Annotated in this window: 91 protein-coding genes and 1 pseudogene (1 of these 92 running past the window's edge); 40 read left to right on the forward strand and 52 right to left on the reverse strand. The window is 50.6% G+C overall.

Annotation, left to right across the window (positions count from 1 at the left end; all coding sequences use genetic code 11):
* Window positions 1-294: 294 nt before the first annotated feature.
* The 7 genes from AB1611_14615 to AB1611_14645 all read left to right on the forward strand — a co-directional run bounded on the left by AB1611_14615 (window position 295) and on the right by AB1611_14645 (window position 9,074).
* A complete protein-coding gene (locus tag AB1611_14615; protein ID MEW6380823.1) occupies window positions 295-615 on the forward strand; it encodes a nucleotidyltransferase domain-containing protein in 321 nt (106 codons plus the stop codon).
* Window positions 616-887: 272 nt separating this feature from the next.
* The gene (locus tag AB1611_14620; protein MEW6380824.1) at window positions 888-1,673 is read left to right on the forward strand and encodes a dihydropteroate synthase; all 786 of its coding nucleotides are present in this window, start codon (window positions 888-890) and stop codon (window positions 1,671-1,673) included.
* A gap of 56 nt (window positions 1,674-1,729) precedes the next feature.
* The gene (locus AB1611_14625) at window positions 1,730-2,680 is read left to right on the forward strand and encodes an acetyl-CoA decarbonylase/synthase complex subunit delta (protein ID MEW6380825.1); all 951 of its coding nucleotides are present in this window, start codon (window positions 1,730-1,732) and stop codon (window positions 2,678-2,680) included.
* A gap of 38 nt (window positions 2,681-2,718) precedes the next feature.
* Window positions 2,719-4,065 carry an acetyl-CoA decarbonylase/synthase complex subunit gamma gene (acsC, locus tag AB1611_14630; GenBank protein MEW6380826.1) on the forward strand — a complete coding sequence of 449 codons (1,347 nt, stop codon included), beginning with the start codon at window positions 2,719-2,721 and terminating at the stop codon, window positions 4,063-4,065.
* A gap of 151 nt (window positions 4,066-4,216) precedes the next feature.
* Window positions 4,217-6,160: an anaerobic carbon-monoxide dehydrogenase catalytic subunit gene (cooS, locus tag AB1611_14635; protein ID MEW6380827.1), complete on the forward strand. Its 1,944-nt coding sequence runs from the start codon at window positions 4,217-4,219 to the stop codon at window positions 6,158-6,160.
* A gap of 101 nt (window positions 6,161-6,261) precedes the next feature.
* Window positions 6,262-8,469, forward strand: a complete 2,208-nt coding sequence (gene acsB / locus AB1611_14640; protein ID MEW6380828.1) for an acetyl-CoA decarbonylase/synthase complex subunit alpha/beta — start codon at window positions 6,262-6,264, stop codon at window positions 8,467-8,469.
* A gap of 155 nt (window positions 8,470-8,624) precedes the next feature.
* Entirely contained in the window at window positions 8,625-9,074 is a 450-nt protein-coding gene (locus AB1611_14645; protein ID MEW6380829.1) for a DUF2267 domain-containing protein, read from the forward strand.
* Between the two features lie 149 nt (window positions 9,075-9,223).
* Here AB1611_14645 and fumC read toward each other — a convergent pair whose 3' ends face one another.
* Window positions 9,224-10,651, reverse strand: a complete 1,428-nt coding sequence (fumC, locus tag AB1611_14650) for a class II fumarate hydratase (protein ID MEW6380830.1) — start codon at window positions 10,649-10,651, stop codon at window positions 9,224-9,226.
* A 175-nt stretch (window positions 10,652-10,826) separates the two neighbouring features.
* On the opposite strand from fumC, the gene AB1611_14655 reads away from it, so the two are divergent.
* The 11 genes from AB1611_14655 to gspF (AB1611_14705) all read left to right on the forward strand — a co-directional run bounded on the left by AB1611_14655 (window position 10,827) and on the right by gspF (AB1611_14705) (window position 23,195).
* Entirely contained in the window at window positions 10,827-11,912 is a 1,086-nt protein-coding gene (locus AB1611_14655) for a DUF362 domain-containing protein (GenBank protein ID MEW6380831.1), read from the forward strand.
* A gap of 43 nt (window positions 11,913-11,955) precedes the next feature.
* Window positions 11,956-12,615, forward strand: a complete 660-nt coding sequence (locus AB1611_14660) for a hypothetical protein (GenBank protein ID MEW6380832.1) — start codon at window positions 11,956-11,958, stop codon at window positions 12,613-12,615.
* A 56-nt stretch (window positions 12,616-12,671) separates the two neighbouring features.
* Window positions 12,672-13,619, forward strand: a complete 948-nt coding sequence (trxB, locus tag AB1611_14665) for a thioredoxin-disulfide reductase (GenBank protein MEW6380833.1) — start codon at window positions 12,672-12,674, stop codon at window positions 13,617-13,619.
* Window positions 13,620-13,693: 74 nt separating this feature from the next.
* Complete coding sequence (locus AB1611_14670; GenBank protein ID MEW6380834.1) at window positions 13,694-14,701, forward strand: polyprenyl synthetase family protein; 1,008 nt, start codon at window positions 13,694-13,696, stop codon at window positions 14,699-14,701.
* Between the two features lie 11 nt (window positions 14,702-14,712).
* Window positions 14,713-15,747: an FAD:protein FMN transferase gene (locus tag AB1611_14675; protein ID MEW6380835.1), complete on the forward strand. Its 1,035-nt coding sequence runs from the start codon at window positions 14,713-14,715 to the stop codon at window positions 15,745-15,747.
* A complete protein-coding gene (locus AB1611_14680) occupies window positions 15,748-16,149 on the forward strand; it encodes a NusG domain II-containing protein (protein ID MEW6380836.1) in 402 nt (133 codons plus the stop codon).
* 17 nt (window positions 16,150-16,166) lie between these two features.
* Window positions 16,167-16,700, forward strand: a complete 534-nt coding sequence (locus AB1611_14685; GenBank protein MEW6380837.1) for a Gx transporter family protein — start codon at window positions 16,167-16,169, stop codon at window positions 16,698-16,700.
* Between the two features lie 387 nt (window positions 16,701-17,087).
* A complete protein-coding gene (gspC, locus tag AB1611_14690) occupies window positions 17,088-18,017 on the forward strand; it encodes a type II secretion system protein GspC (protein ID MEW6380838.1) in 930 nt (309 codons plus the stop codon).
* 39 nt (window positions 18,018-18,056) lie between these two features.
* Window positions 18,057-20,246 carry a type II secretion system secretin GspD gene (gene gspD / locus AB1611_14695; protein MEW6380839.1) on the forward strand — a complete coding sequence of 730 codons (2,190 nt, stop codon included), beginning with the start codon at window positions 18,057-18,059 and terminating at the stop codon, window positions 20,244-20,246.
* Window positions 20,247-20,249: 3 nt separating this feature from the next.
* Window positions 20,250-21,959, forward strand: coding sequence for a type II secretion system ATPase GspE (gene gspE, locus AB1611_14700; GenBank protein ID MEW6380840.1), 1,710 nt, complete (start codon window positions 20,250-20,252; stop codon window positions 21,957-21,959).
* A 15-nt stretch (window positions 21,960-21,974) separates the two neighbouring features.
* Complete coding sequence (gene gspF, locus AB1611_14705; GenBank protein ID MEW6380841.1) at window positions 21,975-23,195, forward strand: type II secretion system inner membrane protein GspF; 1,221 nt, start codon at window positions 21,975-21,977, stop codon at window positions 23,193-23,195.
* Here gspF (AB1611_14705) and AB1611_14710 read toward each other — a convergent pair.
* Entirely contained in the window at window positions 23,192-26,002 is a 2,811-nt protein-coding gene (locus tag AB1611_14710) for an ATP-binding protein (protein ID MEW6380842.1), read from the reverse strand. The two genes, gspF (AB1611_14705) and AB1611_14710, sit on opposite strands and share 4 nt — an antisense overlap.
* Window positions 25,986-27,266, reverse strand: coding sequence for a radical SAM protein (locus AB1611_14715; protein MEW6380843.1), 1,281 nt, complete (start codon window positions 27,264-27,266; stop codon window positions 25,986-25,988). Before AB1611_14715 ends, AB1611_14710 begins: the two co-directional genes overlap by 17 nt.
* Before the next feature lie 646 nt (window positions 27,267-27,912).
* Between AB1611_14715 and AB1611_14720 the strand changes: the two genes are divergently transcribed.
* The 3 genes from AB1611_14720 to AB1611_14730 all read left to right on the forward strand — a co-directional run bounded on the left by AB1611_14720 (window position 27,913) and on the right by AB1611_14730 (window position 30,831).
* A complete protein-coding gene (locus AB1611_14720; protein MEW6380844.1) occupies window positions 27,913-28,104 on the forward strand; it encodes a helix-turn-helix domain-containing protein in 192 nt (63 codons plus the stop codon).
* Complete coding sequence (locus AB1611_14725; protein MEW6380845.1) at window positions 28,101-28,505, forward strand: hypothetical protein; 405 nt, start codon at window positions 28,101-28,103, stop codon at window positions 28,503-28,505. Before AB1611_14720 ends, AB1611_14725 begins: the two co-directional genes overlap by 4 nt.
* A 475-nt stretch (window positions 28,506-28,980) precedes the next feature.
* Complete coding sequence (locus tag AB1611_14730; GenBank protein MEW6380846.1) at window positions 28,981-30,831, forward strand: beta-propeller domain-containing protein; 1,851 nt, start codon at window positions 28,981-28,983, stop codon at window positions 30,829-30,831.
* Between the two features lie 87 nt (window positions 30,832-30,918).
* On the opposite strand, the gene AB1611_14735 is transcribed toward AB1611_14730, so the two are convergent.
* The 29 genes from AB1611_14735 to AB1611_14875 form a co-directional block, all read right to left on the reverse strand.
* A complete protein-coding gene (locus AB1611_14735) occupies window positions 30,919-33,483 on the reverse strand; it encodes an Ig-like domain-containing protein (protein ID MEW6380847.1) in 2,565 nt (854 codons plus the stop codon).
* A gap of 190 nt (window positions 33,484-33,673) precedes the next feature.
* Entirely contained in the window at window positions 33,674-34,558 is an 885-nt protein-coding gene (gene xerD, locus AB1611_14740; GenBank protein MEW6380848.1) for a site-specific tyrosine recombinase XerD, read from the reverse strand.
* 22 nt (window positions 34,559-34,580) lie between these two features.
* Window positions 34,581-35,222 carry an MBL fold metallo-hydrolase gene (locus AB1611_14745; protein MEW6380849.1) on the reverse strand — a complete coding sequence of 214 codons (642 nt, stop codon included), beginning with the start codon at window positions 35,220-35,222 and terminating at the stop codon, window positions 34,581-34,583.
* A 13-nt stretch (window positions 35,223-35,235) separates the two neighbouring features.
* Window positions 35,236-35,673 (reverse strand): D-aminoacyl-tRNA deacylase, encoded by a 438-nt coding sequence (gene dtd / locus AB1611_14750; GenBank protein ID MEW6380850.1) that lies wholly within the window; start codon window positions 35,671-35,673, stop codon window positions 35,236-35,238.
* Between the two features lie 4 nt (window positions 35,674-35,677).
* A complete protein-coding gene (locus tag AB1611_14755; GenBank protein MEW6380851.1) occupies window positions 35,678-36,208 on the reverse strand; it encodes a methylated-DNA--[protein]-cysteine S-methyltransferase in 531 nt (176 codons plus the stop codon).
* An 80-nt stretch (window positions 36,209-36,288) separates the two neighbouring features.
* Window positions 36,289-37,410 (reverse strand): M20/M25/M40 family metallo-hydrolase, encoded by a 1,122-nt coding sequence (locus AB1611_14760; GenBank protein ID MEW6380852.1) that lies wholly within the window; start codon window positions 37,408-37,410, stop codon window positions 36,289-36,291.
* Window positions 37,364-38,005 carry a GNAT family N-acetyltransferase gene (locus tag AB1611_14765; GenBank protein ID MEW6380853.1) on the reverse strand — a complete coding sequence of 214 codons (642 nt, stop codon included), beginning with the start codon at window positions 38,003-38,005 and terminating at the stop codon, window positions 37,364-37,366. Before AB1611_14765 ends, AB1611_14760 begins: the two co-directional genes overlap by 47 nt.
* A gap of 110 nt (window positions 38,006-38,115) precedes the next feature.
* Window positions 38,116-40,182 carry an NAD-dependent DNA ligase LigA gene (gene ligA, locus AB1611_14770; protein MEW6380854.1) on the reverse strand — a complete coding sequence of 689 codons (2,067 nt, stop codon included), beginning with the start codon at window positions 40,180-40,182 and terminating at the stop codon, window positions 38,116-38,118.
* Between the two features lie 42 nt (window positions 40,183-40,224).
* Window positions 40,225-42,282 (reverse strand): secretin N-terminal domain-containing protein, encoded by a 2,058-nt coding sequence (locus AB1611_14775; GenBank protein ID MEW6380855.1) that lies wholly within the window; start codon window positions 42,280-42,282, stop codon window positions 40,225-40,227.
* Window positions 42,283-42,427: 145 nt separating this feature from the next.
* Window positions 42,428-43,480 (reverse strand): hypothetical protein, encoded by a 1,053-nt coding sequence (locus AB1611_14780; protein MEW6380856.1) that lies wholly within the window; start codon window positions 43,478-43,480, stop codon window positions 42,428-42,430.
* A 25-nt stretch (window positions 43,481-43,505) separates the two neighbouring features.
* Entirely contained in the window at window positions 43,506-44,087 is a 582-nt protein-coding gene (gene gspM, locus AB1611_14785; protein MEW6380857.1) for a type II secretion system protein GspM, read from the reverse strand.
* A complete protein-coding gene (locus AB1611_14790; protein MEW6380858.1) occupies window positions 44,071-45,834 on the reverse strand; it encodes a type II secretion system protein GspL in 1,764 nt (587 codons plus the stop codon). Before AB1611_14790 ends, gspM begins: the two co-directional genes overlap by 17 nt.
* 64 nt (window positions 45,835-45,898) lie before the next feature.
* On the reverse strand, window positions 45,899-47,005 hold the full coding sequence (locus AB1611_14795; GenBank protein MEW6380859.1) for a hypothetical protein: 1,107 nt from the start codon (window positions 47,003-47,005) through the stop codon (window positions 45,899-45,901).
* Between the two features lie 3 nt (window positions 47,006-47,008).
* The gene (locus AB1611_14800; protein MEW6380860.1) at window positions 47,009-47,794 is read right to left on the reverse strand and encodes a prepilin-type N-terminal cleavage/methylation domain-containing protein; all 786 of its coding nucleotides are present in this window, start codon (window positions 47,792-47,794) and stop codon (window positions 47,009-47,011) included.
* 34 nt (window positions 47,795-47,828) lie between these two features.
* Complete coding sequence (locus AB1611_14805) at window positions 47,829-48,287, reverse strand: prepilin-type N-terminal cleavage/methylation domain-containing protein (GenBank protein MEW6380861.1); 459 nt, start codon at window positions 48,285-48,287, stop codon at window positions 47,829-47,831.
* Entirely contained in the window at window positions 48,280-48,879 is a 600-nt protein-coding gene (locus AB1611_14810; protein MEW6380862.1) for a GspH/FimT family pseudopilin, read from the reverse strand. The genes AB1611_14805 and AB1611_14810 overlap by 8 nt, the downstream gene beginning before the upstream one ends.
* Entirely contained in the window at window positions 48,876-49,346 is a 471-nt protein-coding gene (gspG, locus tag AB1611_14815) for a type II secretion system major pseudopilin GspG (GenBank protein MEW6380863.1), read from the reverse strand. The genes AB1611_14810 and gspG overlap by 4 nt, the downstream gene beginning before the upstream one ends.
* A gap of 82 nt (window positions 49,347-49,428) precedes the next feature.
* Complete coding sequence (gene gspF, locus AB1611_14820) at window positions 49,429-50,658, reverse strand: type II secretion system inner membrane protein GspF (GenBank protein ID MEW6380864.1); 1,230 nt, start codon at window positions 50,656-50,658, stop codon at window positions 49,429-49,431.
* Between the two features lie 48 nt (window positions 50,659-50,706).
* On the reverse strand, window positions 50,707-52,437 hold the full coding sequence (gene gspE / locus AB1611_14825; GenBank protein ID MEW6380865.1) for a type II secretion system ATPase GspE: 1,731 nt from the start codon (window positions 52,435-52,437) through the stop codon (window positions 50,707-50,709).
* 230 nt (window positions 52,438-52,667) lie between these two features.
* Window positions 52,668-54,455 (reverse strand): two-component system histidine kinase PnpS, encoded by a 1,788-nt coding sequence (gene pnpS, locus AB1611_14830; GenBank protein MEW6380866.1) that lies wholly within the window; start codon window positions 54,453-54,455, stop codon window positions 52,668-52,670.
* A 3-nt stretch (window positions 54,456-54,458) separates the two neighbouring features.
* The gene (locus AB1611_14835) at window positions 54,459-55,145 is read right to left on the reverse strand and encodes a response regulator transcription factor (GenBank protein MEW6380867.1); all 687 of its coding nucleotides are present in this window, start codon (window positions 55,143-55,145) and stop codon (window positions 54,459-54,461) included.
* 48 nt (window positions 55,146-55,193) lie between these two features.
* Entirely contained in the window at window positions 55,194-56,903 is a 1,710-nt protein-coding gene (locus tag AB1611_14840; protein ID MEW6380868.1) for a hypothetical protein, read from the reverse strand.
* A 41-nt stretch (window positions 56,904-56,944) separates the two neighbouring features.
* Window positions 56,945-58,261, reverse strand: a complete 1,317-nt coding sequence (locus AB1611_14845; GenBank protein MEW6380869.1) for a hypothetical protein — start codon at window positions 58,259-58,261, stop codon at window positions 56,945-56,947.
* Between the two features lie 17 nt (window positions 58,262-58,278).
* On the reverse strand, window positions 58,279-59,079 hold the full coding sequence (locus AB1611_14850; GenBank protein ID MEW6380870.1) for a class I SAM-dependent methyltransferase: 801 nt from the start codon (window positions 59,077-59,079) through the stop codon (window positions 58,279-58,281).
* A gap of 4 nt (window positions 59,080-59,083) precedes the next feature.
* Complete coding sequence (locus tag AB1611_14855; GenBank protein MEW6380871.1) at window positions 59,084-60,208, reverse strand: DegT/DnrJ/EryC1/StrS family aminotransferase; 1,125 nt, start codon at window positions 60,206-60,208, stop codon at window positions 59,084-59,086.
* A gap of 29 nt (window positions 60,209-60,237) precedes the next feature.
* Window positions 60,238-61,251 carry an NAD-dependent epimerase/dehydratase family protein gene (locus tag AB1611_14860; protein MEW6380872.1) on the reverse strand — a complete coding sequence of 338 codons (1,014 nt, stop codon included), beginning with the start codon at window positions 61,249-61,251 and terminating at the stop codon, window positions 60,238-60,240.
* Window positions 61,244-62,188 carry a glycosyltransferase family 2 protein gene (locus tag AB1611_14865; protein MEW6380873.1) on the reverse strand — a complete coding sequence of 315 codons (945 nt, stop codon included), beginning with the start codon at window positions 62,186-62,188 and terminating at the stop codon, window positions 61,244-61,246. The genes AB1611_14860 and AB1611_14865 overlap by 8 nt, the downstream gene beginning before the upstream one ends.
* Window positions 62,189-62,318: 130 nt before the next feature.
* Window positions 62,319-63,389, reverse strand: a complete 1,071-nt coding sequence (locus AB1611_14870) for an HD domain-containing phosphohydrolase (GenBank protein ID MEW6380874.1) — start codon at window positions 63,387-63,389, stop codon at window positions 62,319-62,321.
* Window positions 63,386-65,116 carry an ATP-binding protein gene (locus AB1611_14875; GenBank protein ID MEW6380875.1) on the reverse strand — a complete coding sequence of 577 codons (1,731 nt, stop codon included), beginning with the start codon at window positions 65,114-65,116 and terminating at the stop codon, window positions 63,386-63,388. The genes AB1611_14870 and AB1611_14875 overlap by 4 nt, the downstream gene beginning before the upstream one ends.
* Before the next feature lie 296 nt (window positions 65,117-65,412).
* Between AB1611_14875 and AB1611_14880 the strand changes: the two genes are divergently transcribed.
* The 8 genes and pseudogenes from AB1611_14880 (at window position 65,413) to AB1611_14915 (ending at window position 77,001) form a co-directional block, all read left to right on the forward strand.
* Window positions 65,413-66,588: a response regulator gene (locus AB1611_14880; GenBank protein ID MEW6380876.1), complete on the forward strand. Its 1,176-nt coding sequence runs from the start codon at window positions 65,413-65,415 to the stop codon at window positions 66,586-66,588.
* A gap of 475 nt (window positions 66,589-67,063) precedes the next feature.
* On the forward strand, window positions 67,064-67,744 hold the full coding sequence (locus AB1611_14885) for a phosphopantetheine-binding protein (GenBank protein MEW6380877.1): 681 nt from the start codon (window positions 67,064-67,066) through the stop codon (window positions 67,742-67,744).
* Window positions 67,745-67,750: 6 nt separating this feature from the next.
* Window positions 67,751-68,857, forward strand: a complete 1,107-nt coding sequence (locus AB1611_14890; protein ID MEW6380878.1) for an SDR family oxidoreductase — start codon at window positions 67,751-67,753, stop codon at window positions 68,855-68,857.
* 11 nt (window positions 68,858-68,868) lie between these two features.
* Window positions 68,869-70,353 (forward strand): AMP-binding protein, encoded by a 1,485-nt coding sequence (locus tag AB1611_14895; protein ID MEW6380879.1) that lies wholly within the window; start codon window positions 68,869-68,871, stop codon window positions 70,351-70,353.
* Window positions 70,350-71,738: a radical SAM protein gene (locus AB1611_14900; GenBank protein MEW6380880.1), complete on the forward strand. Its 1,389-nt coding sequence runs from the start codon at window positions 70,350-70,352 to the stop codon at window positions 71,736-71,738. Before AB1611_14895 ends, AB1611_14900 begins: the two co-directional genes overlap by 4 nt.
* Before the next feature lie 5 nt (window positions 71,739-71,743).
* Window positions 71,744-72,397 (forward strand): annotated as a pseudogene (locus tag AB1611_14905) (histidine kinase N-terminal 7TM domain-containing protein).
* Between the two features lie 339 nt (window positions 72,398-72,736).
* Window positions 72,737-75,421 (forward strand): ATP-binding protein, encoded by a 2,685-nt coding sequence (locus AB1611_14910; GenBank protein MEW6380881.1) that lies wholly within the window; start codon window positions 72,737-72,739, stop codon window positions 75,419-75,421.
* Between the two features lie 287 nt (window positions 75,422-75,708).
* Window positions 75,709-77,001 (forward strand): outer membrane protein transport protein, encoded by a 1,293-nt coding sequence (locus AB1611_14915; protein MEW6380882.1) that lies wholly within the window; start codon window positions 75,709-75,711, stop codon window positions 76,999-77,001.
* A gap of 100 nt (window positions 77,002-77,101) precedes the next feature.
* Here AB1611_14915 and AB1611_14920 read toward each other — a convergent pair whose 3' ends face one another.
* Together AB1611_14920 and AB1611_14925 are read right to left on the reverse strand one after the other, a co-directional pair.
* The gene (locus AB1611_14920) at window positions 77,102-77,767 is read right to left on the reverse strand and encodes a carbonic anhydrase (protein ID MEW6380883.1); all 666 of its coding nucleotides are present in this window, start codon (window positions 77,765-77,767) and stop codon (window positions 77,102-77,104) included.
* A 483-nt stretch (window positions 77,768-78,250) separates the two neighbouring features.
* Complete coding sequence (locus tag AB1611_14925; GenBank protein ID MEW6380884.1) at window positions 78,251-80,416, reverse strand: PAS domain S-box protein; 2,166 nt, start codon at window positions 80,414-80,416, stop codon at window positions 78,251-78,253.
* A 239-nt stretch (window positions 80,417-80,655) separates the two neighbouring features.
* Between AB1611_14925 and AB1611_14930 the strand changes: the two genes are divergently transcribed.
* Window positions 80,656-80,790 carry a hypothetical protein gene (locus AB1611_14930; protein MEW6380885.1) on the forward strand — a complete coding sequence of 45 codons (135 nt, stop codon included), beginning with the start codon at window positions 80,656-80,658 and terminating at the stop codon, window positions 80,788-80,790.
* Window positions 80,791-80,908: 118 nt separating this feature from the next.
* Here AB1611_14930 and AB1611_14935 read toward each other — a convergent pair whose 3' ends face one another.
* Genes AB1611_14935 through AB1611_14945 form a run of 3 tightly spaced genes read right to left on the reverse strand, consistent with a single transcriptional unit; the run spans window position 80,909 to window position 83,183 of the window.
* Window positions 80,909-81,589, reverse strand: coding sequence for a (Fe-S)-binding protein (locus AB1611_14935; protein ID MEW6380886.1), 681 nt, complete (start codon window positions 81,587-81,589; stop codon window positions 80,909-80,911).
* A 39-nt stretch (window positions 81,590-81,628) separates the two neighbouring features.
* Window positions 81,629-82,327, reverse strand: coding sequence for a GTP-binding protein (locus tag AB1611_14940; GenBank protein MEW6380887.1), 699 nt, complete (start codon window positions 82,325-82,327; stop codon window positions 81,629-81,631).
* 49 nt (window positions 82,328-82,376) lie between these two features.
* Window positions 82,377-83,183 (reverse strand): ATP-binding cassette domain-containing protein, encoded by an 807-nt coding sequence (locus tag AB1611_14945; protein ID MEW6380888.1) that lies wholly within the window; start codon window positions 83,181-83,183, stop codon window positions 82,377-82,379.
* A 225-nt stretch (window positions 83,184-83,408) separates the two neighbouring features.
* On the opposite strand from AB1611_14945, the gene AB1611_14950 reads away from it, so the two are divergent.
* Window positions 83,409-83,972, forward strand: a complete 564-nt coding sequence (locus AB1611_14950) for a uracil-DNA glycosylase (GenBank protein MEW6380889.1) — start codon at window positions 83,409-83,411, stop codon at window positions 83,970-83,972.
* A 67-nt stretch (window positions 83,973-84,039) separates the two neighbouring features.
* Here the strand turns inward: AB1611_14950 and AB1611_14955 are convergent, their stop codons facing one another.
* Window positions 84,040-84,405, reverse strand: a complete 366-nt coding sequence (locus AB1611_14955; GenBank protein ID MEW6380890.1) for a hypothetical protein — start codon at window positions 84,403-84,405, stop codon at window positions 84,040-84,042.
* Window positions 84,406-84,499: 94 nt separating this feature from the next.
* On the opposite strand from AB1611_14955, the gene glgA reads away from it, so the two are divergent.
* A complete protein-coding gene (gene glgA, locus AB1611_14960; protein ID MEW6380891.1) occupies window positions 84,500-85,720 on the forward strand; it encodes a glycogen synthase in 1,221 nt (406 codons plus the stop codon).
* Between the two features lie 140 nt (window positions 85,721-85,860).
* On the opposite strand, the gene AB1611_14965 is transcribed toward glgA, so the two are convergent.
* On the reverse strand, window positions 85,861-86,751 hold the full coding sequence (locus AB1611_14965) for an NAD(P)/FAD-dependent oxidoreductase (GenBank protein ID MEW6380892.1): 891 nt from the start codon (window positions 86,749-86,751) through the stop codon (window positions 85,861-85,863).
* Between the two features lie 2 nt (window positions 86,752-86,753).
* Window positions 86,754-87,386 (reverse strand): thioredoxin family protein, encoded by a 633-nt coding sequence (locus tag AB1611_14970; GenBank protein MEW6380893.1) that lies wholly within the window; start codon window positions 87,384-87,386, stop codon window positions 86,754-86,756.
* Between the two features lie 403 nt (window positions 87,387-87,789).
* Here AB1611_14970 and AB1611_14975 point away from each other — a divergent pair, with 403 nt between their 5' ends.
* The 5 genes from AB1611_14975 to AB1611_14995 all read left to right on the forward strand — a co-directional run bounded on the left by AB1611_14975 (window position 87,790) and on the right by AB1611_14995 (window position 99,472).
* The gene (locus AB1611_14975) at window positions 87,790-92,433 is read left to right on the forward strand and encodes a carboxypeptidase regulatory-like domain-containing protein (GenBank protein ID MEW6380894.1); all 4,644 of its coding nucleotides are present in this window, start codon (window positions 87,790-87,792) and stop codon (window positions 92,431-92,433) included.
* 31 nt (window positions 92,434-92,464) lie between these two features.
* Window positions 92,465-97,417 carry a hypothetical protein gene (locus tag AB1611_14980; GenBank protein MEW6380895.1) on the forward strand — a complete coding sequence of 1,651 codons (4,953 nt, stop codon included), beginning with the start codon at window positions 92,465-92,467 and terminating at the stop codon, window positions 97,415-97,417.
* 776 nt (window positions 97,418-98,193) lie between these two features.
* The gene (locus tag AB1611_14985) at window positions 98,194-98,343 is read left to right on the forward strand and encodes a hypothetical protein (protein MEW6380896.1); all 150 of its coding nucleotides are present in this window, start codon (window positions 98,194-98,196) and stop codon (window positions 98,341-98,343) included.
* Window positions 98,344-98,358: 15 nt separating this feature from the next.
* On the forward strand, window positions 98,359-99,012 hold the full coding sequence (locus tag AB1611_14990; protein ID MEW6380897.1) for a FlgO family outer membrane protein: 654 nt from the start codon (window positions 98,359-98,361) through the stop codon (window positions 99,010-99,012).
* Between the two features lie 31 nt (window positions 99,013-99,043).
* The gene (locus AB1611_14995; GenBank protein ID MEW6380898.1) at window positions 99,044-99,472 is read left to right on the forward strand and encodes a hypothetical protein; all 429 of its coding nucleotides are present in this window, start codon (window positions 99,044-99,046) and stop codon (window positions 99,470-99,472) included.
* On the opposite strand, the gene AB1611_15000 is transcribed toward AB1611_14995, so the two are convergent.
* Genes AB1611_15000 through AB1611_15010 form a run of 3 tightly spaced genes read right to left on the reverse strand, consistent with a single transcriptional unit; the run spans window position 99,462 to window position 102,716 of the window.
* Window positions 99,462-99,596: a hypothetical protein gene (locus AB1611_15000; protein MEW6380899.1), complete on the reverse strand. Its 135-nt coding sequence runs from the start codon at window positions 99,594-99,596 to the stop codon at window positions 99,462-99,464. The two genes, AB1611_14995 and AB1611_15000, sit on opposite strands and share 11 nt — an antisense overlap.
* On the reverse strand, window positions 99,586-100,458 hold the full coding sequence (locus AB1611_15005; GenBank protein MEW6380900.1) for a hypothetical protein: 873 nt from the start codon (window positions 100,456-100,458) through the stop codon (window positions 99,586-99,588). Before AB1611_15005 ends, AB1611_15000 begins: the two co-directional genes overlap by 11 nt.
* Window positions 100,459-100,502: 44 nt before the next feature.
* Window positions 100,503-102,716: a carboxypeptidase-like regulatory domain-containing protein gene (locus AB1611_15010; protein MEW6380901.1), complete on the reverse strand. Its 2,214-nt coding sequence runs from the start codon at window positions 102,714-102,716 to the stop codon at window positions 100,503-100,505.
* On the opposite strand from AB1611_15010, the gene tsaA reads away from it, so the two are divergent.
* Both tsaA and AB1611_15020 read left to right on the forward strand, forming a co-directional pair.
* On the forward strand, window positions 102,674-103,381 hold the full coding sequence (gene tsaA, locus AB1611_15015) for a tRNA (N6-threonylcarbamoyladenosine(37)-N6)-methyltransferase TrmO (protein ID MEW6380902.1): 708 nt from the start codon (window positions 102,674-102,676) through the stop codon (window positions 103,379-103,381). The two genes, AB1611_15010 and tsaA, sit on opposite strands and share 43 nt — an antisense overlap.
* Window positions 103,382-103,471: 90 nt before the next feature.
* Complete coding sequence (locus AB1611_15020; protein MEW6380903.1) at window positions 103,472-103,807, forward strand: hypothetical protein; 336 nt, start codon at window positions 103,472-103,474, stop codon at window positions 103,805-103,807.
* Window positions 103,808-103,847: 40 nt separating this feature from the next.
* Here the strand turns inward: AB1611_15020 and pyk are convergent, their stop codons facing one another.
* The 9 genes from pyk to AB1611_15065 form a co-directional block, all read right to left on the reverse strand.
* Window positions 103,848-105,260, reverse strand: a complete 1,413-nt coding sequence (gene pyk / locus AB1611_15025; GenBank protein ID MEW6380904.1) for a pyruvate kinase — start codon at window positions 105,258-105,260, stop codon at window positions 103,848-103,850.
* The gene (gene tyrS / locus AB1611_15030) at window positions 105,257-106,483 is read right to left on the reverse strand and encodes a tyrosine--tRNA ligase (protein MEW6380905.1); all 1,227 of its coding nucleotides are present in this window, start codon (window positions 106,481-106,483) and stop codon (window positions 105,257-105,259) included. The genes pyk and tyrS overlap by 4 nt, the downstream gene beginning before the upstream one ends.
* A gap of 130 nt (window positions 106,484-106,613) precedes the next feature.
* Window positions 106,614-107,132 (reverse strand): hypothetical protein, encoded by a 519-nt coding sequence (locus tag AB1611_15035; GenBank protein ID MEW6380906.1) that lies wholly within the window; start codon window positions 107,130-107,132, stop codon window positions 106,614-106,616.
* 93 nt (window positions 107,133-107,225) lie between these two features.
* Complete coding sequence (locus AB1611_15040) at window positions 107,226-107,681, reverse strand: cytochrome c (GenBank protein MEW6380907.1); 456 nt, start codon at window positions 107,679-107,681, stop codon at window positions 107,226-107,228.
* A gap of 109 nt (window positions 107,682-107,790) precedes the next feature.
* Window positions 107,791-109,566, reverse strand: coding sequence for an ABC transporter ATP-binding protein (locus tag AB1611_15045; GenBank protein ID MEW6380908.1), 1,776 nt, complete (start codon window positions 109,564-109,566; stop codon window positions 107,791-107,793).
* Window positions 109,567-109,574: 8 nt separating this feature from the next.
* Complete coding sequence (locus AB1611_15050; protein MEW6380909.1) at window positions 109,575-111,341, reverse strand: ABC transporter ATP-binding protein; 1,767 nt, start codon at window positions 111,339-111,341, stop codon at window positions 109,575-109,577.
* Window positions 111,342-111,417: 76 nt separating this feature from the next.
* A complete protein-coding gene (gene bshA, locus AB1611_15055; GenBank protein MEW6380910.1) occupies window positions 111,418-112,542 on the reverse strand; it encodes an N-acetyl-alpha-D-glucosaminyl L-malate synthase BshA in 1,125 nt (374 codons plus the stop codon).
* A gap of 34 nt (window positions 112,543-112,576) precedes the next feature.
* Window positions 112,577-112,963, reverse strand: coding sequence for an FxsA family protein (locus AB1611_15060; GenBank protein MEW6380911.1), 387 nt, complete (start codon window positions 112,961-112,963; stop codon window positions 112,577-112,579).
* A 126-nt stretch (window positions 112,964-113,089) separates the two neighbouring features.
* The gene (locus tag AB1611_15065; GenBank protein ID MEW6380912.1) at window positions 113,090-114,670 is read right to left on the reverse strand and encodes a hypothetical protein; all 1,581 of its coding nucleotides are present in this window, start codon (window positions 114,668-114,670) and stop codon (window positions 113,090-113,092) included.
* A gap of 224 nt (window positions 114,671-114,894) precedes the next feature.
* Here AB1611_15065 and AB1611_15070 point away from each other — a divergent pair, with 224 nt between their 5' ends.
* A protein-coding gene (locus AB1611_15070; GenBank protein MEW6380913.1) for a mechanosensitive ion channel domain-containing protein crosses the window boundary here: on the forward strand, window positions 114,895-115,343 show its 5' portion. Its footprint extends 58 nt past the window's final position; the window shows 449 of its 507 coding nt (coding positions 1-449); it begins with the start codon at window positions 114,895-114,897; the stop codon falls past the right edge of the window.

The raw sequence follows: 115,343 nt of genomic DNA on the forward strand, positions 1-115,343 counted from the left end.
CTTGATATGTTCTTATACTGTCACTCATGATGTACTCCTTTTTAATTTATTTCAATCAGTTAGGGTATATCATGAGTGACTGTTAATGCTTTGTCAACCAAGCTTTAAAAATGTGTCCGGTAGTGAGCAAGTTCTTAAGGAAGCCATACTCTTAGAGGAGTAATTAATGTATTTTATTGCGGGGGAATGGTGTTGTAACACACATTTCGCACCCCTATGCGGTCTTTTGCAGGTATTTTCCGGGTAGTTAATTTAATGAAGCAAGATGGATGAGGATAAAGAGGAAAGAGAGATATGCAACCTGACAGCGCTCCGGTCATCAATCAACTCGTACAAGCTATTGTCGAGGCTGTGCATCCGATCAGGATAATCCTTTTCGGTTCAGCAGCGCGGGGGGAGATGCACCCGGACAGTGATATTGATCTTTTGATAGTGATGCCGGAAGGTGCTTACCGCCGCCGGACTGCCCAGTTTCTCTACCGGCAGATAAAGGGGCTCAAGGTTCCTTTCGACATTTTGGTAGCCACGCCGAGTGACCTGGAGCGACATAAGGATAATATTGGATTAATTTACCGGGAGATCTTACAGGAGGGAAGGGAGGTATATGCCGCCTGAAAGCTGGCTTTCAGGCAGGCCCCGGCCCGATTTTCCGGCCAGACCAGACAATAATCAGCAATCAGGAGTAAGCAACCATAGATGTTCCCCCTGTTCATTTTCTCGATGAGGATGGTGAAAATAACCATCACCCCCACCCAGCCTCCCCCCTCAAGGAGGAGGAGAGTAAGGAAGGCTTTCCCCTCAAGGGGGATAGCAGGGGCTTCCATACAAGAAGGGGAATATCTGAAGCAACCGGTTTCCACCCCCCAACAGAAAGGAGGAAAAGAAGTATGCTGGCTATAGGAGAGAGAATTAATGTCAGAACCAAGCTTTTTTCGGAGGCCTTTAAGGCGAGAAATTTTGAGCCGATCAGGGACATGGCCATCAGGCAGGTCAAGGGAGGTGCCAACATGCTGGATATCAATATTGGCCCGGCCAGAAAAGACGGGCCGGAGCTGATGTCCTGGCTGGTGGAGAATATCCAGAAAGTGGTGGATGTTCCCCTGTGCCTGGATACGAGCAACGCCGAGGCTATCGAGGCAGGGCTTGCGGTCCACAAGGGAAAGGCCATGATCAACTCGACATCGGCTGACCCTGACCGGCTTGCGCTGCTGATGCCTCTGGCTGCCAAGTATAATGCCATGATCATCGGCCTGACCCTGGCTACCGGCGGCCTGCCCCGCGATGCCAACGAGCGGTGTGCTCTGGCTGCCGAAATCATGGCTGCGGGAGCGGAGCATGGTGTGCCCATGGAAGATATTTACCTTGATCCGATCATGGTGCCGATTAACGGTCAGCAGGAGCAGGTAAAGGAGATCCTTGAGGCCATCAAGTTATTCCGGGAGATGAACGATCCGCCGATGAACAGTGTAATCGGGTTGAGCAATGTCTCAAACAGCGCTCCCGAAGCGATGCGCAGCCTGATCAATCATACCTTCCTGACCATGGCCATTACCGTGGGATTGAGCGCGGCCATTGTCGATACGCTGGATCCGGCGATCATTCAGGCCGTAAAGACGACCTCGGTGATTTTGAACCAAAGCCTGTATTGTCACTCATATCTGGAAACCTGCTAACCTGCTAACCGATAGCCGCACCTTCGTATGGTGTGCGGCAGCTTAAGGAGAAGAGTATGGCCTTTACTGTGCCAAAAGAAGTGTACAATGGAAAAATCAATCAAGTGGAAGTTGGGCGGGACCAGCATAAGCTGATTCTGGGAGGAGAAGAGGTTCTTCCTTTTCTCTCTTTTGAAGGCAAGGCTGTTTCGACTGTGCCCCTGGCTCTTGAGGTCCATGATGTGAATCCGGGTGACTGGGCTCCCTCGTTGACAGCGGTTTACGGATCGGCCATGAACGATCCCGTACAGTGGGCCAGGATGTGCCAGGATGAGTTCAAGGCGGATATGATCTGCCTTCGCCTGTCCGGGACGCACCCCGATAACGGCGACCGGTCTGCGGAAGAGGCGGGTAAGGTGGTCCAGGCGGTTCTTGCAGCCGTCAAGGTCCCGCTGATCATTCTGGGAAGCAACCATGCGGAAAAAGATGCGGCCGTGATCAAGCATGTGGCTGAAGTGGCAGCCAATACCGGCTCGATTATCGGCAAAGCCCAGGAGAAGAACTATAAAACCTTTGCGGCCGTGGCTACGGCCTATGGCCATAAACTGGTGGCCCTGTCGGACCTCGATATCAACCTTTCCAAGCAGTTGAATATTCTTCTGACCCAGAGCGGCTTCGACGGAAAGAACATCATTATCGATGCCATGTCAAGCACCCTGGGCTATGGGCTGGAGTATACCTACTCGGTCATGGAGCGAATTCGCCTGTCCGCTTTGCAGCAGAATGACGCCATGATGCAGATGCCCATGATCTGTGATGTTGGCGAGGTGACCTGGAAGATAAAAGAGGCCAAGGCGAGTGAAGAGGATCAGCCTGCCTGGGGGCCAGCCAAACCCAGAGGAGTTCTGTGGGAGACGCTCACTGCGTTGAGCTTCCTGATGGCTGGTGGAAATCTGGTCGTTTTCCGGCATCCTGAGGCCCTGGGGATGGTTCGAAAGACTGTAGCGGAACTGGCAACGGCAGCCTAATGACCTCTCGAGCAAAAATAGAAAGGAGATACGATATCATGGGACTGACTGGTATTCAGATTTTTAAATACCTCCCCAAGACCAACTGCGGGGATTGCAAATTCCCTACCTGTTTAGCTTTTGCCATGAGACTGGCCGCGGCCCAGGTTCGCCTGGATGCCTGCCCCCATGTCTCGGAAGAGAGCAAAAAGATATTAACTGAAGTTTCCGCTCCTCCCATCCGGCTGATTAAACTGGGAGCGGGTGACCGGACGATAGAAATCGGTGATGAAACCGTTTTGTTCCGGCATGAGAAGAAATTCAATCATCCTTCCGCTCTGGCCCTGGCCATTGCCGATAATCTCTCCGATCAGGAGATCGAGAGCAAGGTTCAGGAAGTCAATAATTCGGTCATGGAGCGGGTCGGACAGCAACTGCGGGTGGATTTGATCTGCCTTCAGGATAAATCGGGTGATGCCGGACGGTTTGCCCAGGTGGCCAAAAAGGTTGCCGGATCATCCACGGCAGGGCTGATCCTGCATTCCCTGAAGCCGGAGATCATCAAGGCGGGCCTGACCGAAACCGTAACCCGCAATCCCCTGATTTATGCGGCTACGGAAGAAAATCAGAGCCAGATGGCTGCCCTGGCCAAAGAGTATAGAGTACCTCTGGCCGTATTCAGTGACAAGGGCCTTGAGGCATTATCCAGCCTGGCGGAAAAAGTAGCTGCGGCAGGGGTAGAGGACCTGGTCCTTGATTCCGGGGCCAGAAGCTCCGGCAGGATGCTTTCCGACCTTACGCAGATCCGGCGCGCTGCGGCCAAGAAGAAATTCAAACCCCTCGGCTATCCCACGATCGTTTTCCCCGGCGAGGGAGGGGGCGACGCGCTGATGGAAGCGGCCAGAGCAGGTATCGGCATCATGAAGTACGCTTCCCTGATCGTTCTGAACAGCATCGGAAAAGAATCGCTTTTGCCCCTTTATACCCTGCGGCAGAATATTTTCACCGATCCGCAGCAGCCGATGCAGGTTGGCGAGAACCTCTACAAGGTGGGCGAGCCGACCGAAACCTCTCCTCTGCTCATTACGACCAATTTCTCCCTGACATATTTTATTGTTCTGGGTGAGATCGAAAACAGCAAGGTACCTTCATGGCTCCTGGTTGCCGATTCTGAAGGTCTGTCAGTATTGACTGCCTGGGCCGCGGACAAGTTCAATGCTCCCAAAATCGCCAAGCTGGTGAAAAAACAGAACGTCGAGGACAGGATCAAGCACCGCAACCTCATTATTCCCGGCTATGTCTCCGTTCTCTCCGGCGAGATAGAAGAGGAACTCCCTGGATGGAAAGTGCTGGTCGGCCCGCGGGAAGCGGCCAATATTCCCAAGTACCTTCGGGATATGGCTTAAAAAGAGGAGACAGGAGTCAGAAGTCAGAAGTCAGGAGAAAAACTGATGACTTTTTTTGGCAGCTACCCCAGCAATTGTTACCCCAGGGTAAATTTTTAGGCAGGAAATACGAACTACTCCAGACCTTTTTCAGCGGCATAAGGAGAGTATAATGGATCAAAAAGAGTTTTCATCATGTAAAGCCTGTAATGATATTTTCGAAGTAATAGTGGAGGACAGGAATCTTACCGCCTTTCACCGGGCGGAGGATTTAAAGCCCTGCCCCTTTGGAAGTCAGGGACTGTGCTGCAAAAATTGTGCTATGGGACCATGCCGGCTGAGTACCAAAGAGGGTGGAACCAAACGAGGAGTTTGCGGGGCCACGGCAGCTACCATTGCTGCCCGGAATTTTGCCCGGATGATTGCCGCAGGTGCTGCCGCCCACTCTGATCATGGCCGTGATATCATCAAGACCTTCTCGATGGTGGCTGAGGGAAAAGCCGAAGGATCGGGGTACGAGATCAAGGACGTCAAGAAGCTGATTGCCGTGGCCCAGGATTTTGGTATCGTGACCGAAGGAAGAAGCACCCAGGAGATCGCCAGGGAACTGGCTCCCATTCTCTCTGCGGAATTCGGCAAGCAGGAAGGAGAATTGCAGTTCATTCAGCGGGCGCCGGAGAAGCGGCAGAAACTGTGGAGGGATCTTGGCGTTGTTCCCCGCGGCGTTGACCGTGAGGTAGTCGAGATGATGCACCGCACTCACATGGGCGTTGATCAGGATGCGGAAAATATCCTGATGCACGGCACCAGGGCCGCTCTGGCAGACGGGTGGGGCGGTTCCATGCTGGCCACCGAAGTGCAGGATATCCTGTTCGGGACTCCCATTCCCTTACGGGGAAAGGTAAACCTGGGGGTCCTGAAGAAGGATCAGGTCAACATCATTGTTCATGGTCATGATCCGCTGCTTTCGGAAATGCTGGTTGTGGCTGCCCAGGATCCGGAAATGATCGGCCGGGCCAGGGCCAGGGGAGCAGCCGGAATCAATCTGGCCGGAATCTGCTGTACGGCCAATGAAATATTGCTGCGGCATGGCATTCCGGTGGCAGGAAATTTCCTGCAGCAGGAGATGGCCATATTGACTGGCCTGGTCGATGCTATGGTTGTGGATGTGCAGTGCATCATGCAGTCTCTGGCTGATCTTGTGCCGTGCTATCATACCGAGCTTATTACCACCTCCGAGAAAGCCAGAATACCGGGCGCTACCCACCTGCAGTTTGAAGAGCATCATGCCCTGAATATAGCGAAAGAGATCGTTGGCCGGGGCATTGAAAACTTTACCCGGCGAAATCCCGACAAGATCGTTCTTCCCAAAGAGGAAATGGACCTTGTAGCAGGTTTCAGCCATGAAACCATTAACTATATGCTGGGTGGAACATTCCGGGGCTCCTACCGGCCACTGAACGATAACATCATGAATGGCCGTATCCTGGGTGTAGCCGGTGTGGTTGGCTGCAACAATCCGCGGGTGAAGCATGATTATGTCACCAACACCCTGGTAAAGGAATTGATTAAAAATAATGTTCTGGTGGTCCAGACCGGATGTGCGGCTATTTCCTGCGCCAAGGAGGGGTTATTGACTCCTGAAGCGGCCAGACTGGCCGGACCGGGCCTGGCTGAGGTGTGTGAAACCGTGGGTATGCCGCCGGTGCTGCACTGCGGCTCATGCGTGGATAACAGCCGCCTGCTGATGGCAGCTACGGCCATGGTCAAAGAAGGCGGTCTTGGCGATGATATCAGCGACCTGCCTCTGGCCGGATGTGCGCCTGAGTGGATGAGCGAGAAAGCGATTGCCATCGGACAGTACTTTGTAGGTTCCGGAGTCTTTACCGTGTTTGGGGCTACCTTCCCCATCATGGGCTGTGAGGAAATGAAAGACCTCCTGTTCCAGAAGTTCGAAAAGATCACCAAGGGAAAATGGGCTTTCGAGCCTGATCCGATCAAGATGGCTCACCTGATGATCGATCACATCAAGGCCAAACGTGCGGCCCTGGGGATCGAGAAAAAGCAGGAGCGCGTCCTGTACGATATGGCCATGCGAAGGGCCCTTGAGGTCTAAAGAGGAAATTGTTCGCCTCACCGTTTGACTGAGCGTGAATGTACTACTGAAAGAACTGAACAAGCCATCTAATGATGAGAAACGAATAAAAGGGGTAAACGATGTCAAAAATAATCGCCTCTGCTGCCATTCGTGGAGCATATAAAATTGTCGGACAGGCTGAGACCGCTCTGGCTGATGCCCTGGCCCAGTATGGTCCGGATCAGGTAATTGAATTTCCCAATACCGGCTATTATCTGCCGGTCATCTATGGTATGTCGGGCATGAAGGCCCAGCGGTTGGGTGATCTTACGCCGATTATGAACCGGGCAAAATCCCTGCTGCCTCCAAATCCTGCGGACAAGGTCTGGCTCCCCTATCTGGGGCATGCTTTGGATGCCGGTATGGCTACCCTGTTTGCTGATGAGGTTATTGAAATTATCAAGTATCTGCAGGCTCCCGTGCCGTATTCCGTAACCGAGAATTGTCCGGAGGATGGTAATTTCTGGCTGGGTGCGGCTGATGATGTCATCATGCGAAAGCGCGGCATCGAGTTTGTCGATGGCACCGCACCGGGATTTGCCGCCTGCGTGGGGGCCTGCCCGACCAATGAAATCGCGGTTAAGATCGCCCGCGAGCTTCAGGAGAAAAACCTCTATGTTTTTATGTCTGCTGACACTCATGGCCGGAGCATGGCCGAGCAGTTGAGGGAAGAGGGTGTGCAGATGGGCTGGGAGACGCGCCTTGTTCCCTTCGGCAAGGATATAACCGCTACCGTCTTTGCTCTGGGATTTGCCACCCGGGCCGCCATGTCCTTTGGCGGGGTGAAGCCGGGAGATTACAGCAGGATTTTGAAATACAACAAGAACCGGATATTCGCTTTTGTTCTGGCCCTGGGTGAGGTTGATGACGAAAAATATGCCCAGGCTGCCGGAGCCATCAACTATGGGTTCCCGGTCATTGCCGATACCGGTATCCCGCAGATTCTGCCTACCGGAATCTGCACCTATGAACATGTAGTGTCAAATATTCCTCACGACAAGATCGTGGGTAAGGCCGTCGAGGTGCGGGGTCTGAAAGTGGCCGTGCACAAGGTTCCGGTGCCGGTTGCCTATGGCCCGGCCTTTGAAGGTGAGCGGGTGCGCAAAGAGGATACCTACGTCGAGATGGGCGGCACCAAGACACCGGCTTTCGAGTTTGCAACCATGAGGGAAATGAACGAAATCGAGGATGGCAAGATCACGGTCATCGGACCTGAAATCGATGATGTGGAACCCGAATCCCGCCTGCCGCTGGGCATTGTGGTTGAAGTGGCTGGCCGGGAATTTCAGTCTGATTTTGAGTCCATCCTGGAGCGTCAGATTCACCGCTACCTGAATGAAGCTCAAGGGGTGTTCCATATGGGCCAGCGCGACATCAACTGGATCCGTATCAGCAAGGAAGCCAAACAAAAAGGGTTCAAGCTGCACCACCTGGGTGACATTATCCATGCCAAGCTGCATGCCGATTATTCGGCCATTCTCGACAAGGTCCAGGTCACCCTCTACACCAGAGAGGAAGATGTGGTGGCCCAGCGTGAGATCGCCCGCAAGGCGTATCATTTCCGCGATGAGAGAATCGGCTCTTTGACCGACGAGAGCGTCGATACCTACTATTCCTGCACCCTGTGCCAGTCCTTTGCTCCCAACCATATCTGCGTGATCACTCCGGAGCGAAGCGGTCTGTGCGGAGCCTATAACTGGCTGGACGGCAAGGCCGCCTACCAGATCGACCCCACGGGGCCTAACCGCCCGATCGCCAAGGGAGATGTGCTGGACGGCGGCAAGGGACAATGGAGCGGAGTGAATGATTTCATTTTCCAGGGCTCCCGGCAGAGTATCGAGCGGTTCAACGCCTACAGCATCATGGAAGACCCCATGACCTCGTGCGGCTGCTTCGAGTGCATCTCCGGCGTTCTGCCGATGGCCAATGCCATTATGACCGTCAACCGCGAGTTTGCAGGCATGACCCCGTCCGGGATGAAATTCTCGACCCTGGCTGGAACCGTTGGCGGCGGGTTGCAGACTCCGGGCTTTACCGGGCACAGCAAGCACTACATCGGCAGTGCCAAGTTCATTTCCGCTGAAGGGGGGCTTTTACGGGTCGCCTGGATGCCTAAAGCCCTGAAAGAGGAGCTTCGGCCCATGATCGAGAAACGGGGAAAGGCACTTGGTGTAGAGAATTTGTACGATTTGATTGCCGATGAAGAAGTAGCTACCACGGAAGAGGAAGTGGTTGAGTTCATGTCCAGGGTGAATCACCCGGCTTTAAACCTGCCACCGCTGTTTTAGGGTGATAGAGTAGGGCAGGAACCAGGTCTTTAGGGGCTGAAGTACTGAGGCTGTTGTGATGCAGGCCAGGTACTTCAGCCCTTTGTCTTTGCTGAGTCCGATGAAAAATACCTTGAAGGATAAGCATTTAAGGCATATAATGGACTATGGAGGTGATGATTATGGGCACCATGACAGGACTTGATGTTTTTGACACCACGGTCCATAAATCGAACGCCTGGCTCAAGGATGTTATGGAAGAACTCGGCTGGCATGATCGGCATAAAGCCTATCTTGCGTTGAGGTCAACGCTGCACGCTTTGCGCGACCGGCTCCTTCCCGATGAATCGGTAGAGTTTGCAGCGCAGCTGCCGATGTTGATCCGCGGCCTCTATTATGAGGGCTGGCAGCCAACTAAGACGCCGAATAAAAAGCGGCACAAGGAGGAATTTCTGGCCAGCATTCTCGGCTATTTTGAGACCGATCCCGACGTGGACCCCGAAGAAGTTGCCCGGGCTGTTTTCAGGGTACTCACCAAGCGGATATCCAGTGGTGAAATTCAGGATATTAAACATCTTTTCCCGGCAGAATTGCGTGAATTGTGGTCCGGACCGGTGTACGCCTGAGTTCCCGGAAAGTTGCATATGGCTCAGTGTGCACGTGTCTCAGTGTCTATCCGAAAAGTTCTGGGAAACATTATCAATTCTGGCGGCATCCCGACTTTTCGGATAGACACTCAGGAAAATAAGTGAAGGGATGTTCAAAAAACCTAATATCAATCCTGCTCATCCTTCCTGCTCTCCTCCCGGGACATCCCCTCCTCCCCTGTCATCCTGGCAGACTGCATCAGCCGGTCGAATTCCTCCTCAGTAAGAAATCCCAGCTTCAGGGCTGCCTTTTTCAGGGTGATATTCTCCTGGTATGCTTTTTTAGCGATCATGGCAGCCCGGTCGTAGCCGATGGTGGTGTTGAGGGCTGTAACCAGCATGAGGGAGTTTTCCACATGGGCTTTGATCCGGTCATGGTTTGGTCTGATGCCTGCTACACACTTTTGGGTGAACGAGGTCGAGGCATCGGCCAGGAGCCGGATGGACTGGAGAAGGTTGTAGATCATGACCGGCTTATAGACATTGAGCTCGAAGTTGCCGGATGCTCCGGCCAGGTTGATGGTGACATCGTTGCCGATCACCTGGCAGGCGACCATGGTCATGGCCTCGCATTGGGTGGGGTTGACCTTGCCGGGCATGATGGAGCTTCCCGGCTCATTTTCCGGCAGGCTGATTTCACCCAGGCCGCATCGCGGACCGCTGGCCAGCCAGCGGATATCGTTGGCGATCTTCATCAGGCTGCAGGCCACGGTTTTCAGTGCTCCGCTGGACTCCACCACAGCATCGTTGGCTGCCAGGGCTTCGAACTTGTTTTCCGCGCTGACAAAGGGCAGGCCGGTCAGGTGCGAGATCTCCCTGGCCACTTCCCCGGCATATCCTGGCGGGGCATTGAGCCCGGTTCCGACAGCGGTCCCGCCAAGGGCAAGTTCCGAAAGATGCGGGAGCGTGTGGCGGATGGCCCTTATTCCATGCTCCAGTTGAGAAACATATCCTGAGAATTCCTGGCCCAGAGTCAGGGGGACGGCATCCTGCAAATGGGTCCGTCCGATCTTGACAATGCCGGAAAATTCCGCTGATTTTTCCTGAAGCGCCTGCTTCAGGTTCATCAGGGCAGGCAGCAGGCGGTGAGTGATCTGCTCGCAGGCTGCAATGTGCATGGCTGTTGGAAAAGCGTCATTGGAAGACTGGGATTTATTGACATGATCATTGGGGTGAACAGGGGATTTGCTGCCAGGCACACCGCCCAGGATTTCGATGCTGCGGTTGGCGATGACTTCATTGGCATTCATGTTGGTCTGGGTGCCGCTGCCGGTCTGCCAGACCCGCAGAGGAAAATGCTCATCGAGATTCCCGGCGATTACCTCATCGGCAGCCTGCTCAATTGCCCCGGCAATTCTCTGATCCAATACTCCCAGCCGGGCGTTCACTCTGGCTGCGGCTTTTTTCAGGATGCCGAGTGCCCGGATAAACTCTCTGGGGAAGCGCTCCTGGCCGATTTTGAAATTATCCAGCGATCTTTGGGTCTGGGCACCATAGTAGCGGTCTTCCGGAACCTCGACCTCGCCCATAGTATCTTTTTCCCTGCGGTTTGGCATGGTTTTTCCCTCCCTGTGGAATGCTCACGTCCTGACATTGCTCTGACTCACCCCTAACTATATCACAAGGTGGCCACAGGTTTGTAGGGATTTCAAATAAATTTCCTTTACGAAAAGCTGTTTTGCGGTTAGAATAAAGGATAAACGCAACTATTCGCAGGGAGGATTTTACTCGATGCGTTCCCAGGTAACCGTTATCAAGACAAAACCGGACTCAGTTCTTGACGATATCCAGAAATTGTGCACTCTGGCCGGGCTGGAGAAGGCTCTTTCCGCATCCTCGGTAACTATTCTCAAGGACAATATCTCCTGGCATTATCCGTACTTAAGTGCCAATACCACCCCCTGGCAGCTCGAAGGGGTGGTTCTGGCTTTGAAAAAGGCTGGTTTCAGCAAGCTGGTGGCTGTCCACAACAACACCGTGGTCACCGATCCGGTGAAAGGCGGGAGGCTGAACAAACTGGAGCCGATTTACCGCCAATATCGGATCCCTGAACGGTACAATTTCAATCCGCAGCATGTCAACTGGATCACCTATCAGCCAAAGGCCAGAATGCATGCCTTGAATCAGATATATCCGGAAGGAATCAGGATTCCGGAATATTTCATCGACAAAAACGTCCTTCACCTGCCAACCGTAAAATGCCACATTTATACAACCACCACCGGAGCCATGAAGAACGCCTTCGGAGGGCTGCTGAACACCCGGCGTCACTATACGCACAGCCTTATTCATGAAACACTGGTTGATCTTCTGGCCATCCAGAAGGAAATCCATTCCGGCATATTTTGCGTTATGGATGGAACCCTCTGCGGCTGCGGGCCGGGTCCCCGGACCATGATTCCGGTTGAAAAGGATTATATGCTGGCCAGCGCGGACAGTGTGGCCATTGATGCGGTAGCCGCCAAAATGATGGGGTTTGACCCGATGAAAATCAAGTACATCCGCCTGGCTCACGAAGCGGGACTGGGAGTCGGTGATCCGAGAGAGATCGAAATCCAGGGAGAGGATATCAGCAGGGTCAATTTCCGGTTTTGGGTAGGAGACAATTTTGCCAGCCGGATCGGCGATCTGCTCTGGTTCAGCCCGCTGAAAAAGTATCAAAAGTTTTTCTTCCATACGCCGCTGGTTTATCTTTTCGTGTTTGGTTCCAGTTTCTACCATGATATGATCTGGTGGCCTCTGGCAGGCAGGCAAGTCCAAAAGACCATAGAATTAAATACCAAGTGGGGGGAGTTTTTCCATAAATATGGAAGGTGATGGTCGCCTGATGCACCATCACCACCACAGAAGGAGATCCGACATGAATAACAAATCATTCAAGACATGGCTGGTATTAATCCTTTCCCTGCCCATCATCCTGCCGGGCATCTTCCCCGGACGGAGCTTTGGCGGCATGGTGCCTTATGACCCGGCTACTTTGACCACGATCGAAGGAAAGATTACCGGCATCTATACCGTAGATAACCGGGCAACCTCGGAGCTTGGGTTTCACCTGCGGGTGGCGACAGCTTCCGGAGAGTACATCGTTCATGTATCACCCCAGTGGTATGCGGATAAGCAGAACTTTCAGTTTATGACCGGTGAGCTGTTGACGGTCACCGGTTCTGCCTTTACGCGGGATCAGCAAAAGAATATCTATGCGGCCACGATTATCCGTCAATTTTCATCTCTTCCCAAAGAGCAGCAGGTTCTTCTTGCCTCGGAAATTCTTTCTCCCTCGGCTGATACTCAAACCCTCGCCCAAAAGTATGCCATTGCCGCTGATGAGGTGGAGCGCCTCAAGACCAGAGTAAAACAGTACCTTGACCGTGCCCTCTTCCCTGAGCCGATTCAACTGAGGGATCCCAAAACCGGCGATGGCCTGTGGGGAGGACGGTTCTATGAGCAGAATATGCCGCTGATCCGGCAGCAGAGACAGCGGGAAATGCGGAAGATGATCCAGGAGAGAAAACAGCGGTAGCAGTAAGGGTATGACCATCATACCTGATTGTAAAGAAACTTGAAGGAGATTTACTGATGTCTATGTATGATACCGTCATCATCGGAGGAGGGCCGGCAGGATTGAGCGCTGGTCTCTATGCTGCCAGAGCTGGCCTGCGGTCCCTGCTCCTGGAAAAGAGCCTCCTGGGGGGGCAGGCTATAACTACCGACCTGGTCGAGAATTATCCAGGGTTTCCGGAGCCGATCAGCGGCCTGCAAATTATCCAGAATATGGAGGAACAGGCGCGAAAGCATGACCTGGCTATCGAGGTCCGGGGGGTCAGGTCTCTGGAGCGCAACCAGAAAGAATTTTATATTTATCTTGAAGATGGGCCGGGAAATGGGTCGGAATCCAGCAATGCGCTCGTCGCACGCACGATTATCGTGGCCACCGGCACCTCCCCCATTCACCTGAATGTTCCCGGCGAAGCGGAATTCACCGGACGGGGTGTCTCGTACTGCGCTACCTGCGACGGGCCGCTCTTCCGGGAGCGGGAGATCATGGTCGTTGGCGGGGGAAATTCTGCCCTGGAGGAAGCGCTTTTTCTGGCCAAATTCGCCAGGAAAGTTACCATCGTCCACCGCCGCAGCGCTCTTCGGGCAGACAAGATACTTCAGGACCGGGCTTTTCAACATCCCAAGATACATTTTTTGTGGAACTCGGTAATCCAGGAGATCAGGGGAGATTCACAGGTCCGTGAAATCAGCCTGCAAAATCTTGCTGATCAGGCACTGACCACCCAGCCGGCCGATGGCCTGTTTATTTATGTAGGTACAAAGCCCAATACCGGCTGGCTGCCTCCGGCAGTCAAACTGGATCCCCAGGGGTTTATCATTACCGATGAAAGGCTTTCCACCAGCCTTGGCGGTCTTTTTGCAGCCGGTGACTGTCGCCGGAAACCGCTGCGGCAGATCGTTACCGCTGCCAGTGACGGGGCTCTGGCCGGAATGATGGCCTATCACTACCTCCAGGAAAACACTTGACAAAGTTTGAGCAAATACGATATATTGATCTGGTATTAATTGGCCATTAACCTAATAAAAACAAAAGGTTTGTCATGCTACCATCGGTTATTTCCTCTCTGATCGGTGAGGACCTCACCAAAGTTGATCTGCATCTGAAAAGCCTGCTCGAATCGGATAACTCCCTGATATCGCAAATCGGAAATTACATCTGTCAAAGCGGGGGCAAGAGAGTGCGGCCCATTCTCCTGCTGTTGAGCGCTCGGATGGCAGGCTGCCAGAATCCGCAGGCCGGAGACGGCTATCGGGGCCAGCGTGAGCGGGCCATTCATCTGGCCAGTATTATCGAGTTTATCCACGCGGCAACCCTGCTGCATGATGATGTTATTGATAATGCCAACCTGCGAAGGGGCAACCCTTCAGCCAATCAAAAGTGGGGGAACCAGCTTCCCGTTCTGGTCGGAGATTACCTGTACGCCACTTCCTTCTACCTGCTGGTCAAGGATAGAGACACCAGAATCATGGAAGCAGTGTCCAGTGCCACAGCCACGGTGACAGACGGTGAGATTCTCCAGTTGCAGAAAACCGGAGACCTCGGCATCAGGGAGGAAGAATACATCGAGATCATTGCCAAAAAAACTTCCTGCCTGATGGCTGCCAGTTGCCGGATCGGCGCTCTTCTGGGAGGCGTCAGCGAGGAGCAGGTGGAAGCTCTCCATGCATATGGAACGGATGTCGGCATTGCCTTTCAACTGGTGGATGATCTTTTGGATTATGTTTCGCATACGGAAACGATCGGCAAGCCGGTCAACAATGATCTGCAGGGAGGAAACTGCACGCTGCCCCTGATCCGGACCCTGCAGGTAGCCTCTTCGAAGGAGATTGACCGCATCCGACAGGTTCTTTCCCAGCCGGTGTATTCCCCGGAGGATGTAGCCTGGATTGTCAGCCTGATTAAAACCTATGGAGCAGATAAATTTACCCTGGATCGGGCAGCCTGGTATGTCCGGCAGGCCAAGGAGCGGCTGGCTGTATTTGCAGACTCCGCTTACCGGCAGGCACTCCTGGATTTTTCAGACTATATCGTCCAGCGGGATTTCTGATTGTCCATACCGTGAAAAAATTATATCTCACCGTTATTTCAGCAGGTCTGGCCCTGGCTTTGGCCTTGTCACTGGTTGTATGGCTCATTCCCTCCTGTGGTCCTCTGTCTTCCTCATCCAGCCGGATATTTCAGAAAGACCGGTTCCTGATGGGCACCCTGGTTACGATCACCGTGGTGTCGAACCGCAAAGATCAGGCTATGGCTGCTATGGACCGGGCCTTTCAGGTCATGCAGGATATCGAGAATCAGGCCAGTAAAAGGATCCCCGGCAGCCTGACCAGCAGGATCAATCAGGCTGCGGGCCGCAGTGATATCCCTGTTACCCCGGATTATCTGGAAATGATCAAAAGATCTATCGAATATTCAAAGCTGACCCAGGGGGCTTTCGATATCACGGTCGGTGCCGTTACCGAGCTCTATCACTTTGAGGATGGCCAGGGAGTGCTCCCTGACCCCGAGGCCATACGGCAAAAACTGCCGCTGGTCGGTTATCGGAACATTCGCCTCGATGAAGAGCGCCGGACCGTGGGGCTTGCCAAAGCGGGAGCCATGATTGACCTGGGAGGTGTCGCCAAAGGGTTTGCGGTCAACAAAGCCGTAAAGTCACTCCGGGAGGATGGAATCACGGCCGGCATTGTCAATGCGGGCGGTGACATCCGGCTGTTTGGCTGCAAACCCGGACATAAGCTGTGGAACATTGGGATCCAGCATCCCCGGCAATCCGACAAAGTCATCGCTTCGCTGGAGATCACCGATAAATCCATAGTCACGTCAGGTGATTATGAGCGGTTTTTTATCCAGGATACTATCCGCTATCACCATATTCTGGATCCCCAAACCGGTCAGTCTGCCAGAGGGTGTCAAAGCGTGACCATTGTCTCGGAGACTGCCACCGATGCCATGAGTACCGGGATTTTTGTCCTTGGCCCGGAAAAGGGAATGGCTTTGATCGAAAGCCTGCCGGATATCGAAGGCGTGATTATCGACCGGGAAGGCAAGGCACTGGTCTCCTCCGGTCTGCGGTCAAAGCTCGTTTGGAGGTAGATGGCCATTAGGGTTTTAGGCGCTTTGACCTGGGGAGACAAGATACTGATTCTCCTCCTGATTCTGATCAATCTTGGCTCGCTCTTTCTGCTGACCGGCAGGGGAAAGAGCAGCCGGGTGACCATCCAGGCAGGCCAGAAAGTTATCGGCATCTATGACCTTGACTCTTCTCCCCGGAGAGTGGTTCCGGTCCCAGGTCCCCTGGGCTCTTCGGAGGTCGAGATCCGGGAAGGAAAGGTGAGGATGCTCTCATCGCCCTGCCCCAACCAGGTCTGCACCAGGGCTGGCTGGATCGACCATCAGGGGCAGATCATCTGCTGTGTGCCCAACCAGGTCCTGATCCGGATTTCGGGCGATAAGGCAAACGATCCATCCCTTCACCTGGATGGTGTCGCCCGATAGGGGAGAGAGGGAGAGTGATGGATAGATCGCAGCGTCGGAAGAAAATCAACCGCACCGTATTCCTTTCCCTGCTGTCGAGCATGGCCGTCATCTTTTTCATTGTCGAATCGGCCATTCCCAACCCTGTGCCCTGGCTGAGGCTGGGACTGGCCAATATCGTCATTATGGCGGTCATTGTTCTCTATGGGGTGAAGGATGGACTGTTGGTGTCATTCCTGCGGGCTATAGTTGGATCTTTACTTATCGGCACCTTCCTGGGGCCGAGTTTCTGGCTCAGCATATCGGGGGGGCTTGTCAGCACTCTGGCCATGAGCCTGATGTACCGTTTTTTTTACCCCTTTTTCAGCCTGGTGGGCATCAGTATTATCGGTGCTTATGCCCACAGTCTGACCCAGATGGTGTTAGTCTTTTTCTTTCTTATTCAGCGCAGGGAAATTTTTTACCTCCTGCCCGTTATCCTCTTGAGCTCCCTCATCACCGGATTCATTAACGGCCTGGCTGCCACCTTCCTGGTGGAGCACCTGCAGAAGGTGCTGCCTGAAACCGGGTGAGCGGCTGGCAGGCACGACCATTCCTGAACAGGAATAATCCTCCGGGTTTTTGCAAGGTTGCGAAATCCAAGGACCTTCTTCAACAAATCTTACACCCTATGACACAAAATGCTTTATTAGGTCATTGGAGTAATGACCCGCTTTATCAACTAACTCATCATTCCTGATCTCAGATCCAGGCCGAATATCCAAAAAAGAATCAAGAAGCAAGTTGACAGATTTGCTCAATACCTGTAATATTGACCAGAAATCCAACTAAGATCTCGATAATACCGTTAAGGTCTCGGTAGCACCGTATGGGTATTCAACTATGTCATTCAACGCTTCTCTTCAGGGATTTTTGAGGGCTTCACCAAATAGGTATTCTCAAGGATAATATTTTTTTTTATGATTAAAAGATTATTCTGGTTTCTGGCTGTTTTATTTGTGACTGCCGATTCCTTTCTGGCCGCGGATCTTTTAATGTCCAAGATCAGTACCCAATGGGAGGATATGACCAGTCTTGAGGTTGCATTCGGCAATCAGCCCAAATCGCGGCCTGCCGGTATCAGGTATTCGGATTATATGGTAATTACCAAGCGGAACCTTTTCAAGACAGCCGACCTGAAAAAACAGGAAGAGGCAGCCAGATCACAGGAACCAAAACCGCAGGAAGTCAAATCTCTGGCTCCGTTGAAGTTGAAACTGCTGGGAACGATTGTCGGGAGCATCCCCGATCCCCGGGCTATCATTTTGGACCTCAACACCCAAAAGCAGGATATGTATCGAGAGGGTGAGATGGTTACCGAAGCCACCATCGTCAAGATATTCCGCAACAAGGTCGTGCTCAATCATGGGGGAAATGAGGAGATACTCCTGGCCTTTGAGTCTGAAGGTTCCCCTTCCGGTCGGGGGAATAAGCCACCTGACCATGCAAAGCAGGTTGAGCAGCCGGGTAGTGCTCCCCTGGCCCGCTTCGATTTAGGCCGTCTGGGCAGACGGGTATCCCAAAACCGGTGGGAGCTTGATCGGAGTGAGGTTGACCGGGCCGTGGAGAATGCCAGTCAACTCTTGACTCAGATCCGGATTGTCCCCCATTTTGACAAAGGGCAGCTCAATACCCCTGACGGGTTCCAGATTGCCAATGTAAAGCAGGGAGGATTTTTTGATAAACTGGGCATTATGCCGGGAGACATTGTCAAAGAAGTCAACGGAGAGGCGGTTAACAGCCCGGAAAAAGCCTATGCTGCTTACCTGAAGTTTAAAAATGAACCCAATATCAAAGTTGTGATCGAAAGGCAGAATCAGCTCCAAACACTGACCTATGATATTCCATAGCATAGCAGTGGGCGATGCCTTGCAGGAGGAAGGTAATCGGTGATAACAATCAAAAAGGTCCCGAAGTGGTTCTTATGCGTGCTCTTTCTTGTAACTGTCTTGAGGGTGGCATACGGCTGGACGCAGGAGGTCCCTCCTTTACCGGGCGGGGCTGCGAAAAACTTTCTGGCGGATAAAGGTTCCTCGAAAAAAGTGTCTATGGATTTCGATAATGTCGATATCCGGCTGGTCATCAAGTTCATGAGTGAGCTTACAGGAAAGAATTTTATCCTGGATGACCGGGTAAAGGGAAAGGTAACGGTACTTTCCCCCACCCAAATACCGGTTAAGGATGCTTACCGGATTTTCGAATCGATCATGGAAGTCAATGGATATACTACGGTCACTTCGGGGAATGTTGTCAAAGTCGTTCCTGACAGCACCGCTGCCAGCAAGAACCTGGAAACCGTTACCGGAGAATCGTCCGATATCGGGCAGGAGAGCAGCGATGCCATGGTCACTCAGCTCATCCCCCTTGAGTATGCCGATGCCGAACGGGTCAAGGCCATACTGCAACCCCTGATTTCCCGGGAAAGCAAAATCCTGAGCTATCTTCCCACCAACACGCTGATCCTGACCGAACGGGCTTCGAACATCAATCGGCTCATGGCTATCCTGAAAGAGATTGATGTTGAAACGGAAGATTCCATTATTTCAGTTATTCCCATTCAGCATGGGGATGTCGATAACCTCACCAAGCAGTTACAGACCCTGTTCGGAGAGCGGGCAAACACCTATCATAAAAGCCAAAAATCCCACTCAGGCCAGGGGAGTGCGCTGAAAATCCTCCCCGACAGCCGGACCGGTAACATCATTGTCCTGTCCGATCCGGAACAGCTTGAAGAGATCAAGGAATTACTCAAGCAGCTCGATGTTCCGGTTCCCAGGGATAAGGATGACATCCATGTCTATTTTCTCAAAAACTCCAAAGCCGACGATATGGCCAAGGTCCTGGCCCAGATCATGTCAAAAACCATGACTACCAAGGGAGCAAAGGACAGCAAGCCGGATACTCCGCTTACCGTCGTGGCTGACAAGGCCACCAATTCCCTGATTATTACCGCCTCTTCCGTGGATTACAGCGTTATTGAGCGGGTACTGCAAAAGCTTGACATCATGCGGCCTCAGGTACTGGTTGAGGCCCTGATCGCCGAAGTAAGCTACGACAAGTCACGGGAGCTCGGCGTGGAGTGGCGGGCCATGCGTGAGCCTTCAGGGCATGACAGCATACTTCCCCTGGCGGGAACGAGCTTTGGTAAAATCAATGAAGTAATAGCCAACCCCATGGCTCCGCCCGGAGGCATGTTTATCGGCCTGACCAAGGGGTACATTAATATGGGGGGACTTTCCTTCCCCAATCTGGCGGCACTGGTTGCAGCTTACCAGACCGACAACGACGTGAATATCCTCTCCACGCCCCACATCCTGACCACCGACAACGAGGAGGCGGAAATCATTGTCGGCCAGGAAGTCCCTTTTGCCGGAGCCAGAGAGGTATTGAGCAACAACGCCAGCAATTCCATCTACTCGATTAATTATAAGAATGTCGGCCTTACCCTGCGCATCACTCCCCACATTAATCAGGATGATTATGTCAAGCTGGAGATCTATCAGGAAATCAAGCAGATAGCTTCAACTACCATCAGTCAGGCCGGTCCAACTCCGACGACAACTATCCGCCAGGCCAAAACTTCCGTGGTAGTGAAAGATGGTCAAACCGTAGTCCTTGGCGGGTTGATCCAGGATGATAAGTTCGATAATTCCCAGCGGGTTCCCTGTCTGGGGTCCATTCCTATCATTGGCCTGGCCTTTAAGTCCATGAACAAGCGAAACCAGAAAAGGAACCTTCAGATATTTATCACCCCGCATATCATCAAGGAACCGGAAGATATCGATGTCTTTACGAGCGGGATGAAGAATCAACTGCGAAGTCAGGAAGGAAAAACGGAGGTCAGCAGTCCGCAAGAGCCGCAGGAAACCAGAGGATCCAAGCAGCCCCAGCAAAAAACCATCAATCGAAAACAGCGGCACAAGAAGAAAGACATCAAGCAGCACCAGACTATTCAAGATCAAGAGCAGCAGGAAAAGGCGAAAGATCAACAGCCGAAGGCAAAAGCCACAGACCCGGTGCCACAGCCGGAAAATGCCGGCCAGGGGCAGCAGGAAAAAATTCAGGGAGCAGTCAAATAACCAATGGGCCTGAGCAAGAAGAGTCTGGGGACTATTCTCCTCGATCAGAACCTCCTCACTGAGGAGGCATTATCTGAAGCGCTGAATATCCAGAAGACCAAGGGAGGCAAGCTGGGTAAGATCCTTGTTCATCTGGGATATCTGAGCGAAGTCGAATTACTGCGGGCCATGAGCCTGAAATTTGGTATCCCTTTTCAAGAGGCGATCGACTTTCAATTGGATGCGGACCTGATTCAGAAAATCCCCTTTCATTTCTGCAAGCAGTACAAGCTGATCCCCTTTGCCAGGATAGACGGCCATATCAAGGTGGCTATTTCCGACCCCCTGCAGATACACCTGCTGGACGATGTGCGGCTTCTGAGCAGCCATCCGGTAGAGCCGGTTATCTGCACTGAAGATACGATCCTTGAAGCCATTCACGAGGTTTATCACCAATCTCCGGAATCCGCCGAGAAGATGGTCAAGGATCTTGATATGGAAGACTCCTCCGGCCTGATTGCCGATATCGGCGAGGAAGCCAGGGATATCCTGGACATGGCCAACGAGGCCCCCATCATTAAACTGGTCAACCTCATTCTGCTCCAGGCGATCAAGGAGCGGGCCAGCGATATCCACGTGGAACCACTGGAGCGGGAGCTTCGCGTCCGCTACCGGATTGACGGCATTCTCTACGATACCCTGACGCCACCCAAAAAATATCAAACAGCTATTATCTCCCGGATCAAGATCATGTCCAAAATGAACATTGCCGAAAAGCGGCTGCCGCAGGATGGCCGGATGAAGATCAAACTGGTTGACCGGGAAGTCGATATCCGGGTGTCCACCATTCCCGTGGCCTTTGGCGAGCGGGTGGTGATGCGGCTTCTGGATAAAAACTCCAACATCCTGACCCTCGAAGACCTTGGGTTTTCCGACAAAGACCTCATGGAATTCGGGTCCTTCATCAGCTATTCACACGGGATTATTCTGGTTACCGGCCCGACGGGCAGCGGGAAAACTACCACCCTGTACGCAGTTCTCCGCAAGATCAATTTTACCGACAAGAACATCATCACCGTTGAAGATCCGGTTGAATATCAGCTCGATGGCATCGGACAGATCCAGGTCATGCCGAAAATCAACCTGACCTTCTCCGCCGGGCTTCGCTCTATCCTGCGCCAGGACCCGGACGTTATCATGGTGGGCGAGATCCGGGACCTTGAAACCGCCGAGATTGCCATTCAGGCATCTCTGACCGGGCACCTGGTGTTCAGCACCCTGCATACCAACGACTCTGCCGGGGCCATTACCCGGCTCCATGATATGGGCGTCGAGCCTTACCTTGTCGCCTCGTCCGTGATCGCTATTCTTGCCCAGCGTCTGGTTCGGCTGCTGTGCCCAAAGTGCAAAAAGGCAGCCTGCCCGGACCCGATCTCACTGGAAAAGATCGGTCTGACAATCAAAGACCTGCCGCAAGGGGTTGTCTACACCGCCCAGGGCTGCTCTCACTGCCTGCATACCGGATACCGGGGCAGGACCGGTATCTACGAGCTTTTGACTATCGACGATGAAATCCGAAGGGCCATTATGAACCGGGCCGAGGCCGGGGCAATTAAAAAGATCGGATTAAAGCGGGGCATGACCTCCCTGCGCCAGGACGGGGCCCGAAAAGTAGCCGCAGGAATAACCACCATCGAAGAGGTCCTTCGGGTGTCCCAGGAAGATATTTTTTAATAATGAAAAACTGCCATGGCCATATTTGAATACCGCGCCCTCGATAGGCAGGGAAAATCCGTCAAGGGGTTGATCGATGCCGACAGCCCGCAGGATGCTCAGGCAAAATTACGGCGGGACAACATCTATCCCTTCAACCTCAAAATCACTACCGCAGCCCATAAGCGCCTGTCGAAAAACGAGCTTTTTACCCTGCTCCAGCCGAAAACCAAGACCAGGGAGATAGCCGTCATAACCCGGCAGTTAGCCACGCTCCTCAAGGCCGGCCTGCCCCTGATGCAGGCCCTGGCCGCGCTGGTTGATCAGATCGATGCCGAGCACACCAAAAAAATCTTCATCGATATCCGTGAGAAGGTCAAGGGCGGCATGCCGCTGTCCAAAGCGATGTCAGAGCATCCCCAGGTTTTCTTTCGGCTGTATGTGCAGATGGTCCGGGCCGGAGAAGCCAGCGGATCTCTGGACCATGTTCTGGCCAGCCTGGCTAATTACCTGGAAAAAAAGATCCAGCAGAGAAATAAGATCCTCTCCACCCTGGCCTATCCGGCATTCATGCTCTTGATTGGAGTGGCTGTTCTGACTTTCCTGATGATCTATGTCATTCCGACCATCACGAATATCTTTGTGGAGATGAAGCAGAGCCTTCCCCTGCCTACGCTGGTCCTCATCCGGTCAAGTGAATTGCTGCAAAGGTTCTGGCTCCCGCTGCTGCCGGCTCTTGCCCTGCTCGTCCTGGCATTCAATAAATACCGTCATACGGAGTCCGGCGGGCTTTTCGTTGACCGGACCTTACTCAAACTGCCAGTCTTCGGAGAGCTTATCCGCAAGATCGATACCGCCCGCTTTGCTCAAACCCTCGGCATCCTGGTCTGCAACGGGGTCCCTATCCTGGACTCATTAGCCATTGTCAAGGATGTCATCACCAACCGGCTGCTGGCCAACGCCATAGAAGAAGCACGCCACTGCCTCCAGCAGGGAGAGGACCTGGCAGTCCCCCTGAAAAAGGCCAAGGTATTTCCCCCGATTGTGACCCATATGATCGCCATCGGAGAAAAAAGCGGACAATTGGAAGAGATGCTGGCCAATATTGCCGAAGGCTATGCCAATGAGGTTGACATGACCGTCAACAGCCTGACATCCATCCTCGAACCAGCTATTATCCTGCTGATGGGAGCCATCGTCGCCTTTGTGGTCCTGTCCATACTCCTGCCCATATTCGAGATGAACCAGATAGTTTAAGGGTGCCCTTGTAACACCCTGTATAATACCTCACCCAATTCTCTGGTCTCAAATGGCTTGGCAACGACACCACTGAATCCGTATCGCTCATAATCCGACATGATGGTATCATTGGAATATCCACTTGAAACAATCGCTTTTACCCCGGGATCTATCGCACGCAGCTTCTGAACGGTCTCTTTGCCCCCCATACCTCCCGGGACAGTCAAATCCAGTATGACAGCATCGAAGGCTTCTTTCGACCCGATCGCCTTTTTATACAGATCGATCGCCTCCTGGCCGTTACTCGCAAATTCAACGCTATACCCCAGAAGCTTGAGCATCCGTCCTACCAAGTTTCTGATATCGAATTGATCATCCATACATAAAATCTTCCCTTTTCCCGGACGAGGTTTTCTCTCTGCGATACTATCCTGAATGGAAACAGCCTTTCCCGATGCAGGAAGATAGAGATGAAAGGTTGTGCCAGCTCCTGACCGGGACTCAACCGTAATATGTCCCTTATGTTTTTTCATGATGGAATAGGTAATGGCCAGACCGAGACCGCTTCCTTTTGATTTCGTGCTGAAGTAGGGATCGAATATTTTGGCAAGAATCTCTTTCGGTATTCCAGTTCCATAATCCTTGATTGATATCTTTACATAATTGCCTGCCCTCAGAGGCAGGCCGCCGCTTTCCTGAAGCGTGACATTCTCTGCAAATACCTCGACTTTTCCACCTCCGGGCATAGCTTGTTCAGCATTAATCAATAAGTTATTCAGTACTTGATTTATTTGTCCCTCATCTATTTCAACCGCCCAGAGGTCATCCGGAATAGACAATTCATATCTGATATTAGAGCCACTCAGGGAGAATTTCACGGCACTAGCGACTAACTTGGCAATGGACAGCCGTTTTCTTACGGGATCCCCCCCTTTGGAGAAGGTAAGCAATTGCTGCGTCAGGTTCTTTGTCTGCCGGGATGCTTTCTTCGTTTCCTCCAGGAGCTCACCGATATCCTCACCGGATTTGACGGAAAGCTCCATGAGAGAGAGATTCCCTAGCACGCCCGTTAGTAAATTATTAAAGTCATGCGCAATGCCTCCCGCCAGGACACCGAGAGATTCAAGCTTTTGGGCCTTCAGCATTTCTTCTTCCATTCTCTTGCGTTCCGTGATGTCCCGCAGAACGGAAAGGATGCCAACCGGCTGTCCCTGAGAATTCAGCAGGGGATTAATCCTGGCCTCTGTCCAAACTGTGGACTTTTCCTGACGGGTAACCTCAAGCTCCAGGGTCCGGGACATAAACCGCCTCCCCGGATTTAGGTCCACTGTCTTGATTATTTCCTGAAAGATTTTCCGGACAATCAGCAAAGAATCCTCGGTGAACCATTCCTGAATTCCCTGGCTCGTGGACTCTTCACTGCTGTAGCCACGAAGGCGCTGAATAGAAGGGCTTACATAGGTGAGCTGAAGGTTGAGATCCACCGTAAATATTACGTCCGTTATGTTCTCCGCCAGGAGCCGATAGTCATGGACAGCATTATCGGCGCGTATTCGTTCCATCTCAATGAGCCTTCCCTTGGCCTCGTCCAACTCCTGGTGATAGGAGCTTAAGACCCTCTGGAGATCATTGAAAGCCCTTGTCAGATCGCCAACCTCATCGAGGGAGGTAACTTCAACTTCTGCATTTAACGCCTCTTTCGTATTCTGTATCCTTACCATTTGCCTGGTCACATCCTGGACGGCCGATGAGGTATCATGGGCCACATAGTAGCTGATAACCGCCACAAATGCCAGGAGGTAACATCCCATGACCGGGAAGTAGAATAACACGTATCGTATTTTGCTCTCCTTTGCGGGATCGGGATTCAGTCTGATAATAGTTCCGGCGTAAAGGCCCTGAAAGGGCCCTTCGAGGGGCAAAACCCGCAGAGCTGTTCCCGGAGCATCTTTGATCTTGGCTGTGCCTTCCGGATCAGCGAGGAGGCGACTCCTGATATCATAATTATCAGGAATGATGGAGGGCTTTCGGGTAAGGTATTTCCCGCCCGAGTCAACAACAAATACGCTTTCGGCCAAAGGCCTGCTTTCCAGATATTCCTTGAGCTCGTGTCTGGAAGCAAATTTATCCGCACTTTTTTTGAAGGAGATCAGCACTGCATTTCCTGACTCTATCTCATCATGCCAGAATATATCGTTAATTCGGGAAATTGAGAAAACAACAGTAAAAAGGAACACCATAGCTGAAAGTGTAAGCACCGCAGTAATAAATCTGGCCTTTATCGGCATCCTGAAACCGATATCCCCGGCACTGCCCGATGTTGCCTTCAGGATGATAACCATCTTATGTCTCGCATATACGTACACCGCCAGGGAAGCACAGATAGTATATGCCCAAATAAGCCCCATAGATAAGAGTCTTTCTGACAAGGGATAGAATTTGAACCAATATGAATCCACCCCAAGAGCAACGAAAGCCACGCCGGATAAAATGATGAGAAGAAATTGCCCGGTTATCTTTAAGGGTAAGTTAAAAGCGGCTGTCCTTATCTCCTGGAGATGCCCTGGCTCTTTGCTGTCTGGCCTGTAAAAAGCCCTGATGGGTTTTAATGAGCGATATACCAGAATGGAGAGAGCTGCCATGATAATGGGCGTAAAGATCGTAAAGTTTAAAAAGTCAGCTTTTCTTATGGCTTCCGTATAATCTACAACAAGGGGATCAGCAATCTTTAAAATAATTGCCCCGCTGACAATTACCAGGTTTATGAATAATAAAATGTCCCGGCAAATATTTTTCCCTTTTACCATGTTATTTAAACCTGCCATATGAGTATCTTCTATTTGCCTGGTTCAGTTTTATCGTCAGACCAAGCTGTGTGCGAGACTTTAAAAGCCTCTTAATGATGGAGGGAATTGAATAAAACTGCCTGGTTGCCCAGTTATGTCCCTCTTGGAGCTCATCAGGAGACATCATCTTCGGGATAAATACGACATATTCAGAATTATACTTTGACCAGTCATAGTGCAGTATCCTCTGCTCAGCCTTCAATCTTTGGAAAAGCACGGTATTGGGATATGGGGTTAAGATGCTGAAGCTGATTCCATCTATGGCCGCTTTCACCGCTGTCTCCAGGGTTCTCTCGAATATACTTTTGTCATCAGTATCAAAGCCGAAAATTATTCCTGCCAGAACCGCTATCCCGGCATCATGGAACTTGCGGATATCATCCTTCAGAGTATCAACCTTATTAAATCCCTTGTTGACGGTCATCAGGCTTACCTGAGATACCGATTCTATTCCGACGAACAATCCTATGCAACCGCTCCGGGAAGCCATATCCAGAAGCTCACGATCTCTGGCTATGGTTATCGAACCCTGGCCAAGCCACTTTTTCCCAAGGGATATTAACCTCTTGAACAGCTCTTGAGCATAGGCGGGAGTACCTGCTATATTGTCATCCCAGAAAATAAACGTATCGTCTTGGAAGGTTTCTATCTCGCTGATTACCTCATCTACGGGCCGAAGCCTTTGGCCTTTACCGTAAACAGAGGCTAACGCACAGAAATCACAGCTAAAAGGACAGCCTCTTGATGCCTGGATCACATCTGAGATAATGTATTTTTCTCTCTTGAGCAGGTCTCTGCGTGCAAAGGGGAGCGACCGCAATTCAGGGGCATTCGAACGGTAAAAACGTTTCAGGTTATTCCTTTTAAAATCCTCGATAAGCGCGGGCCAGGTGTCCTCCGCCTCGCCTATCACCACAGCGTCGGCATGCCCCTTCACCTCATCAGGAAATAACGATGCATGAGGGCCTCCCATAACAACTTTTTTGCCCTTCTTTTTAAATATTGAGGCGAGCTCATATGCCCTCTGCGCAAAAGGTGTAACAAAGGTAATGCCTACTAAATCAGCATCCGTTTGGAAATCAATAGGCTCAACCATTTCATCAGAAATTGATACCTCTACATCAGGAGGCGTAAGCGCCGCTATATACGGCATGGTAAGCTGGGCAGGCTTAAAGATAAAATTCTCTCTCTTGCCCAGTCCTCCGTAATCAGCATGAAGTGGCTGAATGAGCTCTACTTTCATAGATGTTCCCCCCACATCTCATCAACCTGATTGTTCAACTGAGTAAATTTTTTAATTCATTAACATGGTAAATTCAATAGATATATTTATCAATATAGCTTATATATTATTAGCTATTTATTATCTTTTTTAATTATACCATGCCTATAATGCCATAACAATATATCAGTCCCTCAGATGAGCTAACAAAAAGATAGTCCTTCCCCTTTTCAAAAGAGGTTTCAGTTCAATGGGGGCCTGTCCCTTTTCCTGCTATCAGTTTGTATTAGCTGCTGTCTATGGAGAATGCTTTGCCGAGGTAATAGAGGGCAGGCAAAGATCGACGCACTGACAAGCCATAAGGTCAAGGGCACGCTGGAGGCCGGACATGTTATATCCAGAGACATGTTATATCCAGAGGAGATATCGGCTTTCTTGGAGAGGCCGGCACAAAATACCTGGAGGTGAAAAGGAATAACCAGGGTGAATCTTCTGGTATAGACCTTCATAAAGGTTTTTTAGGGATAGACTTTTTGCCTGATTCGATCAGATGGGAAAACTTGCAGGTTGATGTGGGATGATGAATCATTTGCTTGACGATGACGATAAATAAGTATAATCTTAGATAGTGAGGTATAAACCAAAATAAATAAAGGATACAGGAACTATGGAAAAAGAATATATGACTCTTAGCGAAGTAGCTCAATTTTTAAAACTAAGTGTACCTACTATCAAGAATTATCTCAGAGATAAGAGAATACCGGCTTACAAAATAGGTGGAAGATGGCTTTTTGAAAAAAATGAGATAAATGAATGGGTTGCTTCTCAGAGGCAATCAGTAAAGGTAGCCACAAGATGAGCATCGAGGCAATAGAACTGTTCGATATCTTCTCTGAGACCTTCGGCAAGGAAAAAGCTCAGGCAGCGGTAAGGGATATTGAAACCCTGATAAGTGACCATAAGCGGGAATTGGCAACGAAAGAGGATATCCAGAAGATTGATACCCGACTATCCGAAACCGAGCTTAAGCTGACCAAAGAGATCAGAGAAGTAGAGCTTAAGCTGACCAAAGAGATCAGAGAAGTAGAGCTTAAGCTGACCAGGGAAATAGAGTTAAACCGTAGAGAAATTGAAGCGGTAAAATTGGAGATAGAAAAGGCAAAATCCAGCACGGTCAAATGGGTTGTCGGTTGGGTTGCAGGTCTTTTGATTGCCTATACAGGAGCAATTTTCACCTTGCTTATGCTGGTCAAAAAATAGTCGGGCCGGTAAATGTTCTCTGCACTTATCCCAAAATATCGTAACGCATTGAAGCGGCTTTTGGACAGTATCACTTCAGAAAAATGCTGCATACTCACCAATTCTCGACTTTTTCACGAATCAATTTTCATCCGAGATGCCGATATAATATAGCCTATTAAATATCTTTTTCTAATCATTTCATGAATTTTTAAATGGGGGATAAACCATGAAAAGGCTGAGCTTGGTATCTGTACGATTGGCATCTGCATCTATAGTATACATAACTGTTATACTGCTGGCAGGCTGCTTTTTCTTCCAGAGCGCCTCGATAGCTTATTCGATGAGCCAACCGGCAGGAAAATCTCTCCGTTCAATAAGAACCGATCAAGCTGCATACCGTGCCGGGGGGCTGGGTTGGATCAGAAGGAATACCGAAAAAGAATCGTTACCTCAGTTTTCCAGTTGCAGAGCGTTGAAAGCTCGATTAAATGCCATGACCAAAGCATCAGGAGGAAAGAGCGGGACTCCCTTTGGAATATATGCTCCCAGGGCAACCTTTGGCTCCGGCAGATCCGGGCCGCTGTCCGGCCTGGTGGATTCCGGGGGAGATGGCGCGGATGATCATTCAACCACCAATGTCCAGGTGGCTGGCGTGGATGAATCAGATCAGGTCAAGAATGATGGCGGCTATATCTATATGGTGAAGGGAAAAAGCGTCAGGATTATCAAGGCGTATCCTGCCGGTGAGCTGCATGAGCTTCCCAGGATTGACTTTTCCGGCTCTTCGTTCAATCCCGCTCAGCTCTATGTGAATGGGAATAAATTAGTCGTTATCGGCAGCGACTATCATGACTATCCCCAGCCTCTGGATGGGGGAACCGGGCCGGTGAAAACCATCACTCCAGGCCGTACGCTCTTTGCCGCCTCCTCATACCCCTCCTATCTGCCGCCATCTTCTCTCACCAGGGTGATTATCTACGATATAACCGACCGGGCAGGTGTCAGGGAAGAGCGAAATCTTACCTTTGAGGCTGATTATCTGCAATCGAGAAGAGTGGATGACACCCTCTATCTGATCATGAATCAATATCCTCAGTATATCGTAACTGCAAATTCTCCTCAAGGGCTGGTTCCCCGGTATGCCGATTCCACCCGCTCTTGCGGGGATGAGCCTCTCTGCGATTGCGAGCAGGTATCCTATGTGCCCGGCTCTACCGAATCTTCCTATCTCATCGTGGTAGCTATTCCGCTCCAGGACCCGGCCAAAGAGATCGGCAGTAAGGTAGTTCTCGGAGCAGGTCAGAACCTGTATGCTTCAAAAGATAACTTATACCTTGCAGAGATAAGCTATATTGATGAACAGGATCCTGCCCGGTATTATCTCAACGGCCCGCATACTCTTATTCATAAGTTCAGCTTTGACGATGTGAAAATCAGTTATGCAGGCAAAGGCAAGGTAGCGGGTTTTATCATCAATCAGTTCTGCATGGATGAATATGACCACCATTTCCGAATAGCCACGAGCGGGAGATGGAATGCCAGGGATGAAGAAAACATTTCCAGTAATAATCTCTTTGTTCTCGACGAGGATATGAAACTGGTTGGGAGTATTGAAAATATCGCTCCGGGAGAGAACATCAAGTCAGTCAGATTCATGGGGGAGAGAGCTTATATAGTTACTTTCCTGCAGGTCGATCCCCTCTTTGTGATCTCGCTCAAAGACCCTTCAAATCCCCAGATACTTGGGCAGTTGAAAATTCCCGGCTACAGTGAATACCTGCACCCCTATGACGAAAACCACCTGATCGGCTTTGGCCGTGAGGTCGATCCCATCGAGGCCGATAAGCTTACTGCCGGCGGGGCTATCCCCTCCACAGCCCTTTTGGGTATGAAGCTTTCCCTGTTCGATGTGAGTGAAGTCACCCATCCCACAGAGGTATTCAAGGAAGTTATCGGCTACCGGCATACCGACTCCGAACTGCTGAGAGACCATAAGGCCCTGTTATTCAGCAAGGCCGATAACATCATGGCCTTCCCGGTTACGGTTACCCGCAAGATCGATCAGTCTGCGGATAAATACCAGGATTTCGAATATATCTTCCAGGGAGCCTATTTTTACCAGCTCGATTTAACCAGCGGCTTCGAGAAAAAGGCAGCCATAACCCACTATGATAACCCGGATGAGGCTTTTCTGAAAATCGGATACCGCTACTATGGCGGTGAAGACGAGATCAGGAGAATCATCTCCATCGGTGACCACTTCTATACCATATCCGACAGCAAGATCAAGGCGATCGGCAGGCAAACTTATGATGAGGATATGGTGATTACTCTGGATAAGTAAGTAACAAACGCCAAAGGCGCTGAAGAAGTGCAATCCTGATGCTGATGCAGGAGATTTCACTTCTCAGCGCCTTTATTACTTAATTACTTATGGCAAATACTCATCCAGAGCATAGTTTACCATAGCCTGGACCTCACCTTTGACCTCAGGCCCCACACCGGCCATTTGCTCCAGAACAGAAGCGGGCAGGTCCTTGAAAAAGTTCTTGAGGATAAATTCAGGGTTAAGGATGCTGACAATCACCTTATCGGGTTGCTGATATACGGGCGTGCCATTCTGATCCCAGGTAAGGTCATTGAGCCAGACCGAGATCGTACAGGGCAGGGCGATCATATACTTGCCGCCTAAACCGACTATCTGCCGGGCATAATAGGCAGAACACAATTTTATTTCCCCTACCCTGGCAAAGGGATTGTCTTCTTTGGTAATATCACCCACCGGAATATTGAAATCATTCCTGATCACGTGCCAGTCGTCACGTGCATACGGGGTGTTGCCAATAGCTGAAATGATGCTATTCTTTACTTCGCTCAGGAACTCAGGAGCGCTCTGCCCCTCATCCTTATTTCCGGCCAGGGGAATCTCCAGTTGTATGCCATACCCTTTCGTACCGGCATAGCCCCCTCCTCCTTCTGCCGCCCAGGCCTGGACAGCAGCCACTTCCTGTTGGGTATAGAATGGTGCCTGATGCTCATAGACCCATTCTCCACCCAGGATGGTAACGGCTGTCTTGACTATCTCTTTGGTATGGGTTTTAATCATGGCCGCAAACTGATCAAACCCTGGAGCACTCATGACATCCGCAAAGTAGAAGGCAAAAAGTGCCGATTCATCCAGGGTGTTGATATTGATGATATCATCTACCCCATCCTGATCGCTGTCCTCTGTCCAGATGCCGACCTTGCAGGGCATACCCAGAGCATGATGTTGTCCCATGCTCATGGCATCATCGGCAAACGTGGGAGCACATATCTCCAGCAGAATGCCGTAACTTCCCGCAGGGAAAGGCATGGTTTTTTCTTCAACCACCACCCAGGGATTAACCGGATCAGCACCCTCCTGGGGCACAAAGGAAAAGCCAGCTACCGCAGCCTTTACTGCCTGAACCGCTTCATTGTAAGCAACATCCACCCCTTTGCCAGCCGGAACACGGACTCTGCCCATTAGAATGCTGGTAGAAAGCCTTGGGGTCAGGTGATTCGGATAGGAATAACTCTTCAACCCATTATTAACCATAGCCAGGAGTTGATTTTTAATCTCAGGCCCCACACCGGCCATTTGCTCCAGAACAGAAGCGGGCAGGTCCTTGAAAAAGTTCTTGAGGATAAATTCAGGGTTAAGGATGCTGACAATCACCTTATCGGGTTGCTGATATACGGGCGTGCCATTCTGATCCCAGGTAAGGTCATTGAGCCAGACCGAGATCGTACAGGGCAGGGCGATCATATACTTGCCGCCTAAACCGACTATCTGCCGGGCATAATAGGCAGAACACAATTTTATTTCCCCTACCCTGGCAAAGGGATTGTCTTCTTTGGTAATATCACCCACCGGAATATTGAAATCATTCCTGATCACGTGCCAGTCGTCACGTGCATACGGGGTGTTGCCAATAGCTGAAATGATGCTATTCTTTACTTCGCTCAGGAACTCAGGAGCGCTCTGCCCCTCATCCTTATTTCCGGCCAGGGGAATCTCCAGTTGTATGCCATACCCTTTCGTACCGGCATAGCCCCCTCCTCCTTCTGCCGCCCAGGCCTGGACAGCAGCCACTTCCTGTTGGGTATAGAATGGTGCCTGATGCTCATAGACCCATTCTCCACCCAGGATGGTAACGGCTGTCTTGACTATCTCTTTGGTATGGGTTTTAATCATGGCCGCAAACTGATCAAACCCTGGAGCACTCATGACATCCGCAAAGTAGAAGGCAAAAAGTGCCGATTCATCCAGGGTGTTGATATTGATGATATCATCTACCCCATCCTGATCGCTGTCCTCTGTCCAGATGCCGACCTTGCAGGGCATACCCAGAGCATGATGTTGTCCCATGCTCATGGCATCATCGGCAAACGTGGGAGCACATATCTCCAGCAGAATGCCGTAACTTCCCGCAGGGAAAGGCATGGTTTTTTCTTCAACCACCACCCAGGGATTAACCGGATCAGCACCCTCCTGGGGCACAAAGGAAAAGCCAGCTACCGCAGCCTTTACTGCCTGGACCGCTTCATTATAAGCAACATCCACCCCTTTGCCAGCCGGAATAGGTATTTTACCCATTAATATGTTGGTGGACATGCTCACCGTTAATGTCTGGGCTAAACTGGTTACTCCATCGAGGGAAGCTGTGATTTGAGTAGTACCTGGAGCTTTGGCTGTAGCTATTCCATCAGTTCCGATAGTGGCTACTCCCTGTTCAGAGCTCAGCCAGGTGACTTGGTCACTGATATCCCGGGTACTCTCATCAGAATAAGTCCCAATAGCAGTAAAATTCTGTTTATCTCCCGAATAAGCGCGTGGATTTACCGGGTTAATAGCTATACTGGTAAGAATCTTGCCGTTATTACCTGAATCCCAGGATCCACATCCGCAGGTAACTATCATGAAACCAGTAAACAAGACTACAAGAAGATAAATAAACCTATCGCGTACCATAACGCCTCCTCTTTAATAATTACCCACATTTTTAAGAAAATATTCCGGCCAGAGGAAAAGCAACTCTTTTGCAGGAAGCTGTTTCTTGTATCGGCATGCACCGTGATTATCTTTGGGAGGAAATGGCATCAATTAAGTGAAGTTTTTCTTATCACCACAGGCAATGCCGCTCAGTTGAGACAGCGTCTCTTCATGCCCGCGGGTGGTGCTTGAAATACAGTTCCCTGATTTTATCCATGGTTACGTGGGTATAGATCTGGGTGGTGGAAATACTGGCATGACCCAGCATGGCCTGTACGGACCGAAGGTCAGCGCCGTTTTCCAGAAGGTGGGTGGCAAAGGAGTGACGCAGGGTGTGGGGGGTGATGGTCTGCTGAATACCTGCCTGTTCTGCATACTCTTTCAATATCTTCCAAAAACCCTGCCGCGACAGCTTGTGTCCGAAACGGTTGAGGAATAGCAAATCGGTGCGGTTATCCTGCAAGAGCTGCGCCCGTGCAGTAGCGCAGTATTTTTTCACGCATTCCCTGGCTGATGTTCCGACTGGAATCAGGCGTTCTTTGGATCCCTTTCCCTGGCAGAGCAAAAAACCTGCTTCCAGATTGACGGACTTGACCGTCAGGTTGATCAATTCCGAAACCCGCAGGCCGGTTGCATACAAAAGCTCCAGCATGGCTTTGTCCCGGATCCCCAGAGAAGTTTCGTTCGGCTGAGCCAAGAGGTCTTCCACCTGCGAGTAGCTCAGAACATCCGGCAGTTTCTGCCAGGTTTTCGGAAACGAGATATTCATGGTAGGATCCGACCCGATCCGCCCCTCGATAATCAGGAACCGGTATAACTGCCTGATACTGACCAGGTGCCGGGCATGGCTCCGGGCACAGATGCCCCGGTTCTTCAATTCGAGCAGATAGTCCATGATATCCACTTTTTTGACCTGATCCAGGCTGCCGATTTTTTTCCCAGCCAAAAATTGCAGGAAAGATTGCAGATCCTGCCGGTAGGAAGCAATGGTGTTATCTGCAAGGCCTTTTTCGATAACCAGGTGATTGAAGAACAGCTTTACGTCAGTTTCCATCTCCATACTTTTATAGTCCGGCTCAGCGATCCAGGATTCCCACAAAGGGATTATCACGCTTTTCTCGAACCAGTGTCGATTCATCTCCGTGTCCCGGCATGATTATCAGCCGCTCATCCAGGCAAAAGAGCTTATCGCGGATCGAATGAATCAATTGGCTGTAATTGCCGCCCGGCAAATCCGTTCTTCCGATTCCCCCGGCAAAAAGCGTATCTCCGGTAAAAAGGATATTGTCAGTCAGCAGGCAGATTCCTCCTGGGGTATGGCCGGGGGTATGCAGGACCTTTAAACCGATACTCCCCAGTTGAATAACCTGGCCATCGGTCAGGAGTTGATCCGGTACGGGGGATGGTTGTGCTCCCGGAAGCATCAAGGCGAGAAACTCCTGCCTGCTGGTCATGAAAGGAACGTCGCCGGCATGGGCCAGAATTTGGGCCTGAGATTTGTTTTTAAGGTCCAGGTTCCCCGCGATGTGGTCTATGTGTCCATGAGTGTTGATAATATACTCCAGGGAATACCCGCTATCCTGAATCCGTCGCCAGAGCTCCTCGACTTCGCCTCCCGGATCTATGACCGCCAATTTCTTCTGCTGCGGACAGCCGATAAAATAGCAGTTTACGGAGAAAGGACCTATCACGAACTTTTCGAGCAGCATGCCATGCATAGTTGGCCTCCTCTTATCGCTCTACAATCAGGGTAACCGGACCGTCGTTGTAAATCTGAACTTCCATGTGAGCTTGAAAACGGCCGGTCTGCACCCTTACCTTTTGTCTTTGGACTTCCAGAACAAACTCATCATAAAGTTTTTGTGCTGTTTCCGGTGGAGCAGCATCCATAAAATTCGGCCTGCGGCCTTTGCGGGTATCGCCCAGCAGGGTAAACTGAGAAACGAGCAAGACTTCGCCGTCGATATCAAATAATGACTTATTCATTTTTTCCTGGTCATCTTCGAATATCCGCAGGTTGAGAATCTTATCGACCATAGGGGCAATATCCTGGGACAGGTCCTGCCGGGAAAATCCAATCAGGACCACCAGACCCCGGCCAATACTGCCAACCACCTGGCCTTCGACTGTCACCGAAGCTTTTGAAACCCTTTGAACCACAGCTTTCATATTTTCATTCCGGAAATTCAACGAGAGTATTGAGAGAAGTTTTACCTTCAAGACTCAGCAAAAATTTTTTCCATTGGATTCCCCCGGAAAACCCTCCAATCTGTCCACCTTTCCTGAGTATCCTGTGGCAGGGGATAATGATCGGCAAGGGATTCCTTCCCAGGGCACCACCGACAGCCCGGGCACCGCTCTTAAGACCCAATCGGGTGCCGAGCCATCCATAGGTCCGGGTTTCACCCCACGGTATTGATCGGCTTGCTTCGAGAACCTTCCGGACAAAAGGGGACATGCCCTGCCAATCGACAGGGTAACTGGCAAAACTGACCGCTTGCCCGGAAAAATACGCTTTTAGATCCTCGTCCAGTGCCGTGCAAAAGAGAAATTCTCCAAGAAGGGAAATTTGGACCCTGTACACCGCAAGTTCTGAAAACTCCTGCTCATCCGGCCACGGATCGAAATGGACTTCTTTCAACCCCCGGGGGCTTGAGGTGATCAGCACCCGTAAGGTGTAATTGATATCATCTGACGCTGGCATGGTTCTCACTATACACTTATTGTTTTAAATAGTGTACTGTCTTATTAAGTATGAGCGAAACTGATAACTTCGTGATATGCTCACAGGGATAGAGCGAAGTTCAGGTAAAGCTGGGCGGTTTGCACAACCTGGAGGAAGGTCACCGATTCATCGGGCGTATGTGCGGTCTCCAGACGGCCCGGTCCCAGGATAATAGGGTCCACACCTGCGGCCCAGAGCACATTCCCATCCGAATGACTTCGAAAGACCTGGGGTTCCCAGGGCAGAGAGAGAGCGTTATATACTTCTTTCAATCTCTTTACCAGAAGCCTCTCCTGAGAAATCCGGTACCCTGAATGCGTATTTTCAAATCTGATGGAAGCGTCCAGACCCTGAATGCTCCGGGACGATGTCTCCACAATCTGCTCCAGTTCCGCCTTGAGCACATCTATACGCGAGTCTGGTGGAGCATGCAGATCCAGCCATGCCTCACAGGTATCCGGCACCACAAATCCGCCGGGGAAGCCAACCAGTTGTCTGATGTTATACACCAGGCCATGGGGCACGGAAGTGGTATACTCGGTGACTTGCAAGAGAAGCTTCAGCATGGTTTCAATAGCATTCTGCCCCAGCTCCGGCAGAGAGGAATGGGCTCTTTTGCCGCGCGTGCGCAGCAGTACCTCCAGGTAGCCATAATGTCCGAGGCAGGGTACCATATTGGTAGGCTCACCGACCACTGCCCAGGGGAAGCTGTATTCCCGGACCAGGGTTTTGGCCCCGTCACTCTCTTCTTCCTCACCCACGACCAGAGCAAGTCCCACGGCCGGAAGCGGGTCTCTTTGTTGAGCCAGACAGATGAAAGCCTCTATCATGGCTGCACAACCTGCTTTCATATCAGAGACCCCAAGGCCGAAAACCGCACCCTGTTCCTCGTAAAAACCGTAGTTCTCCAGGTCGAAAGCAGTAATTGTGTCCAGGTGTCCGACAAAGCACAGGTCAACCTCATCCACTCCTTCAGGCAGGACCAGGATATTAAAGCGGTTCTCGTCAACTCCCTCCTTGACTACGGACAGGCCGTGTTTTTTGAGGTATTCCTCTACATATTCAAGGATATCCTCCTCTTTACCCGAAGGACTGTAGATGTCCACCAGATCTTTGAGAAGGTTTCTCAGCCTTTCAGGTTGAATTCCCGTTACCGTTGTGGTTTCTATCGTTGTTTCCATTCCGCTGCCTTCTTCCCGGATTTCCTGCTTTTTTCTGCAATTCCTGATAGGTTCGCAGGTTCATGGTCAAATAGATATGCTTTTGAGGTTTGCGAAAACCCTTCTTCTTGAACAACTGAAGGGCTGCATAATCACTTGCCCCGGTATCCACCATGAACATCCGCACCCCGTCCTCGATCATCTTTTCAGCGAGCTTGTCAAACAGCCGGCTGGCAATTCCCTGCCTCTGGTAACCGGGCGATACTCCCAGCCAGATAAGATAACCATATTTCCACGATGATTTATTTTTAGAGACCGTGGTTCCCAGGGCAAATCCCACGATCTTTTTATCAAGCTCCGCCACCAGGCAATACTCGTTATCAGAATTGAAGAGAGAAGTTACCTCGTATTCATCCCAGGTGCGGTACAGGGTAGGCACCTCCTGGGCAGTGAAAATCATCTCACCTAAATGAAAGACTTCCGGAAGATCATCAATCCCCATCTCTCGAATCGTAATTTCAAGCCGCTTTTTCCGGCAACTGACTTCTGTGCTTTCTTCCTGCGTACTCGGTATTTCTTGTGTTTCCACCTGGTCTTCTGGTTCGCCAGTATCCATAAAAAAGAAAAAACCCCCCTTTGTTGAGTGATTGATAGCGCTGTTACGGTACTACTCTAAAGTATAACAGTATCTTAGCCTCATGTCAAAGGCATCGCCCATAAATAAACTTACTCCCTTTCCTGAAACTCCGGCCCTGCCTGCATATTCTCCATCATCCGGTGAAATTCGTCCTCCTTCAATATTTTCAAGCCTAGATCCCTGGCTTTTTGCAGCTTTGAGCCGGGATCCTCGCCAACCACCACAAAGTCGATGGATTTTCCTACCGCAGCGCCGATGCTCCCTCCAAGGCTTTTAACCAGGTTCTCGGCTTGAGCACGGGTGAAATGCCGGAGTGTCCCGGTAAAGATAAACCGCTGCCCCGCCAGTTTTCCCTCTCCTGGTGCCTGAACGATGTCCGCTTCCGTCCAGGCCAGTCCGGCCTGACGCAGCCTGCTGACAATCAGGCGGTTCTTTTCAGCCTGGAAGAAGCTTTCAATACTCCCGGCCATAACCTCACCAACTCCGGCAACCTTGAGCAGTTCCTCCCTGGTGGCTGCCTGGAGAGCATCGAGAGAATGAAAATGCCTGGCCAGATTTTCGGCTGCCACTACGCCGACATGACGAATACCCAGGGCAAAAATCAGTGCAGACAGAGGCCTTCGTTTACTTTTTTCCAGGGCGGATAAAAAGTTTTTAGCAGACTTTTCTGCCATCCGCTCAAGGGGCAGTAAATCCTCCAGGCAAAGGTCATAGAGGTCCGCAGGGTCCTTAACCTTTCCTGCGGCCATAAGCTGCCGGATCAAAGCAGGCCCCAATTCCTCGATATCCAGGGCGTTTCGGGAGGCAAAATGCTGCAAAATTCTCTCCATCTGGGCAGGACAGTCAAGGTTCTGACACCGGTAGGCCGCCTCTTCCTCCTCCCGGATAACCACCCCGCCGCAGGCAGGGCACTGGGACGGCATCCGAAACTCCCGCTCCTGGCCTGTCCGGACCGAGGTGACCGCCATAACCACCTTGGGGATCACCTCTCCTCCCTTCTCGATGATTACCCGGTCTGCGATCCGAATGTCTTTTCGGTGGATTTCATCCGCATTATGGAGCGTTGCGCGGCTGATGACAGAGCCCGACAAAGCTACCGGCTCCAGGATGGCTACCGGAGTAATAGTTCCTGTTCTTCCAACCTGAAGATGGATATCCAGCAAACGGGTTGTCGCCTGCCTGCCGGGGAATTTATAGGAAATGGCCCAGCGGGGGCTTTTGGATGTCTCTCCCAGCAGCCGTTGCCCGGCAAATGAATTGACCTTGATCACCAGGCCGTCGATATCAAAGGGAAGGCTCTCTTTCTTTCCCTCCCACTCATGACAGCAATCGATGACCGCCTGAATGCCGCAGCAGACCCTGCGGTGAGGAGTGACTTTGAATCCCATTTTTTCAAGAAGGTTCATGGTTTCAGCCTGGGTTTCAGGCAGTCCCTGCGAAGCGAGGCAGGCATACAGAAAGATATCGAGCGGCCTCTTGGCCGTCAGCCGGGGATCGAGCAGTTTGAGGGAACCGGCAGTGGCATTTCTCGGATTGGCAAACAGGGGTTCACCAGCCCTTTGTCTGGCCTGATTCACCTTTTCGAAGTTATCCCTGGTCATAAATACCTCCCCGCGAACCTCGAAAGAAAGCATCGACAGGGGAATTTCAGGAGAGAGAACCGACAGGGGAACGGATTTGATGGTTTTCAGGTTGGCGGTGATTTCATCACCATGCAGGCCGTCACCGCGGGTTGAACCCTGCACCAGATGTCCCTGCTCATAGCGCAGCGATACAGCCACGCCGTCAACCTTAAGCTCGACCGCATATTCTATCCGGTCCGCTGTTCCAAGCCCTTTCTGCACCCTATGATCAAATTCCAGAAGCTCTTCCCGGGAGTAAGTGTTGGCCAGGCTCAGCATCAAGACCTGATGCTCGACCACCGGAAAGGATGACAGCGGCACACCCGCAACTCTGCGGGAAGGTGAATCCACAGTTACAAGGTCAGGGAATCTTACTTCGAGGGCTAAAAGCCGCTCCATCAGGCGATCATACTCCTGATCGGAGATTTCCGGCTCATTGGCCACGTAGTAGCACCAGTCATGGTGCCGGATTTCCCGGCGCAGCCTCTCTATCTCCTGAAGGGCCATGGCCCGGTCAAGACTTTCCCCGCTCATTTTCATCATCTTTCCACGTGGTGGAGTCTTTTCCGTAGAACTTTACCGTGCCGCTCCCATCGGCTGGGCAGCACCTGATGACGCCTGACCTTGATCAATCTTGCTTTTCAGCCCCTTGACCCGCTCCTGGAATTGTCTGGTCAGTTCCCTTCCCTCTTCCTCATTTTCGATAACATGAGGAGTGATCAGGATAATCAACTCGGTTTTATGGATCTCGTCTTTGGTATGGGAAAAAAGATACCCAAGAACAGGAATATCACCCAGGAATGGGATGCCGGATCGTCCCTTGGATTTATGCTCCTTGATCAGACCACCGATAACCAGGGTTTCCCCATCATGGACAACGACTGAAGTTTCGGCCTTTCGAGTACTGAAGATATATCTTTCATCGTTGGAACCTTCTTTAGGCCCTTGAACCAGTTGGCTTACCTCTTGCTTGAGCTTCAGGGAGACCAGACCCTTTTCGTTGATTTTAGGAGTAAAGTTCAGCTTTATACCAGCAGTTTTATAGTCATAGGTGATATTGGAGTGGTTAGAGGCAGAATCGTACGTTTCCCTCTTGATCGGATAATCCTGAGTAATTTCGATCGAAGCCTCCTGGTTATCAGAAGCAAGAATGTGAGGGCTGGAAAGAACATTCAGTTTATCTTCGTTTACCTTGGAGTTGATCAGAGAGAGGAATCTGTCTTGCTTGTTAAGCATGTAATTGATCCCGGTGCCGTATGACATATTACCTTTATCATCTTGCTTGATCCCGCCAAGATCCTGGCCCAACCGGTAGGTAACTCCTCCGGTTGCAGAACCTGCCAGGGACCAGTCCAGGCCAAAATCTTTAACATCATCAATACTGATCTCGGCTACCAGGACTTCGATCAGGGCCTGCTTGGGCTGTATGTCCAGCTTTTTAATGGTCTCTTTGACCGCTTCCCAGTTCCGTGGAGAAGTAGTGATAATGAGAGCATTAATGTCTTCGGCAGCCACGATGGTTACATCACCCTGAACTTCACCCCCCTCGGCAGGTGGGTAGGAGGGAAATCCGAATGGAGGCTGCTGAACCGCCGCCGGCTGGTTAGGTCCTTTGGCCGCTCCCGGCGGAGTTTGCGGGGTAAGAGGCGGGGTCCAGGCATCCTTTTTGGTACCTCCTTTTTTATAGATGGAGCTTAAGGTGCTGGCCAGTTTTTTGGCATCTCCGTTTTCTACATAATACACAAAAACCTTCTCTTTGGGCTGATAAATCGGTTTATCAAGCTCCTGAACAAACTTCAAAAGCCTCTTCATATTCAACGCCGTATCGTTGATGATCAAAAGGTTCAGATCTTCGTGCTGGATAGGCCGGGGGGCGGACTTGGAAAGGAAGGGCTGCAATATATTGATCATATCCTTTACCGGGATATAGTCCAGAGGGATAATCTGAGTAATAAAGCTTTCTTCCGGGGGAAGGGCCTCCCCGCCTTTTCCGGATAATACTTCGAGGGGATATTGGGAAGCCTCTTTGGCGTAGACCACCTTATAATGCCGACCCGATGGAACGAGGGTTAAGCCGTTGACCTCCAGAGCGGATTGCAGAACCCGGAAAAATTCGCTCTTGGGAATCGACTTGGTGGTCCGCATATTGATCTGCCCCCCCTTGACCCCGGCTCCCATGATAAAATCAAGATTAATGGCCTTACTGATGGCAAAGAGAACCTCTTCGATAGGAGTATCGACAAAATTCAAATCAACTTCATATTCTTCACTCCCGGGTTCCTCACCGGAAGAGATGACTTTTTGCCTGATGCCTTCCGGCATGCCATCGGGAGATGCTGCCGGTTTACTCTGCTGCTCTTCCTGCGGCCGGTAGGGCTTAAAAACAGAGTGGCTTTCCTCCTCTTTCTCCTTCTCTTTCCCCTGCTCTTTTCCTGTTCCCTTGCCTGATGATTTGGCTTTTTTATCGACCCGTCTATTCCTGGTTTCCTTTTGGACGCCGCTCTTTTCCCCCTTTGGTTGTTCAGCCTGCTGCGGGTTCCTGCGTCCTCCCCCCTGCACATCTTCTGCCTGTGCCACTTTGACCTTATACGAACTCCCCCTCCTGGCGGGGAGCAGGGAATCTTTTGCAGTCACCGCGCGTTTCCCCCGACCGGCAGAACAGGAACAGAGGAGGAATGTCAAGAGCGAAACGAGAAAAAACCTTGGAAAACATTTCATATATTAACCTCCGGATACTTAACAGATGATTCTGGAATTGACGTCATAGCAACATGATACCTCAAGATGGCCCACCACCCCGAAAGGGATTGAACATTGGCCCACCTTGTACCCCGGGAGGGACCTGAAATCCGGGTGGAACCTGAAATCCAGCCGGGGGCTGAAATCCGGCGGGGGGCTGAAATCCGGGAGGTGGTGCATAGATAGGCCGCTGTACGGGAAACTGCGGGAAAGCTGCTCCTGGGGGAATCCCTGGTTGGCCGGGAGGCACGAATCCTGGATAGCCAAATCCTGGCTGACCCGGCAATCCCTGAGGGGGCTGATAAGCGGGAAAACCTGCTGGAGGAGATGGAGGCAGATAACCTGGCGGCACATCCGCAGGTCCCTCCGCCCCCGGTGGTGAGGTGCGCCCTTTCCGGTCTCCCTGATTCAATAATTCCTGTCCGGGAGCCTGGGCATCCTTCGAGGATGTACGGAATTTCTCCCAGAGAAGTAATTCATATTCCTCTCCATTCTTACTGAGAATGACCCGGTCCGGCAGGATGTCGACGATTTTGGATTCGGAAATTTCGTCATCGACATGATAATGTTTGGCTTTGTCCTCAACTATTCTGCCAGGGATCGGAGGGAGAGGGACATCCCGGACCTCTCCATTCCCAAGCCTCATCTTTCGGGATCGCTTTTGAGGCTCTTCCCGAGACGACCCCTGCATAATGGCATATTTTTCTTTAACGTTATTATTTTTATCTTTAATGATAATTATTCCGTAAAGGTTTGGCTTCTTCATTCCCGGCTGATTGCGTTCAGCAGGATATTGCGGGATTTCCATCTTCGGCTGTTCGTTCTCCGGAGGAGGGGGAGGAGGGACCCATTCGGTCCGTTCGGGACGGAACAAATCCTTATCGGCAATGACATCGTACGTATAGAGAGCAGGCTTGACCGGCTCTTCGTCAGTGGGGACCGCCGCCTTGCCGGCAGTTTTCCGGGCCACAGCAGGCAGGGATTTCTTCCACTCTCCCTGTATGATCGGGAGCCAAATCCGGTAAACATTCAGACTCAATAAAGCTACGATGACAAAAAGTCCAAGATTAACCAAAATGATGCGCTTAAACAAGAGGTTCTCCTGTAGTGAAATCTTTTCAGGTGGTACCCTTACCGGTAGTGCCCTTGCTGTTTACAATAAAACCGGAAACATCGATTCTCGCTTCAACATCTTTTGCATCGCGTACTCGGTAAACCCGGATGTTGAGGTCGGAAATACTCAAAAATTTGGGGTATGATTCAATCTGGTAAAGTAATTCCTTGAGCTTGGTTATCGTGCACTGAGTAGTAATCTGAACAGGGACTTCCAGAAGAATTCCCCGCTCTTTAGGGTTAATGATTCTCTGGCTGTTGATCACAAGCTCATGTTCACTGGCCATATCGTTCAATATGGTTTGCAGCTCTGCGGCAGCCACAGCCGGAGTATCGCCGGATAAAAGCCGCTGATCGAAGGTTTCCCGTTTGCTCTTTAAGTAATCCAGGCGGGCCTGAACGATTTCCTTTTTTTCGGCAATCGAGGAAAAGCTTTTAATCTTGCGCCTTTTATTCTCAATCTCCTGCCTGACCTTCCTGGTATCATTCACAAGCGGATAAATAACACCGAAAGCAAAAAGTATGAACCCGACAATACTGCCGATAATCAGGGCTGGTTCTTTATTTTTCTCACTGATCTTTATCACGGTTTCCCTTTCCGGCAGTTTTCCTGGAGCCCGGATGTTTCCCTTTACCGGAATCCTTATCTTCTTCCGGCTCCGTCAGAGGCTTTTTCCGCTCGATATCGGCTTTGATCTTAAAGCGCTCTTTTCCGGGGCCCATCTTGGTAATACTGGAGGCAAACTGCACATTTTCCAGCAGAGGGGATATCTCCAGCATGGAAATCAGATTGGATGGAGACTCGGAGTAGCCATCGATTTCCACTTTTTCATTGGAAGCGGACAGATTGTCCAGCCAGGTATCCGCCGGAAGAATAGTGGTCAACTCCTTCAGAATTTCCATCTTGCTGATCTCGGTCTCGATAATATTCGAGATGGTCGAAAGTTCCTTATCGACGTCCTCAACCTCCTGAGAGATATTTTTCACGATCGTCACGTCAGGCTGAAGGGCTTTCAGGCGCTTGCTCAATTCCAGAGATATCAGCCCGTTTTCATACCGCATACCGAGGACCCAGGCCAGACTCAACACCACAATCAGGACCATAAAGGTAGCCGTGACCACCAGGTGATTGACTTTCCTTTTGACTTTTTTCCCCTCAGCCAGGAAATTCAGCATGAGCGGCTGATCTTCCAGGCCGCGCAGAGCCAGCCCCGCGGCCATGGATAAACTGGAGGCGATTTTGCCCGGAATGCTCTTGGTGGTGATATTCCTTAACGGATTCAAAATTCGAACCTGCACGCCAGTTTGCGCCTCGATGTATTCGGGCAGGAAACCACTGTAAGCCTCGGTCCCGGTCAGAATCAATTCATCAAGGTTTTTTTCCTCTTCAAATCCGGAAAAAACATTCATGGCAATGTCAAGCTCCCGAATGATATCCTGCCCCAGGCTGCAAATATTCTCATTGATAGGCTCATAAACGGGAGCATTATCTTCTTCCATCCCCTCTTGTACAACAGCCTGGAAAACCGAGGGGATACCTCCTGCTTCACCATCCTCCTCCTCTTCCCATGACGGCGGAGGGGTAAACGGCTCACTCTCTATCCGGCTTTGGGCCGGATTGGGCTGGTCTGATCGGGCTCTCTCGAGTGGTCTGACCATTTCAGTAATGTAGGCGTCTTCCAGCCGGTTTTGTGTCCGGTTAAAGCTTCTGGTTGCCTTGATCTCTTTCCCGGCCAGAATAACCAGTTCGACCTTGCTCTCTCCAATATCCACAATAGCCGTTATCTTATTATCGCCAAGATTGTTCTGGCTGATCAGCCAGCTCGTACCGGCAATGGCGGTAACGTCCATGACGACAGGCTTGGTTTCTTCAATATCCAGCAGGTTGAGAACCCGCTGCAGATCGTCCTTTTTTACGATTCCCAAAAGAACCTTTACCAGCTCGCCCTCTTTGCTCAAGACCTGATAATCATAGGCGATCCCCTGGACTGCAAACGGAATATGCCGCTCCACCTCATATTCCAGCATCTCCTGGAACTGCTTTTCTTCAACCTTGGGCAGAACGATCTCTTTCAGGGTCACTTTTTCCTTGGGGATGCCGATAACTATCTGCTCCTGCTTGATTTTCCTTTCCCTGATAAAATTCTGCAGATCAACGGACAGCGGATCCACATCCCCTTCCGCTTCTCCCTTGCCTGATCCTGGCGGCAGAGGAGGATACTTCCTGATAAAATAATCGACCAGGACAATCCCCTTCAATGTTCGCCCAAGGTGAACAATCCGCAAGATGCGGTCCCGAAAATCAATACCTAAGCTCTGTTGTAAATATAGCAACGTAGCTCCATCCTTAGCTGTTGATCATTCTCCCGATACAGGCGGCTGATCGGAACCATCGGCGTCATCCTGGTTGGTTCGGATCTTCGCTTTGGTTCGCTTCTTCGCTGTATTCGGGGATATAATTATCGTTCCAGTACAGGGGCTCCCAATAGGTCCGGGTGGGTGAATTGTCCCGCACTTGAAAAGAAGCCTTGATTGTGCTCTGCACAGGGGAACCTGTGATGACTGCTGTTGAGACAACCTGATAGTATCCGAGGTAAAAACTTTTGTTAGGCGGGGGATCAGTTTCACGATCCTCCTTTTGTTTCTCTGGTGATATGTTTCCCTCCCAGCCGAGGTCATAAGCTACCTGAATGATCGCAGAATCACTGATATTTTGCAAGAAACCAGTCTGAGGTTGAGGATTGATGCCCGCGTTAGCCAGATCCACATTTACCTTAAAATACCGTTTAAACTTCTTTACAATTTTTTCTTTTCTTTTGACTTCTTCCTCACTGTCTCCCTTTTCAGCCCGAAGGCCACGAATCAACCTCAGCTCATCCTCGCTATCAAAAGGGGCATCTTTACATGTATAACCCTTATCATGCCATTTATACCAGTCATCTTCCGCCCCAATGTCAGGCAATCCTCCACTTTGTGCTGATCCACCGGCAATATGGTCATTATCCACCCAATCCAGGATGGACTGGCAAATTTCGCTCACCTCAGATTCAGAATCTATCTCACAATACTTCTCCAGGAATTTTTTAATCATCTCTTCGCTTCTCGCACGATTGGCAGGATCAGCCAGCTTATTTAACGGCAATTTATCACTGGCGACCTCGAATTTATACCTGTACTGCCCGTCCCCTAACTTCTCATCTCTCCATGAGGGTGTTGCTTTAACCCCGCCATCTTCCCCCAAACCGAAAACCCAATCGGCGGCATTATTTTGATAATGCGGTTTCTGTTGGGTAGCGAGAGCTGCCAGTTCATACCGGCCAATCTCGATACCGGCCCTGGCCAGGTAATAGGCCTGAACTTCATCACGAAAATTTTTGGTTACCTCCACTTCCGTTCTCATGGAATGGGCAAACTCCAGAGCAACAAAACTCAGGAGCATCATGACCCATAAGACCATCATCAGAGCGACTCCCTGTTCATTCCTCCGGATCTTTCCCTTTTTCATCCGTCATCCCTGCCCTTGTCCTGGGATTACGTTTTCCCTCCGCTCTACAACCGGAATAGGGATATCAAAGCTGGTGACTATATCCTTTTCCTCTTCCCGAGCCTCTCCTTCCGGCTTTCGGTGAATGGTAACCCGAACCCTTTGCGGCAGATTGAGAAGGTACTTTTCTCCACTCTCCACTAATTCCAGCGGATTCCAGTCCTCATACCATTCCGGCTCGGCATCGATTTCCACCACCTCACCAGCAATTTTCTTGATACCGTAATATTGAAAGGTAATATCAATCACATCCGGATACAGAGAATAACGGTGTACCTGCGGTGCCGGGGTTTCCTCATCCAGGGGCGGTGGATACTGGGATAACCAGGGGCTTTCTTCCATATTCATGCCCGGCTTTTCCTCATCCTCACCAAGATAATACGAGACATACCGCAAAGTTCCTTTCTTCAACTGTCGGTCAATGCCGGAAGCTGTGGTAATCAAGGTCAGCTTATGAGCTTCTCCAAAAAACACTACTGTCCATCTCTGCCGGTTCCGGTCGAACGTTGCTTCTCCCGCTGCATCGGTCTCAAACTTGGGCGGTCTGAGGATTCCCATGCAGGATTTGATATCCTGTATCAGGATATCGAACACACACCGCATCCGCTGCTGCTCATCCAGTCTTTTCTCACCGGCCTCCCATGACCGGGTGCTTAACCGGAATCCTCCCATGATCACGCCCATGATCATGGCCAGGATGGTCAGAGAGATTATCACCTCGATAAGGGTAAATCCCTGTTCCTGTTTCATTCCTCAGAGTTGTCTCGCATACGGGGAAAAAATATCAAGAAGGCTTTTTATAAAACATTTTCACGGTGACCAGTTCCACACTTTTTTCGTTCTGTCCGCTTTCCCAGGTCACCCGAACCGTGATTTTTCGAAGCTGGAAATCTTTCTCATCTATCGAGGCATTATTTTTTGCCCACTCCTCTTCAAGCTCATCGATTATATAATCTTCATCGGTTATTTCCCATCGATACCCCTGGAACAGATCTTCTCCCTCTTTGGTTCCGAATTCTCCCTGCCGCTCTACCTTTTCTTCAAAATCTTCCACATACAGATAGCCCAGAATTTCATCCATTTTCGCTCTGGCACCCATCACCGCCCTGGTATAATCCGCCGACACCCTGGCCGAGTGCAGCGATCCGGAAAACAACTGGAAAACCGTAACCAGACCTATGGCCAGAATAGCTACCGCAACCATCACTTCGAGCAGGGTAAAGCCTGCCGGATCCTTACTCATTTTCAGTCGCTCTATCGACCTTGACCCTGCCCGTAATCGGGTCCACATCGATCTGATAAGCCAGATTAAGCTCTTTCATGGCCAGGGTAATTTTCCCTCCGCTCGATTCACCTTTGGGATAGAAGATAATCTCACCCACCATGCCGGACTCATCCTGCATTGGTTCCTCCTCACCCTGATCCTGGCAGGAGATGCTTACATCCTTGGTTTTCAGAACCTCGTATAAATCTATCTTGACTTCCCTATCCTTGATCCCCTGTTCACCAAGATCAGCCTTACCCTGGGCGGCGTTCGGATCTTCAACAGTCTGATCCCCGTCATCTCCACCTGTCTCTCGGATTACGCTCAGATAGACATAGGTATGATCATCCGGAAAAGTCACGGTATATTCTTTCTTCCGGGAAATCGCCATCTGCCTTGCATAGCGCAAAACTGCGGACAGCCTGCGGGCGGCTGAGCGCAGTTGCATCTTTTCCAAAGACTTTCCGATCTTTGGCGCAGCCAGGGCCATAGCTGCACCCATGATCACGATGACGATCACCAGCTCGATGAGGGTAAAACCTTTTTCCCCGGCAAGGATACCATCCTTCATTCTATTCCCGGTTCCCGGACTGGACCACCGCCGCCAGCAGTCTCTTCCCCTTCTTCCTCGCCGGTTTCATCACAAATGTCATCCTCGGTGCCTTGTTGCCCGTCTGGCCCCGGTGAGCATGGCTGCTCGTTCTCGGCCATGTAATAATAGTCGTTTCCCCAGGGATCTTTAGGTAATTTTTTTAAGTAGGGGCCATCCCATCGCCTGCCTAATTGCTCTGTATCTTCTACCAAAGCTTGGAGGTCTGGAGGATAATGTCCGGTATCCAGTCGATACGAATCGAGCGCAGTTTTAAACAGGGAAATCTGAGCACGCGCTGCCTTATCTCGGGCTTTTTCCACTTTACCAAACATCCTCGGCGCAACCAGGGCAGCCAGAAGGCCGATGATGATCATGACAATGAGAAGTTCGATCAAAGTAAAACCTGCATGTGTTGCTGTACATAAGATTTTTAAATGTTTTTTCATCTTCACAAACACCCCCTGCTGAATACAGCTAACAATAATAATTTAGTTTTTTTCTCCTGACTCCTGAGCTTCACAACCGGCTCTACATCGGGATATCGTTAATACCGAAGATAGCCATGAGCATCGAAATGACAATAAACCCGACCACAAGGCCCATGACCAGAATCAATGCGGGCTCCAGCATGGATACCATCCGCTTGATCGCTGTCCGCGTCTCCCGGTCATAGGCATCGGCAACCTTAAAAAGCATGGGCTCCAGTTGCCCGGTCTCTTCGCCGACATCGATCATATGAATGGCCATGGGCGGAAACAGGTGGCATTGAAGCAGCGGCTCGGATATCTTTTCCCCTTCCTTGATTCTGCCCTGAATCTCCTTGATGGCCTTGGCTAAAACAGCATTACCCATGATATCCTTGACAATAGCCAGGGACTGCAATATTGGCACCCCGCTCTGGACCAGAGTCCCCAGCGTTCTGCTGAATCGCGAAACCTCGATTTTCTGGGTTAAATTCCCCAGGACCGGAAGACGCAGTTTCAGGGAATCCCACTGCCATTTGCCGCTCTCCGTTTTCAGGTATTGGCGTACCGAGAGAACCAGCAGGGCAATCAATCCCGCAATTACCCACCAATAGGAGACTATCATACCGCTGAACCCCAGCAGCAGTCTGGTAGACAGCGGAAGTGTCTGCCCCATGTCGGCAAAAATCTGGGTGAATTTCGGGACCACGAAAGTCAAAAGCACAACTACCGCCCCTCCGCCGACCAGAGTCAACAGCACCGGATAAACCAAGGCGGAACTGACACTCTCCTTGAATTCCTGGGAGCTCTCCAGAAAATCTGCCAGTCTGCTCAAGACGTTTTCCAGAACGCCGCCCGATTCCCCGGCCTTGACCATGCTGACGTAGAGCTTGGAAAAAACCCGGGGATGACGGGCCAGGGCATCGGTAAAATGACTTCCGCCATGTACGTTCTTCTGGACATCAGCGATGATCTGGCTCAATTTTTTGTTTTCGGTCAGCTCAGTCAGTACGGTCAGGCTTCTGTCCAGCGGGACTCCTGATGAGGTGAGGGTTGCCAGTTGACTGGTAAAGATCAGGACATCCTTTTTTTTCACCCTCTGGCCAAACGAGAGGGAAAGCTTTTTTTGCTCGGTCGCTGCCGCAGCAGATGTTTTTCCTTTCTCTTCAACTTTGATGGGGAAATAATTCGACTCCTGCAGCCGGGTAATTACGGCCCTCCTGTCTTTGGCCTCAATACTGCCGGTAACAAGCTTGCCAAGCCGATCCGTTGCCTTATAGGTAAAAACCGCCATGAAAAATCTTTATCCTCATCCGAATCTCAGTATCGAAGGTAAATTGGGCTATATTCCGATAGCGTCCAGGATCTCAGCTTCATCCTCTTTGGTAACCCGCAGGACCTCTTCGATGGTGGTGATGCCTTTTTTCACCTTTTCCCAGCCATCGTCACGCAAAGACTTTAATCCACCCTGCATGGCTTTCTGCCGGATAATATTTGCACCAGTCTTCTCAACGATCAGCCTTCGAATTGTTTCATTGACGATCAAAAGCTCATACACGCCAGACCGCCCCTTGTAGCCGGTATTTTTACATTCCTCACATCCTTTTCCCCGATAAACGATCGTGCTTTCTTTCTGCGGCAGATTCATGCTGGCCAGAACCTTTTTATCCGGAATCACCGCCTGCCTGCACCGTTTGCAAATGGTCCGGACCAGCCTTTGAGCCAAAACTCCTTCCAGGCAGGAGGCCACCAGGTAGCCTTCGACTCCCATATCCAGAAGCCGGGTAATTGCTCCACACGAATCATTGGTGTGCAGGGTGGAAAATACCAGATGCCCGGTCAGGGCGGATTGGATGGCAATTTCCGCTGTTTCGAGGTCGCGGATTTCTCCGATCATCATGATGTCGGGGTCCTGCCGGACAATAGAGCGCAATCCGCTGGAAAAAGTCAAACCAATCTTTGTATTCACCTGAATCTGGTTCACTCCGCTCAACTGATATTCCACCGGGTCCTCGACGGTGATGATTTTTTTATCCGGCGAATTGATTTTATCCAAAGCTGCATACAGGGTCGTTGTCTTGCCGCTTCCCGTAGGGCCGGTAACCAGAATAATTCCATGCGGTTTCCGAATCAGCCCCTCAAACTGGACCAGCTTATCTTCCGGAAAACCAAGGTCCTCCAGGGTCAATAAAATGCTGCTGCGGTCAAGAATTCTCATGACCACACTCTCTCCATAAAGGGTGGGAACCGTGGATACCCGAAGATCCACCTTTTTCCCGGCAACCCGCAGCCTTACCCTTCCATCCTGCGGCAGGCGTCTTTCGGCAATGTTCAAATTGGCCATGATCTTTACTCTCGAGGTAATCGCGGCCTGAAGTCTCTTCGGGGGAGACTCGATATCATGCAGAATGCCATCGATTCGCAGGCGCACCATGAGCTTGTCTTCAAAAGGCTCAATGTGGATATCACTCGCGCCGTCATCAATCCCGCGGGTAATAATCAGATTGACCAGCTTGATAATCGGGGCTTCGGAAGCCATATCCCGCAGTTGATTGATATCTTCATCCTCACTGGTGCTCACCAGTTGCATTTCATCTTCATTCATATCCCCGATGATCCGCTCCATGGTTGTTGCCCCGCCGCCATACTGCCGGTCAATGGCGGATAGAATGTCACTTTCCTTGGAAACGAAGAGTTTCACCTTACACCCGGTAAAGAGGGATATCTCGTCAATGGTGGAAAAATCCAGAGGTGCGGCTGTGACAATGGATAAAACGTTTTCCTTCATCTCCAGCGGAAAAAATTTGTACTGCTTCATGAACTGTGGAGAAAAATCGATTCCCAGGAATGGCGTCTCCGGATATTCCGAGGCGGACAAAAACGGCAGCCCCAGATATTCAGCCAGGGCCTTGTAGACGTTTTCTTCGGAAACCAGACCCAGATCCACCAAGACCTTTTCCAGAGGCTGACCGGTAATTTTCTGCTCGGAAAGAGCTCGATTCAGATCCTCCTGGTCAATCAGCTTTTGATTCAGCAGCAGCTCATAAACTCTCTTTTTATTATGGCTGATCATGGAACCTCTAAAGACAAACTAAATGTAAACAAAGACGTTGATTTTCAAAATAATATTTACAGTATATCTGATCCGGGATACTAAGTCAATAATCATGTATCCCGATTTCTGGCCTGCACTTCCATTTTAGATAGCGAAATACCACAGATACGTGGCAGGCCGGTATCATTTTATGTAGCATAATATTACCAGTAATACAAGGAAAATGGAATTGCGAGAGGAATCATGCCCTAAATATCGCTTCCTGGCAGGCAAATGGAAAAGGTGCTCCCCTTGTCCGGTATGCTCTCGACCAGGATGCGGCCGCCGTGGGCCTGAACGATGTGTTTGACGATGGCAAGCCCCAGGCCCGTGCCGCCGAGCTTCCGGCTCCGGGCTTTATCCACGCGGTAAAAGCGCTCGAATATCCGCGGGAGATGTTCCCTGGGGATGCCGCACCCCCGGTCCCGGACTCTGATCACGATCTCCCCGCCTATGCTGGCCGCTTCGACCTGGACGGCACTTTCTGCGGCACTGTACTTTATGGCATTGTCGATCAGGTTGATAACAGCCTGTTCGAGAAGCGGCATATTGATTTTTGCCGTGAGACTATGGTCACAGGAAAGATCAATACGCACTCCCTTCTCGGCCGCTTTGCCGGCACATACCAGAATAGCGGACTGAAGAACTGCCTGTATCTGACCTTCCTCAAGAACGATCTCTCCTTTTTCAGCCTCCTGCTCAATCCGGGAGAGGCTCAACAGGTCTTCGATAATGGCATCCAGACGGTCTGCGTGCCGGGCAATGATATCGAGGAACCGCATCCTGTCCTGCGGGCAGTTGACAGCTCCATCCCGAAGCGTTTCAACAAATCCCTTGATCGAAGTGATAGGGGTCCTCAGCTCATGAGAAACATTGGCCACGAAATCGCGGCGGACATTTTCGAGCACCTTGAGCCGGGTAATGTTATCCAGAACCAGGAGGGCGCCGATACTCTCCCCCTTCAGGTCCCGCAAAACAGTACCGTGAGCCTGTAAAAACCGTTCCGTGCCACGGTAAAGGACAATATCACCCTCGACCGGCTCCTGGCTTGAAAGTGTTTTCGTTACCAGACGCTGGAGATCGGTATTTCTGATTACTTCCTGGATTGTCCGGCCCTGTACTGTCCTGGTTTTGACCTCGAAGAGACGGGCAGCGGCCTGGTTGAACCGGATAATGCGCTCATTCATATCGACCACCAGAACCGCCTCATCCATGCTGGAGAGTACGGCTTCAAGCTCGTTCTTTTCCTGGGTGATGGTGCGTATCCGATCACCCAGCCGGCTGGCCATCCGGTTCATCCCATCGGCCAGGGAACCGATCTCTTCCGGATCCGGCACTGGCAGGCGGTAATCAAGATCACCCGAAGTAAAGTGCTGTATTCCCTTTTCCATTTCCTCAAGGGCTATATCCACAGGCCGGGAAACAATCAGACTGACGACTGCCGCAATCAGGGCCAGCAGCAGGGCATACACGGCAACCCCGGGATAGATGATCGCCTCGAGAATCCTGCCATTCGAAGGCAGCGGTGCAGATACGCGGATGCTTCCTTCGATATCCCTTCCCCTTGCAACCGGAATTGCCAGGTACAGGACATCTCTTTTCAGCTCGAAGCTGTACCTGGTCGAGATGCCAGTATCACCGGCCAATGCTTTCTCAAATTCAGGATGACTTCCGTGATTGCCCATGCGGGCAGGATCTTCCTCCGAATCGCCAATGACCTGGCCGGACGGCAGAATAACCGTAATCTGAGTTTGCAGTTGTGAGCCGGTTTCCTTGCAGAGAGCATCCACCATGCGGGCGCTCGTCTCCGACAGCTTTCCCTCGACCTGCCTTTTGACCAGCAGGGCATGGGCTTTCAGAGCAGCGCCCGTCTGTTCACGATATACCTGCCTGAGCACCCTTGACGCCTGCCAGGTCACTACCAGCAGGGAGAGCAGGATAATAAGCAGATAAACGAGGTAATTTCGCCACAGCAGGTTTTTTCTTTTTGGTATCATCTCTTATTCTTTGAGCCGGTACCCTACTCCCCGCACGGTCTCGATATACTCGCCGGCCTTCCCCAGTTTTTTCCTCAGGCCAACGATCTGCACATCCACCGACCGGTCCGTGACTGCATAGCCATCCCCTTTGACTGCATTTATAATCTGATTGCGGGTGAATACCCAGCCCGGTCTTCGCATCAGGAAGCACAGGATGTCGAATTCGGTCGCCGTAAGCTCTACGGGCTCCCCGTCCACCATTATCTGGTGCCGGGCAGGATACAGGGTCAGATTGTGGACACTCATGGCCGGGGCGTTATCCGACTCACCCTTCCTGCGCCTTCGCAGAGCCGCCCTGATCCTGGCGATCAGAACCTTCGGGCTGAACGGCTTGGTTATATAATCATCAGCACCCAGTTCGAGACCGGTCACGATATCGGCATCCTCCCCCCTGGCCGTCAGCATGATGACCGGGATATGGGATGTTTTGGCGTCACCCTTGAGCGCTTTACAGACATCGAGGCCATCGATGCCCGGCAGCATAAGATCGAGCACGATGAGGTCCGGCATCCCTGCCCTGGCCCTGGCCAGGGCCTTCTCACCGCAGGTGACTCCCTCCACAAGATACCCTTCCTTGAGGAGGTTGTAGCGTATCAATTCCAGAATATCTTCTTCATCATCAATAATCAGGATTTTATGGTGCGGCATGTGTATTCTTTCCTGTCAATACCGGTTTCTTCACCAGTTTACCTATACCTATATCCAGACAGGCTCCCGGAAGCCATCTTTCCTGTGATAAATATAGCTCGTTCCCTCCAGGAGTCCAAAAAGTCTCTCACGGGTAAAGGTCCGATAGAGCCTGAGCCCTGGCTGTTTATCAGCCAGACTCTCATCCCCGGTAACGAAAAATTCCGCCATAGGGTGAAACTTATACCAGTTGATGGGTCTTCCGACCGTTACATTTTTATATGCCTCGGTTATGCAATCAAAACTATAGAAATGATTGAAGCCTAACCCTCCATTGATCGCACAGGGAGGGACGCCCTCATGCACAAGAGTTTCCCCCGCTGTCCATTCAAGGTCCAGACTCAGCCGGTGTGAAGCGACCTGAAAGATAACCAGGGAATAGATCAGGGCCAGAGCAACGACCAGGGTTTTCTTCTGCTCTCCTATCCAGGGGAAACGGCTCAGGAGAAGGTAAATCATGAGAATGGAAACCGGGAAAATGTAGCGGTCATATTGCAGTCCGATCATAATAGCTACCAAAAGATAAGCGATTCCCCACAGGTAAAAAAACCTGAGGCCAGGGTCATCCTGCCCTTGCTCATCGGGCGGTTTTATATTTTTCCCCTGCATGCCCTTCCTGTGCACCTTCTCGGCAGGTTTTTTATCTTCTTTCCGGTGAACGAAATACTCCAGCATCCCGGTCAGGAGGATTACGGCCCCGGCCCAGCTCAGTCCGGTCAGGAGAAACGAGGCCGTATCCGGGCTGAGAACCGGCACATTAAATATCCTGGTCAAAGCGCCGATCGAAAATATACTGGGCAGATAGGGCATCGGGCGATTGTTTTTCAGATAGAGGATCATGGTTCCGGCTGACACCGCAAGCACGGATATCAGGGCACGGGAAAAATCAAGGTGCAGTTCCTCTCCCCTTCGAGGATTCATCACCAGGGCAAGAGCAAAAGTGATAAACAGCGGCGCAAGGTACACGGCACTGTAGTGAAGGGAAAAAAGAGTGTCAAAATACAGTCTGGACAGCAGGGTCAGGGGATTGGTCAGGCTTTTGATAATGGCCAGATTACTGGATACAGAGGTACTATACGATACGCTGCTGTGAATAATTTTTCCCCCGAAGAGGCACAGGTAAAATAAGCCTATGGAGATGAGCGGGATCGCCGATGCAGCCAGGCTGTGAATCAGGGTTTCTTTTTTCAGGGACTTTCGATAAATCAAACAGACAGCCATGAGGGCGATCGACAGGGAAACAGCATGCTGCCTGGTCAGGACAGCCAGGGCAGCGAAGGTGCTCCCCAGGTAGAGAAAGAGCGGTCGATTCCTCCTTAATCCCTTGATAAAAAACAGGATTGAAGCAATAAGGTAGAACATGAAAAAGGGCTCGGTCATATACCAGTCTATCATTTTCAGCCAGATTGGATTGATCAGCATGGTCAGCGAGCCGCAGACAGCCGAAAACCGGTTCAGGCCCAGTTCGGATAACAGGAGATAGAGGGCTGCAAGGGCCAGAAAATTGACCAGGTATACGGAAAGGTGCAGGACCTTGAGCCGAAAGCCGAAGAGGTGACACAGGATATTGCTGAACAGCAGTTGCCCGACGAGGGAAGACGCGGAATAGCTGACATCGATCGTATTTGTTTCATAGAGGATCCTGGCCGATCGGGCATAAACCCCGGCATCTCCATGAGCCCAGTTATAGTCGGATGAGATAACAAGATAAGATACCACCAGGAAACACAAGAATATTATCAGTGGCCAGGCATGCCTTTTTAAACCGACGGACATCGTGATATCTCCCATCTGCGATCCCTGAAAATTTTTACTGCCGAAGAGAATACCATAAAAAAGAAGATGACATTAACGATCGAGATGATCAGGGCCAGATCCACGCCAATCACTCGATTAAAGGGTAAACCATCTCCCCGGATGCCATAGAAAATAAATAAATTCAGGTTTGCACAGACAACAACAGCCAGGAGCGTTCGCAGGTGAGACCTGTCCGTCCAATAGAGCATGATCACCAGAATGCAGGCCAGAAAAAAGTGGTTTTCATGTACTCCGGTGTTAAATATGCAATAGGCCAGATACCCGCTCAGTGAAAACAGGACCAGGTTGGCAAACGTTTTCTTTTGCTTGAAAAACATCAGGAGCGTCGCGGCGTAAAAGGCAAAAAACAGGAACCTGGGCAGGAGTGTTATTGATACGTCTTTGGTCATAATGTATTCCGCTAAACCATTTTTCAGCGGGCCAAACCGCTCAGGCGAAAAAACATGGAGGAAATGGGTCAGTATCCAGTTGAAATTCAGAGCATTTCCACTGAGATATGCATGGGACGTGGCCCGATTGAACGCCCGGAATATTTCACTGCCGAAAATCCAGGGAAAAAGGAAAACCGCTCCCAGACAGGGTAAGCCAGCGGACAGGAAAAGCCTCTTCAAATCAGCACCTTTCAGATCCTTGATGTTTTCTCTCTTCAGGCCATAGAGTGCAATGAAGGGGGCCAGGATAAGGGGCTGCCATTTTATCATGCAGCTCAGGATGAAAAAAACCATAGCCAGGGTCAGTTTTTCTTTTTCCAGCGCCCAGAATGCTATGATCAGCGCAGGGGCAAAATAGATGTCCAGATAACCAAGTGCCATGCTGTTCATGACAAGAGAGAGCAGCAGCACTGAGGCGAGGGTAACATCTTTACTCCAGACGGCAAAAAGCAGCGAGCTGAACACCAGGAAAATAAACAGGGACAATTTGAAGCCTGAAAAGGCATTGATATGCAGAAAATCAGATGCCTTGAAAACCATAAACAGTATTACCGTACTCAAGGGAGGATAATCCCTGCCATTGGCTGCATATCCGTTGACAATCCCCATCTGTCTGGCATTATTGATCCAGGCTCCCCAGATATTTACATCCGAGGTTCCGGGTGCATGAAAAAAAGTCAGTGATACGATACATACCAGAAAAAAGATCAAATACTGCTCAACCCTGATACCGGCTGCTCCGTTCGGTACGGCTGCCAGCTTGCAGACGGCAGGTTCAATCTGTGCCTGATCGCCGGGCCGGGTTTTTTCACTGCATTTGGTTTTCATCTTTGATTTCCTTATTGTTACTTCTTTTCAGCCACACAAAATACTGACAATCCAAAGGGAAAGGTCAGGCCGCGAAACAGCAGCGCATTCTCGAAGGTCAGAATACCATACAGCAGCCTGTTAAGCCATGACGGCAGAGGCCGAAGGTCTGATGCAATCCTGCATCGTCCCTGCCCGCTTCTCTCCGACCTCCCGTCCGGTGAGAGCGTCCTTCTGATAATTCGTGCAGCAACTGCTGCCGGAAAGAGCAGGGCATTTCGGTACGTCAGCACCTGGATGGAAAACCCATGCTCTTGCAGCTTCTGCCGCAGGTCCCCGGCCCGGTACCTTCGCCTGGTGTGAACAGCCAGATCGTGCGGGCTTCGTAAAAATTCGAAAGCCGGCAGGTTGAGGATCAGAAGACCGCCTGGCTTCAGGATCCGGTGGATTTCGACCAGGGCTTCCCGGTCGCTGTTCACTCCGGCATGATACAGAACATCCAGGGAGGTAACTGCATCAAATGCCCGGTTATGAAAAGGCATCCGGCAGATCGAAGCCTGAACAATGCTGCCAAGACCGCGCGCCTTCAGGAATGGCAGGGCATGTTCGGAAAATTCAAGCCCACAGGCGTGGTATCCTCTGGCATGATATTCCCTGCACTCTGCAAGCAGCTTTCCGGTACCGGCCCCGGCATCTAAAATTCTCGCCGTTGATATGTGCCGCTGTTCATACCGGCTGATAAACCGGTCCAGGCAGCGAAAAACGATATCCCGCAACCCCCGGTACCACCAGTAATCCTCCTCCAGCCTGAACATGACTGCATATTCATGCTTTTCCACCTTGCTAGCATTCCTTCCCGCCAGTTTCCCGGATAATCCGGCAGATGTACTCGATGTGCTCATCAGTAAGCTCAGGATACAGGGGCAGGGAAAGAATCTCTGATGAAAACCGCTCGGATACGGGAAAGTCGCCCCGGGTGTAGCCTAACCACTGGTATGCTTTCTGGTAGTGGACCGGAAGGGGGTAATGGATACTGGTGAAGATGCCGTTATCCGCCAACCGCTGCCGCAGCCTCTCCCGCTCCGGTGAGCGGACGACGTACAGATGGTAAACATGCCTGGCGCAGGGTGCCTCTACAGGCAGGGTCAAGCCGGTATCAGAAAGGAGCGTGCGATAGAGCCCGGCCAGGCTTCTCCTTCGGTTGTTCCATGCATCGAGGTGGCGCAGCTTCACCCGCAGGATCGCTGCCTGTAATTCATCGAGTCTGCTGTTGCAGCCATGAACGGTGTTGTAATATTTTTTTTCTTCTCCATAGTTTCGCAGCATCCGCAGTTGTACGGCCAGCCGGTCGTCATTGACCGCCACCATCCCGCCATCTCCGTATCCGCCAAGGTTCTTGGTCGGATAGAAGCTGAAGCAGCCCGCATCGCCAAGAGTCCCCACCCTGGCTCCGCAGTATTCTGCTCCGTGGGCCTGGCAGGCATCCTCGATCACCCGCAGTCCGTACAGTCTGGCTGTTTCAAGGATCGGCCCCATATCAGCGGCCTGGCCGTATAAATGCACCGGGATAACCGCTTTGGCCTTCAGGGGCGGGGTTTGCGCCTCCAGATAGGCTTTGAGCTTCTCGGGATCCATGGTGAAGGTTTCAGGATCGATATCGATCAGAACAGGCCGTGCTCCAGCCAGCACAATGGCCACAACTGTCGGGACAGCGGTGTTGGGGACAGTGATGACCTCGTCCCCTGCTCCCACTCCGCAGGCCGTGAGGGCAAGCCTGATGGCATCGGTCCCGGAGGCGACGCCCACGCAGGAGCCTGCCTGACAGTAAGCGGCAAATTCGGTTTCAAAAGCCTCCAGTTCTTTGCCCAGAATGTACCAGCCGCTTTTCAATACCCTGGCCACAGCCTGGTCAATCTCTTCCTGAATGCTGAGATACTGCTGATTCAGCTCGAAAAATGGAATTCGCATGGGGCTTGCCGAGACAGATTATCAATAAACTACCAATACCAGTTTTTAAATTTCCGGTAATACTCCACAGTCCTTCGGACACCTTCGATCAGGGGAGAGCGAGGCTCCCAGCCGACGATCCGTCTGATTTTGGAAATATCCGAATAGAAATGGCCGGGCTCCTGGGCAGCCCGCTCCGGGCTGAAGGGAGCAAACTCCCATTGGCCGCTCCCGGCTGCCTCGATAACGGTCTTAGCCAGTTCCAGAAAGCTCGATGGTTTGTCATTTCCGACATTGAATACCTCGCCGTACGCCTCTTCGGTCGCAGCGCACAGCAGAATGGCTTCAACCGTATCGTCGATGTAGAGGAAATCCCGCATCAGGGATCCGTCACCAAAGACCTTGATAGTGCCGTTATCAATGGCCAGCCGGATGAACCAGTTGGCGACGCCGAAGCGGTTGTGCTTCATCTGTGCCCGCTCACCATAAATATTGGTCAGGCGCAGGGTGATGGACCTTACGGAATGGTTATTGTGGTAAATCTGAAACAGCTTCTGGGCCGTCAGGCTTGACAGTTCGTAAATGCCTTTCGGATTGATCGGCGTATCCTCGCTGACCGGCAGCCTGGCAGCGGGACCGTACTCCCCCCGCGTTCCCGTATAGATAAGCCTGGCCGCAGGGTTATAGCGCTTACAGGCTTCCAGCAGGATTGCCGCTCCCTTGATATTGATATCGATATCGGGGAATGGATTCACCAGACTGAGAACATGATCGTTTTGGCCAGCCAGATGAAAGATATAGTCCCGGTTGCGGACCAGGTACCTGATGCTGTTTTCATCTCTGACATCGCTGAAGTTAACCAGAACCTTATCCCTGACCGGTTCGATATTGAAGAGGTTCCCGCCGTGATCCTCGATCATCGCGTCGAGAAGTGTCACCCTGGCCCCAAGCTCAACAAGCCTGATGGCCAGATTACTGCCGATAAAACCCAGTCCTCCCGTAATCAGGATATCCTTGCCGCCAAAGCAGCCCAGCTTGTCCTGCATATTTATTACATTATCCATGGCCGTTCTTCTTTGCCCCTCCCTGGTATATCCCGCGGACCACAAACTGAGGGGTCTGGTTATTGCTCAGGAACATGCGGCCAAGATATTCACCTACAAGGCCGAGCATGAAGAGCTGGACCCCGGAAAAGGCTATGACCGTGACAATCAGGGATGCCCATCCAACCGGGGTAGAGGGGTTGGACAGCTTTTCCGCGATAACCATAATGCCCAGGATAACGCCCAGGCAACTGAACATCAGCCCCAGTATGGAGCTGATCCGAAGAGGCATTACCGAAAAGTTCACAAACATGTTGAGCCACAACCGGACCAGCTTCCGGAAGGTGTAGCCTGAGCGGCCATCCTGCCGTTTATCATGCTGGACCTGGACCCGTCCGATGTTCCGGGTGCATCGAAGGGCAAGACCGTCGATGTACGGATAAGGGCCGGTATATTTAACGATCTCATTAACCACAAAACGGCTCAGGCACTTGAAGCTTGACAGGTAGAGCCCTCTCGGTTTTTCCAGCAGGATAGTGGCCACCTGATCGTTGAACCAACTGCCCAGATTTCGCCCCCAGGAATGCTCCTTCCTGCGGTAATAAGTGTAGACGATATCATACCGGTGCCTGACCGCTTCATCGACCAGAAGGGGCACTTCCTGCGGAGGATTCTGAAAGTCATCGTCCATGATGACGATATAATCCCCATCAGCATACCGAAGACCAGCCATGACAGCGTTATGCTCGCCAAAATTTTTTGCCAGGTCAATGAATTTCACGATCGGGCTGTACTCCTCGCTCAGGGCATGGCACACGGAATAACTGTTGTCCGGGCTTCCGTCATTCACCAGAACAATCTGCAGTCCTTCAGCCCCCATGGTGGCGATGAGCTTGTCAACCAGCCCCCTGATTGTCCGGGCACCATTATATACGGGGATAACTATGGTGATCAGCATAAGTTTTTATCCTGTATTTTCCTGCCCAATTATACCAGTATGGAATGAAATAACCAAGAAAATAAAGACTTGGACACAGGGTAATATTTCACCCCGGTGAGAATGGGGGGGAAAGAGCCTCGCCCGGACCTCAGCGAGGCTTATCGATTTCGAGAATGTCCGGTTTTCTCGCTAACACGGTCAGAAAGGCTTCCACTACTTCAGGATCAAACTGTGTTCCGCAGCAGCGCTGTAATTCCGAGATAGCATACTCCAGGGTCTGAACCGGTCTGTAGGGCCGGTTGGAAAGCATGGCATCGAGCGAATCCGCTACTGCCAGAATCCGTGAGGCCCGGGGGATTTTATTTCCTTTCAGTCCATCCGGATATCCTTTCCCGTCCCAGCGCTCATGATGGTGCTCGATAATTGCCATCTCAGGCTGCAGGAGGCGAAGGTGCTTGAGCACCTTGGTACCCAGGACCGGGTGTTGTTTTATTTCGGCGAATTCCTCATCGGTGAGGCGGCCTGGTTTGTTGAGGATGGCATCGACTATTCCTATTTTTCCGATGTCGTGGATCAGGCCCGACTGTTTCACCTGATCGACTTCCTCGCGGGAGAGGCCCATTTGTTCGGCGATTTCAACCGCATACTTCGTTACCTTCTGGGAATGCCGGTAGGTGTAGGGATTCTTCAATTCGATCAATTCACATAAGGCCTGAATCATGTTGATGTATTCCCTTTTGAAGAATTCCTCTTCCAGGGAAATCTGCATTTCCCGCGTGCGGTCTTCGTTCCCGCTTTTTTCCCGCTCTGCAAGGATTTTTTCAAGCCGCTCGTATAATTGGCAGATATTATATGGCTTGGCAATAAAATCATTAGCACCTAACCGGTAGGTTTCCACATTCCGTTCATAGGTACCTACGCCGGTAATGATGACTACCGGCAGATTCCTGTTCTGCTCCCGGATTTCCTGAAGTGTTTTAATACCATCAATCCCTCCCGGCATGTTGATGTCCAGCAGCACAATATCCGGATGACATTCCGGTATTAATTTGAGACATTCCTCTCCACTCGAGGCCAGAAGTACATCGTATTGAGTTTTCAGAATACCACTGAGTACTTCCCGATCCTCCTCACGATCATCGACGATGAGCATAAGCGGGGCGCTCCGACTCTCCCTCTTCACCCTGGTATCTCCTTGTATGGGATTGGTAATGTTCATTGCTGCTCCTCAGACTGCCGGACGGCTGAAAAAGCCGGTTCCGTTCTTTCACCACAATGGTGTGCGGGCAAGAAACGGTCCACATCTCTTGCCGATTCCATCCATTTTTTAATATATTCCTGATTCTCTCTACCAATATCGATAAATTCCAGACCCACATCATACGGCAGGCTGTGGCGGCCATAGATTTCCTGAGTCCAGGTTACCTTTCCCAAAACCGGAATCGGAGGGGAATCATCCGGCAATTTCACAAACAGTTTCATGAATTGATCTGGCGAAATATATTTTTGACAGGACAAGCGAAGGCCGCTGGCGCTGATATCCCTGGCTATCAGCATCTCGGTTTGGGGTATGCGGTAAACTTCAACCGATGCCGCCAGTTGCCGGCGCGATTCTCTTCTCTCCAGCGGCAGCCGCACTATAAAGGATGCCCCCTTTTCACGCCCGGCAACAACCTCCACACTCCCGCCATTCAGGGCAATGAAGTGCTCGACAATCGACAATCCCAGCCCCAGTCCCCTCTTATTTCCGGAAGTCATAAAAGGGGTGAATATGGTATCCCTGATTTTCTCGGAGATGCCCTTGCCGGTGTCGCGCACGGAAATTTTCACTGACTGGTATTCCTTTTCCGTGACAAGAGACAATTCCTTCTTCTCTTCCCCTTCCATAGCCTCGATGGCATTCTGGATAAAATTTACAAACACCCTGGTCAGTTGTTCAGGCTCACCCGCGACGAGTATCTCCTCAGGATGATAATGGCGCCGCACATCGATCGCCTTTTCCCGAAGAGGCACCGAGCAGATCTCAAGGACCTGGTCCAGAAGCTGATGAAGCGGGACAGAGCCGGTCTTCGACCTGACAGGACGAACATATACCAGCAGGTCTTTAATAATGGCTATCGCCCGGCTGATCTCTTTCTGGGCAATGGGGAAGAACCTGTCTGCCACGTCCGCTCTTACTGCCTCCCTCCACCGGGAGTCCTGGTCCAGGAGCTGGAAAAATACATTGATGTTATTCAATGGGCTGTTTAAATCGTGGGCAACCTGGAGTGCCATTTTCCCCCAATTCGCGTAGATACGCTCTTCTATTATCCGGGTATAAATCCTGATCTTATCAATGGCAAAGGCTGCCTGACCGGCTATTTCCTTCAGGGCTTTTAACTCTCCCCGTGAGTAATGCGTTCCATCCGGTTTTTGGCCCACACTCAACAGGCCGCTGATATCGCCATCGTCAGCCCTTAAGGCCAGGCAGAGCCGGGCACCGAGATTTTCCAATTCCCGAAGCTCTTTCCCCTTGGCCGTACGGCATTTCGAAGCGGGCAAATCCCTCTGTGTCAGGAAATTTTTGCCGGTGGACAGAAACCACTGGACAATTGCCCCATCGATATCCGGCATGCGATCTTCCGCAATATCCAGATTTCTCTGGGCCTGGAGTACAAATTTTTTGCTCTTCGGCTCTTTCAGCACAAGCGATACAGGACACGAAAGAAGCTGATGAACCGCTTCGATGAGGAAGTCAGCCATGTTCCGGATGTCCATGTGCTGGTGAATGCCCTTGACGATGTCTGCTGTCTTCACGTCAGCTACCTTTACTCCACTCCTCCCCCTTGAGGCAGGGAGCCCCTGTGGCAGGGGAGGCTGGGTGGGGGTGATGGTTATTATCACCCCTCCTTTCGAGAAAAAGAAAATGAGGAACGTCTGTCCATGAACGATTGCACTGATCGTCATAGTTATCGGCCACACTGGTCAAAAACTTGTTGGAAAGATTTGCAGGGAGCATGACAGATATCGGAGACGCAGGGGACATGAATCACTCAAGGTGCCAAATTTCCGGGCAGTTACGGAAAATAGCGTAAAAAAATACAGAAGTTGCCTGCATAATGCGCCGAAAAGATTTTCAACAATGCTTATACCCCTGTATGATGAGGTATGTCTTTCGGATTTCATAGGAAAAAGAATGCAGGCTGTTTTATAAAACCAGTTACCGGCAATTACCGTTACCTTTGCAAGGAGAGACAAAAATTTTGGCGGATCGGAGAGAAAATGAGCTGAATTACCTGGAATATCCTATCCTGCTGGTCGATGACGATCATATGGTATTGGAGTCCCTGCAGATATATCTTGAGGACAATTTCTCGTTAGATACTGCTGATGATCCGGAAAAGGCTCTTGAGATGATGCAATCCAAAGAGTATGCAGTGATCATCTCCGATCAGCGGATGCCTAAACTGGAAGGTTGTTCTCTGTTAGCCAAAGCACGAGAGATATCTCCACGCAGTATCAGAATACTGATTACCGGATATACGGATCTTGAGGCTGCAATTGAGGCTATCAACAAGGGCGAAATATACCGCTTCATTCCCAAACAGGTGTCGAGTGAAGATAAGGAAATATTAATCAAACAGGCTGTCGAGCTGTACCATATCCGGGAAGAACGGGACCGGCTGCAGAAAGAAAATGAGCAGATGCTCAAAAAGCTTGCTGCCCAGCAAAAGCTGTCCGCTATCGGCCATTTCGGCCTCAGGCTCAATGAGTGGTTATCGTCGCTCATAGGAGGTTTAACCAGACAACTGGGGGAAAAAAATCTCGATAAAAACCTGACCCTCCAGCTCAGCAGGCTCAAATCTCTCATGCAGAGGATTGACGAGGTATACCGGCTTACCGATTTTGATATTCCCAGGCTCCAGACGCAAATGGAATTCGATGATCTTAATCAGGTGGTTCTTCTCTCGATAGATTATACCAGAGCTTTTATCAAAAGAGGGCTTCGCCCGGATTGGCAAGGGATCAAAATCAATACTACCCTGGATGCCACACTTCCCAGACTCTATATGGCCAAGGGAGCCGTACAGATCGCCATTGAGGAACTGCTGATCAATGCCAAGGAGGCTATCGAGGAAAACCGTCTGGATAAGAGCAATTTCACTGAAGAAGGGATTATTGAGCTTAAGAGCTGGCATGAGACCCGTCAGGGAGAAAATCGCGTCTACCTGACAGTCACCGACAATGGCTGCGGGATAGACCCGGAAAACCTGCAGGATATTTTCAAACCCCTTATGAGCATCAGTAAGTATCCGGTTGACCGTCCCGGGATCGGGCTCAACATCGTCGAGCAGGTAATGGCTTTCCATAACGGGCTGGTCCATGCAGAAAGTACACCGGGTCAGGGATCAAAATTTACCCTTGAATTCAGTGGGTGATCTTCAAAAGATTCAAGATGCTATGCCCTTTAATCGATAGCTGTCTATCTAAATCGATCGTTTACTTCTCTTGTTTCCAAAGCAATTCCATATCATATCTATGCAGTACTACACACTTAACTCCAGACTGATTTTTATACACAGATGACCTATTATTTTACATTTTAACCCCCGTCATACACGGAGATTCCATTGAAATTCCAATTTGAATTGCGTACATTGAATTGATAGACTTTTACGAATTCGCCTCCATGAGAAATGAAGAATATATAGTTAGCTTTGGCCTTATTTTTGCATGTTCTTCCAATAATGGTTAAGAGAGAGGCTAATAATGCTTAATCCTATGGACCCTGGAAAATCGATAAGCGCCTGTTAATAGTAAATCTAAACGAATGCAATACATTCACATTACTGTGAAGGGTTCTATACAACAATGTGTGAAACAAAAGTAATAAACAGAGAGAAGGGAATTTCTATGCAGGATAATATGTCTCTTCAAGGGGTAGAGTCATCAGAAAGACGCCGTTATCAAAGATTAGTGAGGAAACTTCCTGTCTATTTCAATATATATGAAGATAAGCGGAATAATAAATCTCATACGAGGTTTAGTGCGCAAACCCAGGACATCGGATTAGGGGGGGTTGCCTTTGATACTATTATTGAAGATATAACCTTGGCCAAAGAGTTAACCGAGAAAAGAACAGGATTAAATCTTAATATCCATCTCATTGAAAAAAATAGTGAAATTGCTTCCAAGGCAAACATTGCCTGGATTTTTAACCTCAAGGGATTGCCTATCAAGACCAAATATGTACTAGGCTTGAATTTTGTTGATATGGGTAAGGCTGAAAGGGATATTCTTTCCACTTATCTCAACGAGATGATTTCATTTCAACGTGAAGAGTCAGCCAAGAATCGGCAAAGGATTAAAAAGACCTTGGCTCAAATAGCAAGAGTAAATGAAAATTCGTTTTCAGAAGATACACTTATTCGTGAAGAACTTGGAGTTGATTCTCTCATGGCCATGGAGACCCTTGCCGTTATAGAAACGATATATGGAATAGAGATTGATGAAAGCAGGGCTTTTGATGTAGTAACGGTAGCCGATATGATGGATCTCATTGAGGAGTATTTACATAAGAATAGCACATATTAGATTATTATGGAAAGAAAGATATTTATCACCGGTGGTACTGGGTTTTTAGGATGGTATCTGGTCAAGAGTCTTTTAAAGGATAGAGATGTAAGCCTTGTCTTATTAAGCAGATCACAAGAAGGTCGCTCTGCTCAGTCCCGAATGGAAAAGTTACTCAGAGATAACTATAATGAAGCAGAATATAATAAATTAAAAGATCGCATTGAAATTGTAGAAGGGAGTATCACCCAGCCAAACTTAGGTATGAGTAATGAACAGTCACAACGGCTGGCAGAGGAAATAACTTCTATTTTCCATAGCGCAGCTCTTTGCGACTTTAATGTGCCATACGAAAAAATAGAAAAAGTAAATGTCACCGGCACCCAAAATTTATTAAATTTCGCTTTAATGTGTCGGAGCAATAAATCGTTTGAAGCCGTCAACCATATAAGTACAATCGCTGTCTCCGGCACTTATCAGGGGACATTTTTTGAAGACTCTTTAGATGTGGGGCAAAGTTTTAAGAATACTTATGAGCAAACCAAGTTTGAAGCGGAAAAATTAATCCACGTATATAGAGCTAAGGGGTTAAATATAAATATTTTCAGGCCCAGTATTATTGTTGGAGATTCTCAAACAGGATATGCGGTCAATTTTAGAGTCCTATACCAGCCTATTCATATTCTTTCTTTAGGAATTTACAAACAAATTCCAGCAAAAGGAAGTATAAAATATAATATTGTACCAGTGGACTTTTTAGCTGATGCTATATGTCTCATTGATAATAGAAGTCATCCTTATAACCAGACTTTTCATATGACAAATACCCATGAAGTAACGGGAGATTTTATTTTTCAAACAGCCAGTGAATATTTTAAGTATCCCGATCCAGAGAGAATACCACTGGATGCATTTGATATGAGCACATTGAGAGGCTTTCGGAAGCTGTTGTTATCACCTTATATCCCTTATCTTAATCATGACAATATCCTCTACGACAACAAACGGGCCATGGATATTCTGCAAAAAAATTCTTTTCAATGGCCCAAGGTAGATAAAAAATTTTTACACACACTCTTTAAATTTTGCTTTGATATTAACTTCATAACCCCTCCAAATGGATTGATGACATGAATCTATCCTCTTTGATAAAAAGGGTGGCGAATGCGTACCCTGAAAAGCTGGCTATCATTGAAGATGAAGAAAAAATTTCATATCAGCAGTTGTGGCAAGAGATAGAATCGTTGTCAAATGCCTTGAAATTAATAGGCATAAGAAAGAATACCAGAGTCGCTATTATTCTTCCTAATTGTAAAGAATTTATTTATAGTTTCCTCGCCCTTCTCAATATCACTGCCATCGCCGTGCCTTTGAAACCCCAAATGACATGCTGGGAACTTAACGGAATTTTTAAAAATTGTACTCCTAAAGCCTTGATTCTCACTCCGAGCCTTCTCAATAAGATACTTGGTGAAAAACCTTTCCTTTTAAAAAATAAGATAATAATTCTTAAGGAAGAAAAACATGAAATACGAATCATGGATAAGAATGGGTACTTGGAAAATGTAACGTTACATACTTTTTGCACTCTTCTTAAGATGGGAAAAGAACAAGGCACTCGAAAGAGGAGAATACAAACTCCTCCAAGACAGGTAGCCAGTATTAATTATACTTACCGTGGCTATGGTTATCCACTGGGTGCAATGCTAACTCATAATAATTATATCCATGGTGCATATAATTATATCAGACACAGGAAATCATCACCTGATGAAACAGTTCTTTTAGTTTTACCTTGTAACCATATTCTCCCTTTAGTAGGGTGCATTTTAGTACCCTTGCTTGTTGGAGGTAAGATAGCTCTATTAGATAGCTACAGCCCAAAGCATATCCTTCGGGCTATCTCATCGTTTAATGTAAACATCCTGGTCATGGTGCCAACATTATTCCATATATTAGTAAATTATTATAGAAACGAAAAGCACGATATATCTTCTTTAAAATATGGAATATCAGGCGGCAGTTTCATGCACTTTCAACTTAGTAAGCTCATAAAAGACAAAATGAATCTTGATATTATACAAGGATATGGATTGACCGAATGCCAACCTGTAACTTGTAATTTTTTAACTAATAATAAACCAGATACATTGGGTTTCCCACTTCACAATGTCCAAATAAAAATCATAGATGAGAAAGAAAATGATTGCGGAACTGATAGAATTGGAGAAATTCTGATAAAAACGTCACAAACTATGCTAGGGTATTATAGAAACAAGAGTGATACAAAAAAGGTTATTAAAAATGGCTGGTTTTATTCTGGAGATTATGGAAAATTAGATGAAGATGGTTATCTCCATTTTAAGGGGTTAAAGAAAGATATTGTAAAGGTAGGTGGTAACGTTATTGACCTTTTGGAAATTAAAAAATGCATATTATTTATTGATGGAATTAAGAATATCATTTTTGACATACAAGATGATGATTTATGGGGATCTAAGATAAGGGTTAATCTATGGGTTGATAGTAATTGTGTAAATTACTCATCTAATGACGTAAAAAAATTTCTCGGAGAATATTTAAGCTTATATAAAATTCCTAGCGAAATAATTATTTGGGAAAATAAATGATAGATAATCAAAAATTAAGGAAAAACCTACCGAAATTACAATTGGCTCTAATTTCTCCAGCCTCAAATGGTTTAAAAATGAACTTGGACCACATATATCTGGTATCTCAAGAGAAGATTGCTGAGAAAATTCCATCGCAGTATTTATTTTCTCCTTTTTCCCGCTGGTCTGGAATGGGTTTGGGATTGTTAATAATTAGTGCATTAACTCCAGATATTTTCCAAATAGATTTAATAGACGAAAATATAAAGGATATTGACTTTAACAAAAAGTACGACTTAATAGCTATCTCTTTAATAACACAACAAGCACCTCGGGCATATATTATCGCGGATTCTTTTCGTGCAAAGGGAATACCTGTCATCCTAGGTGGAATTCATCCAACAATAATGAAAGATGAAGCAAAGGCACATGCTGATTCAATTATTATTGGAGAAGCAGAAGAATTATGGACAACAGTAATAGAAGATTTTTTAAATAAAGACCTCAAAAGTATTTATTATTCTAACGATTCCGTCGATTTATCAAAGTCACCTATACCCAGATACGACCTACTTGATTTCTCAAAGTATAAGATCGCTTGGATACAAACGACACGCGGATGTCCACATGGTTGTGAGTTTTGTGCAGCATCAAATATATTCGGAAAAAGGTATAGGCATAAATCTATTCAACAAGTAATTAACGAAGTTCAATATATAAAGAGGCTTACTAATATTCAGATTGGATTTGCAGACGATAATATGTTTGTTAATAGAGAGTTTTCATATACATTGTTAAAAGAACTAAAAAAGTTAAATATTAACTGGATTACTCAAACAGATATATCCGTTGGAGAAGATGACGAGTTATTGGAATTGTTAAGAAAAAGTGGATGTAATTCACTATTTATTGGATTTGAAAGCCTATCTAAAAGAAATCTGACTTCTGATGATCGAGAGAATTGGAAGTTAAAATATATTGATAATTATGCAACACTTATAAAAAATATTCAGTCTTATGGGATAGGTGTTTTGGGTGCTTTTATATTGGGCTTTGATGAAGATGAAGAATCTACTTTTAATGAGTTAGCTGAATTTATCATTAGTAATAACTTATATGCCTCTCAATTGACTATTTTAACTCCCCTTCCTGGTACCAGATTAAGAGAAAGACTTTTAAGAGAAAATAGAGTAATATCTAGTGATTGGAATCGTTATACTTTCCTTGATGTTAACTTTATCCCAAAACGCATGTCACCTCAAAGGTTACAAGAAGGACTATATGAAGTTTTCCAAAAGGTATACGATAGAGAAGTTAGGATAAAAGTTGCCCAGCATTTTAAAAAAATATATCATGATTTAAGGCATGATCCCGGAGAGAAAGTGCAAAAGTCTAGGAAGTGAAATAAATGCCTATATACTCAATCCTGCCGTTAATTTCAAGTTTAATGGTGTTATTTGTAGGCATATTTATATTTTTCAATAACCGAAAGTCGATAATAAATATAAGTTTTGCTTTAGAATGTGGTAGTGTATTTTTATGGCTTTTTGGGTATTTTCTGATGTATTCCACCCAAAATAAAATATTTGCTTTGTGGTGTGCTAAATTTATTTACACTGGGGTAGTTTTTATACCAACATTTTTTTACCATTTTACTGTTAGTTTCATTCATAGGGAAAAGACAAGAAGAAAGTTAATTAATTTTTGTTATATATACAGTTTTATTTTCCTATTTTTATTATATTGTACGAATTATTTAATAGTGGGATTACATAAATACTATTGGGGCTATCAAACCAATGTTGGTAAAATACATAATTTATACTTTTTAATATTTGTAATAATTTTTTCCCTAGGTTTTAAGGAATTAATCATAATAGCAAAAAGATTAAAAGGTGGTCAAGAATATAACAGGTTAAAGTACGTTATTACTGCGTATGTAGTAGCTTTACCTGCAATGACAGATTTTATTCCAAACTATGGCATAGAATTCTACCCGGTCGGTTCGATATTTATCGTCAGTTGGATATCACTTATTGCCTATTCCATTGTCAAACATCAACTCATGGACATTGAAGTAGCCATAACTCGTGCAACTACCTTTGCCTTTGTGTATGGCATTACCTTTGGCTTGCCATTTGTAGTATTCTCCCTCTTTAAGGAGCAATTCCACTCTTTATACATAAACTATCCCTGGTCAATACCTACAAGTTTAATGGGATATGCAGCACTGGCCACCATTACTCCATTTATTTATATCAGATTAGAACGAAAGGCTTATTATACCTTATTTGGTGACTATTCTGGCCAGTTGCAAGTACTTAGTGAGACAAGTAGAGAAATAATAGAAAAAGGATTTGAGAATGCTATTGAATTAGCTAGACTTATACCAACTCATATTATGAAGTTCTATGAGAATACCATGCGGCAGAAGGTGAAGAATGTCTTTTATTTACTCAGAGAAGGAGGAAATTTCACTATCTTTTATGAAAATGTCAAAATCGAAAACTCCCTTGGAGCCATGAAAATAAATTATGAAAACCCTCTGATTAAGTGGTTTACAAACGTTAGAAAGCAGTTGGTTCAAGAGAGGATTATTAAGATTGATGACAATCATTCACTAAAGAAAGAAGATATTGAATCCTGGCTGCAGGACATTTCGGGAAAAGAAAAATTCCAAGATCTGCGCAGAGAGTTACTAGCCCTTCTCGACGAAATAAACCGCCTCAATGGCGCTATTTTCTTCCCCAGCTACTACAAGGACGAATTAATGGGCATATTAGCCTTGGGTGAAAAGCAGAAGGGCATTTACCGGCCAGAGGAGTTGAAGGTCTTTCATACTATGGCGGAAAATGCCGCCATGGTTTTCAAAGGTTCCCAATTGACTGCCTCGGTCGTAGAGGCAGAAAATATCAAAAAGCTTGAAAAGGCTAAGTCGGAATTTTTTGCCAATGTCAGTCATGAGCTTCGCACGCCGCTTACCAACATTATCCTGCCTATTCAGAATGTACTGGAGAAGATCGGGCACAAGATAACTCCGGAGAACCGAGAGGAGAAGGAGTCCATCCTGCGCAATGCTCACAAGCTGCTCAAGCGTATCAATGAGATATTGGACATATCGAAGCTCGAATCCGGCAAGATGCAACTGGAGGTGAGCCTCCGGGATGTTAACAGTATTCTGGAGGATATTGTGGCTGTCTCTTCAATTGGGGCTAAGGAAAGGGGGATTAGTCTGCTCTTTGTGCCGGACAATACCATTCCCAAAATTTACGTAGATACAGAAAAAATAGAGAAAGTATTTTCAAACCTGGTCAGTAATGCCTTAAAATTCACTCCTCCGCAGGGAAAAGTGGAAATCAGGACCAGGGAGGCAGCAGATTACCTGGAGGTGATTGTCAGCGACACGGGAATTGGCATTGCCCAGGCAGACATTCCCTGCATCTTTGAAAGATTCCGGCAACTTGACGGCTCAAGTTCCCGGAAGTATGAGGGAACAGGCATTGGCCTTTCCCTGGCCAGGGAGCTGGTTGAATTGCATCATGGATCTATTGAGGTAGCCAGCGAGTTGAACAGGGGGACTACCTTCACGGTCCGATTACTCAAGGGGAACGATCATTTCCCAAAAGGTGTAATCCGGCAAGAGCTGGAAAAGCCCCATATAAGTGATGGATTTGCGGAACGCAGAATTATTGGCGAACACCAGAAGGCTGACCGGAGAGAGGCTGACAGACGGAAAATGAGCTCAGTGGACAGGGTTTCTATTGACCTGTTGCAGCTTCAATTCTCCGATATGCTGCCTGGCCGGTCTTTGCCTCGGGCTGCTCATGACGCAGCAGGTAAAGCTCATGGAAATGGCGGGCTTCATGCGTCTGTCGGATCTGCTGAATCTGCCGGGAAAGAGACTATCCTGATTGTCGATGACAATAGAGATCTGGCCGCTAATATTGCCCACTGTTTTACCCCAGAGCACCAGGTATCCATAGCTTATGATGGAAAGCAGGCATTGGAAATGATTGCTAAAGAGCCTCCAGCCCTTGTCATTTCGGATGTCATGATGCCTGAAATGGATGGCTACGAGTTGTGTGGGAAGATTAAGTCCAGCGAGCGGACGCAGCATATTCCGGTTATTCTCTTAACCGCCAAGGCGGCTGTTGAAGACAGGATAACCGGCCTGAAACAGGGTGCCGATGAATATCTTGCCAAACCGTTTAATGCCAAGGAATTGATGGCTGTTGTTGACTCCCTGTTAACCAAAAAAGAGCTTCAGGCGCAATTAAACAAAACCAACCAGGAATTGAAAAAAGCCCTGCATGAGCTGAAAGAGACCGAGGCTGAGTTAGTACATACTGCAAAACTGGCGGCGGTAGGACAACTGGCTGCCGGTGTGGCGCACGAGATTCATAACCCGGCCTCGGCCATAGACAATTGCCTGCAAATAATAGCCAAAAGGGTAGAAAAGGTCACCAGCAACAAGGCGACGTTCGAGGAAATATACCCTGACCTGGCCAAGGCTCTTACCCTGGGAAAGACCTCGTTAGGCAGGGTCCAGAATATTGTGGATTCTCTCTTGGGATTCTCCCGCAAGAACAGGGAAGGATTCAACTTTGTGGATATCCACACCGGAATCAACGATACTCTTTCCCTTCTCGATCATCAATGCAGGGGCATGATTCAAATTCATAAGGAATTCGGACAGATTGAAAAAATCGAGGTTGATTTGCAGCAAATCAATCAGGTTTTCATGAACCTTCTCTCCAATGCGATTCACGCCATCGAGGCCAAAAGGGCAAAAGGTGCAGATTGCGGAAATATCTGGATATCCACTGGCATCGATGGAGAAGATGTGATTATCAAGATCACGGATGACGGCATGGGGATTTCCAAATATAATCTTGATAAGATCTTTGATCCCTTTTTTACCACCAAGGAGCTGGGAAAAGGCACTGGCCTGGGGCTCAATATCAGCTACCGGATCATCAAAAACCATAATGGCGATATTTCTGTGGATAGTAAGGAAAACGAGGGGACTACCTTTACCCTCAGGATCCCCAGGCGGATGGGGCAGGGAGCAGCCGGGGGAGTATAATTTTCACTCATATTGGTAAGACAACACATTAATATTTCTCCCCTCTATAGGATTTTCACTTCGCTAAAGGCATCAGATCCAAACAGTGTGATGGCTACCATATATGAGCGATAATTTTTTATTTATGCCCGGATTACAATGTAACTATAAAGATACCAACCGAATTCATGGGCAACCAGTGCCGAAAGCTATTATATATCGCCTTGTTACCAAAACAGGTCGAATTTTCAGAATCTCTACTCCATATCCGGGACTCGAGTGGGAACAACACAGGCACTGGGGGGCACATGAAAAAACTCTTGACAACTCTGACCGCTGCTTTTTACCTTGGCACAGTTACTTTTTCTCTTTGTTGCATTGGAGTACGGCAAAGTTGTGCGAACGGGATTTATGTGGATGGCACGGGGCCGGTTTCCAATGGACGAGGAGGAACGAATATCGCCCATAGTGACAATGGAACCGTCATTCACGACAACCCATCCGCTTTGGCTGCGCTGAAAGGGAAACGGCTCGAAGCGTGCTTTGATTTTTTAGTTCTCCCCATGAGCTATCGAGATCCGCAGAATGACGAGGATGGGAAAAACCGCCTTTTACTCCTGCCGTCATTCTCGTACAGTCAAAAAATGCCTCAGCGTCCCTTTGGAATAGGTTTCGGTGTTTACACCTCTGCCGGGTTCTCGACGGAGTATCGCTTGGTTCACCCTGCTTATGGAAAACAAAAGTATGCTTCCGATGCCTCGATGACGAAAATGCTCCTGGGTGTGGGCTGGCAGATGACGAACCAATGGTCCCTTGGCCTTGGGGCAGGACCTGCTTACAGCAGGGTGGCATTTGAAGAGCCGTACACGTTTCAGACCGGCATTTTCCGGGAACAATCTGTTCTGGTCGATATGAAAGGGGACGATTGGGCCCTGGCCTGGAATCTGGGAGTGCAGTGGCACATAGTGGACAGTACAACTTTAGGGTTAGCCTATGTCAATCAGGACCGGTTTCATCTCCGGGGTGATGCGGATATACAGGGCTTGCCCCTCAGCGATCCCACCGCTCATTACCAGGCCGCGTATGATTTCAAGTGGCCCCAGACCCTTGGCCTGGGAATAACGCATCGGTTCAACACTATCCATAAAATTTCGACAGATGTCATGTGGATAGACTGGTCTTCGGCCTTCGATGAACTGACCATAAAACTTACTGATGGTGATAACGCCGAACTGAATGCCGTAGCCGGAAATTCAGTCCAGGATGTGTTCCCGCTCCATTGGAAGGACAGCTATGCTTTCCGGCTGGGTTATGAATATCTGTGGACTCCGGTCGATACCTTGCGGCTTGGCTACGCCTACAACCTGAACCCCGTTCCGGATTCCACACTTACTCCAATGATTCCCGGCATCATGACACACCTGGTGTCCTTCGGATATGGGCATACCTGGGATAAATGGGCCTTTAACGCAGCCTATATTTACTCGTTTGGCCCACGGCAGTCAGTAGGCAATAGTAAAATTATCGGCGACGATTACGACCAGAGCTCTACTCGGATCAGTGCTCATTTTCTCTCTGTTGGAGCTCAGTACCAATTTTGAAAGATGGACGAACATTATGTTCTCGTAAAGGGAGCCCCCTGTCACAGGGGCTCCCTGCCAACCCTCTTCTCGCAAAAGCCCATATCATCTTCGTTAAGGATTACTCCTTGCTGACCTCCACCACACCGGTATCGAGATCATATCGAGCCCCGACAATCATCAGCTTGCCATCTTTGACTAACTCGGCCAGAACCGGTTTCGAGGTCTTGAGCTGCTCGACAACCATGTCGATATTGGCCCTGGTTGCGTTTTCCACCTTATCGCCGGGCTGGTCTTTTACCTTCTCTACAGCCGGTTTGATGGCTTTAACGACTGCGTCGATATGGCCGGGGGCTTTGCCGCCACCCTCTACCGTAGCAGTTACCGCGCCGCATTTCTCATGGCCAAGCACCATTATCAACGGCACGCCCAGATGTTCCGCTGCATATTCAATGCTTCCCAGGGCCAGGTCATCGACCACATTGCCGGCTACCCGAACTACGAACAGATCTCCGAGCCCCTGATCGAAAACGATTTCCGGTGGCACCCGTGAATCCGAACAACTGAGGATAATGGCAAAGGGGTGCTGACCTTTGACAAGCTCCGTGCGGCGCTCCGGCGTCGAATTGGGATGGGCAAGCTTGGCGGCAACATATTGCTTGTTTCCAGTCATCAGAATCTGAAGGGCCTGATCACCGGTTATTCCGGATGCTTCTTTAGCTGCTGCTGTACCGAAAACCACTAATGGCAGTATCCAGGCAATGATAAAAGACCTCACTATCTTCATAGTGACCGCTCCTTTCCTTCCTCTTGAATTTTTCTTTCCGGATTTTCAAAAACCTTGGTTTTCCTCAAAGCCACCTCCGGTAACACCTTGATAATGGCATCTTATAACAACACCTTACACCAACTCCAGACAATACCATCAGACGACACAGCGCAGATAAACCGCTCACTCCCGCGAGCTTCTTTTCTCCCTGCTATCACCCCCTTTCCGGTGGCCCCTGCCCTGGGCTGAGCCTGAATCCATCCAATAGTTCACCCCGATATCCGCACCCCAGTCCTCTCCCCAAATTCATAATCTTAAACAGTCATTGTGCAATGTAACATTGTCGAGTTAACTTCCTGTTTCGGAAGGTTTTTCAATATACCCTGATTATCTTTCATTTTCAAGAAGATATTTTCAGGAAAAGTTGTTTCTGCTCAGGCTGTTGATGTTGCTGTTTCTGTTTCCGGTGCGGTTGTCGAAGCAGGGCATAAGCGGTGGGGATCACCCGAAGGCTTGGGAAGGTCCATCCATGCCTCTTATTACCTTATACAATACCTCACTCAGTTCTTTCGTTTCATACGGCTTGGTAACTACCCCCTTGAAGCCGTACTTCCGGTATTCAGTCATTATGGGATCATCGGAATAACCGCTTGAGGCAATTGCCCGGACATCAGGGTCTATCTCAAGCAGCTTCTGAACGGCCTTTTTGCCTCCCATGCCTCCCGGGACAGTTAAATCCAGGATAACGGCGACAAAAGCATCTTCTGATTCCTTTGCTTTCCGGTAGAGGTCTATCGCCTCCTCACCATTGGCGGCAAATTCAACCCTGTATCCGAGACGGGTCAGCATCTGTCCGGCCATGTTTCTAATCATTTGCTGGTCATCCATAACCAAAACCTTCCCCCAGCCGGACCGGAATTTTTCCTCCCTGATACCTTTGGCAATAGCGGCCTCTGCCTCCAAGGCAGGAAGATAGATGTGGAAAGTCGTTCCAACTCCTACCTGGGATTCCACCTTGATATATCCTTCATGTTTTTTAATAATCGAATAGGCAATGGCCAATCCAAGACCAGCCCCTTTTTGCTTGGTGGAAAAATAAGGATCAAATATCCTGGATAGATGCTCTTCCGGTATTCCGACTCCCTCGTCCTGGATCGATATCTTGACGTACATTCCTTTTTTCAGCGGCAGGCTGATGTCAGGATCAACGATCACATTTTCTGCCCATACCCTGATTCTGCCGCCTTCAGGCATAGCCTGCGCAGCATTGATAATCACATTATTGAGAGCCTGGCTGATCTGCCCTTCATCTATTTCAGCCCGCCAGAGATCATCCGGTATACCCAGTTCGCTGGTCACCTGAGAGCCGCTCAAGGCAAAGCTGACCGCATTATTCAATACCTTTGAGACTGAAGTGACCTTCCTGATCGGCGCTCCGCCTCTGGCAAAGGTAAGTAATTGCTGAGTAAGCCTTTTCGCCTGATATGAGGCGCTCTTTATTGCTTCCAGTAATTCAGAAGCATTGCCTCCATATCCACTGATCTCCAGTTCCAACAAAGACAAATTACCTATGGTAACAGCCAGTAGGTTGTTGAAGTCATGAGCGATGCCACCGGCAAGAATACCGAGAGATTCAAGTTTTTGTACCTTGAGCAGTTCCTTTTCCATTTTCTTGCGCTCGGTGATGTCACGGACGCAGGCCGTCACTGCGGGCTTCCCATGATACTGGATAACCCCAACAGAGAATTCCACGTCCTTGATAGTCCCATCCTTACTCAGCAGTTTCGCTTCGTAAAAGGAAGGAACGGGCAGCCCCTGAAGGCGCAGCCTGTGCCTCTGGATAATCATCTCTCTGCATTCAGGAGCCAGTAAATCCGCGAAAGGCTTGCCGAGTAATTCCCCCAGAGAATAGCCGGTCAATGTCTCCGTAGCCCTGTTAACGAATTTCAGGACTTCATCCTGGACGATAACCACCCCGTTCTGGGCGTTTTCCACCAGCGTTGAGTACTTGGCTTCGGATTCCCGAAGCTCTTCGGCGGATTGCCTGAGCTCCTTTTCCTGTCTGTCTCTCTGGAGCCGGGCATGGAGGACGGGAGCAATGTAGTTGGCGATGGTTTCCAGCATTGTCTGGTCCTCCAGCGTATAGTCGGTTGCCTTGTTGGCGACCGCCAGAAGACCGATAAGCTTCTGTCCATGGATGATGGGGACGATCAGTGTCTTTACTATGGGAACATGCCCTTCGGGTACGGGGAGCGGCTTATTTGACCAGAGCGTTTTCCTTTCCAGGAGAGACTGACCCCAGAGACCGCCCCATTGATCATGGGGAAAAAGGATATCCTTATGAGGCACCTGACACTGGTCCCAGATATCTCTGGTCATTGAAGGGCAGACCATGTTCCCCTCCTGGTCGATATATCCGAAGAACCCGTATTGGCTGCCGGTATTCTCCAAAACTACCCGCAGCACTTTCGAATACATCTCATCATCAGGAGTAGTAAGAAAAATCGAGATGATCTCATTCCTGATGCTCAACTCTCTCTTTGACTTCCTGAGCGCCTCTTCCGTATGCCGATGTTCAGCTTCGCGCATTTCCAGTTCAGCGATCCGCTGACGTAACCCCGCCTCTTCTTCAAGAAGCTGCTCTCTCGTCTTTTCTTTATTTGGCATCGTAATGCCCCTCTGAAAACATGTTAGATTTCGCTACCGGACACTTTTTTTCAATTCCTGTAATCAACCGCGAATGCACACGAATAGACGCTAATAAATTCTTTTGATTTGCCTTCATTATCGAGTCCTCTTTGTTCAGTTCGCGTTCATTCGCGGTTGTTACCTCAAAAGTGTCCGGTAGAGAGTGTTAGATATATTTTCGGATATTAATAACAAATATATGCTAATTGGCTTGACTAATGGTATCTGAGTACAGGCCGGGCTGCGGGAATTATCCAGCCAGATGGATGCTGCTTTCCCTGGAGGAGAGCGGCGTCTTGCCGCCGCACTCCAAAGCGGCTGACGCCGCCGAGACGAGCAAATGTATTCGATAGTCGCTAATGAAGAGCAAATGTATTTGATGTCGCTTACGGAAAGGGGTGGGGCTTTTCGCCCCACCAAATACCGCTCGCGATCTGGGTGCCGATCCTATAAGGCTCTGTGTACTTTAACTTATCCTATCCATAACCCTTCGATGCGCACCCTCAGTCCATCCCTGGTTTTGCCAAGGGTGTTTACCAGACCGCAATGCCGCCATTGGAGCATACAGTACCTTGGCTGGAAGTAATACCTCCTGCCGATCTGAAGCTCTGCTCTGCTGTAGTGGACCAGGCCCTCGTAGGCGGTGGTGTTATAGTACCCGATATTGATGCCTTTCTCTCTGGCCAGCATTGGCCCGACCACGCACCAGATCACCGTGCCGTTAAAATAATCGGGCTCTTCGACCACAACTCCGACGTGGCTGACCGGGCATCCGCATGAGATCCAGCCAGGCCGGCCATAAAGGACATCGCCCTTCTTGAGGCCGAGCCTCTCCACGTTCGCCGGGTTGAACAGAATAATCGTTTCCCTTGGCCCTGCTTCTCCCGGAAATTTGTCCAGAATAAAATCATATTCCCGGCCAAGGTTATCCTTCCAGGTAATATCCTCCGCCTTAAACTCCCGCGTTCCTGCTCTTGCTTCTGCTTCTGCTCCTGATATAGGCTGTCTGTCCGATTCTCCGGTGAAGACGCATCTTCTGAGAGCCTGGGGATTTTTCGATACGATTTCGGAAAATGCCTCGCAGGTTTTCAGTCCGCAGAGACCACAATTTTTCCCTGGTAATTTGGCCATTATTTCTGATGTTGTTTGCATTTTTCATTCTCCTCTCATTATCCCGGCAACTCTGTTCAGCTATTCTCCCCGGTAAAATATATCCGATTCCAGAGGCCGCAATACCCCGAAGTGGGCCTCTTTCCCGATATCCTTTTTGCCCACACAGATCGTGCAGGTCCCTACCGGAGGATTTCCTCTCAGGAAGGAAGGCTCCCTCACTTCTTCCATTCTCTCTATCCTCCTCACTATATGGTCGATATTGATGCCATGCAGGGCATCGGTTTCGATCACGGTCACACCCGCCGTATCATTGATGTTGGCTCTGAACACTTCCCGCTCGGCCTGAGATACCAGGTCGATTTTGGTGACTACGGCTACATCAGCCAGCGACAGCATGGGGCCGATCTTCCTGGGCAGGTTTACGCCGCTGGTCGATTCCAGAACAACCATGCCCATTGAGCTTTCGATGTAAGGCGAACACCTCAGGCACAGGCCCGCCGTCTCCACAAAGAGCATCTCGGCCCCGGTTTGCTCAGCCCACCGCAGGGCATCCCCAAGGACCACCACATTGCAGTGGTCCGGGCATAAATCCCCTGAATAGACCTTTCTGGCAGGGATTCCATACTCCAGAGCGAATATCTCATCCTCGTCAGCGAACTGGACATCGATTTTTAAATAAGCCAGCTTATGTCCCCTGGCAAGAAGCCTTCTGATCACCTGCTTCAAGACGGTTGTTTTCCCACTCGTGGGTGGTCCGGCACAGATAATGGCTTTCATGGTTTATTCTCCTTTATTCTCCTTCATTCTCCTTTACGTTCACCATAAATCAGGCGATATATCCTAATGCCCGCAGCCGCTCCTGCAGGTCTCTTTCCTCAAGGCGGCTTCCCGCCCGTATTTGTGTCCTGAATCCGAGCAGAAGATCATCGAGCTTTTTGATCTCCTCGGCGACCCGTCTCTCTTCATCTCCGGTGGTAATCAGGTCCTGCATGGCGCCGGCTTTCATGACGATTCGAAAATCAGAAAGAAGGGTGATTCTGGGATCATGGGTGACGAAAATAAAAATCTTTTTATACTGTTTGAGGAGCTCCAGAGCCTTGGTCCGGTGAATACCGGCATTTTCGATTTCATCGAGCAGGATAATCGGTGAATTTCCGATAATGACCGCATCAGCTATCAGCAAAGCCCTGGTTTGCCCGCCAGAGAGCTCGGTCATGGCGCTATCCATGATAATCGGCTCTCCGGTGAGCAAATTGGCAAATTCCAGGGTCTCCTGGATGGTGGATGAAGGCGAGGAGCCGCTTTGCCGTATTCGTACATGGATATCGAGAAACCGCTGCACGGGGAGATCCGAAAGGAAATTGGTGTGCTGGGTAATCAGGGCAATCGGATTCCTGGATGGATCTTCCATGTACGATTCGGGAGGAACATCACCATTGATGAGTATTTTCCGATGAGAAGGCGTATTCCGATTGGCAAAAAGAGCGATATCGTTGATCAGAGTTGTCTTCCCCGATCCTGTAGGCCCCACGATACTTACCACATTGCCCATCGAAAGTGTTACCTGTTCGACTTTATCCCTCTGGCCGGTTTTCCCCTGGCCGCCGATAATGGTAATTTTTTCTATGTCCATACGATAATCTCCTTTTCTCATCCATTCACTGATAAAATCGCATCGCTACACTCTTATAGCACTCTGATCGGAGTGTCAGGAAAGAAAATACTATTGCCATGTGACCGAAGGTAGTTTAATTCGAGGAAAAGGTCGAATTAAGTGGTCAGTGAGGGAAGTGGCCAGTGGCCAGTGGTCAGTGGCCACTGGTCAGTAAAGACAAGGTACTGCTGATAACCTCTAAAAATGGGGATTTCTGGTGAGCTTATGCAGAAGCTGGCAGACCGAATCAAGTCCTGTGACTATTGCCAACTGAGCGGCGGCAGGCCGGTTCCAGGTGAAGGTAATCTGGAGGCAGATATCATGTTCATTGGAGAAGCACCGGGCAGGCAGGAAGAACTGGCAGGCCGTCCCTTTGTAGGAGCAGCCGGGAAACTGCTCAACCAGCTTCTGAACGGTATCGGCCTGAAGCGGGAGGATGTCTATATTACCAATGTAATTAAGTGCCGCCCCCCGGAAAACCGCGATCCGCTTCCAGAAGAAATAGAAGCATGCAGAGGGTGGCTTGATGAGCAGATAAAACTGGTTAGACCCAGGCTAATTGTACTTCTTGGGCGGCATGCCTTGAATCGCTTCCTGCCAGGGTTGAAAATATCGAAAGTTCACGGACAGCCTCATCAGCAGGAATTGGCCGGTCTTGGATCGTTTATCTTTTTCCCCATATACCATCCGGCTGCCGCCCTCTATAACAGGGCCATGCGAGAGCCGCTGGAGGAGGATTTCAGAAAAATACCGGGCCTTTTGGCTTGACAAGGTTATCATTTGGGGAGAGGGCCGGGGTGAGGGGCTTATTGGTTAGTAGCATAAGGTAATGACATTAGATTGAATGGCACTTACAGAAGCCAAGTTGGAGCTCATCCACCGCGGCGGCAGCCGCTTTGGACTGCGGTGGCACGACACCGCTTTCCTCGTCGTGGGTATGCCAGGCAGGTGATGTGCCGGGATTGGCGGTAGTATACGAGGATGTTTGGTATTGTGGTATGTCAGAAGGTGCACCTTTGCAGTGAGCACTGCAAAGGTGCTTCCGCAACGGCAGTATTGAGCCATCCGCAAGGAAAGTGGCCGCCGGATTATCGTCAGTCCAGGAGAAGGAAATATGAGAAGGATTGACCATGTCCTTCAGGTGTTCTTTCCCTGAGTTGCTTTTCCGGGAAAAAGCCAGATCAGCAGATCCCTTTGACAATAAATCCCTTTGACAATCTCGGTCAATACCTTTACAATAGGCTCCAATTATTGATTCAACAGATTGATTCACAAGGATATTTTAAGGAGTTTTCATGAAAATTGCCATTCTAACGAATGAGTATCCTCCTTATGTCTACGGAGGGGCCGGAGTTCACGTACAGTATCTTTCCCGGGAGTTGGCTGAGCTTGAGGAAAAAAGGCACACGGTCAGGGTCCTTTGCTTCGGGGATCAAAAGAAGCATGTCGAAAACATGATTGTGGAAGGGTTTCAGCCATCCTGGGATGTCCCCCTTCAGGATCCTCGCCATAAAAGGTTGATGGATACTCTCCTGAAAGACATGGTCATGACCGGATCGTTGCCTGAAGCGGACATCGTTCACTGTCACACCTGGTATACTCATTTTGCAGGCTGCCTGGCCAAGCAGCTCTTCAATGTTCCGCTGGTTCTTACCACGCATTCTCTCGAGCCCCACCGGCCCTGGAAAGAGGAGCAGATGGGCTCGGCTTACAAAGTCAGCACCTGGCTGGAGCACAACGCCTATCGGATCGCCGACGGGGTCATTGCCGTGTCCCAGGCCATGAGGAGGGACGTCCATGAGCTTTATCAGGTCCCCTGGGACAAGATTCAGGTCATTCCGAATGGCATCGATCCGGATCAGTATAAGCCCGCTCCTGATCCGGCTGTGCTTGCCGCTTATCAAATCAATCCTGAACAGCCATTTATTCTCTTTGTAGGCCGGATCACCCGGCAGAAAGGCATTGTTCATCTGGTCCGGGCAATCCAATATCTTAAGCCGGGCATCCAGGTGGTACTCTGTGCCGGTGCTCCTGACACCGAGGAAATCGGCCGTGAAATGACTCAGGCAGTCGAAGCGGCGCGATCGCAGACCCGGAACAGAATTATCTGGATACCGCAGGTGCTTGCGGTTGATCAGGTTATCAGCCTCTATACGCATGCGGCGATCTTTGTCTGCCCATCGGTTTATGAGCCGTTCGGAATTATCAACCTCGAGGCCATGGCCTGCGCAACTCCGGTTGTCGCTTCTAGCGTGGGTGGAATCACCGAAGTGGTCGTTCATGAAGAAACCGGCCTCCTGGTGCCCTTTGAGCCCCGGGATCCCGGTGACTGGGAGCCGCAGGATGCGGACAAATACTCGCAGGATCTTGCTTCTGCGGTCAACAGGCTTCTGTCCTCGCCGGAAAAAATTAGCCGGATGGGAGAGAATGCCAGAGCCAGAGTGGAGAAATACTTTAGCTGGAAGAGCGTGGCCAGCCGGACCCTGGAATTTTACCGGAAGCTGATCAAGGGATGAGAGGTGACAAAACTTCCGGCCCGCAAAATAGCTTACCCATCTTGAGGATGGTAAGCCCATCCAATCCCTCCCCCCTTGAGGGCTGCATCAGTAAGATATGCACCGGGAAAAGTGCTGTAATCGGCATCCTCCTACAGCGGTCACCGTGCCTGGGTCAGGTACTTGACTGCCGAAAGGGCTGCCACCTGGCCCTCGCCTGCTGCCTTGCTGATCTGATAGGGCGGGCCGGTGCAGTCACCGGCGCAGAACAGGCCGGGGACATTGGTATGCATATCCTTATTAACCTGCACATGATGTTTATCCATAGCTACACCGGGCAGCAGACTGGCCGGGGATGCCCCCTGGCGGAAGATGAAAACTCCATCCACTTCCCGGTCATCCAGCCCCTGGGCAACGATGCGGATCCCCCGGGTTGTTCGCTCCAGTCTCTGGATACTGGCTTTGGGATAAACCTCCGGGAGTGACTCTCTGGCAGAGCAGGCATAGGTGGCATAAAAAATCACCTGTGCACCATAATCCTGCCGCAGGCTTACGGCTTCTGGTTCTCCTTCGGGAGTCTCGGCGATAACCCCCACGCTTTTTCCTGCGTACAGCAGGCCATCGCAGGTCAGGCAATAGCTCACCCCCCGGCCGAGGAGCGCTTCTTCTCCGGGTATCTTCTTTTCGTAGACAATACCCAGAGCCAGAAGCACTGCCCGTGCCCGGTAAACCTTTCCATGGCCATAAATCTGAAAGGCATAGGCATCCCGCGTAATTTGGAATACCCGCTCCCTGTGTACCGGAATCTGAAGAGCCGAAAGATGATTGACAAAGCTTTGGGCCAGCTTTTCTCCCCCGATGATTCCCAGGCCGGGGTAGTTGGCAATCCGGCCATAGCCCCTTACCTTTTCCATCGGGGGATGCTGGTCCATCAGCAGGAAATCGGCCTTATGGCCTGCGGCGGTGATGGCTGCCGAAGTCCCGGCAGGTCCGGCACCGATAATGATCAGATCGTGCTCTTCCGGGAGCAGAAATTGAGGCACGGGAGACATGATCAAGCCCGCAGGAGGTAGTCGATAAATTCCTTTTCCGGCAGTGCCCCCTCGAATTGAACCGTCTCGTTGATCACCACCTTGGGGACGCCGTAAACCTGATATTTATTGATCAGGTGGGGGAATTCACTGGCATCAATCATTTCGGCGGTAATAAACTCGTTTTCAAAGGCCAGTTGATGGGCTGTCCTGACAGCATGAAAGCAGTAAGGACAGGTGAGGGTCACCAGAACCTGAATGCGGGCAGGTTTCTTCCAGTCCTGAATCCTTTTCCTGCTTTCCGCTGACAGTCCTGAGTCACCCCGGGAGACCATCACGATCGTGTCCAGAAAAGAATTAAATTCGTAGCCGCCAGGTATTCCGTAAAACCGCAGGCCATAATCCTTCTCCCCCATGACTACGGTAGCCGGAATCATAGTAATCTGATAGCGTTCCACTTCAATCCGGTTTTTCTGGAAATCAAAAACTTCAAAATCGATCTTATCGGACAGGGAAGCAAGCTCCTCACTCAGAGTGCGGTTTTCATGGCAGAACTGGCATTCGAATTCCTGGGTAAAGGAAATAATCTTCACCTTCTCCTTCAATCCGGCAAACCGCTCCCTGACCTTATTCGTTACCTGTGAATCTAATAGCATGGGTAAAATCTCCTCATTTCGCCAGTGTGGAAGATGCCAACGCCGGTGATTATCCGGACGGCGGCTGCTGATCATTAATCGGTAGAATGTGGTCCTGCGGATTACCCACTGAGGCATTTCCCCGAAGATGTACCTGCTTATACCGATAAGAAAATCGATACCCGATCAGGTATCAGAAATCTTCAACCTCCAATTCCTGTTCCCGTTCCTGATAAATCCTGTTCATCTCAAGCTCTCAGGCAAATTTGGCAGATATCCGGGCAGATTACTGGAGAAGCGGTCATCTTCCGGAAAAAACACACCTGAGTTTCTCCCGCATATTCAGGTTTCCAATGTTATCTTATCTGAGGCGGTAATAGCTGCCCATCATTTAAACCCCTGTAAAGCGAAGGAGTCTTGGCTTATGAGGAAAAAGAAAAAAAGTGTTCTGGTCAGCCTTGTGGCCGGTTTTTCAACAGCCCTCCTGATTTATGGCTGTGGGGGGGGCGGCGGAGGCGGCGGGAGCAAAAACAGCGGCGGAGGCGGAAGCTCTCCTCAGCAGACCACCGTTACCCTGAGCGGAGAGGTCTACGATGATATTCTGGAAGGAGCGACCGTTTCAGTTTATCGGACCGATCCCAATCATCCTATCGTCCAGGCCGTGACCGATCCCAATGGAGCTTACCAGGCCCAGGTCACGGTAGACACCGGTACGGACACCGTCTATATCAGAGCCACCGGCGGGAAATTTGCCGATTCCGGCGAGGAATTCAATGGCAATCTCTATGGCGTGGCTCCGCTGAAGGATGCGGTGAATAATTCCCTGAAGGCCCATCTGAATCCTGTCACCTCCCTGCTGCGGTCCTATCTGGCCCAAACTCCGGGGACCACCATGGAAGATGCCCTGACCCGTCTGAGGGCCAGGCTGAATCAGATCGATGCCAATGCTCCGGACGATCTTGCGCGAAGTGACCTGACCCGGCTCAGCAGCGGGAACGCCCTGGTCCGGAGGGTCAGCAACCTGCTGAGTTATCAGGTAAATCAGGATGATCCGAATGTAAGCGACATTGACCGGGTGATCGGCCGCATTGCCGCTGGCTGGCTGCCCGATGCGGGCAGGCTGAGGCAGTCTCTGGAACTGGCCGAGAATGCGGTCAGGAACGGAAAAGGGGAGTTGACCGGCAAGGTAATCGATCTTTATACGGAAAACCCTGTTCAGGGAGCGACGGTCAGTATCCGGGGAACCGCCTTCCGCAGCCAGACAGATGCGGAAGGGAATTTCTTTTTCCGCAGGCTGCCCACGGGCATGGATCTGATTGTCGATGGAGAAGCTCCCGGATACGCCAGCACCCAGGAGGTGGTCGAAATCCCCTGCCTCGAGAAGAACCAGGGGGTGATTATCAAACTCAAGGCAGTCACTTCGCGGGTGCAGCTCGATCTGGATAAGGGGATTTTGGCCCGCTACAATGCACGGGCCCGGAACATGGCCGATGGCGGAATCCAGGTTTCCACGCCGGACAGCTCCGTGGTCATGACCATTCCCCTCAATGCCCTTGGCCGGATCCGGAATCATCTGTCCCGGCAGAGGCGCTATAGCGGCACTGAAGAAGATCGCATCGTCTATGTCAATATTACTCCGGTTGATCCTTCTCTTGAAATCGAAGCCTTTCCCGGAGACTTTACCACCAGCGATCCCAATGCGGCAGGAGAGAATGAGGGCAGGCAGAGAAAGCTGGAATCCGTGGTTTTGGGAGAATTCTCGTTGCAGTATGAGGATGGCACTCCGGTTACCGGCCTTGATCTGGGAGAGGGAGTGGAGATCAGGTTTCGCCTCCCCGATTCCCTCCAGAAACTGTACCGGCAAAAATATGACCAGGGAGAGCGCACCATTCCCTGGTATGCCTATGATCCGAATGACGGCATCTGGGAGCGGTCCGCTCAGCCGTCGGAGTTGATCCTGGTGGATGACACCCTGTATGCGGTGGCCAGGGCCACCCATTTCAGTTGGTGGAACGTGGACTGGCCGGTGGAAACCCACGGCTGCATTCGCGGCTGGGTGTGGCGGGACGGCCTGCCGCTGGCCGGAGCACATATCCAGGCTACCGGCATCGATTATCAGGGGCAGAGCTTTGCCATGACCGACCCGAACGGCTACTATGAAGTTACGGTCAAAAAGGATGCCTGGTCCAGGATCACTGCCCTGTTCGGTGATCATGAGGTCAGGGACCCCAACTCCATTTACGTGGATTTGCAAAAAGCCGAGGGCTGCAAGCGGGTGGATATCAATTTCCACCTGGTGAACATTTGCGGACGGGTGATCAACAGCCAGAATAACAGCGGAATTCATGGTGCCTATGTGTATGCTGATGCCGGAATCGGGAAATTCACCGATCCCAATGGGGAGTTTCATCTGATTTCTGACCCCAACAGCATCCTGAAGCTGAAAATTTCCTATACCCATAACCGGATCGATTATCGTGTCACCAGGGATGTGGAGATCCGAAGCGAGGATCTGTGTGAAGACCACAAGGTCATTATTCCCCTGAACCTGTCACCCCAATATGTGAGGGGGTTGGTGACCATTATCGAAGACGGGGTGAAAAAGCCTCTGTCGGGCAGGGAAGTCAAAATAGCCGCCAGCAATGGATTCACGACAGTGAATGACAAAAGCGGCTTCTATGAGGTTGCAGCGGAGAGGGGCACCAGTCAGCTCAATGTCACCTACCGCTACTATGCCCGAAACGGAACCTATCTGGAGCAAAATCGCACCTTTTCCTGGCCGGACCCGGACACTCTCCAGGGTGATCCGAACGTGACCTTTGAAGTGCGGCCCGCCTATATCTATGGAACCGTGACCGACCTCACGAGCGGCAGTCCGGTTGGCGATGTCCGGATATCGACCACGCTGGGCACCTATACCCTGTCTGACAGCGACACGGGAGAATATGAGCTGGAAGTACCGGCAGATGCCAGGTTCGAGGCCGTAGCCCGGCTGGTTATACCTGCGGCAGGAATCGTGGAGGAGGACCGCAGGCAGGTCGTGACCGACTTTTCCGACCAGAGCAGGATATTGGTAAACTTTACCCTGGACAGCAGAGTGGCCAGGATCGCCGGTAAGGTCACGGAGCTTGGGACCGGCAGTCCGCTGCCCTATGTTTCGGTCATCAGCGAGTACAAAAACCGCGCCACGACCGATGCCGAGGGCAACTTTACCCTGGTCGTGCCGGACAGGCAGACGGACGAGATGGTGCAGGTGGCTTTTACCTGTGACGGCTATAAACCGGAATTCCGGGAATTTCAGACTCCGGAAAACCGGGGGGACACGATCAATGTTCAGGTAGAGCTTTCCCAGCCCAATTTCCGCCCAATCATTCAGAAGGTGGATATTCAGCCCGGCCTTCGGGTCTGCTGGGGAGGGAATCCCGATTCGACCACAGTCACCCTGAATATTACCGCCCTGGATAGTAACGGGGACCACCTGACCTATCAGGTCATAGCCGAACCGGCGGCGGTGGCCAGTGATCCCAACCGCTTCACCTGGAAGGCCCCATCCATTGGTCAGCATTCGCTGACCGTGCAGGTATCGGACGGAAAACCGGAAGAAAACGGCCTGGCCACGATCCGGCTGCCGATTGAGGTGGTCGAGTGCAGCGAGAACCGGCCTCCGGTAATCCTGTATATGGTACCGAGGAAATCGGCGACCGGCACTCCCGGAGAAACGAAAGGATTTGAAGTTACAGCCTACGATCCGGATGGAGACCTTTTGAGCTACCAATGGCAGATCTTCAAAAAACCACTGGCCGATCAGGATCTCAGCTCCGGCTGGTCATTATCCAACCCAACCGGCAGGAGCACCAGCCTGACCATTCCCACTGGCCTGTTTGACGGCCTCGATGCCAGTGAGCCTATTGAATTTGCTGTCCGGGTGACCGCAACCGACAGCGGCGGCAAAAAAGCGGAAAAAGAGACATCTCTGACCGTAGTGGCCAATTATCCGCCGGTGATCAGATCCTGCAAGGTCGAACCCAACCAGTGCATCCTGGGGGACAGCGTCAAGCTGTTTGCCCTGGCTGCTGACCTTGATGGAGATAACCCGCTGGTCTATACCTGGTCCTGCAAGGATGTCACCATCGGCACCGATCCGAATATGGTCTGGACCCTGCCCGATGATCCAGACTATGTCGGCGACCTCGACATCAAGCTGACTGTCCGGGACAGTGATCCTGCTCACCCGCAGTCGGTCAGCCAAACCCTGCGGCTGGTGGTCGGGGCCAACAATGCCCCCCTGATTACAGCCATGAGCGCTGCCAAGACACAGGTTCTGCCCGATGGAGAGGTAAGCATACAGGCTGCGGTGTCTGACCCCGAAGGCAGGCCGCTCTCCTATGCATGGTCCTGCACTGCCGGAGAAATTGTAACCGGCCAGGGCTCGTACGCCATCACCTGGAAAGCTCCCCCCTCCACCGGCGACCACACCATTTCCCTCAAGGTCAGCGACGGATTGCGGGAAAGCACCAGGAGTGTCACCATCCAGGTGGCCACCCTGACCGTTGAGGCAGGGGAAAACCGGGCAGCTCTGCTGGCAGACATAACCAGCACGCCGATCGACCTGAACGGGCAGGTGGAAATCATCCCGGAAGGTGAATCCTATACCGTAAGCTGGACAATCGATCCGGCGAGCATTCCCGAAGGAGCCACCCCGGCACTGACTTCTCCCGCTGCCCTCAGTACGCAGTTCACCACGAATGCACCGGGCAGGTATCACCTCTGGCTGACCGTGACCATGACTGCCAACAGCCAGATTTCCAGGCAGGACGATCTGTGGGTGCAGGTGGATGAGCTGGCACCGCCCACGGTTTCCGGGGTGGTGAAAGACGCTCAAGGGGCGCCTGTCCCCAGGGCAGCCGTCGAGATGTACGATATCAACGGCCCCCAGGTCTGGGACCGGAAGACGGCCACCGACGATTACGGCTATTACGAATTCAGGGACGTTCCACCGGGGACCTATTACGTGATCGTCGCCCGTGATGGATATTTGCAAATGACTCGGATAGTTACTATTCCCTGATCATATCTCTTGTTCAAGAAAGGAGAACAGCATGAGAACCTGGAAAAAATCGTGGATGTTTCTACTGCCCCTGATATTCCTCCTTGGGCTGGGATGTTCCCCAAAGAGCGATCAACCCCAAAGCACGGGAGATGCACGGCAACCGCAGGAAGAGCGGGTTCTTCTGAGCGGTAAAGTCACTACCAATGGAGGTTTGAAGGAAGGAGTCTCGATTACCGCTACCAGCATCGACTATACCCCCGCTGCCCTTGAATCAGGCGCATCCGGGCCATATACCACCCAAACCGACAGGGAGGGGCAATACAGTATGCTCCTGCCCGCAGGTACGTATAATGTGATGGCCTCCGGAGAGGGGCTCCAGAGGTCGCTCCGGAGCAAAGTGCGGCTTTTGGACGGAACCACTACCCTGGATTTCGTCCTGACAGCCACCGGGGATCTGACAGGACGGATCACCTATCATACCAGCCCGCAGGAAGGAATTGTGGCCTTCCTGTACGGGACGCAATTCATGGCTGTCACCGATCAAAGCGGAAATTTTACGATCAGGGGAATTCCCATCGGCACCTATCAACTGGGTATCATAGTTCCGGACGATAGTGAAGGTGGCGGGCCTTTTCCTCTGGCCGGACTGGTGTCGATCGATGCCGGATCGACCAGGAACATGGGGACCATCGAGGGAACCGATATCGAGCAGTTTGCCTCCGTCGATTATGTGAGCCCGGATAAACTCGAGGCGAGCCATGACCCCGATCATCCGATCCTTATCAATCGCCATGAGCTGTTCAGTCAATGCGAGTATCGGCACGAGGGACTTATGGTGAAATTCAACCGGGAAATGGATGCTCACTCGGTCGAGGGAGCAATCCAGATCGATGTCCCGGAAACATTTGCTGCCCGAAACATTCACTGGGTGTACGAGTGGGGATATTATCAGTATGAAAGGGAGCAATACCACGACTATTACAATGGCAGCTCTTATCCTGGCCCCATTGAGCTGCGTTTTCATCCCTCACCCTGCCACCTGACCATTACGCCCAGGGACGAGAACGATAAGCCCGCTTTCCTGAAGATGCCGGTTGGAAAGTATGTCGTTCGCATTGCCCAAGCGGCAAAGGATAAATATGGCAATACCCTGTATCGCCCCTATACCTATTCATTCGAGATACAGGAAATGATACGCTGGGCAGTCAATGGCCGGTTTCTTCCCGACGGGGCTGCCGGAATCGATGCCGCAGGAGGCATCATGGCCCGGTTCAGCAACCTGATTGACCATGATTCAGTAAATCTATCTACAGATCTTACTATCTCTCCGGAACTGACAGGCAAAGAGGTTTCCTGGTATAAAGACGGTATCCTTGTCCGCGGGCAGTTTGCCGAGGGAACTGAATACACCATCGGATTAGGATCAGAATCAGCGCCGGTCAGGACTATCTATGGTGATCCGGTCATCGACCCCGCCGATCCGGGTGCTCAAACGCTCAACATCCGGTTCACCACCGCCGCTCCCAAGGTTGCCGCCATGATGCCCAGGCATGACAGTCAGGGATATGGCATCCATGAGCCGGTGACCCTGGTTTTCAACACCATAACCGACCGCGATTCCGTGGAGAAGCATATCCACGTGTATAACGATACCGATGGTACCGAGATTCCTGCCTGGCAGGGTGATAACAGCCCTTCACCGGCATTCAGGCTGGACTGGGTGGAGCCGGAGGTAGAGGGGGAGACGGATTGGTATAATTATAATTACGATTCCTGCTGCAGTGATTACGAAGGCTGCGAAGACTGCAAACAGGATCAGGAAAACAGCCAGAGTGCCTGCCCAAGAGGGGTTGGCGATCATCTCATCATCCTCTTCCCCCGGCAGTATGACCACGTCTACCGGGTCGAGGTGGATGGCGATGCCCTCTCCTCACGGGGCAGCAACATTGCGGCCTTCTCCGGCTCGTTCCGGACCAGAATCCCCCGCCTGGTGGAGCAGAGCATAGGAGATGGGGAGACCCTGCACGACTGGGGTATGGAGAATATCTGGCTGAGGTACAACACCGGAATCGATATTTCCGGAGCCGATATAGTCCTGACGACCGCGGATGGGGAAACGATTCCACGGCAGATCAAAACCTGGAACAATAATGAGCTTCAGATCATTCCCCAGAGACTGCCTCAGAATACCAGCTTTACCCTCACCCTGCAAAACATCAAGGCCGATGACGGCACGGCGATCCCGGACAAGATTCTTCAATTCTCCACGCCGAATCTGACGATGGTGGATTCCGAGCCGTGCAACGGCCAGATAAACTACCTGCTGGAGCCCGATGGCAGCAATTTCTTTGTCACCATCAGGTTCAGCGGTTCTCTGACCGAAGATATGAAACAGGCCATCGAGAACAGCACCGAGATCATCGGCCGCTACTATGGCCCGGATGTGGACCCTGCCAGTGTACCCCAGAACTATCCGCTGCCGATGTTTGTCTGGTGTACCTGGAAATTCGGCTGGAGCCAGTTGCGGATAGCCTTTACCATGGACCCCTGCGCCAACTACCGGGTCCACTGGAACACCGATCCTGCCACCAATGCCATTCTGTACGATGATGACCTGAATCCTGAAACCGCAGCCGTTCCCTTCCTGCGTCCGAATCAGGATATTGTCTTTACCACCGCCTGCCCGGCAGATGGGCCGATGCTGCCGAAATTATTATACCGCACCGATCCGCCGGAGGGCAGCACGGAGGTGAGCCTGGATTCTGATGTCAGTCTCTATTTTGCCTTGCCAAACCTTGGCCCTGCATGGTGGAATAATTCCGGCAAAGTTTCCCTTGAAGTCTGGGCTGGCGGGAATCGGCTGGCAGATAGTGATTTTACAGTCACTTCTGTGTTCTGGATCTATGATTGCCCGAATGGGCATAGTGATTCAATGGGCAACTGGATTTGCGATGGATCATCGTCCCAGCCTGGCAGTCGTATTACTTTCTCCTTCAACCGCTTGCAGCCATCTACCACCTATCAGATCAAGGTTACGGATGTCTATATAGATCCGTGCTATTCATACTATGACAATGGTACGCAGTATTCCGCTGATAACCTGCCGCCACTCGAATGGAATATCCCCTATACCTATACCTTTACCACGGAGCCGTCCAGGATCAGAGTGGAAGTGGACAACAGGGCTGGAATACTGACCTTCTTTGCCGATTCGGATTACTTCAAGATTTCGGACCTGGAGGATCCGAGTATCATATTACTCCAGCCGGATCTGCGCACAGGCGGTCAGTGGGAAGTTTTCACCGATCAGCCCGATTCAGGCTATGCCAATAAGGCGGTACTGCATTACCGTCCGGTTCAGTATGCCCTGATCAAGATTCAGGCTCTGAAGGCTCTGGACCGCTGGACTCCGGAGACCACCGGAGAGGGAACGGAAACGGTGACTGTCTGGAACCTGGCTGGCACGTATGCCAATACTCCCGGCAAATGGGTCTTCCCCGTCAGCCCGGATATTACCCTTCCCAAGCTGGAAAGAGTCGAGCCGGTAAATGAACATCCTGGATATATCCGGCTGTTCTTCAATGTAGATATGGATTCTGAAACTGCGATGGATATCAGCCATTACCGGATTACCTGGGTGGGTGAGGGCGATGTGACCTCGGAACTGGAAGTTCTCAAGGTTCTGGATTATCAATGCCTGGAAAGCAACAACTGGGATCCCAATAAGTGCGATCCTGCCTCCGGACCGCCCGTCATGTGCAGTGAGGGGCAGATAGTGCTGAAGACCGCCGGGCAGGACTTTGTTGAGTATACCCTGCAGGTGACCGGAGTGAAGAAGTATACCCGCAATTATGAGATTCTGCCGGAAAATGGAATTGCCACGTTCCCCGGAAAGCCGGATACCGGTCAGGTAGTGGATGCCTGTGCTCTTGAAACCGTCCACGACATCCGCAATACCAATATCAATGGCTGGGACTGGTATAACTGGATGGTACGGGCCAAAAAGTTCGCCATCCGGTTCAATAAATCTATGAATCCGGACGCGACCCGGATAGGGGAAGAGATAACGATCACTCCCCGCTATTCGACGGGGAGCGTCCCCAACTGGATTGAACAGGACTGGTATGATAGCGATACCATCACGGTGATTACCCATTACTATGAGGGGATTTCCTCCAACAATCCTCCTGCTGAGTTTGATATTACGGTAACTGAAAACTGCAAGAATGCCGATGGACACCCTCTGACCAATACCCCTGTCTCTTTCGATAGGAATGCCCCTGATCCGGATATGGTCAATCCAATCGTATCGCTTGCCCTTGACAGCACAACTGATCCGGCTAACCCTGTGGCCAGGGTCATGGTTGACTATTCTTCTCAACCCGGCGTCCCTGAAGAGCTGGCAAGTTTAGCGGGAAACTACCGGCTGGTTGATCCCGACCTGGTCACTGCTCCTGAGGGAGAACCCAATGGAGCTTTGGATTGCGCGGGGAACCTGGTAACCGTAGACTTTGTGGACACCACTAACTGGCCAAACTGCACCCTTACTCTCAGCAAGCCTCCGGCCAAGCCGAACGTGATCTTGGTCTATTCGGGAATTCCCAAACCCTCGGTGCCAGCATGGTTCCCGATAGAAGCGCTGAAGGATGTAGGATATTCGCGGACTTCGTATCTACCTCCTGACTGTAATCCCCAGCCTGCCGACAATCCTCCGACAGTCTCGATATCATCGCCATCGGATCTTCAACCCTATAGCCCTGCTGATATCATCACGTTTGCAGCTATCGTTTTCGATCCCGATCCTCAAGATGCATCTTTCCCTCCAGAGAGGATTGTCTGGACAGATATGAGTGAGCCGATTGGAACAGGAATGTCCTTTGACACTACCTTGCAGGAAGGAACTCATCCAATAACCGTAACGGTAACGGACAGTACAGGTAATGTGGAAAGTGCAAGTGTGACCATCACGGTCCAGAGTTCCAATCCACCACCAACCCCCTAACCGTCCCAGTAAGGAGCCGGTGGCGGCTCCTTACTATACTATTGGCCGGAGGTGGATCAATTTTAAACTGATTCGTTATGTAGTCCGGAAAGAGGGGACAACCCCTCTTTCCGGACGTATCATTGATGAATCGGGATGAACAATCATGAAGCTCTTCTTGCCTGACAAATTAAAAACCCCGGCGATATCTCAAATAATTGACAGATACCATGCTTCATGGTAATTATGGGATCATGATTGGGGGGAATAGCACTTATAGAATGAACCATGTGGTTAACCCTGGGAGGGATAAGGACCGTAGCGGTAGCTACTTTGGAGTGCGGACGCAAGAGGCCGCTTTCCTGGCACACCGCATACCCCGGCATGCCGCACGCCAAGGAAAGCGGTGTCGTGCCACCGCAGTCCAAAGCGGCTACCGCCGCAGTTGCAGTTGATATTAACTTGACAATGTTACATTACTCATTGACTGTTTAAAATTATGATCTTACCCTTGAGGAAGAGAGTAGCGATTTTCTCCCTTACCCTCTTTGAGGGCAGCTTTTCTCCCTCGCCCCTCTGGGGAGAGGGCCGGGGTGAGGGGCTATTTTGGTTAGTAGCATAAAGTTAATACCACTGACTTTGAGGTGAGGAGCCCCCGATGGGCTCCCTGTATGACAGATGAGGGACCAGAATGGTTGCCGTATCAGACACCCCCTCACCCTAACCCTCTCCCCCTCAAAGGGGGCGAGGGAGAAAAGCTGCCCCGGAGTAAGGAGAAAGAAAAGGAAGGGGTATCCTTGAACCAATACATCCTATTTTTTCTCAGCCGGGCTGTTACTGAAGAAGACATTGAAGGCCAGCGTGCTCAATTCGAGGCCATGCGTACACGATATCCGGTCAAGGATGCAGAAGAAGCCCTCCAGAATCTCCTGAAGCAGAGGGATTAACAAGAGAGAAAACCGATGCGGCGATTAAAATCATGCTTCTTTTTCCTAACGGCCCTCTCCCTCGTCCTCTTCCTCTTGCCGGGGTGCTCTTCCCTTCCCACTACCATACCCACCATGGCCCGGCCTTTCCCGGATGCTCATGGCTCCGCGCTTCTGGATACGCTGGTGCATGACATCACCAGCGAGCTTTCAACCGTCTCTCCGGAGGAATTCTCTCCTGACAAACGGCTCCTGATCGCCACGTTTGTGGATTTGAACGACCTGCGGAAGACTTCGGCCTTTGGCCGCCTTCTTTCGGAGCGGCTGATGACTTCCATGGGTGATCTTGGCTTTACGGTCATCGAGATCCGGAGGGGGGGCAGTGTCTATGTAATCGACAATGAAGGTGAAATGGTTTTAACCAGGAATGTCAGGGAGATTCCTGACACTATTCATGCCGGAGCAGTCATCTACGGGACCTATCTGGTATCGGAGCGGGAAGTTTTGGTAACTGCCAGAATCGCCCGGTCTTCGGACTTTCGGATCTTGAAGAGCTGGAACGGAAGGGTTTCCAGGACTGCCTTTATCGCCGGGCTCCTTGAAGATGACAACCGGCAGCCCGATGGGACTGATGGGCCTGGTGAGATAGATGATGAGATAGAGGTATATGAGCATCTACCGGCAGAATAGCTTTTCTTTGAAGGGGGGTGTGCTCTGAGGGATGGGGAAAAAGGGTCTGGCTCTTCTGGCTGTCGTCAATTTCTGGCTTGTTGTATCAGGATGCTTCGCTCTGCGCAGGGAGGCGGGCGGAGGAAGGGGCTTTCGATCGAATATCAATCTCATTGTCGCTCCCCGCAAGTCTTCCAGCCGGGGGGTGAAGGCTGCATTGGCTTTCTCCGCACCCATGCCGTATCCTTCTGCGGTCCTTGCTTCGGAATGCATGGCCATCTTCCAGAGGGCTTTTGTGGAGCAGAGAGTGTTCAAGGTCATCACGCGGTTTTCCGCTCAGGGCGAGCCGGTGGAAGCTCTCATGGAGCTGGCCAGAGAAAAGGGGTTCGATTTTCTGGTGCAGGGAACGGTGACGGATTTTTTTTTGCCCAGGGGGCCGAGACATCCCGGGTTGCGGTTTCCCTCAAAGTCTACAACCTGAAAACCCGGGCCACCATCTGGTATCTTGACTGCCTGGCCAGGGGTTCCGGGCGTGAGGAGATGGATTGGATATTCTGGAAAAGTCCGGCCCACGAGCCGCCACCTCCTGATGCCTTATTGGCCATGCTGGCCCGGGATGTAGCCAGACTTATGGCCACACGAGGAAGGGACGGAAAGAAGAAGCTGCGGAAATGGTCGAGAGCTGAGCAGCAAAGACCGGATAAAGCAAAATCCCTCCCCTACCTTCTCCTTCTCTTTCACCTGCTGGATATCGCTTGTCCTGGTGACGGTAATGGCCGAGTAGCCGGTCGGGGTGCCGCTCTCGTTGGCCAGCCTGAAAACAAAGCGGTTTTCTCCTTCCCGGAGGCTGCTTTGATACCCGACCGTGGACTGGCCGCTATACGATGGCAAAAGGGCATTATTGATGGTCAGGGTCGATCCGCGGGCAGGCTGATCCATCTGCAGAACAATGTGGATGGTATCTTCCGTGGTGGTATAGGTAGTGCTGTCGGCGACAGGCTCGACAATGCGCATGATCCCGGTGTAAATGGCCAGCAGGCCGTCGCGGTCAATTTCCTGCCCGGATTCGTCAACCGCCTGATATTCGATCGGGTTCTCTCCCAGGCTCAATTCAACCGAATCGGTCCAGGGAAGGTTGACAAGACCGGAAGAAGGATGATCGCCGGACTGAAAAGGGATTTCGGTTCTATTTCGGTAAATCCTTCGGGTGGTAAAGGGGGTTTCTCCTTCAACCATGAGGGCAGGTGTCTGGAGAATCAGGACCTTTTCAACCGGGTTGTCGATCCGGAACCTGGCCAGCGATGGATCGACCAGGTATACCTTCAGAAAGTCCAGGCCGATCAGCTCACCCGAAGCATCATAGGCCATGATGTAAAAGTCGTTTTCCCATCCCGCCAGATCGACCTCCTGCTCCCAGACAGGGCTGCCTGCTGTATAGCCAGTCAGGCTCCGGCCATTGATCTTCACTGCCGAGGGCTGCGGTTCTTCCGGGGTCGGGAGAACGGTTCCGCTTAACAGGAGTTTTTTTTTCCCGTAACATAATCCTCTTCGACCGTAGGCCGGGTGATTTCCAGAACACCTGAATTGGTAATAATGATTTCATCCCTGCCCAGGATGTCGTTGTTGAGGTCATAGGCCAGAACGGTAAAGGTCGTTTTCCCCAGCGGCAGGGAGGCATTATACGACCAGACCGTGGTATTGGCCTGATAACCGGAAAGCACCTGGTCGTTGACCAGTATCTCGGTGGTGTCGGGTGAGGTCTTTCCTCCGAGGAGAACCTGCTTTCTTTTGGTCTGATAGGTGGGGGCATCGGTGGGCTGGGTAATGAACAGATCGCCAAAGCTCTGGCTGAACAATATGGTTATGGAATCGGTCCCGATTTCTTCACCCTGGGCATTATAGGCCGCAACCACAATCTGGTTTTCCCCTGTTTCCAGAGAGATGGTGGTGGACCAGTTGTCACTTCCGGCCTGATATCCGGAAATGGTCTTTCCGTTGACACGGATCTGGCTGGTGCTGGAAGGAGTATCGCCGCCAAGGCTGAGTTGCTGATTCTCGGCGGTATATTGGCCGCTTTCGGTCGGCACTTTGATTATCAGAGTCTTATCCACGAATCCCGGCTGATAATTGATCGTGATGCCGGTTTCGCCAAGGAGGTTCCCAGCGATATCAAAGGCTTTGAAGGTAAAGTTGTTATCTCCCATAGCCAGCGTCAGGGAGGAAGTACTCCAGGAGACGGAGCCGGGAACATACCCGGCCAGGGGTATGCTGTTCATGGTCAAGGAGCTGGTCGATGAAGGGGCCTGCCCGCCGATAGATATTGTGGACTGGCCGGTCTGGTAATAACCGCTCGATGCAGGATTGATAATAGTGAGAGATCCCTCTCCCCCTCCTCCCTGGGTGGAGAGAATGGACAGGGAATCTGTCCCGACCACTTTTCCGGAGCCATCTTTGGCCGTAAAAGAAAAAAAATTGATTCCCTGGTGAAGACTGGCCGATGTCTCCCAACTGGTCTGGCCGCCTGAATAACCGCCAATCCTCACTCCATTGCTTTCGATAGTCGCTGTTTCAGGGGCCGTCAGCCCTCCTATGGTCAAATAAGCGGCCTGGGTCTCATAAGTGTCTGCATCCGCAGGATTGGTGATTTTAAACTTACCGGCAGAAGTTACCACGATCTTAATGCTCGATTGGCCAATACTCTTGCCGTCCTTATCGAGAGCCGAAGCATTGACGATGTTTTCTCCTATCTTCAAAGAAATGCCCGTGTACCAGCTCAGATCTGCGGGCGTGTAAGCGGAAACGGGCTTTCCCTGAACCGTCACCGAACCGGTATTCTGTGGCGTGATGCCGGAAACGGTGATCGAGGAGCGGGAGGTATACCAGGTTCCCTCATCGGGGGTGATGGGAGAAATGAAGGTAAATTGGATTTGTCCTTTAGTCAGGGTAATGTTTTTAACCAGCGCATCCCCCGGAGAGAAGACGACGTTTTTCTCGAGGTATGAATTGTAATTTCCTTTTACGGCCACCAGGGTATAGGTTCCTTCTATGACACCGGGCAGAGAGTAATTTCCTGAAGAGTCGGTCAGTGTCTGAAAAAAAATTTCGGGCTGGAGTCTGGAAACCAGACCCACGAGAGCGCTGGGCAGCCCCCCCTTCCCGGATTCGGATACGGTACCGGAGAGGGAAGCGAGGGACATCGTCGAATCCGAGACAGGAATAAAAAGGCTGTTGGCCGCAGTACCGATATTGACGCCCTGGGAGGAGGTTGAAGAGGCATGCTGATAGACCATGGTGCCGGGCAAAGAGGCGGGTTTCCTCAGCACGGTAAAGGTGGCGGTGAAAAGCTCGCTGCCGTGAGGGATCACCCGGTCATTGAAGCCGATTACCATTACCCTCAGCTTGTTGTCCCGGATCAGGTTCGAATACAGTGTTTTTTTGTTCTGCATGTCCGACGAGACTTTCACATCCCGGTCAGGAGAAATGGAGAGGATTTCCTTATCGAACAAAATGTCGGTCATAATACCGCCAATAAGCTCGTTATCCATATCGATGAGCATGAACCGTAAACGGACCCCGTCTCCGGGGCTGATTGACCGGCTCCCGGTGTTGACCGGCTCCATGCTCATCTTTATGGCCACGGCTGCATGGGTGGAAGAAATTCCCACGGAAAGCAGAAAAATCAGTGAAAGAAGGAAATATAAGAGGGGGATATCCCCTTGTTTCATGCGTCAATTCTCCTCTTGATCTGCAAATCTTCCCGGATTTCACCTCATCATTCCTTATCGGTTACTGCTCCCTTGCGACATCGGATGTTTCTGCCGGGAAGGAAGTTCTCCTGGCTCCTGCCCCCTGGATCCGAAGGATCAGGAAAAGAAAGTCGATAGAGAAGGTAATAAACCAGAAGGAGTGTTTGCCCACCGTGCTCATGGAATTGAAGGAAATCGGCGTAGTAATCTCGGAGATTAAAAGATTTACCCAGGTGCGTCATCTGCAGCGGAACGGATGGACCGCGGATACCTGCCAGATCAAGCTGAAATCACACTATAAACGAGGTCTGGGCGGATTGGAGGGATTCTCGCGGGTGATCATTCTGTATTGGATCAGCCAGCACAGGCTGTGGAAAATGCCCAAGGACAATCCCAAGCCCAAGCGAGTTAAAATCTTTGCCACCCGCATTCCGGTCCGGCCCAATCCTATCGGCCTGTCGGTGGTTGAGCTGCTCGATTTTTCTCCTGAAGATGGCACCCTGACCGTCAAAGGACTGGATGCCATTGACGGCACGCCAATTCTGGATATCAAACCTTACCTTCCCCATTTCGACAGTTATCCTGAAGCCACCGTGCCGGAGTGGATCGCCAGGTATCTGAGAGATGATTTCTCCGGAGAGTAACTGTGCAGGCTCTAAGTACATCAATTATTTTTGACTTCTATCCGAAAAGTAAGATATACTGTAGATATGGTAGCCAAGAGAGAAGGTAATATGCCAGAGCAAAATGAACCGAAACCGGAGTACTTCGAAAAGTACCTGGAAATGAGATTCCAGCGTATCGATGAGGCCATTATGCATATCGACCAAAAGGTCGCGCATATTGACCAACGGGTAGAACATATTGACCAACGGGTAGAGTATATCGACCAAAAAGTAGAGACAATCAAAGCTGATAACCAGACAACCCGCCGATGGGTAATCGGCACGGTAGTAGGGACGGGCCTTGTTGTGCTCTTTGGCATGGCTGCTATTTTCCTTTCCTTCGCCCAAATCCAAACATCATGGATGCAGCAGGTAATTTCTTTCGGGCTCAAAGCGATAAAGTAACCCGCCGTTTCAACTATAAGCATAGCATTGGTGCATATATTCAGATCCTGTCTGCCCTGATCAGATTGGTGGTCCCGGCCTCCTTGAGCGGCAGACCGGCAGTAAAGATCACGATATCGCCGCAGCAAACCCATCCATTGCTTTCGGCTATCTGCTTGGCCTGCAAAATCATGTCATCCAGGTCGGAAAAATCGGGCAGGAGAAATGGATGGACGCCCCAGGAAAGCTGGAGCCTGCGTTGCGTGGAGCTGTGCCGACTGAAGGCCAGAATGGGGACCTGGGGCCGGTATTGGGCAATCAGCCGGGCTGTCTGCCCTGATTCCGTAGGGGTAATGATCGCCCTCGCTCTCAGGTAATAAGCCATGTCATTACTGGCCTGACTGACAGCCTCCTCGATAGTCAAGGGCTCACAGCCTGCCTTCGGCTCCAGATTCCTCCAGAAGGGAAAGCTGTTTTCCGCCTCTCTGATGACGTTGGACATGACCTGAACGGTTTCAACAGGATATTTCCCCGCAGCCGTCTCTTCGGAAAGCATCAGGGCATCGGAACCATCGAGTACGGCATTGGCTACGTCCGCAGCCTCAGCCCGCGTAGGCCGGGTATTTTCCACCATGGATTTGAGCATCTGGGTGGCCGTAATGACCGGTTTCCCTGCCCGGTTGGCCTTTCTGATGAGCTGCTTCTGGATAGCCGGAACCTTCTCCAGCGGAATCTCAACCCCCAGGTCTCCTCTGGCAATCATGACTGCGTCGGCAACCTCGATAATCCGGTCGAAATTTTCAACCGCACTCCCCTTTTCAATCTTGGCGATAAGATTGGTCGAAGCACCTGTTTGCTTCAAAAGACTTTTGGCCTGACAAAGGTCTTCCGCTGTCCGGACAAAAGACAGGGCTGCAAAATCCACCCCCTGCTCGATCCCCCAGCGAAGATCCTCTTCGTCTTTGCAGGTAAAAGCGGGAATGGATGAAGTATCTCCCGGCAGATTGATTCCCTTGTGAGAGGCAAGAGTTCCCCCGATCACCACCCGGCATTCAACTTCATTGAGCCTTGTGGCAATAACTTCCAGTTGGATGCTTCCATCTGCCAGGAGCAGGGCATCTCCGGCTTTCATGCTCTGAATCATCAAAGGGTAGTTTACCGATACCCGGTAAGCATTTCCTTCCACCGGCTCCGTAGTCAGGATAAAGATGTCTCCCTGTTTGAGCAGAATTTCTCCTCCGGCAATGGAGCCGATTCGAAGCTTTGGCCCTGCCAGGTCCTGCAAAACAGCCACCGGCTTTCCGAGGGCATGCGATATCGACCGAACAAGGTCCAGGGTCTGCCGGTGCTCCTCCCTGGTTCCATGAGAGAAGTTGAGGCGGGCAACATCCATCCCTGACCGGATCAGCTTCTCCAGAACATCCGGGTTCCGGCTGGCAGGCCCGATAGTACAGATAATCTTCGTCCTTCTCATTTCTCTTCTCCCTGCCCTGCTTTGACCTTTAAAAATTTCCTCTTCCCGACCTTGATCACCCGTTCTCCATCTGCGGCAAGCTCCAGATTTTCATCGACCACCCGCTCACCGTCGATACTGACGCTTCCCTGCTTGATCAATCGGCGTGCCTGGCTGCTGCTGTCCACCGTGCGGGAATCGACCAGGATCCGGACAAGCCATACCCGGCTGCCCGGAGCGAGCGTATATTCAGGAACTTCATCCGGGATCTCCTTTCGCTGGTGAACAGCTTCAAAATGCTCTTCCCCTGTCCTGGCAGCCTCGGCTCCATGATATTGCCTGACAATATAGGCGGCCAGGTCCTTTTTCGCATCCCGCGGGTTCATAATTCCTTCGGCCATTTCCCGCCGCAGCCTTTCAATGTATGAGGCCGGATGGTCGGTGAGCAGGTTGTAATACCGGATCATCAGATCATCGGAAATGGACATGATCTTGCCGTACATCTGGTCAGGATCCTCATCGATGCCGATGTAGTTGCCAAGGCTCTTGCTCATCTTCTGTACCCCGTCGGTTCCTTCGAGCAGGGGCATCATCATGACCACCTGGGGGGATTGCCCCCAGTCCCGCTGCAGATCCCTTCCCACCAGCAGGTTAAATTTTTGATCCGTTCCCCCAAGCTCTACATCGGATTGAAGCATGACCGAATCATACCCTTGAATCAGGGGATACAGAAACTCGTGGATGCTGATCGGCATGCGGCTGGCAAACCGCCTGGAGAAATCATCCCGCTCCAGCATCCGGGCTACGGTCTGCCGGGCGCAGAGCTTAATCAGCCCCTCGGCGTTCATTTCGGACATCCACCGGCTGTTGAAGGCCACCGTGGTCTTTTCCCGGTCCAGAATCTTGAAAATCTGGCGCTGATAGGTCTCGGCGTTCTTTATCACCTCGTCCCTGGTCAGGGTTTTGCGGGTTTCCGATTTGCCGGTAGGATCACCGATCATGCCGGTGAAATCGCCGATTAAAAAAATCACCTCATGGCCAAGCCGCTGAAAATCCCGCAGCTTCTGAACCAAAACCGTATGCCCCAGATGTATATCCGGGGCCGTGGGATCAAATCCAGCCTTGATCCGGAGGGGCCTGCGGGTTGCCGCCGACTGCTCCAGTTTTTTCAGGAGTTCATCCTCAGAAATGATCTCCACCGCACCTTTGGTGAGTATTTCCATTTGTTCTTTTGGAGTTAGCATAGTCTTTCTTCTCTGTTTATAGTCCTTAATGTCAGGAAATGTTAATGAGGAGATATCAGCCACTGATCCATAGATCAGTGGCCACTGATCACTGACCACTGACCACTGGCCACTTTTTTCCTGTCCTGATTCACTGGCTCTTTGTCACCGGCTCTGTCGGGGCAGGTTGGCCTGTTACCCAGCGGGCCGGGCATCCGGCCAGTTCCTTGCAGGATCGGCAGCCAAGACAGGCATGTTCGGTCAAAAGGCCGGTAATAACCAGCACAAGCCCTGATCCCAGCCAGAGGCTTGCAGAATCCCTGATGAAGATGATCCGCCATGCTGCTCCGCCAAGGGGGAAAAGGCCGATGGGCAGCAGGAAAACATTGTGCCAGATGCCTTCGGTAAAGGCATGGCAGGTATCCTTGCGGTAGAGCAGGCCTGCCAGGAGCCCGAAACCGGTACTGCACCGCCGCCCGTGGTAGTAGCACCGGGTGCAGCGAAGGGCGGGCATAATCATGGTAGCTGCGGCCAGGCAGTAGAAGCCATACAGGAGGGCCAGGCTGTAATGCAGCCCCCCGAGGATCCACAGTCCGAGGCCGAGGAGGCTCAGGTTGAACATATTGCGCAGGATGGGGACATAGATCGGATAATTCTCTACTTCTTTCATACCCTCACGGAAAAACCGGAAGCCAGGAGCCGAAATGTGGTTTTTCCCTCCTGGCTCATGAATTCTGACTACTGTTCACTCTTCACCGGCCACTTATTTACCTGCCGATTTTCCTGGCGGCGATGGTAGAGAGTGGGCGTCAGGGGCAGTCGGATCTTTCAGGGTGGAGAGATATTGAACCAGAGCTTCAATATCCGCATCGGTGGGATCTTCCTCGAACATATCGATCCGTGGTTCCTCAAAGAGATGAGCTTTCAACCACGCCCGCAGGCTTGCCTGATCCCGGTGAACGGCTACTCCACCCAGATTCCTCGAATTATTCAGCGGTTTGCCTTTTCCGTCTCCGCCTTGTCCGTTGAGCACGTGGCACAGCAGGCAATTTACCTCATCGAAGATTTTTTTCCCCGCTGCTATCTGCTGGGATACCTGTTTGCTGGCATTCTGTGCCCCGTCGGCATCCGAAATGATCCCTCCGATAAACAGCGCAGTTGTCAAAAGCATGAGATTGAGAATAACCAGTTGGGAAACTTTGGTGGACCGAAATTGCATAGATCATCTCCTTTTCCTGAAGAACAACGGGGTAAATAACCGATCTGTCTGCAACCCTCTTTAGTTATACTTATCTGAATACAATAGATACCATCCTCTTGGTGATTTGTCAAGGCTTCCACACCAGGGTCTCGTACAGCTTTTTGTAGATTCCTCCCTTGAGCAGCAGTGTGCTGTGCGTCCCTTCCTCAGCCACCCTTCCCTTATGCAGGACAAGAATCTGGTCCGCATCGGTGATGGTGGACAATCGATGGGCAATGATAATAGAGGTACGGTTTCGCACCAGTTTTCGAAGAGCATCCTGGATCAGGCTCTCGGTCTCGGAATCGATGCTGGCCGTGGCCTCATCCAGAACCAGGATATCCGGACCGCCCGCCAGTGCCCTGGCAAAGGCCAGGAGCTGTTTCTGCCCGGCAGACAGGGTATTTCCCCGTTCGGTCAGTACCTGCTGATAGCCTTCCGGGAGCTGTTCGATAAAGGTGCTGGCATTTATATATTCGGCAACTTGCTGGACTCTCTTCAGGCTGACAGCCGGGTTTCCCAGGGTTATGTTATGGAGAATGGTGGTTGAAAACAAAAATGCATCCTGCTGAACCATTGCTATGGCCGATCGAAGCTCCTTGAGATCATACTCCCGGATATCCACGCCATCGATCAGGATCCGGCCCTGCTGAAAATCATAGTAGCGGCCCAGGAGATTGACGATAGAGGTCTTGCCCGCTCCTGTTGCCCCGACAATGGCCAGGGTCTTCCCCCGCGGCAGACAAAAAGAGATATCCTTCAGGATATAATTTTCCCCTTCATAGGCAAACCAGACCCGATCGAAGATAATCTCTTTCTGCAAGCCGGGAAATGGCCGCGGGCTGACTGACACCCTAACCTGCTGCCGGGTGTCCAGCAGGCCGAAAATCCGCTCCGCCGAGGACATGGTGGCCTGCAGCACGTTATATTTCTCACTCAATTCCCTGACCGGGCGAAAGAACCGCCCCATATACTCGATAAAGGCTACCAGAAGGCCGATAGTCAGGGTGCCCTCAAAAGCCCTGACCCCCCCGTACCAGATAATCAGGGCGGTTGAGACCGAGGCCAGAATCTCGATAAAGGGGAAAAAGAGGGCATAGTAGAAAACGGCCCTCAGATAGGCATCCTGGTGTTCGCGGTTGATCCGGTCAAAGTGGCCGAAGTTTTGCTTCTCCCGTCCGAAGAGCTGCACTTCTTTCATCCCGGTAATATTTTCCTGCAGAAAGGAATTGATCCGGGCGATTTTTTCCCGGGTATCCCGGAATGCCTGCCGCACGCCGGTCCTGAATTTCAGGCTGGCTGCAACTACCAGGGGGAGAATAGAGAAGATCACCAGGGTCAGGCGCACATTCATCCAGAGCATGACCAGGAGAATACCGAGCAGGGTCAGAACGTTCCCCAGCACCATCAGGATCCCATCCGACAGCATCTCGTTGATGACCTCGACATCGCTGCCGATCCGGGTCATGATCCTCCCTACCGGATACCGGTCGAAGAAGGAGAGGGAAAGAGACTGGACATGGTTGAACAGTTCCATCCGAAGGTCACGGATGACCCGCTGTCCGAGCAGTTGCGTGGCATAGCTCTCCAGAAAGCTCAATAATGACCTGAGCACAAGAGCCAGCAGGAAAATGACGCAGATCCGGGAAAGTCCGGTAAAATCCCCTGCTTTGATATAAGTATCGATGGCGATTTTAACCAGATAGGGGCCGACAAGCTCAAGACCTGCGCCCGCAAGGAGAAAAATCAGGGTTGTGGCCAGAAGGAGCCGGTAGGGGACAATGTAGTGCAAAAGCCGTCGGATCAACTGCCAGTCGTAGATTTTCCCCGCTATTTCGTCAGTCGGGAACTGTTGATCGTGCATGGCAGGTTTTAATCTTCCTCCTCAAGCTCCTGCCTCAGTAACTGCTTCTGATAGGTTTGGGCATAGAGACCGTTCAGGTTAATCAGTTCCTCATGGGTGCCCGATTCCACGATCCTTCCCTGCTCAAGAACATAGATCCTGTGGCAGTCGCGCACCGCGGACAGCCGGTGAGCAATGATCAGGCAGGTCCGCCCTTTGATCACCGGGCGGATCTTCTGCAAAATCTGATGTTCAGTTTGCAGGTCCACACTGGAGAAAACATCGTCGAAGATTAAAATCGAGGGTTTGCGGATGAGGGCCCGGGATATGGCCATCCGCTGCTTCTGCCCCCCGGACAGAGTGATACCCCGTTCGCCGACCACGGTTTCGAATTGGTCGGGAAAGCCTTCGATATCGTCCAGCAGGTGAGCGAAAAAGGCCGCTTCCCTGACCAGATCGGGATTTTCCTCAGCCAGGCTGAAGCCGATATTCTGCCTGATCGAGTCGGAAAAGATAAAGGTCTCCTGGGGAACATAGCCAATACCTTCCCGAAGCTGTTGTAAGGGAATCTGTTTGATCGCATGGCCGTCGATCCTGATCTCACCCCCTGAGACATCATACAGCCGGGGAATGAGATTGACCAGGCTGCTTTTGCCTGCCCCGGTCCTGCCGACCAGGCCGATCGATTCACCCGGCCTGATCCGCAAGGTTATATCCGAAAGGACCGGGGGGCCGTCGGGAGTATAGGCAAAATCGACATGGTCAAATTCAATTTCCCCCCGAAAGGGGCCATCGAGACTGCCGATGGTCTGCGGAACATCGCGGATTTCAGGCTCGATCCGCAGCACCTCGTTGATGCGGCCCATAGACACCGCTCCCCGCTGAAAGAGATTGATCACCCACCCAAGAGCCACTGCCGGCCAGAGCAGCAACCCCAGGTAGCCGATAAAGGCAGCCAGGCCGCCAATGCTCATCTTTCCGTGGATAACCTGAGCCCCTCCGATCCAGAGGATCAGCAGCAGAAAAAACCCGGTCAGAAAAGCCATCAGGGGGTGAAAGAGCCCGCCGACCTTGGCCAGTTGCATATTCCTGTGCAGATAGACGTCATTGGCCCGCTGAAACTCCCGGCCTGTCCACTCTTCTCTGGCATAAGCCTGAATGATCCGGATGCCTGAAAAATTTTCCTGGATCTGGGTGTTGATCAGGGAAAATTGTTCCTGCACCGCCTTGAACCGGATATGAAGGTGCCGGGAAATTTGCATGACTGCCAGAGAGACCAGGGGAAAGAGGATGACGATCGACAGGGTCAACTGCCAGTTGGTGGCGATCATGAAGCCAATGTCCAGGGGGAACAGAATCAGGGTATGGACCAGGTACATGATCCCGGGGCCGAGCAGGTTACGGACGGCGTTCAGGTCATTGGTCGCCAGCGACATCAGGTCCCCGGTCCGTTTTTGCTGAAAAAAGGAGAGGGAGAGGGTCTGAAGGTGTGCGAAAAAGTCATTCCGCAAAAGATACTCCACCTTCCGGGAAATGCCGATCAGGGTATTGCGCATCCAGAACCTGAAAAAACCCTGGATGAGAGCAAAGAGAACGATCAATCCGGCATAGCGCAGCACCAGGGACGGTTCGATCCCGGCCCTGATACCGTCAATCGCCTTCCTCAATACCCAGGGGATGAGCAGGGTGAAGATACTGGTCAGAAGAAGAGAAATAAAGCCAAAAACATAGGCCACCTTGAACCGGAGAAAATATTTCTTCAGACTGGCCAGCTCAGCAAGTGATTCAAACTTCATGATTCAAGATACTCTCCTTTTTTCTGACCACTGACCACTTCCTTTACTGGCCACTAACCACTGGCCACTTTCTCTATCACTCCTGCATAATCTGCTGGTAGTACTGTTCATATTCAGCCACTTTATCCTGTTCTGAAAACCGGCTTACGGCCAGATACCGCCCCCGCTCTCCGAGCTGGCGGCCGAGCTTTTCATCTTCCAGGATCGACAGGGCAAACCGGGCCATAGACTCGACATCTCCCTTATCGACCAGAAAGCCGCTTTGTCCGTCTTCGATCACTTCAGGCAAGCCCCCAACACGGTAAGCCACTACCGGCACCTGGCAGCTCATGGCCTCGAGTGCGGCCAGACCGAACGACTCGATTTCCGAGGGAAGTAAAAATACATCGGTGATATTCAGGATTTTCTGAACAGAACCGACAAATTTCAGGAAATGCACCTTTGCCGAAAGCCCCATTTCGAGGGCAAGTTTAACCGAGGTCGGCGTTTCCGGTCCGTCTCCCACCATCAGCAGCACGGCAGGAATTCGACGCTGAATGAGCTGAAAAGCCTCCAAAACGTCCGGAATCCGCTTGATTGTCCGAAAGTTTGAGATGTGAGTGATGATTTTCTCGCCGCAGGGAGCATATTTTTTTCTCCCTGCCAGACTTTGTGTTTTTATAAAGGTGCGGGTATTGACAAAATTGTGGATCACCCTGATGGGCCGGGAAAATGCAAACTCCTGCCGGGTAGTTTCAGCAAGATAATGGGACACGGCCGTTACCCCGTGACTGATTTCCAGCCCGAACCGGGTGATGCTCCGGTAGGAAGGATCCATGCCGACCAGGTTGACATCCGTGCCGTGCAGGGTGGTGATGATCCTGGCCGGATAGTCGTCCAGGGCTTTAAGTGCCAGATAGGCGGCCATAGTATGCGGCACCGTATAATGGGCGTGGATGATTTCCAGACCATATTGTTGAATCACCTCGATGATTTTTGCGGCCAGAGCCAGCGTATAGGGAGGAAACCTGAACAGCGGATAGGAAACGACCTCCACCGGATGAAAGGTGATTCCCCGGCTGAGCCCTGCCTGCAGGCGCACCGGAAGATGATAGCTGATGAAATGTACCGTATGCCCCCGGTCGGCCAGGAATTGACCCAGCTCCGTGGCTATAACCCCGCTCCCCCCATAGGTCGGATAGCAGACAATGCCGATATTCACAGGATATTCCTACTGGTGATAAAAAATGGTCACGTTATCGGTGAATGAAAAAAGTACTTTCAATTTTTCGCTGAAATCTGGAGCGCAGATACCTTTTTATGAGATTCCGAGTTGGCGGGATCAGAAGAGCAAAACCAAGGGCATCGGTCAAAAGCCCCGGCGTAAGCAGCAGGAATCCTCCAATCAGAATGCATATTCCATTTAAAAGCTCATCGGAAGGAAGATGCCCGCCGGCCAGCTCCCTCCGGATTCGGCTGATCACTCCAAGCCCCTGGTGCCTGGCAAGAGCCGCCCCCACAATACCTGTCATGATAGTCAGCAGGATAGTATTGAGCGCCCCGATCATGGTGCCGACCTTGATGAGCAGGGCAAGATCAATCATCGGCACAGTGATGAAGAGAATCAACAGCCAGAAAAACATGGTATATCTCCCTGCTTTTTCCTTATCAGCCTCAGTGCGTAGTATAGCATCAATGGGCAGCAGTAAGCAAATGTTATGATTCGAGAAGCCTGGAGCCTGTCGGAGGGGCGGGTTTCTTTATGAGACTCAGCCGATGAATTGCTCAAGCTTGAGTAAAAAGCCGTAGTTGAGCCTGGCAGCAAAATCTGCGACTTCCGGTGACAGGCTGGGCTGCCTGTCTGCAAGCTCACTCAGCTCCTTGAATTCATCCCTTACCTGCCGCAGATCCTCCGGCTCCAGAGTGATAAGGCCATGCATGACGATATCGATCGAGGACTCAAGATCGCTGTGCGAATGCAAAAGAGAGAGCTTTCCATTCCGGGCCATGCCCTCCAGAGAGAGGAGAAAGCCAATCCGGTCAACGGACTGGTCATTCAGCACCCGGCTCAGGTAAGAGGAAATGGCCTGGAAAAGAAGGTAAGTCTGACCCTGCATCAGGATGGGCTTTGGCCCATAATCCCACCGGGGATATTCCTGACCGTATTTCAAATCACCGGGGGGCGAAATTCCTGGCAGGAGATAGACTCCTGAGAGAGTTATCCTTGCCTCATGGGACCTGTCTTCCGCTATACTTACAACCTTACCCATCTGGCAGATCAGCGGATACCTTTTGAGAGAATCATCCAGGATATTGGCCGGATTCGCGTCAAGGCTTTCAAAGTCGCCGGTCTGAGGTTCAGCGAGAATCACTTCCTGGAAATTACTGTCCGGGGAAAAGGAAATCATGGCGTGACCCGAAGGCGGAGGAGCAGAACGTTCCCTCTTCGGAAGGTAGGGAGTCAGGGTGGTGTACAGGACGGCAGGGATCTTGTTGCAGAGCTTCTTTCTCTCCTCCCTGGTTTTTCCATCGGAGAAAAGAAAACGAAAATAGTGCTCATCTTCCATGTGTACCTCGCCGGGATAGAGCAGTAAATAGACCCTTTGCGAAAACTGAGAACAGTCGGATTTATCCTTTTCATACCGCCTCCAGTTTCTGTTGTCCGCCGCATACCTGCTGAAGAGGAATAAAAAGAAGTTGGTCCTGGCCTCCGTATTGGTGAAACAGGGCCAGATATAGTAATCGGGGTAGAACAGGTCAATTTCCTGATAAGCTGTTTCATACTCCCTCGTGCGAAAATAATCCGCAGACATACCTCTTCGGTTGAGTACCCTGAGAGCAGCCAGTAAATCTGCCGGTATGTTCTCTTTGGCAGACGCAGACGAAAGATCGGCCTTCTTCAGGGTGTAGCTATGATCGAGCGTATCGTAGTCGGCAATATCGGCCAGACTGGTTTCAGGAGGGGAATCGCCGGAGATACCGGAAATATCCGACTGGTTGACCTGGTTGGGATGATGGGCAAAAGAGCCATCCGGAGGGATCCTTTCTTCTTCTCCCTGGACGCCGGGGCCTCGATGCCGGGGAAGAGAGAAAAATTTGCGCAGTGCCTCCAGGGTTTGCGGGTCCGGCCTTTGTGCCCTTCGTTCCGGTGATCGTCCGGGCAGTGAATAAGGGCCTGCCCCCTGCCGGGAAACATCGCCTGTGCCTGGTTGCCTTCCGGCAGCATCCTGGAGAAAATCTTTCTCTCTACTCTTGAGCAGGCTCAAGAGAGTGAATGAAGCGCCCGCTCCCAGGAAGAACAGAAGGCTGATTAATGAAATCAGTCCGTGCCGCTGAGGATGGTTCGTCACTTGACTCCTCGTCCTGTTTGCCCTGTTTTAACTCGACGACCTGCCGAAAAATATGGTCACTGTTACCAGATAGTAATATATAGAGCAACTATTGTCAACTCCTCAATCCGGCGACAAATCACCGATTTATTGAGAAGGATAACAACTATGCCGCCAGGTTTTCGTACCTGCGCGGGTGCCGATTTTCATTATTACGCCGGGCAAGGGGAATTGAAACAATAGTTATGGAAGAGCCAGTCAGGAAGCTGATCGAGGGGATCGTGTTCTTTATACCCAGAGCTTTGACGAGCCTGCTTATTTTCCTCCTGTTTTTGCTTGCCAGCACTATAGCTGCCAGAATCATTGGCCGGATTTGCCGGAAAAGTAATTTCAGGAAGGACATTCTCATCCTGATACAGAGAATAACCAAAATCGCCTTGCTGGGTTTCGGAGCAGTCACCGCCCTTGGAACGGCAGGTATCGATATCTCTGCTTTAGTTGCCGGTCTGGGGCTTACGGGTTTTGCCCTCGGATTTGCCTTCAGGGATATTCTGTCCAATCTCCTGGCAGGAGTGTTGATTATCATTTTTGCCCCTTTTCATCAACATGACCACATTTCGGTGGCCGGCCTCGAGGGGACAGTGATTGAAATTGACCTTCGATACACGACCCTGGAGGCCGAAAATCGCAAGAT

Source organism: bacterium, assembly GCA_040755755.1.
Taxonomy (GTDB): Bacteria; SZUA-182; SZUA-182; order DTGQ01; family DTGQ01; genus DTGQ01.

Coding starts and splice junctions, on each gene's coding strand:
- AB1611_14615 (MEW6380823.1), top strand. CDS start 295: ATGCAACCTGACAGCGCTCCGGTCATCAATCAACTCGTACAAGCTATT.
- AB1611_14620 (MEW6380824.1), top strand. CDS start 888: ATGCTGGCTATAGGAGAGAGAATTAATGTCAGAACCAAGCTTTTTTCG.
- AB1611_14625 (MEW6380825.1), top strand. CDS start 1,730: ATGGCCTTTACTGTGCCAAAAGAAGTGTACAATGGAAAAATCAATCAA.
- acsC (MEW6380826.1), top strand. CDS start 2,719: ATGGGACTGACTGGTATTCAGATTTTTAAATACCTCCCCAAGACCAAC.
- cooS (MEW6380827.1), top strand. CDS start 4,217: ATGGATCAAAAAGAGTTTTCATCATGTAAAGCCTGTAATGATATTTTC.
- acsB (MEW6380828.1), top strand. CDS start 6,262: ATGTCAAAAATAATCGCCTCTGCTGCCATTCGTGGAGCATATAAAATT.
- AB1611_14645 (MEW6380829.1), top strand. CDS start 8,625: ATGATTATGGGCACCATGACAGGACTTGATGTTTTTGACACCACGGTC.
- fumC (MEW6380830.1), bottom strand. CDS start 10,651: ATGCCAAACCGCAGGGAAAAAGATACTATGGGCGAGGTCGAGGTTCCG.
- AB1611_14655 (MEW6380831.1), top strand. CDS start 10,827: ATGCGTTCCCAGGTAACCGTTATCAAGACAAAACCGGACTCAGTTCTT.
- AB1611_14660 (MEW6380832.1), top strand. CDS start 11,956: ATGAATAACAAATCATTCAAGACATGGCTGGTATTAATCCTTTCCCTG.
- trxB (MEW6380833.1), top strand. CDS start 12,672: ATGTCTATGTATGATACCGTCATCATCGGAGGAGGGCCGGCAGGATTG.
- AB1611_14670 (MEW6380834.1), top strand. CDS start 13,694: ATGCTACCATCGGTTATTTCCTCTCTGATCGGTGAGGACCTCACCAAA.
- AB1611_14680 (MEW6380836.1), top strand. CDS start 15,748: ATGGCCATTAGGGTTTTAGGCGCTTTGACCTGGGGAGACAAGATACTG.
- AB1611_14685 (MEW6380837.1), top strand. CDS start 16,167: ATGGATAGATCGCAGCGTCGGAAGAAAATCAACCGCACCGTATTCCTT.
- gspC (MEW6380838.1), top strand. CDS start 17,088: ATGATTAAAAGATTATTCTGGTTTCTGGCTGTTTTATTTGTGACTGCC.
- gspE (MEW6380840.1), top strand. CDS start 20,250: ATGGGCCTGAGCAAGAAGAGTCTGGGGACTATTCTCCTCGATCAGAAC.
- gspF (MEW6380841.1), top strand. CDS start 21,975: ATGGCCATATTTGAATACCGCGCCCTCGATAGGCAGGGAAAATCCGTC.
- AB1611_14710 (MEW6380842.1), bottom strand. CDS start 26,002: ATGGCAGGTTTAAATAACATGGTAAAAGGGAAAAATATTTGCCGGGAC.
- AB1611_14715 (MEW6380843.1), bottom strand. CDS start 27,266: ATGAAAGTAGAGCTCATTCAGCCACTTCATGCTGATTACGGAGGACTG.
- AB1611_14720 (MEW6380844.1), top strand. CDS start 27,913: ATGGAAAAAGAATATATGACTCTTAGCGAAGTAGCTCAATTTTTAAAA.
- AB1611_14725 (MEW6380845.1), top strand. CDS start 28,101: ATGAGCATCGAGGCAATAGAACTGTTCGATATCTTCTCTGAGACCTTC.
- AB1611_14730 (MEW6380846.1), top strand. CDS start 28,981: ATGACCAAAGCATCAGGAGGAAAGAGCGGGACTCCCTTTGGAATATAT.
- AB1611_14735 (MEW6380847.1), bottom strand. CDS start 33,483: ATGGTACGCGATAGGTTTATTTATCTTCTTGTAGTCTTGTTTACTGGT.
- xerD (MEW6380848.1), bottom strand. CDS start 34,558: ATGGAAACTGACGTAAAGCTGTTCTTCAATCACCTGGTTATCGAAAAA.
- AB1611_14745 (MEW6380849.1), bottom strand. CDS start 35,222: ATGCATGGCATGCTGCTCGAAAAGTTCGTGATAGGTCCTTTCTCCGTA.
- dtd (MEW6380850.1), bottom strand. CDS start 35,673: ATGAAAGCTGTGGTTCAAAGGGTTTCAAAAGCTTCGGTGACAGTCGAA.
- AB1611_14755 (MEW6380851.1), bottom strand. CDS start 36,208: ATGCCAGCGTCAGATGATATCAATTACACCTTACGGGTGCTGATCACC.
- AB1611_14760 (MEW6380852.1), bottom strand. CDS start 37,410: ATGGAAACAACGATAGAAACCACAACGGTAACGGGAATTCAACCTGAA.
- AB1611_14765 (MEW6380853.1), bottom strand. CDS start 38,005: ATGGATACTGGCGAACCAGAAGACCAGGTGGAAACACAAGAAATACCG.
- ligA (MEW6380854.1), bottom strand. CDS start 40,182: ATGAGCGGGGAAAGTCTTGACCGGGCCATGGCCCTTCAGGAGATAGAG.
- AB1611_14795 (MEW6380859.1), bottom strand. CDS start 47,005: ATGAAAAAGGGAAAGATCCGGAGGAATGAACAGGGAGTCGCTCTGATG.
- AB1611_14800 (MEW6380860.1), bottom strand. CDS start 47,794: ATGAAACAGGAACAGGGATTTACCCTTATCGAGGTGATAATCTCTCTG.
- AB1611_14805 (MEW6380861.1), bottom strand. CDS start 48,287: ATGAGTAAGGATCCGGCAGGCTTTACCCTGCTCGAAGTGATGGTTGCG.
- AB1611_14810 (MEW6380862.1), bottom strand. CDS start 48,879: ATGAAGGATGGTATCCTTGCCGGGGAAAAAGGTTTTACCCTCATCGAG.
- gspG (MEW6380863.1), bottom strand. CDS start 49,346: ATGAAAAAACATTTAAAAATCTTATGTACAGCAACACATGCAGGTTTT.
- gspF (MEW6380864.1), bottom strand. CDS start 50,658: ATGGCGGTTTTTACCTATAAGGCAACGGATCGGCTTGGCAAGCTTGTT.
- gspE (MEW6380865.1), bottom strand. CDS start 52,437: ATGATCAGCCATAATAAAAAGAGAGTTTATGAGCTGCTGCTGAATCAA.
- pnpS (MEW6380866.1), bottom strand. CDS start 54,455: ATGATACCAAAAAGAAAAAACCTGCTGTGGCGAAATTACCTCGTTTAT.
- AB1611_14835 (MEW6380867.1), bottom strand. CDS start 55,145: ATGCCGCACCATAAAATCCTGATTATTGATGATGAAGAAGATATTCTG.
- AB1611_14845 (MEW6380869.1), bottom strand. CDS start 58,261: ATGAAAACCAAATGCAGTGAAAAAACCCGGCCCGGCGATCAGGCACAG.
- AB1611_14855 (MEW6380871.1), bottom strand. CDS start 60,208: ATGCGAATTCCATTTTTCGAGCTGAATCAGCAGTATCTCAGCATTCAG.
- AB1611_14860 (MEW6380872.1), bottom strand. CDS start 61,251: ATGGATAATGTAATAAATATGCAGGACAAGCTGGGCTGCTTTGGCGGC.
- AB1611_14865 (MEW6380873.1), bottom strand. CDS start 62,188: ATGCTGATCACCATAGTTATCCCCGTATATAATGGTGCCCGGACAATC.
- AB1611_14870 (MEW6380874.1), bottom strand. CDS start 63,389: ATGAACATTACCAATCCCATACAAGGAGATACCAGGGTGAAGAGGGAG.
- AB1611_14875 (MEW6380875.1), bottom strand. CDS start 65,116: ATGACGATCAGTGCAATCGTTCATGGACAGACGTTCCTCATTTTCTTT.
- AB1611_14885 (MEW6380877.1), top strand. CDS start 67,064: ATGCAGGATAATATGTCTCTTCAAGGGGTAGAGTCATCAGAAAGACGC.
- AB1611_14890 (MEW6380878.1), top strand. CDS start 67,751: ATGGAAAGAAAGATATTTATCACCGGTGGTACTGGGTTTTTAGGATGG.
- AB1611_14900 (MEW6380880.1), top strand. CDS start 70,350: ATGATAGATAATCAAAAATTAAGGAAAAACCTACCGAAATTACAATTG.
- AB1611_14910 (MEW6380881.1), top strand. CDS start 72,737: ATGAAGTTCTATGAGAATACCATGCGGCAGAAGGTGAAGAATGTCTTT.
- AB1611_14915 (MEW6380882.1), top strand. CDS start 75,709: ATGAAAAAACTCTTGACAACTCTGACCGCTGCTTTTTACCTTGGCACA.
- AB1611_14920 (MEW6380883.1), bottom strand. CDS start 77,767: ATGAAGATAGTGAGGTCTTTTATCATTGCCTGGATACTGCCATTAGTG.
- AB1611_14925 (MEW6380884.1), bottom strand. CDS start 80,416: ATGCCAAATAAAGAAAAGACGAGAGAGCAGCTTCTTGAAGAAGAGGCG.
- AB1611_14930 (MEW6380885.1), top strand. CDS start 80,656: ATGGTATCTGAGTACAGGCCGGGCTGCGGGAATTATCCAGCCAGATGG.
- AB1611_14935 (MEW6380886.1), bottom strand. CDS start 81,589: ATGCAAACAACATCAGAAATAATGGCCAAATTACCAGGGAAAAATTGT.
- AB1611_14940 (MEW6380887.1), bottom strand. CDS start 82,327: ATGAAAGCCATTATCTGTGCCGGACCACCCACGAGTGGGAAAACAACC.
- AB1611_14945 (MEW6380888.1), bottom strand. CDS start 83,183: ATGGACATAGAAAAAATTACCATTATCGGCGGCCAGGGGAAAACCGGC.
- AB1611_14950 (MEW6380889.1), top strand. CDS start 83,409: ATGGGGATTTCTGGTGAGCTTATGCAGAAGCTGGCAGACCGAATCAAG.
- glgA (MEW6380891.1), top strand. CDS start 84,500: ATGAAAATTGCCATTCTAACGAATGAGTATCCTCCTTATGTCTACGGA.
- AB1611_14965 (MEW6380892.1), bottom strand. CDS start 86,751: ATGTCTCCCGTGCCTCAATTTCTGCTCCCGGAAGAGCACGATCTGATC.
- AB1611_14970 (MEW6380893.1), bottom strand. CDS start 87,386: ATGCTATTAGATTCACAGGTAACGAATAAGGTCAGGGAGCGGTTTGCC.
- AB1611_14975 (MEW6380894.1), top strand. CDS start 87,790: ATGAGGAAAAAGAAAAAAAGTGTTCTGGTCAGCCTTGTGGCCGGTTTT.
- AB1611_14980 (MEW6380895.1), top strand. CDS start 92,465: ATGAGAACCTGGAAAAAATCGTGGATGTTTCTACTGCCCCTGATATTC.
- AB1611_14990 (MEW6380897.1), top strand. CDS start 98,359: ATGCGGCGATTAAAATCATGCTTCTTTTTCCTAACGGCCCTCTCCCTC.
- AB1611_14995 (MEW6380898.1), top strand. CDS start 99,044: ATGGGGAAAAAGGGTCTGGCTCTTCTGGCTGTCGTCAATTTCTGGCTT.
- AB1611_15000 (MEW6380899.1), bottom strand. CDS start 99,596: ATGGCCAATAAGGCATCAGGAGGTGGCGGCTCGTGGGCCGGACTTTTC.
- AB1611_15010 (MEW6380901.1), bottom strand. CDS start 102,716: ATGAAACAAGGGGATATCCCCCTCTTATATTTCCTTCTTTCACTGATT.
- AB1611_15020 (MEW6380903.1), top strand. CDS start 103,472: ATGCCAGAGCAAAATGAACCGAAACCGGAGTACTTCGAAAAGTACCTG.
- pyk (MEW6380904.1), bottom strand. CDS start 105,260: ATGAGAAGGACGAAGATTATCTGTACTATCGGGCCTGCCAGCCGGAAC.
- tyrS (MEW6380905.1), bottom strand. CDS start 106,483: ATGCTAACTCCAAAAGAACAAATGGAAATACTCACCAAAGGTGCGGTG.
- AB1611_15035 (MEW6380906.1), bottom strand. CDS start 107,132: ATGAAAGAAGTAGAGAATTATCCGATCTATGTCCCCATCCTGCGCAAT.
- AB1611_15040 (MEW6380907.1), bottom strand. CDS start 107,681: ATGCAATTTCGGTCCACCAAAGTTTCCCAACTGGTTATTCTCAATCTC.
- AB1611_15045 (MEW6380908.1), bottom strand. CDS start 109,566: ATGCACGATCAACAGTTCCCGACTGACGAAATAGCGGGGAAAATCTAC.
- AB1611_15050 (MEW6380909.1), bottom strand. CDS start 111,341: ATGAAGTTTGAATCACTTGCTGAGCTGGCCAGTCTGAAGAAATATTTT.
- AB1611_15060 (MEW6380911.1), bottom strand. CDS start 112,963: ATGTTTTTCTGGCTGTTGATTCTCTTCATCACTGTGCCGATGATTGAT.